General features: G+C 71.7%; 106 protein-coding genes, 1 tRNA gene and 1 pseudogene (1 of these 108 only partly in view). 51 read left to right on the top strand and 57 right to left on the bottom strand.

Translation table 11 applies throughout. The annotated features are described in order from the left end of the window. Positions 1-123 precede the first annotated feature (123 nt). Together HTZ77_RS32410 and HTZ77_RS32405 are read right to left on the bottom strand one after the other, a co-directional pair. Positions 124-1623: a DUF2079 domain-containing protein gene (locus tag HTZ77_RS32410; protein ID WP_328808899.1), complete on the bottom strand. Its 1500-nt coding sequence runs from the start codon at positions 1621-1623 to the stop codon at positions 124-126. A 109-nt stretch (positions 1624-1732) separates the two neighbouring features. Then, on the bottom strand, positions 1733-2107 hold the full coding sequence (locus HTZ77_RS32405) for a hypothetical protein (RefSeq protein ID WP_175593525.1): 375 nt from the start codon (positions 2105-2107) through the stop codon (positions 1733-1735). 251 nt (positions 2108-2358) lie between these two features. On the opposite strand from HTZ77_RS32405, the gene HTZ77_RS32400 reads away from it, so the two are divergent. Together HTZ77_RS32400 and HTZ77_RS32395 are read left to right on the top strand one after the other, a co-directional pair. Beyond that, positions 2359-3285, top strand: a complete 927-nt coding sequence (locus HTZ77_RS32400; RefSeq protein ID WP_175593524.1) for an anti-sigma factor RsbA family regulatory protein — start codon at positions 2359-2361, stop codon at positions 3283-3285. A gap of 188 nt (positions 3286-3473) precedes the next feature. Beyond that, positions 3474-4115 (top strand): DUF998 domain-containing protein, encoded by a 642-nt coding sequence (locus HTZ77_RS32395; RefSeq protein WP_175593523.1) that lies wholly within the window; start codon positions 3474-3476, stop codon positions 4113-4115. Here HTZ77_RS32395 and HTZ77_RS32390 read toward each other — a convergent pair. After that, a complete protein-coding gene (locus HTZ77_RS32390; protein WP_175593522.1) occupies positions 4076-4441 on the bottom strand; it encodes a hypothetical protein in 366 nt (121 codons plus the stop codon). The genes HTZ77_RS32395 and HTZ77_RS32390 overlap by 40 nt on opposite strands. A 98-nt stretch (positions 4442-4539) precedes the next feature. On the opposite strand from HTZ77_RS32390, the gene HTZ77_RS32385 reads away from it, so the two are divergent. The 6 genes from HTZ77_RS32385 (at position 4540) to HTZ77_RS32360 (ending at position 9266) form a co-directional block, all read left to right on the top strand. Then, complete coding sequence (locus HTZ77_RS32385; RefSeq protein WP_175593521.1) at positions 4540-4998, top strand: universal stress protein; 459 nt, start codon at positions 4540-4542, stop codon at positions 4996-4998. Between the two features lie 54 nt (positions 4999-5052). Then, the gene (locus HTZ77_RS32380; protein WP_328808898.1) at positions 5053-6324 is read left to right on the top strand and encodes an APC family permease; all 1272 of its coding nucleotides are present in this window, start codon (positions 5053-5055) and stop codon (positions 6322-6324) included. 139 nt (positions 6325-6463) lie between these two features. Beyond that, entirely contained in the window at positions 6464-7438 is a 975-nt protein-coding gene (locus HTZ77_RS32375; RefSeq protein WP_175593520.1) for a phosphotriesterase family protein, read from the top strand. A gap of 41 nt (positions 7439-7479) precedes the next feature. Further along, on the top strand, positions 7480-7866 hold the full coding sequence (locus HTZ77_RS32370; protein WP_253773637.1) for an STAS domain-containing protein: 387 nt from the start codon (positions 7480-7482) through the stop codon (positions 7864-7866). Between the two features lie 10 nt (positions 7867-7876). Next, positions 7877-8419 (top strand): sigma-70 family RNA polymerase sigma factor, encoded by a 543-nt coding sequence (locus tag HTZ77_RS32365; protein WP_175593518.1) that lies wholly within the window; start codon positions 7877-7879, stop codon positions 8417-8419. 451 nt (positions 8420-8870) lie between these two features. Next, positions 8871-9266, top strand: coding sequence for a hypothetical protein (locus HTZ77_RS32360; RefSeq protein WP_175593517.1), 396 nt, complete (start codon positions 8871-8873; stop codon positions 9264-9266). Positions 9267-9323: 57 nt separating this feature from the next. Here the strand turns inward: HTZ77_RS32360 and HTZ77_RS47760 are convergent, their stop codons facing one another. Continuing rightward, the gene (locus HTZ77_RS47760; RefSeq protein WP_268960172.1) at positions 9324-9452 is read right to left on the bottom strand and encodes a hypothetical protein; all 129 of its coding nucleotides are present in this window, start codon (positions 9450-9452) and stop codon (positions 9324-9326) included. 67 nt (positions 9453-9519) lie between these two features. Continuing rightward, positions 9520-10539, bottom strand: a complete 1020-nt coding sequence (locus HTZ77_RS32355) for a hypothetical protein (protein WP_175593516.1) — start codon at positions 10537-10539, stop codon at positions 9520-9522. Positions 10540-10658: 119 nt separating this feature from the next. On the opposite strand from HTZ77_RS32355, the gene HTZ77_RS32350 reads away from it, so the two are divergent. Both HTZ77_RS32350 and HTZ77_RS32345 read left to right on the top strand, forming a co-directional pair. Beyond that, positions 10659-11495, top strand: coding sequence for an alpha/beta fold hydrolase (locus HTZ77_RS32350; protein ID WP_235995510.1), 837 nt, complete (start codon positions 10659-10661; stop codon positions 11493-11495). Between the two features lie 23 nt (positions 11496-11518). Beyond that, on the top strand, positions 11519-12304 hold the full coding sequence (locus HTZ77_RS32345; RefSeq protein ID WP_175593514.1) for a MerR family transcriptional regulator: 786 nt from the start codon (positions 11519-11521) through the stop codon (positions 12302-12304). Here the strand turns inward: HTZ77_RS32345 and HTZ77_RS32340 are convergent. Together HTZ77_RS32340 and HTZ77_RS32335 are read right to left on the bottom strand one after the other, a co-directional pair. Further along, entirely contained in the window at positions 12294-13196 is a 903-nt protein-coding gene (locus HTZ77_RS32340) for an alpha/beta hydrolase (RefSeq protein WP_175593513.1), read from the bottom strand. The genes HTZ77_RS32345 and HTZ77_RS32340 overlap by 11 nt on opposite strands. Further along, the gene (locus tag HTZ77_RS32335) at positions 13193-13852 is read right to left on the bottom strand and encodes a GNAT family N-acetyltransferase (protein ID WP_175593512.1); all 660 of its coding nucleotides are present in this window, start codon (positions 13850-13852) and stop codon (positions 13193-13195) included. The genes HTZ77_RS32340 and HTZ77_RS32335 overlap by 4 nt, the downstream gene beginning before the upstream one ends. Positions 13853-13980: 128 nt before the next feature. On the opposite strand from HTZ77_RS32335, the gene HTZ77_RS32325 reads away from it, so the two are divergent. Beyond that, positions 13981-15078: a GntR family transcriptional regulator gene (locus tag HTZ77_RS32325; protein WP_205304038.1), complete on the top strand. Its 1098-nt coding sequence runs from the start codon at positions 13981-13983 to the stop codon at positions 15076-15078. 345 nt (positions 15079-15423) lie between these two features. On the opposite strand, the gene HTZ77_RS32320 is transcribed toward HTZ77_RS32325, so the two are convergent. Beyond that, positions 15424-17991, bottom strand: a complete 2568-nt coding sequence (locus tag HTZ77_RS32320; protein WP_175593511.1) for a Tex family protein — start codon at positions 17989-17991, stop codon at positions 15424-15426. Positions 17992-18170: 179 nt separating this feature from the next. Here HTZ77_RS32320 and HTZ77_RS32315 point away from each other — a divergent pair, with 179 nt between their 5' ends. The 8 genes from HTZ77_RS32315 to HTZ77_RS32280 all read left to right on the top strand — a co-directional run bounded on the left by HTZ77_RS32315 (position 18171) and on the right by HTZ77_RS32280 (position 26460). Beyond that, entirely contained in the window at positions 18171-18605 is a 435-nt protein-coding gene (locus tag HTZ77_RS32315) for an RpiB/LacA/LacB family sugar-phosphate isomerase (protein ID WP_175593510.1), read from the top strand. Positions 18606-18686: 81 nt separating this feature from the next. After that, positions 18687-19757 (top strand): DUF917 domain-containing protein, encoded by a 1071-nt coding sequence (locus HTZ77_RS32310; RefSeq protein WP_175593509.1) that lies wholly within the window; start codon positions 18687-18689, stop codon positions 19755-19757. After that, positions 19750-21327, top strand: coding sequence for a hydantoinase/oxoprolinase N-terminal domain-containing protein (locus tag HTZ77_RS32305; protein ID WP_175593508.1), 1578 nt, complete (start codon positions 19750-19752; stop codon positions 21325-21327). The genes HTZ77_RS32310 and HTZ77_RS32305 overlap by 8 nt, the downstream gene beginning before the upstream one ends. Positions 21328-21351: 24 nt before the next feature. Continuing rightward, on the top strand, positions 21352-22977 hold the full coding sequence (locus HTZ77_RS32300) for an ABC transporter substrate-binding protein (RefSeq protein ID WP_175593507.1): 1626 nt from the start codon (positions 21352-21354) through the stop codon (positions 22975-22977). Between the two features lie 3 nt (positions 22978-22980). Then, entirely contained in the window at positions 22981-23997 is a 1017-nt protein-coding gene (locus HTZ77_RS32295) for an ABC transporter permease (RefSeq protein ID WP_175593506.1), read from the top strand. Beyond that, positions 23994-24845 (top strand): ABC transporter permease, encoded by an 852-nt coding sequence (locus tag HTZ77_RS32290; protein ID WP_328808897.1) that lies wholly within the window; start codon positions 23994-23996, stop codon positions 24843-24845. The genes HTZ77_RS32295 and HTZ77_RS32290 overlap by 4 nt, the downstream gene beginning before the upstream one ends. Next, positions 24842-25579, top strand: a complete 738-nt coding sequence (locus HTZ77_RS32285) for an ATP-binding cassette domain-containing protein (protein ID WP_175593505.1) — start codon at positions 24842-24844, stop codon at positions 25577-25579. Before HTZ77_RS32290 ends, HTZ77_RS32285 begins: the two co-directional genes overlap by 4 nt. Further along, the gene (locus HTZ77_RS32280) at positions 25576-26460 is read left to right on the top strand and encodes an ABC transporter ATP-binding protein (protein WP_175593504.1); all 885 of its coding nucleotides are present in this window, start codon (positions 25576-25578) and stop codon (positions 26458-26460) included. Before HTZ77_RS32285 ends, HTZ77_RS32280 begins: the two co-directional genes overlap by 4 nt. Before the next feature lie 42 nt (positions 26461-26502). On the opposite strand, the gene HTZ77_RS32275 is transcribed toward HTZ77_RS32280, so the two are convergent. After that, a complete protein-coding gene (locus HTZ77_RS32275) occupies positions 26503-26991 on the bottom strand; it encodes a MarR family winged helix-turn-helix transcriptional regulator (protein WP_175593503.1) in 489 nt (162 codons plus the stop codon). A gap of 70 nt (positions 26992-27061) precedes the next feature. Between HTZ77_RS32275 and HTZ77_RS32270 the strand changes: the two genes are divergently transcribed. Beyond that, positions 27062-28468 carry an MFS transporter gene (locus HTZ77_RS32270; protein WP_175593502.1) on the top strand — a complete coding sequence of 469 codons (1407 nt, stop codon included), beginning with the start codon at positions 27062-27064 and terminating at the stop codon, positions 28466-28468. Here the strand turns inward: HTZ77_RS32270 and HTZ77_RS32265 are convergent. Together HTZ77_RS32265 and HTZ77_RS32260 are read right to left on the bottom strand one after the other, a co-directional pair. Further along, complete coding sequence (locus tag HTZ77_RS32265) at positions 28446-28802, bottom strand: DUF742 domain-containing protein (RefSeq protein ID WP_175593501.1); 357 nt, start codon at positions 28800-28802, stop codon at positions 28446-28448. The genes HTZ77_RS32270 and HTZ77_RS32265 overlap by 23 nt on opposite strands. Continuing rightward, positions 28795-30711, bottom strand: coding sequence for a sensor histidine kinase (locus HTZ77_RS32260; RefSeq protein WP_205304031.1), 1917 nt, complete (start codon positions 30709-30711; stop codon positions 28795-28797). The genes HTZ77_RS32265 and HTZ77_RS32260 overlap by 8 nt, the downstream gene beginning before the upstream one ends. 163 nt (positions 30712-30874) lie before the next feature. On the opposite strand from HTZ77_RS32260, the gene HTZ77_RS32255 reads away from it, so the two are divergent. Continuing rightward, a complete protein-coding gene (locus HTZ77_RS32255) occupies positions 30875-32455 on the top strand; it encodes an ABC transporter substrate-binding protein (RefSeq protein WP_175593500.1) in 1581 nt (526 codons plus the stop codon). Between the two features lie 5 nt (positions 32456-32460). Here the strand turns inward: HTZ77_RS32255 and HTZ77_RS32250 are convergent, their stop codons facing one another. Then, positions 32461-32613 carry a hypothetical protein gene (locus tag HTZ77_RS32250; RefSeq protein WP_175593499.1) on the bottom strand — a complete coding sequence of 51 codons (153 nt, stop codon included), beginning with the start codon at positions 32611-32613 and terminating at the stop codon, positions 32461-32463. A 20-nt stretch (positions 32614-32633) separates the two neighbouring features. On the opposite strand from HTZ77_RS32250, the gene HTZ77_RS32245 reads away from it, so the two are divergent. Together HTZ77_RS32245 and HTZ77_RS32240 are read left to right on the top strand one after the other, a co-directional pair. Then, positions 32634-33296, top strand: a complete 663-nt coding sequence (locus tag HTZ77_RS32245) for a hypothetical protein (protein ID WP_205304140.1) — start codon at positions 32634-32636, stop codon at positions 33294-33296. Positions 33297-33418: 122 nt separating this feature from the next. Beyond that, positions 33419-33655: a hypothetical protein gene (locus HTZ77_RS32240; protein WP_175593497.1), complete on the top strand. Its 237-nt coding sequence runs from the start codon at positions 33419-33421 to the stop codon at positions 33653-33655. Between the two features lie 20 nt (positions 33656-33675). On the opposite strand, the gene HTZ77_RS32235 is transcribed toward HTZ77_RS32240, so the two are convergent. Further along, positions 33676-34632, bottom strand: coding sequence for a cobalamin biosynthesis protein (locus tag HTZ77_RS32235; protein WP_175593496.1), 957 nt, complete (start codon positions 34630-34632; stop codon positions 33676-33678). Next, positions 34601-35383 (bottom strand): phosphotransferase, encoded by a 783-nt coding sequence (locus HTZ77_RS32230; protein ID WP_175593495.1) that lies wholly within the window; start codon positions 35381-35383, stop codon positions 34601-34603. The genes HTZ77_RS32235 and HTZ77_RS32230 overlap by 32 nt, the downstream gene beginning before the upstream one ends. 142 nt (positions 35384-35525) lie before the next feature. On the opposite strand from HTZ77_RS32230, the gene HTZ77_RS32225 reads away from it, so the two are divergent. Beyond that, a tRNA-Arg gene (locus HTZ77_RS32225) sits at positions 35526-35599 on the top strand. 221 nt (positions 35600-35820) lie between these two features. Here the strand turns inward: HTZ77_RS32225 and HTZ77_RS32220 are convergent. The 8 genes from HTZ77_RS32220 to HTZ77_RS32185 all read right to left on the bottom strand — a co-directional run bounded on the left by HTZ77_RS32220 (position 35821) and on the right by HTZ77_RS32185 (position 42128). Beyond that, the gene (locus HTZ77_RS32220) at positions 35821-37203 is read right to left on the bottom strand and encodes a tyrosine-type recombinase/integrase (protein ID WP_175593494.1); all 1383 of its coding nucleotides are present in this window, start codon (positions 37201-37203) and stop codon (positions 35821-35823) included. Further along, complete coding sequence (locus HTZ77_RS32215) at positions 37200-37388, bottom strand: helix-turn-helix transcriptional regulator (RefSeq protein ID WP_175593493.1); 189 nt, start codon at positions 37386-37388, stop codon at positions 37200-37202. Before HTZ77_RS32215 ends, HTZ77_RS32220 begins: the two co-directional genes overlap by 4 nt. After that, positions 37385-38773 (bottom strand): replication initiator, encoded by a 1389-nt coding sequence (locus tag HTZ77_RS32210; RefSeq protein WP_328808895.1) that lies wholly within the window; start codon positions 38771-38773, stop codon positions 37385-37387. The genes HTZ77_RS32215 and HTZ77_RS32210 overlap by 4 nt, the downstream gene beginning before the upstream one ends. 219 nt (positions 38774-38992) lie before the next feature. Then, entirely contained in the window at positions 38993-39142 is a 150-nt protein-coding gene (locus HTZ77_RS32205) for a hypothetical protein (RefSeq protein WP_175593492.1), read from the bottom strand. Continuing rightward, positions 39139-40566 carry an FtsK/SpoIIIE domain-containing protein gene (locus HTZ77_RS32200; protein ID WP_175593491.1) on the bottom strand — a complete coding sequence of 476 codons (1428 nt, stop codon included), beginning with the start codon at positions 40564-40566 and terminating at the stop codon, positions 39139-39141. Before HTZ77_RS32200 ends, HTZ77_RS32205 begins: the two co-directional genes overlap by 4 nt. Positions 40567-40653: 87 nt before the next feature. Next, entirely contained in the window at positions 40654-40959 is a 306-nt protein-coding gene (locus HTZ77_RS32195; RefSeq protein ID WP_175593490.1) for a hypothetical protein, read from the bottom strand. After that, complete coding sequence (locus tag HTZ77_RS32190) at positions 40959-41384, bottom strand: plasmid replication, integration and excision activator (protein WP_175593489.1); 426 nt, start codon at positions 41382-41384, stop codon at positions 40959-40961. Before HTZ77_RS32190 ends, HTZ77_RS32195 begins: the two co-directional genes overlap by 1 nt. A 210-nt stretch (positions 41385-41594) precedes the next feature. Next, complete coding sequence (locus HTZ77_RS32185) at positions 41595-42128, bottom strand: YbhB/YbcL family Raf kinase inhibitor-like protein (protein WP_175593488.1); 534 nt, start codon at positions 42126-42128, stop codon at positions 41595-41597. Positions 42129-42284: 156 nt separating this feature from the next. Between HTZ77_RS32185 and HTZ77_RS47750 the strand changes: the two genes are divergently transcribed. After that, positions 42285-42416, top strand: coding sequence for a hypothetical protein (locus HTZ77_RS47750; protein WP_268960171.1), 132 nt, complete (start codon positions 42285-42287; stop codon positions 42414-42416). Here HTZ77_RS47750 and HTZ77_RS32180 read toward each other — a convergent pair. Then, on the bottom strand, positions 42401-43132 hold the full coding sequence (locus HTZ77_RS32180; protein WP_175593487.1) for a GntR family transcriptional regulator: 732 nt from the start codon (positions 43130-43132) through the stop codon (positions 42401-42403). The genes HTZ77_RS47750 and HTZ77_RS32180 overlap by 16 nt on opposite strands. A gap of 257 nt (positions 43133-43389) precedes the next feature. After that, positions 43390-43671 (bottom strand): hypothetical protein, encoded by a 282-nt coding sequence (locus tag HTZ77_RS32175; RefSeq protein ID WP_175593486.1) that lies wholly within the window; start codon positions 43669-43671, stop codon positions 43390-43392. A gap of 346 nt (positions 43672-44017) precedes the next feature. On the opposite strand from HTZ77_RS32175, the gene HTZ77_RS32170 reads away from it, so the two are divergent. Next, positions 44018-45310 (top strand): hypothetical protein, encoded by a 1293-nt coding sequence (locus HTZ77_RS32170; protein ID WP_175593485.1) that lies wholly within the window; start codon positions 44018-44020, stop codon positions 45308-45310. 391 nt (positions 45311-45701) lie between these two features. Here HTZ77_RS32170 and HTZ77_RS32165 read toward each other — a convergent pair whose 3' ends face one another. The 4 genes from HTZ77_RS32165 to HTZ77_RS32150 form a co-directional block, all read right to left on the bottom strand. Then, positions 45702-46019: a hypothetical protein gene (locus HTZ77_RS32165; protein ID WP_175593484.1), complete on the bottom strand. Its 318-nt coding sequence runs from the start codon at positions 46017-46019 to the stop codon at positions 45702-45704. Between the two features lie 349 nt (positions 46020-46368). Further along, positions 46369-46863 carry a hypothetical protein gene (locus HTZ77_RS32160; RefSeq protein WP_175593483.1) on the bottom strand — a complete coding sequence of 165 codons (495 nt, stop codon included), beginning with the start codon at positions 46861-46863 and terminating at the stop codon, positions 46369-46371. Between the two features lie 654 nt (positions 46864-47517). Then, a complete protein-coding gene (locus HTZ77_RS32155) occupies positions 47518-48087 on the bottom strand; it encodes a hypothetical protein (RefSeq protein ID WP_175593482.1) in 570 nt (189 codons plus the stop codon). 186 nt (positions 48088-48273) lie between these two features. Continuing rightward, the gene (locus tag HTZ77_RS32150) at positions 48274-50442 is read right to left on the bottom strand and encodes a hypothetical protein (protein WP_175593481.1); all 2169 of its coding nucleotides are present in this window, start codon (positions 50440-50442) and stop codon (positions 48274-48276) included. A gap of 219 nt (positions 50443-50661) precedes the next feature. Between HTZ77_RS32150 and HTZ77_RS32145 the strand changes: the two genes are divergently transcribed. Both HTZ77_RS32145 and HTZ77_RS32140 read left to right on the top strand, forming a co-directional pair. Further along, complete coding sequence (locus tag HTZ77_RS32145) at positions 50662-50907, top strand: hypothetical protein (RefSeq protein ID WP_175593480.1); 246 nt, start codon at positions 50662-50664, stop codon at positions 50905-50907. Then, on the top strand, positions 50904-51422 hold the full coding sequence (locus HTZ77_RS32140) for a hypothetical protein (protein WP_175593479.1): 519 nt from the start codon (positions 50904-50906) through the stop codon (positions 51420-51422). The genes HTZ77_RS32145 and HTZ77_RS32140 overlap by 4 nt, the downstream gene beginning before the upstream one ends. 209 nt (positions 51423-51631) lie before the next feature. Here HTZ77_RS32140 and HTZ77_RS45515 read toward each other — a convergent pair whose 3' ends face one another. The 7 genes from HTZ77_RS45515 to HTZ77_RS32105 form a co-directional block, all read right to left on the bottom strand. Beyond that, positions 51632-51775, bottom strand: coding sequence for a hypothetical protein (locus HTZ77_RS45515; RefSeq protein ID WP_205304026.1), 144 nt, complete (start codon positions 51773-51775; stop codon positions 51632-51634). 122 nt (positions 51776-51897) lie between these two features. Then, the gene (locus HTZ77_RS32130; RefSeq protein WP_175593478.1) at positions 51898-53646 is read right to left on the bottom strand and encodes a bifunctional metallophosphatase/5'-nucleotidase; all 1749 of its coding nucleotides are present in this window, start codon (positions 53644-53646) and stop codon (positions 51898-51900) included. Positions 53647-53691: 45 nt separating this feature from the next. Beyond that, positions 53692-54501 (bottom strand): carbohydrate ABC transporter permease, encoded by an 810-nt coding sequence (locus HTZ77_RS32125; protein WP_175593477.1) that lies wholly within the window; start codon positions 54499-54501, stop codon positions 53692-53694. Continuing rightward, positions 54494-55423 (bottom strand): carbohydrate ABC transporter permease, encoded by a 930-nt coding sequence (locus HTZ77_RS32120; RefSeq protein WP_175593476.1) that lies wholly within the window; start codon positions 55421-55423, stop codon positions 54494-54496. The genes HTZ77_RS32125 and HTZ77_RS32120 overlap by 8 nt, the downstream gene beginning before the upstream one ends. 3 nt (positions 55424-55426) lie before the next feature. After that, positions 55427-56671: an ABC transporter substrate-binding protein gene (locus HTZ77_RS32115; protein ID WP_175593475.1), complete on the bottom strand. Its 1245-nt coding sequence runs from the start codon at positions 56669-56671 to the stop codon at positions 55427-55429. Positions 56672-56750: 79 nt separating this feature from the next. Then, complete coding sequence (locus tag HTZ77_RS32110; protein ID WP_175593474.1) at positions 56751-59150, bottom strand: phospholipase D-like domain-containing protein; 2400 nt, start codon at positions 59148-59150, stop codon at positions 56751-56753. Continuing rightward, positions 59147-60787, bottom strand: coding sequence for a beta-N-acetylhexosaminidase (locus HTZ77_RS32105; protein WP_175593473.1), 1641 nt, complete (start codon positions 60785-60787; stop codon positions 59147-59149). Before HTZ77_RS32105 ends, HTZ77_RS32110 begins: the two co-directional genes overlap by 4 nt. Before the next feature lie 149 nt (positions 60788-60936). Between HTZ77_RS32105 and HTZ77_RS32100 the strand changes: the two genes are divergently transcribed. After that, positions 60937-62112 carry an ROK family transcriptional regulator gene (locus HTZ77_RS32100; RefSeq protein WP_328808894.1) on the top strand — a complete coding sequence of 392 codons (1176 nt, stop codon included), beginning with the start codon at positions 60937-60939 and terminating at the stop codon, positions 62110-62112. A 138-nt stretch (positions 62113-62250) separates the two neighbouring features. Here the strand turns inward: HTZ77_RS32100 and HTZ77_RS32095 are convergent, their stop codons facing one another. From HTZ77_RS32095 to HTZ77_RS32085, 3 genes are all read right to left on the bottom strand, one after another. After that, a complete protein-coding gene (locus HTZ77_RS32095; RefSeq protein WP_175593471.1) occupies positions 62251-63927 on the bottom strand; it encodes a YncE family protein in 1677 nt (558 codons plus the stop codon). 165 nt (positions 63928-64092) lie between these two features. After that, a complete protein-coding gene (locus tag HTZ77_RS32090) occupies positions 64093-64425 on the bottom strand; it encodes a DUF3140 domain-containing protein (protein WP_175593470.1) in 333 nt (110 codons plus the stop codon). A 2-nt stretch (positions 64426-64427) separates the two neighbouring features. Beyond that, on the bottom strand, positions 64428-64655 hold the full coding sequence (locus tag HTZ77_RS32085) for a hypervirulence associated TUDOR domain-containing protein (RefSeq protein ID WP_175593469.1): 228 nt from the start codon (positions 64653-64655) through the stop codon (positions 64428-64430). Between the two features lie 186 nt (positions 64656-64841). On the opposite strand from HTZ77_RS32085, the gene HTZ77_RS32080 reads away from it, so the two are divergent. Beyond that, a complete protein-coding gene (locus HTZ77_RS32080; RefSeq protein WP_175593468.1) occupies positions 64842-65459 on the top strand; it encodes a hypothetical protein in 618 nt (205 codons plus the stop codon). Positions 65460-65830: 371 nt separating this feature from the next. Beyond that, complete coding sequence (locus tag HTZ77_RS32075; RefSeq protein ID WP_175593467.1) at positions 65831-67234, top strand: mycothione reductase; 1404 nt, start codon at positions 65831-65833, stop codon at positions 67232-67234. Positions 67235-67252: 18 nt separating this feature from the next. On the opposite strand, the gene HTZ77_RS32070 is transcribed toward HTZ77_RS32075, so the two are convergent. Beyond that, on the bottom strand, positions 67253-67840 hold the full coding sequence (locus HTZ77_RS32070; protein ID WP_175593466.1) for a hypothetical protein: 588 nt from the start codon (positions 67838-67840) through the stop codon (positions 67253-67255). Between the two features lie 223 nt (positions 67841-68063). After that, a complete protein-coding gene (locus HTZ77_RS32065) occupies positions 68064-69047 on the bottom strand; it encodes a hypothetical protein (protein ID WP_175593465.1) in 984 nt (327 codons plus the stop codon). Positions 69048-69211: 164 nt separating this feature from the next. Here HTZ77_RS32065 and HTZ77_RS47745 point away from each other — a divergent pair, with 164 nt between their 5' ends. After that, complete coding sequence (locus HTZ77_RS47745; RefSeq protein ID WP_205304025.1) at positions 69212-70435, top strand: sensor histidine kinase; 1224 nt, start codon at positions 69212-69214, stop codon at positions 70433-70435. An 88-nt stretch (positions 70436-70523) separates the two neighbouring features. Beyond that, a complete protein-coding gene (locus HTZ77_RS32055) occupies positions 70524-71183 on the top strand; it encodes a response regulator transcription factor (RefSeq protein ID WP_328808893.1) in 660 nt (219 codons plus the stop codon). A gap of 108 nt (positions 71184-71291) precedes the next feature. Here the strand turns inward: HTZ77_RS32055 and HTZ77_RS32050 are convergent, their stop codons facing one another. After that, the gene (locus tag HTZ77_RS32050; protein ID WP_175593463.1) at positions 71292-72503 is read right to left on the bottom strand and encodes a helix-turn-helix domain-containing protein; all 1212 of its coding nucleotides are present in this window, start codon (positions 72501-72503) and stop codon (positions 71292-71294) included. A 194-nt stretch (positions 72504-72697) separates the two neighbouring features. Between HTZ77_RS32050 and HTZ77_RS32045 the strand changes: the two genes are divergently transcribed. Continuing rightward, positions 72698-73912, top strand: coding sequence for an FAD-dependent monooxygenase (locus HTZ77_RS32045; protein WP_175593462.1), 1215 nt, complete (start codon positions 72698-72700; stop codon positions 73910-73912). 26 nt (positions 73913-73938) lie between these two features. Here HTZ77_RS32045 and HTZ77_RS32040 read toward each other — a convergent pair whose 3' ends face one another. Then, complete coding sequence (locus HTZ77_RS32040) at positions 73939-74355, bottom strand: VOC family protein (protein ID WP_175593461.1); 417 nt, start codon at positions 74353-74355, stop codon at positions 73939-73941. Between the two features lie 95 nt (positions 74356-74450). Here HTZ77_RS32040 and HTZ77_RS32035 point away from each other — a divergent pair, with 95 nt between their 5' ends. Both HTZ77_RS32035 and HTZ77_RS32030 read left to right on the top strand, forming a co-directional pair. Then, positions 74451-74918, top strand: coding sequence for a cupin domain-containing protein (locus HTZ77_RS32035; protein WP_175593460.1), 468 nt, complete (start codon positions 74451-74453; stop codon positions 74916-74918). 134 nt (positions 74919-75052) lie between these two features. Beyond that, entirely contained in the window at positions 75053-76102 is a 1050-nt protein-coding gene (locus tag HTZ77_RS32030; protein WP_175593459.1) for a hypothetical protein, read from the top strand. Positions 76103-76137: 35 nt separating this feature from the next. Here the strand turns inward: HTZ77_RS32030 and HTZ77_RS32025 are convergent, their stop codons facing one another. The 3 genes from HTZ77_RS32025 to HTZ77_RS32015 all read right to left on the bottom strand — a co-directional run bounded on the left by HTZ77_RS32025 (position 76138) and on the right by HTZ77_RS32015 (position 77994). Next, the gene (locus tag HTZ77_RS32025) at positions 76138-76356 is read right to left on the bottom strand and encodes a hypothetical protein (RefSeq protein WP_175593458.1); all 219 of its coding nucleotides are present in this window, start codon (positions 76354-76356) and stop codon (positions 76138-76140) included. 117 nt (positions 76357-76473) lie between these two features. After that, entirely contained in the window at positions 76474-77310 is an 837-nt protein-coding gene (locus HTZ77_RS32020; protein ID WP_175593457.1) for an SDR family NAD(P)-dependent oxidoreductase, read from the bottom strand. Positions 77311-77406: 96 nt separating this feature from the next. Continuing rightward, positions 77407-77994: a TetR/AcrR family transcriptional regulator gene (locus HTZ77_RS32015; RefSeq protein ID WP_175593456.1), complete on the bottom strand. Its 588-nt coding sequence runs from the start codon at positions 77992-77994 to the stop codon at positions 77407-77409. Positions 77995-78067: 73 nt separating this feature from the next. On the opposite strand from HTZ77_RS32015, the gene HTZ77_RS32010 reads away from it, so the two are divergent. From HTZ77_RS32010 to HTZ77_RS32000, 3 genes are all read left to right on the top strand, one after another. Next, on the top strand, positions 78068-79597 hold the full coding sequence (locus HTZ77_RS32010; RefSeq protein WP_175593455.1) for an FAD-dependent monooxygenase: 1530 nt from the start codon (positions 78068-78070) through the stop codon (positions 79595-79597). A 76-nt stretch (positions 79598-79673) separates the two neighbouring features. Further along, positions 79674-81995, top strand: a complete 2322-nt coding sequence (locus HTZ77_RS32005) for a hypothetical protein (RefSeq protein ID WP_175593454.1) — start codon at positions 79674-79676, stop codon at positions 81993-81995. 64 nt (positions 81996-82059) lie between these two features. Next, positions 82060-83049 carry a BtrH N-terminal domain-containing protein gene (locus tag HTZ77_RS32000; RefSeq protein WP_175593453.1) on the top strand — a complete coding sequence of 330 codons (990 nt, stop codon included), beginning with the start codon at positions 82060-82062 and terminating at the stop codon, positions 83047-83049. A 16-nt stretch (positions 83050-83065) separates the two neighbouring features. Here HTZ77_RS32000 and HTZ77_RS31995 read toward each other — a convergent pair whose 3' ends face one another. Beyond that, positions 83066-83641 (bottom strand): hypothetical protein, encoded by a 576-nt coding sequence (locus HTZ77_RS31995; protein WP_175593452.1) that lies wholly within the window; start codon positions 83639-83641, stop codon positions 83066-83068. 227 nt (positions 83642-83868) lie between these two features. Here HTZ77_RS31995 and HTZ77_RS31990 point away from each other — a divergent pair, with 227 nt between their 5' ends. From HTZ77_RS31990 to HTZ77_RS31970, 5 genes are read left to right on the top strand one after another with little or no spacing between them, the layout of a single operon-like run. Further along, positions 83869-87153, top strand: coding sequence for a DUF4132 domain-containing protein (locus tag HTZ77_RS31990; protein WP_175593451.1), 3285 nt, complete (start codon positions 83869-83871; stop codon positions 87151-87153). Next, positions 87150-88226 (top strand): ATP-binding protein, encoded by a 1077-nt coding sequence (locus HTZ77_RS31985; RefSeq protein ID WP_175593450.1) that lies wholly within the window; start codon positions 87150-87152, stop codon positions 88224-88226. The genes HTZ77_RS31990 and HTZ77_RS31985 overlap by 4 nt, the downstream gene beginning before the upstream one ends. Before the next feature lie 2 nt (positions 88227-88228). Then, a complete protein-coding gene (locus tag HTZ77_RS31980; RefSeq protein ID WP_175593449.1) occupies positions 88229-90472 on the top strand; it encodes a DUF5682 family protein in 2244 nt (747 codons plus the stop codon). Next, positions 90469-91587, top strand: a complete 1119-nt coding sequence (locus tag HTZ77_RS31975; protein WP_175593448.1) for a VWA domain-containing protein — start codon at positions 90469-90471, stop codon at positions 91585-91587. Before HTZ77_RS31980 ends, HTZ77_RS31975 begins: the two co-directional genes overlap by 4 nt. A gap of 44 nt (positions 91588-91631) precedes the next feature. Next, positions 91632-93659 carry a hypothetical protein gene (locus HTZ77_RS31970; RefSeq protein ID WP_175593447.1) on the top strand — a complete coding sequence of 676 codons (2028 nt, stop codon included), beginning with the start codon at positions 91632-91634 and terminating at the stop codon, positions 93657-93659. Between the two features lie 15 nt (positions 93660-93674). Here HTZ77_RS31970 and HTZ77_RS31965 read toward each other — a convergent pair whose 3' ends face one another. The 5 genes from HTZ77_RS31965 to HTZ77_RS31945 are packed head-to-tail and all read right to left on the bottom strand — an operon-like array spanning position 93675 to position 97429. Continuing rightward, entirely contained in the window at positions 93675-94181 is a 507-nt protein-coding gene (locus tag HTZ77_RS31965; protein WP_175593446.1) for a DUF1707 SHOCT-like domain-containing protein, read from the bottom strand. After that, on the bottom strand, positions 94178-94981 hold the full coding sequence (locus tag HTZ77_RS31960; protein ID WP_175593445.1) for an ABC transporter permease: 804 nt from the start codon (positions 94979-94981) through the stop codon (positions 94178-94180). Before HTZ77_RS31960 ends, HTZ77_RS31965 begins: the two co-directional genes overlap by 4 nt. Further along, positions 94978-95943: an ATP-binding cassette domain-containing protein gene (locus HTZ77_RS31955; RefSeq protein ID WP_175593444.1), complete on the bottom strand. Its 966-nt coding sequence runs from the start codon at positions 95941-95943 to the stop codon at positions 94978-94980. The genes HTZ77_RS31960 and HTZ77_RS31955 overlap by 4 nt, the downstream gene beginning before the upstream one ends. Before the next feature lie 17 nt (positions 95944-95960). Next, positions 95961-96899, bottom strand: coding sequence for a DUF4097 family beta strand repeat-containing protein (locus HTZ77_RS31950; protein WP_235995509.1), 939 nt, complete (start codon positions 96897-96899; stop codon positions 95961-95963). Continuing rightward, entirely contained in the window at positions 96899-97429 is a 531-nt protein-coding gene (locus HTZ77_RS31945) for a toxin-antitoxin system HicB family antitoxin (RefSeq protein WP_175593443.1), read from the bottom strand. Before HTZ77_RS31945 ends, HTZ77_RS31950 begins: the two co-directional genes overlap by 1 nt. Before the next feature lie 137 nt (positions 97430-97566). Between HTZ77_RS31945 and HTZ77_RS48840 the strand changes: the two are divergent. Both HTZ77_RS48840 and HTZ77_RS47740 read left to right on the top strand, forming a co-directional pair. After that, positions 97567-98188, top strand: a pseudogene (locus tag HTZ77_RS48840) (YqjF family protein). A gap of 123 nt (positions 98189-98311) precedes the next feature. Further along, positions 98312-99622, top strand: coding sequence for a cellulose binding domain-containing protein (locus HTZ77_RS47740; RefSeq protein ID WP_175593441.1), 1311 nt, complete (start codon positions 98312-98314; stop codon positions 99620-99622). 27 nt (positions 99623-99649) lie between these two features. Here the strand turns inward: HTZ77_RS47740 and HTZ77_RS31925 are convergent, their stop codons facing one another. The 4 genes from HTZ77_RS31925 to HTZ77_RS31910 are packed head-to-tail and all read right to left on the bottom strand — an operon-like array spanning position 99650 to position 103304. Beyond that, positions 99650-100783, bottom strand: a complete 1134-nt coding sequence (locus HTZ77_RS31925; protein WP_175593440.1) for an NAD(P)/FAD-dependent oxidoreductase — start codon at positions 100781-100783, stop codon at positions 99650-99652. A gap of 21 nt (positions 100784-100804) precedes the next feature. Then, positions 100805-101569, bottom strand: coding sequence for an amino acid ABC transporter ATP-binding protein (locus HTZ77_RS31920; RefSeq protein WP_175593439.1), 765 nt, complete (start codon positions 101567-101569; stop codon positions 100805-100807). After that, positions 101566-102417, bottom strand: coding sequence for an amino acid ABC transporter permease (locus HTZ77_RS31915; protein ID WP_175593438.1), 852 nt, complete (start codon positions 102415-102417; stop codon positions 101566-101568). The genes HTZ77_RS31920 and HTZ77_RS31915 overlap by 4 nt, the downstream gene beginning before the upstream one ends. Beyond that, complete coding sequence (locus tag HTZ77_RS31910) at positions 102414-103304, bottom strand: ABC transporter substrate-binding protein (RefSeq protein WP_175593437.1); 891 nt, start codon at positions 103302-103304, stop codon at positions 102414-102416. Before HTZ77_RS31910 ends, HTZ77_RS31915 begins: the two co-directional genes overlap by 4 nt. A gap of 232 nt (positions 103305-103536) precedes the next feature. On the opposite strand from HTZ77_RS31910, the gene HTZ77_RS31905 reads away from it, so the two are divergent. The 4 genes from HTZ77_RS31905 (at position 103537) to HTZ77_RS31890 (ending at position 109449) form a co-directional block, all read left to right on the top strand. Then, positions 103537-104463 (top strand): LysR family transcriptional regulator, encoded by a 927-nt coding sequence (locus HTZ77_RS31905; protein ID WP_175593436.1) that lies wholly within the window; start codon positions 103537-103539, stop codon positions 104461-104463. 107 nt (positions 104464-104570) lie between these two features. Then, entirely contained in the window at positions 104571-104846 is a 276-nt protein-coding gene (locus HTZ77_RS31900; protein ID WP_175593435.1) for a hypothetical protein, read from the top strand. 185 nt (positions 104847-105031) lie between these two features. After that, positions 105032-106066 (top strand): trypsin-like serine peptidase, encoded by a 1035-nt coding sequence (locus HTZ77_RS31895; RefSeq protein WP_235995508.1) that lies wholly within the window; start codon positions 105032-105034, stop codon positions 106064-106066. Between the two features lie 71 nt (positions 106067-106137). Beyond that, positions 106138-109449, top strand: coding sequence for a S8 family serine peptidase (locus HTZ77_RS31890; RefSeq protein WP_175593434.1), 3312 nt, complete (start codon positions 106138-106140; stop codon positions 109447-109449). A gap of 108 nt (positions 109450-109557) precedes the next feature. Here the strand turns inward: HTZ77_RS31890 and HTZ77_RS31885 are convergent, their stop codons facing one another. Both HTZ77_RS31885 and HTZ77_RS31880 read right to left on the bottom strand, forming a co-directional pair. Further along, the gene (locus HTZ77_RS31885; RefSeq protein ID WP_175593433.1) at positions 109558-110709 is read right to left on the bottom strand and encodes a CU044_5270 family protein; all 1152 of its coding nucleotides are present in this window, start codon (positions 110707-110709) and stop codon (positions 109558-109560) included. Beyond that, positions 110706-111272, bottom strand: a complete 567-nt coding sequence (locus HTZ77_RS31880) for an RNA polymerase sigma factor (protein WP_328808892.1) — start codon at positions 111270-111272, stop codon at positions 110706-110708. The genes HTZ77_RS31885 and HTZ77_RS31880 overlap by 4 nt, the downstream gene beginning before the upstream one ends. Before the next feature lie 134 nt (positions 111273-111406). Between HTZ77_RS31880 and HTZ77_RS31875 the strand changes: the two genes are divergently transcribed. Further along, a protein-coding gene (locus HTZ77_RS31875) for a hypothetical protein (protein ID WP_175593432.1) crosses the window boundary here: on the top strand, positions 111407-111535 show its 5' end (the start). The gene runs 1173 nt beyond the window's last position; only the first 129 of its 1302 coding nucleotides appear in the window; its start codon is at positions 111407-111409; its stop codon lies beyond the right edge, outside the window.

The raw sequence follows: 111535 nt of genomic DNA, 5'->3' as shown, positions 1-111535 counted from the left end.
TCACCGCTAAGGTGGCCACGAGGTCTCCGGGTACAGGTTCTTCTTGGTCGTTGAACCCTTTACCGGAGACCTCTTTGCTTATCCGGCTACGACACGCCGTTGATCAACACTTCGAGACAGGCCCTAGGGGCGGTTGAGCACCACGTAGCCGTCGCGCTCGAACACCCTGCGGTACCCCTCGGCCTCCAGCCTGCCAACCGTCGCGGCCTGCTCCTCCGCCGAGCCGAACGGGAACTCCCAGCGGGCCGTGTCCGCCACCACCCACGGGGCGCCGCTCGACTGCCCGCTCCACAGCAGGACGGTGGCGCGCCCGGACAGCGCGGGCCCGACCGAGTTGGCGGCCTCCACGACGACGCCCGCCGGCACCTTGGACACCGCCTCCCGGGCCGCGGCCACCTTGACCTCGTCGCCCCGGTAGAAGGACGGATGGTAGAGCTGGTCCAGCGCGAAGCGGGGGACCAGCGTCACCGCGATCACGCAGGCCCCGAACGCCCAGGCCAGCTTCAGCGACCGGTCGTCGCCGCGCCGGAACCGGCGCAGCAGCCGCGCCAGCCCGTCCACGCCCGCCAGCAGCAGGATGACGACGGTGAACGCGCTGTACTGGAAGTCCGCCTGCCACCACAGGGCGCGGTCCGACAGCATGCGTTCGAGCACGTGCGGCAGCGCCGCCAGCGACAGCGGCGACAGCAGGCAGAGCAGCAGCGTCGGCCAGACCATCAGGAAGAGCGTGTCGACCTTGGCCTCGTCGTTGAACGGGATGAGGAGCGCGCCCACCGGGTCGCGCAGCAGCGTCAGCACGGCGCTCGGCGCGTCCGGCCCGAGGTGGCCGTAGGCCCAGAAGTCGTCGGTGCTGCCGCCCAGCATGGGGATGAGCGCCCCGCGGGTCAGCATCACCCCGCCCGCGCCGATCGCCGCGCAGCACAGGCCGCGGAAGCGGTCGCCGGTGACGAACAGGTAGATCGCGAAGCCGATCACCATGAGCCCCATGTCCTCCTTGACCAGGAGGAGCCCCGCCATCGCCGCGAACGCCGGCCCGTGCCGTCCCGCGTGGTAGCGCTCGATCATGATCGAGGTGAGCAGCGGGACGAACATCACCTCGTGCGCGTCGAACGCGATCGCCTGCGCCACGGGCCACGACAGCGCGTACGCGACGGCCACGAGGTAGGCGGGGGCGGTGCCGAGCACCCGGCGGGCGAACAGCCACACGAACGGGATCGCGGCGGCGAACAGCAGCGCCTGCGCGACGACCAGCGACTCCGGCCCGTCGTGGATCCAGTAGAACGGCGCGAGCAGCGCGTACGCGGGGGAGAAGTGGTCGGCGATCTGCAGGTATTCGAGCCCCCGGCCGTGGAAGGCGCCGACGGCCGGCACGTACGGCGGCCGGAAGTGCGCGTAGTTGCGCACGGCCTGGTCGAAGATGACGAGGTCGAAGATGGAGGCGCGGAACGTGGCCAGCTTGACCAGCCCGATCACCGCGTAGATCGAGGCGGAGAGCAGGGCGATCAGCCCCACGCCGAGCCGGTGGCCGCTCAGCCGGAACCCTGCGGCGCTCAGCCGGTGTCGCCAGGGGGAGGAGGTGGCGGGGGTCGCCTCGGTGTCGCCCGCCAGCGTGTCGCCCGTCACGAGCAGCAAGATTAGACGGATTTTTCGGGATGTGCGGACTTCCTGATGATCGCCCCGGCCGCCGCGATGCACTGCCCCCCGCAGACCTCGCGACGGCCGGAGGCAGGCGTCAGCCGCAGGCGCTCTGGATCTTCGTCTGCGCCGACTGGATCTTCGACATGCTCTGCGTCATGCCGGAGGGGTCGTCGATCTTGATGCCCTCGAAGACGGAGGCGAGGTCGTTGATCGCGCCCGCGAGGTCGCCGTCGTACTTGCCGGCGAGCGTCTTGAGCTTGCCGGCGGTCTCCTGGCTGGCCTTCTCGAAGGCCTTCGGGTCGGTGGCGGCGCTGGCCACGGAGGTCTGAAGCTCGGCGGTGATCTTCGTGACCTCCTTGCCGACCTCGTTGCAGTCGACCGCATTGCCGATGGCGCCACAGGCGGTGGTGAGGCCGGCGAGGGTGAGCGTCGCGATGGCGACGGCGATGCGACGGCTGGGGGTGTTCATTTCATGCCCTTCGTTGCTTTTGCGGATGAAGGGAAATTATGGGCCCAGCCTTGATGGTCACTTGCACACCACTGACATCGCCCCGTGGCCAGGCGTCAGAAGGGGAGCCGCCGGCCGGAGGGAGTGCGGAGGTCGAGGGGGACCGGCTGCTGCGCCGGCTTGGGGCGTTGCACGATCTGGACTCTCTTCACAACCCTGGGATACCCAACGGATTGCCTTGAACTCCTCACGAGCGGGTACCGTGACGGGTGATGCTGGCGGACCCCTTCGTGCACCCGGCGCTCTTCTACAGAGGCGACCGGGAATACGTCGATGCCACCACGGCCTTCATCCGCGGCGGGCTGGCCGCGGGTGAGCCGGTGGCCGTGGCGGTGCCCGCCGCGAACCTCAAGCTCATCGAGAGCGCCCTGGGCGCCGACGCCGCCCGCGTACGCCTGCTGAACATGGAGGACGCGGGCCGCAACCCCGGCCGCATCATCCCCGCGGTGCTGCGCGCCTTCGCCGACCGCCACGCCGGCGGGCACGTGCGCATCATCGGCGAGCCGATCTGGGCCGGTCGCAGCTCCACCGAGTACCCGGCCTGCGCCCAGCACGAGGCGCTGATCAACCTGGCCTTCACCGGGCGGCACGTCACGATCCTGTGCCCGTACGACGCCGAACGGCTCGACCCGGAGGTCCTGCGCGAGGCGGAGCTGACCCACCCGGTGCTCCAGGACGCCAAGGGCGAGTGGGCGAGCGACGCCTACGACCCGCACCAGGTCGTGCGCGTGCACAACCTGCCCTTCCCCGAGCCCAGCGGCTTCGCCGTCCTCCGCTTCGATCGCGGCAACTTCGCCTCGGCCCGCGCCCTGGTCGCCGGTCTGGGCGCCGAGCTGGGCTTCGACGACGCCCGGCTCGACGACATCCGCCTCGTCGTCGCCGAGCTCTGCGCCAACAGCCTCGACTACGGCGGCGGCGCGGGCGACATCCGGGTCTGGGCCGAGCGCGACCGGCTGGTGTGCGAGGTCGGCGACCAGGGGCACATCACCGACCCGCTGGCCGGCCGCGAGCCGGTGGACCCGCGCGTCGCGGGCTCGCGCGGGCTGCTCATCGTCAACCTGCTGAGCGATCTCGTACGGATCCACACGCGGGCGGGCGGCACCACGATCCGCGCCTACTTCGACCTTCCCGCCCGCTGACCCTCCGGCGGACCGGGTAGGGCCCGCCCTACCGACCCTGAGGAGGGCGTCCCCCTCGGGGAGGATGTCCGCCCAGGTCACCCGGGTCGTCCCAGGGGTGCCCCGACCAAGGTATTAGGGGGCCGTTCAGGGCCGCTTCGGGCTGATCTCCGATACTCCGCGAAGCCGCGTTCCACGAGCTTTGAGGCATGAAGGCATTGCTTGTGAGCGGACTCTCCACCATCGCCACCGGGACGGGCGCCATGCTGGCCCTGCACACCTGGACCGGGCTCGACCCGATGCACACCGTGATCAGCTCGTACGCCTTCTACCCGGGAGGCTGGCTGCTGCCCACCTCGCTGACGTTGTTCGCGGTCGGCGGCGCGCTGACCGCCGAGGGGCTGCGCCGGGCCGGCGCGAGCGGCGGCGTCGTGATGCTGGTGGTGGCGTGGGCGGTCAGCATGTTCCTCATCGGGGCGTTCCCGACGGACCGGCCGGGCGTGCCGCTGTCGCTGTCGGGCGGCATCCACCGCTACGCCGCCTTCGCCGCGTTCCTTGCCATGCCGGCGGCCGGGATGCTGTGGGCCAGGACCCGCCCCCGGTACGCCCGCGCGGTGCGGGTGCTGAGCTCGATCGCCCTCGGCGCGCTCCTGATGGTCGTGATCCCGTACGTCGTGCGGATGTGCGGGATCCCGCTGGCCGACGACGAGGTGCCGGCCGGGCTGACCCAGCGCGTCGTGGTGGTCTCCGAACTGGGCGTGCTGGCCCTGGCCGGCCTGTCGATGCTCCGGCCGGCCTCCCGCCGGGCGGCTCAGCGCTCCCAGGGCGGGGTGTCGCCCATCTTGGCGTAGTACTTGGCCAGGTGCGCCTTGACCCGGGAGATCTCGTCCTCGGGGATGCGCACCCCGCCCCTGGCGCCGTCCACCACCCCCGCCGCGGCGATGACGGCCCGCGGCACGACTTTCAGCTCACCCCCGACGACGTCGGCGATCGGCAGCTTGTACGCGCCGAACTCGTCGGCGTCGTCGGCGTCGTACCAGAGGTGCGCCTGCCGGTACTTGTCGTTCGGCTGCTCCTCGGCGCCCGCCCACTTGCGCACCCGCTTGTCGGCCGCGGCCGAGTCCCACTCGCGGTCGCGGTCGGCGAGCGGCAGGTCCTGGAATCTCGTCACCGTCATGACATGGGGCTACCCGCCTCCCAGGCGTGAAACGGCCGCCTGTTGGTAGGTACACGGTCCTGATGGAACGAACGTCCGTCCGATGAGGAGATGAAGAGATGACCATTCTGATCGCCTATGACGGGTCCGAGGACGCCAAGGCCGCGATCGCGTTCGCCGGCACGCTGCTGAAGGGCGAGGCGGCCGTGGTGCTGACCGTGTGGGAGCGGGCCGCGATGACGTCCGCGCGGGCGTCGGCCGGGCTCGTGGTGGCGGTGGGCGACACGAGCGCCGAGGACGCCGCGATCGAGGAGTCGATGACGGAACTGGCGGCCGAGGGGGCCAGGCTCGCCCGCGAGGCCGGGCTGGAGGCCACGCCCCGGGTGGCGACCGACGCCCTGTCCGTGTGGTCGGCCATCGTGGACGTGGCCGAGGAGGTCGGCGCCACGCTCATCGTGACGGGCACGCGCGGCATGGGCGGGATCCGGTCGCTGCTGCTGGGCAGCACGTCCGACCGGGTGCTGCACCACGCCACCCGGCCCGTCCTCGTGGTCCCCGCCCCGGAGGCGCACACCTGACGCAGCCGGTGCCGGCGGCATGAGGCAGAGTGACTCCCGGTGGGGAGGGGTCACGTGAGCGAGGGACTGGCTCGGCGGCTGGGCACCGGTGACGCGGTCGTCGTCGGGCTGAGCGCGATGATCGGCGCGGGCGTGTTCGCGGCGTTCGCGCCCGCGGCGGCGGCCGCCGGGCCGTGGCTGCTCGTCGCGCTCGCGCTCGCCGCCGTCGTCGCCTACTGCAACGCGACGTCCTCGGCCCGCCTGGCCGCCCGCTACCCCGAGTCGGGCGGCACCTACGTGTACGGCCGGCGGCGGCTCGGCCCGCTGTGGGGCTACCTGGCCGGGTGGGGCTTCACGGTCGGCAAGACCGCCTCCTGCGCCGCCATGGCCCTGACCTTCGGCGCCTACGTGGCCCCCGGCCTCGCCCGGCCGCTCGCCGTGGGGGCCGTGGTGGGGGTCACGGTGCTCAACTTGTACGGGGTGCGGCGCTCGACCGCGGCGGCCCGGGTGATGGTGGCGTTCGTGCTGGTCGTGCTCGCGGCGGTGATCGCCACCGGCCTCCTGGCCACGCCGTCGTCCCCTCCTCCGCGGGCGCTCGTGGCGGTGGCCGAGGAGACGGGCCCCTCGGTCACCGGGTGGTGGGGCGTTCTGCAGGGCGCGGGCCTGCTGTTCTTCGCGTTCGCCGGATACGCCCGGATCGCCACCCTGGGCGAGGAGGTGCGCGACCCGGCGCGGGCGATCCCCCGCGCCATCGGCATCGCCCTCGGCGTCACGCTCGCCGTCTACACGCTGGTCGCCGTGGCGGCCCTGCGCGTCCTGGGCTGGCCCCTGCTGGCCGCGTCCGACGCCCCGCTGAGCGACGTCGTGGAGACCGCGGGCTTCGCGTGGCTGCGGCCCGTGGTGACAGCGGGCGCAGCGGTGGCGGCGCTCGGCGCGCTGCTCGCCCTCGTGCTCGGCGTCTCCCGCACGGTGCTCGCCATGGCCCGCGAACGCGACCTGCCGCACGTCCTGTCGGCGGTCCATCCGGCGCGCCGGGAGCCGCGCCGGGCCGAGCTGGCCGTGGGCGTCGCGGTGGTGGCGCTGCTGCTCGTGGCCGACCTGCGCGGGGCGATCGGGTTCTCGTCGTTCGGCGTGCTGGTGTACTACGCGATCGCCAACGCCGCCGCGCTCACCCTGACGCGGAAGGAGGGCGCGCCGCCCAAGGTCGTGCCCGTGACGGGGGTCGTCCTGTGCCTGGTGCTCGCCGCCACGCTGCCGTGGGCGTCCGTGGTGGGCGGGCTGGCGGTCTTCGTCGTGGGCGCGCTCGTCTGGACGGTGGTCCACCGCCGAAGATCAGCACGTCCGTAAGGGGAGGGGCGACACGGGCGCGCCGGGCGTTGACCGGGCCGGGACGCGCGCTTAGGTTGGCGCGCACGGCCGCCTGTGCGGTGTGTGGGCGGCGCTCGGGTGAGCGCGCATGCCGTCCGGCCGGCATGGAGGTGCGACCATGCCCGTCCCCACCGTCCGAGGCCCCGTGGACGCCGCCGATCTCGGTCAGACGCTGATGCACGAGCACGTCTTCGTCCTGTCGCCCGAGCACGTGGAGAACTACGGCCGGGGCGTCTGGTGGGACGAGGAGTTCCGCGTGGCCGACGCGATCCGCAAGCTCAACGCGCTGGCCGCCACGGGCGTGCGGACCCTCGTCGACCCGACGGTGTGGGGTCTCGGCCGCTACATCCCGCGCATCCAGCGCATCGCCGCCGAGGTGCCGGACCTGCACGTCATCGTCGCCACCGGCCTCTACTGCTTCGAGGAACTGCCGCACCAGTACGAGCACCGCGGCCCCGGCCTGCTGCTGGACGGCCCGGACCCGATGGTGGAGGACTTCGTGCGCGACCTGACCGTGGGCATCGCCGACACCGGGGTGAGGGCCGCGTTCCTCAAGTGCGTGGTCGAGGAGAAGGGACTGACCCCCGGCGTCGAGCGCATCTGCCGCGCCGTCGCGCGGGCGCACCTGCGCACGGGCGCCCCCATCACCGTGCACACGAACGCGGCGGCGCGCACCGGGACGATCGCGCTGGACCTGTTCGCCAAGGAGGGCGTGGACCTGACCAAGGTGGTCGTCGGCCACGCCGGCGACTCCAACGACCTCGATCACCTCATGAGCCTGGCCGACACGGGCGCCACGCTCGGCATGGACCGGTTCGGGCTGGACGTGTACAACACGACCGAGCGGCGCGTGGCCACGATCGCGGAGCTGTGCCGGCGCGGGTACGCGGACCGGATGGTGCTCAGCCACGACACCGCCTGCTTCATGGACTACTTCGGCGGGGCCTGGGACGACGCGCTCGCCGTCTTCGCGCCGAACTGGCGATACGATCACATTCACCACGAAGTCCTGGCAATGTTGCTCGATTCGGGCGTGGCGCAGGGACATATTGACCAGATGCTGGTGTATAACCCGAGAAGCTACTTTGCGTAAAGTAGTGGGATCAGTACTGCAACACAGGTAGGTGGAGCTGGGTGACTTCGGAGCAAGCCTTGTCGATCAGCTTGGGGCTCCAGGGCCCGTGCGTCATCGCGAGGCTCACAGGAGACTTCGATTTCGCCTCAGCCGCCGAAGTGCGTGATCGCGTCACCAAGGCGCTCGATCTCACCCAGCCGCCCATGCTGGTCATCGACATGCAGGGCGTCGAGGTGTGCGACTCGTCCGGTCTGTCGGTGCTCGTGTACGTTCACAAGGCCGTCACCGCGTCCGGCGGGCGGCTGCTCCTCGCCGGGCTGAACGGCAGGTGCAAGCACCTGTTCGCGATCACCGCGCTGGACAAGTTCTTCGACATCCGCAGCACGGCCGAGCTGGCCATCGCCGAACTCTCCGAACCGGGGAATTCACCGCCGTTCCCGGGGTAGTCGCGATGGCATGCCGGCTCACGAGCCCGACCTCCTGGGTGTCTATCTGAAGCAGATCGGCGGCATCCCGCTGCTGTCCGCCGCCGACGAGGTGGAGCTCGCGCGGCGCGTCGAGGCCGGTCTCTACGCCGGCCACCTGATCGCCCTGGCCGCCGACGGGGACCGGGAGGCGGCGCGGCTCGCCGAGCTGTACGAGATCCGCGACGAGGGGCTGCGCGCCAAGGAGCTGCTCATCAGGTCGAACCTGCGCCTCGTGGTCTCCGCCGCCCGGCGGTACGCCCAGCGCGGGCTGCCCCTGCTCGACGTCATCCAGGAGGGCAACCTCGGGCTGATGCGGGCCGTGGAGAAGTTCGACTACAAGCGCGGCTACAAGTTCTCGACGTACGGGATGTGGTGGATCCGCCAGGCCATCGAGCGCGGCATCCACGACAAGAGCCGCACGGTGCGGCTGCCCACGCACGTCGGTGAGGAGCTGTCGCGCCTGGCCAGGATGCGGCGGCGGCTCGCCGCCGAGCTGCCGCCGCGCGAGGCGTTCGTCATGGAAGCCTCGTGATTGACACCCCTGGATTCCCCCGTGGGGAGGTAAAGACGCAGCACGGCACCGTGCGGTTCGGTAATGTGTTCGCCATCCGGTGGTGTGGTCCAAGCCGCCGAACTACCGCCGGGCTGGCGGGATGTGATGCCTGTGGAGGCCGTGTAAGACCCCGACTTGGGTTCGTCCCGGGGGCAGCCGCCTGTGAAGCAGGAAGGTCCGATCCGCGAGGGTGGGAATCTCCCGGCTTCAGCCGTGGGGAGGAGGTCAACAGGCACCGGTACGGCCTGGCGGGGGCACGCGCCCGACCACATTGACGCGGTCGGGCGATGCTCTTCGTTGACCGGGTGGGGATCGTGACGGTTAATCGAAGAGCCTGAGTCGCTTTCAGCGGGGTAAGCGAGGGTTCGTCGCCTTTGGGGGCATCATGGGTAACCGCCGCTCCGTCACGCCCTTACGCAGCCTGTCGGCCATGTCGGCCTTGTCCGCTGCCACGGCCGTCGTCGTCCTGGCCGCCGCGCCCCTCCCGGCCGTGGCCGCCGCGCCTGCCACCCCGGCCGCGCAGCTGATCAGCTACAAGATCGTCCTAGGCCGCTGCAAGGACACGTGCCGGATCAAGGTCAAGATCACCAACATCTCGCGCAAGACCCTGTACGACGTCTCGCTCAACGCCCGCCTCAAGGTCAACAAGACCAAGGCCGGATCGTGCTACGACTACGTGGGCACCATCCGCGCCAAACGTCAGCGCTGGGCGGGCTGCACGGTGCGCTCCAGCAGGCTGGCGTCGCTGTGGAACCGGTGGCTCGACGGCGAGATCCGCTGGGACACCCACGTCAGCACGGTCGTCCACTACGAGTACTACCGCTGACGCTCCACAGGAAAGCCAGGGGCGCGAGCGTCGCCGCCCGCCCCCTGGCCGCCGGCGTCAGGAGGTGACGAGAAGGGCCAGGCCGATCAGCACCACGACCGGTACCACCCAGACCACGGCCTCGGCAGCGAACTCCTTGTACATCTCGCGGATCTCCCTCGTCACGCCCCGGAGGGCGGCGTACACGTCACTGCGCAGCATAGCCGCCCGCGCCCGCCACTCCGTCCAGCCCCGGCCTCCCGTGGGGGGCGGGTCAGTCCTCGGCCCGGGGGTGGAGGCGGCTCCGGGTCAGGCGCTTGCCGAACCCGGCCAGGGACTCGTCGGCCATCAGCGCCGCCAGGCGCGGGGCGTCGGAGTCCACCTGCCGCAGGACGTCCGGATCGGCTCCGGCGAAGCGGCTCCAGGCGCGCACCACGTCCGGCATGGCGGAGATCGCGTCCGGTGACAGGATCGCCTCGCGGGGCAGCCACGACGTCAGGAACTGGGACACCCTTCCCGGGCTCCACCACAGAGGACGATCCCCGATGAACTCCGCCAGCTTCGCGAACGCCTCGTCCGCCCCCTTCGTGGCCGGCAGGTCGTGGAAGCGGGACAGCGTGTCGTCGGGGGCCGGCCGTACGGGATCGGGCACGGTCAGGGCGCGCGCCAGCGCGAAGGGCCGCACGGCCGGGTACGTGTCGGCGACCGCCGCCCCCATGACGCGGTCGGTGAGCTCCAGGGCGTCCAGGATCCGCCCGGCCACCACCCGGGGCTCGGACGCCTCCAGGCTCAGGTCGTCGAGGAACTTGGGCTCCTCCACCAGCGCGTCCACCGCCAGGCCGCCGTTGACCTGGTCGATGGCGACGATCAGCATGTGCGGCTCCTTGCCGTCGCGGTAGCGGAACGACAGGACGGCGAGCGTCTGCTGCCCATGGCGGTCGGCCTTGCCGTACCAGGCTCCGTCGCAGTCCACCTGGCCCATCCGCCGCACCCACGCGGGCGACGCGTCGCGGGCCTCCGCGCCGTGGGCCGTGTAGAGGTCCGGTGCGACGGCGGCATCGGGCTCCGTGGCCGAGGCATCGGGTTCCGTGGTCGCGGTGACGGCCAGCGCGGCCAGCGCGAGCCGGGCCTCGGGCCTGTCGGCCTCCACCAGCTCCTGGACGAACCGGCGCGCCTCGGCGGGCGCCTGCCCCGCCATGAGCCGTGACGCCCACAGCTCGGTGCGCAGAGGCGAACGCCACCGCAGCAGATCGCGGGCCTGGGTGATCGCCGTCGTCGACGCTGGAGTGCTCACCCTCCGACCGTAGTCCACGAGAAGCGGCGGGGCGCGCCGGGATTCCTGGCACCGAAGGGCGCCGTCGTTCGCCCCGGGGGTTGGCACTGACGCAGGGTCAACCTCCCAGCATGGTCGGCATGACCACGAACATCCACGCGGCCGGCCGGGACGACCGGCGGCACTTCACGGTCCACCACGACGGCGTCACGATCCCGGTGTCCCGCGGCGGCCGGGGGCGACCGCTCGTCCTCTGCCCGGGGTTGAGCTCCACGCAGGCCGACCTGCACGAGCTGATCGAGCTGCTGCGCCGCGACCACGACGTGGTGACCTTCGACCTCAGGGGCCACGGCCTCTCCTCGGCCGCCGGCCGGTACTCCTTCGAGGCGTTCCTCGGCGATCTCGCCGCGGTGCTGGCGGAGACGCGACGCCACGGCCTGCCCTCGCCGCCCGTGCTCGTGGGTTACTCACTGGGCGCGGACCTGGCCGTGCACCACGCCTCCGAGCACCCCGGCGCCGTCGCCGAGCTCGTCCTCATCGACGGGGCGAACCCGGTGCCCGAACCGTTCGTCACCGAGGCCGACCTGGCGGAGTTCCGCGCGATGTGGGAGGACCTGGCCGCCGCGCAGGAGGCCCTGCGGGGCACCGCGCGCCAGGTGTCGCTCACCGCCCACGACATCCTCGACCTGAACGTCGAGATCGACGCGGTCCGGTCCGCGATCCTCGACCGCTACCGGAAGATCGACTGCCCGATCAGCATGATCATGTCGACCTCGATGGCCGGCGACGACGATGAAGGGCCCGCGCCGCGGTTCAACCGCAACTGGCGGGCCGGCGTCGAGCGGCTCGTCCGCGAGCAGCCGCGCGTCTCCACGTCCTGGCTCGACGCCGACCACCGGCTGGTCTTCACCCACGCCCCGCAGATCGCCCGGATCATCCGGCGTCTACCGGCCCCGGCCCGCCGGCCGGCTCCCTGAACGGCCCCTGGGAGACTGGACCGATGCTGACCATCGGCGAGCTGGCGTCGTACGCCGGAGTGACGGTGCGCGCGGTGCGGCACTATCACGCCAAGGGGCTGCTCCCGGAGCCGGAGCGCGACCACTTCGGCTACCGCAGGTACGGCGGCGACGCCGTGATCGAGCTGATCAGGATCCGGACCCTCGCCGACGCCGGGGTCCCGCTGGCGCGGGTCCGGGAGCTGCTGCGGGCCGGCGAGGCGGAGTTCGCCGCGGCCGTCGCGGACATCGACGGGCGGCTCCAGGCCGAGATCCGGGAACGGCAGCGTCACCGGGAGCGGATCGCCCGGCTGGCCGCCGGGGACGACCTGGCGCTGCCGCCCGAGGTGGTCGAGCTCCTCGGCCGGCTGCGGGAGCTCGGGGTCGACGAACGCATCATCCGGGTCGAACGCGACGGCTGGATCCCGCTGGCCGCGCGCTCACCCGAACGGGTTCCGGAGTGGACGGCGCGCAAGCGCGAGCAGATCGCCGACCCCCGGTTCATCGGCTTCTACCTCACCCTGGGGCACGCCCTCGACTGGGCCGACGACGACCCGCGGCTGACCGTGCTGGCCGACGAGCTGGCCGCCCACCTCACGCGGATGGCCGACGAGCAGGGCGAGGACTACGTCGGCGACGCCGGCATCGAGCCGCGGTTCGCCGAGCTGATGGACGCGCTGGTGTTCGACACCGCGCCCCCGGCCCGCCGGCTGATCGACCTGCTGAAGGAACGGGGGTGGACCGGCTGGACCAGGCTCGAACGCGTGGACCCGGCCCGGGTCAGCGACTGAGGAGCTCGGAGAAGACGTCCACCAGCTCGGGCCGGTCGAAGGGGCCGACGTGGGGCGCCGCGATGCTGCGCACGTCGGTCGGGTTGCCCGGCGTCAGACGGTCGGCCTCGGCGATGAACCGGTCCTGCAAGGCCAGGGGGATCAGCCGGTCGAGAGTGAAACGGACATAGGTCCGGGGAACGCGGCCCCAGGTGTGCGCCTCGCCCCGGCCGTCGGCCAGGGGGATGCCGGCGGTCTCGTCCGGTTCGAGCATCGTGAGCAGCCGGCGTACCCCCACGTCGGAGAAGTCGGCGGCCAGGCACTCCTTGACCCCGTGGAACACCGCCGGGTCGGCCGAGCGCCAGTTGACCCGGGTCACGCCCAGGACCGCCGGGTCGGCGACCACCGCCGCCTGGATCAGGGGGAGCAGGCTGTCGCCGTTCTCAGGCGTGGAGAGGTAGGCGGTCAGGTTCGGCAGGTCCACGCAGCAGTACGCCGCGACGTAGACCACGCGATCGAGCAGGTGGGGGATGGCGTTGCCGACCCTGCTCACGGTGATGCCGCCCTGACTGGCGCCGGCCAGGATCACGGGCCCGTGGCGGCGGGCCCGCCGCACCACGTCCGCCACGCGCTCGACGTAGTCGTCGATGGTGATCCCGGCGAGCGGCGACGGTTCGGTCGCCAGTGCCTGGAGATCCTGCGGGTTCTGGTACGAGCGGGGGTAGAACGCCTCCCGGCCGTGTCCCGGCAGGTCGACGGCCACGCATCGGTGGCCGCGGAGGGTGAGCTCGGTCATCAGCCCGGATGCCCAGGCCGACGAGGAGTTGGTGCCGTGGACGAACACCAGGGTCGGCGATCGTCGGTCGCCGTCGTGATCGGCGGGGGTGGTCTCGGGTTCGTGGTTCGCGGTCATTTCCGTGCTCTCCTGTCGCTGTCTGCTGTCGTCGTCCGCTGGTGGAGTGAGGTCAAACGCGTGGGGGGGCGCCGCATCGGCCACAGGAGCGGGCTGTCGGCCACGCGTACCGGCTCGCCGAGGTCCTCGAATCCGTGCCGCAGGTAGAGGGCGCGGCTTCGCGGCGAACTCGCCTCCAGGTACGCGGGGAGCCCGCCGGAGTCGGCTCGCTCAAGGCCGTGCCGCAACAGCGCCGAGCCGAGCCCGGCGCCGCGCCGCCCGCCGACCACTGCCATGCACGGGAGGTACAGGTGCGGTTCGCCGTCGGGGTGCCGCCGGGCCAGCGCCTCACCGAGAGCCCGCAACCGCGCGCCGCCCTCACCGCGGCCCTGCCGCTCGGACCCGCCGGCGGGCTCCTCCCGGAGCTCCTGGCCCTCGGCGAGCGTCAGCCACACCGCCGCGCCCTCGCGATCCCCGATCAGGTACGCCTCGGCGGCGGGGTGGTCGAGCAGGGAGCGGTAGAGGTGCCTCTGCCCCAGACCTCGCTCGCCCGGCCTGGGGTGGAGCCAGCAGGCGAGGGGATCGGTCATGAACGCCTCGGTGAGGACGTCCAGCACCGCCTGCCGGTCGGTGCCATCCGCCTGACGCACGGATGCGTACGTCGTATCGACTGTCATGCGTACAGCGTATTGAAGTCCGGGATCATGCAGGCCGTACGGGGAAAGGAAGTGTACTGGCCAGTGGAGATGGTGAACTAGTACACTTACCCGGCACGCAATGATCTCATCAACGCATCGGGGCTCTCATGTCATCGTCGACACAGCGGCCGGATCCGCCGTACCAGCGGATCGTCGCGGAGATCCGCGCCCGGATCCTGACCGGCGACCTGCGTCCCGGCGAGCGGATGCCGTCCATCCGGCAGATCGCCCAGCGCTGGGGCGTCGCGGTCGCCACCGCGACCAAGGTGATGGCGGCGCTGCGCGACGAGGGGCTGGTCGAGACGAAGGTCGGCTCCGGCGCGGTGGTCGGCGGTCTCGCGAGCCGGGAGCAGCCGCCGACCGGCCCGGCCGCGGCGCCCGACCCCCGGCAGACCGGCGTCACCAGGCAGGCGCCGAACCCCCGCCAGCCGCTGACCCCTCGCCAGCCGCTGACCCCTCGCCAGCCGCTGAACCCCCGGCAGGGCCTGAATCCCCGGCAGGGCCTGAACTCCCGGCAGGCGCCGGCCCCTGCCAGACAGGCGTTGAACCGCGGGCAGGTGCTCCGCGCCGCCATCGCGATCGCCGACGTCGAAGGGCTCGACGCCGTGTCGATGCGGCGGCTCGCGGCCGAGCTGGGCGTGGGGCCGATGTCGCTCTACCGGCACGTGGAGAACAAGGAGGAGCTCGTGACCCAGATGGTCGACGAGATCTTCGGCCGGCTGGAGCTCCCCGTCCCGGGCCCGGAGGGGTGGCGGGCCAAGCTCGAACTGATCGCCCGCCGGCAATGGCAACTGGGACGCCGGCACCTCTGGATGCCCAGGGCCGTCTCGTTCACCCGCCCGCTGCTGGTGCCGAACATGATGGCGCACACCGAATGGACCCTGCGCGCGCTCGACGGGCTGGGTCTGCCCATGGAGACCCGGATCCGCGAGGCGCTCACGCTGCACGCGCTCGTCGTCAACGCCGCGCTGTCCATGGCGGACGAGGTCGAGGCGGAGCAGGAGACCGGGGTGACGCTCGACCGGTGGTGGCTGGCACAGCGCGAGCAGGCCGGTGCACTCCTCCACAGCGGACGGTTCCCCCTGCTGGCCGCGATCCCCGAGGAGGCGGTGTCGGACCTCGACGGGCTGTTCGAGTACAGCCTCGCGTGCCACCTCGACGGCTTCGCCGCCCTGGTGGAGGCGCACGCCCGAACGCCGTCATGAGAGCCGCCGTCCGGACCCCGGTCACGCCGGTGTCGCCCGCCTGGCGACTGCCCATCGCCCGGTAGGGCGTCGCGACCGCACTGACGCCGCCGCCGGACGCGTGAAGCGCCGGAGGGGTACAGCGCCTCGTGTGTACGGCGCCTCGTGTGTACGGCGCCTCGTGTGTACGGCGCCTCGTGTGTACGGCGCCGCGTGAGTATGGCGGCGGGTGCGTGCGGCGCCGGATGCGTATGGCGGCGGATGCGTCTACGCGGAGGGGCCCGGGTGTGGCCTCGGAGAGTGCCCGAGCCCGACCCGGACCCCTGTTCCGCGCGACCTCACCAGAGGTCTACGTCCAGCCTGACCTCAGCGGGAATCGCCCGTGAGACCCGCCTTGCGGAGGGCCTCGGCCATGGCGCCCGACGGGGCGGAGCGGTCCTGGCGCTGGCCGCCGCGGCCGCGCTGACCCGCGCCGTCGCGGCCCCTCGCACCGCCGTCACGGCCGTCACGACCGTCGCGACCGCCCGCGCCACGCCCGCCGTCACCACGCCCGCCGTCACCACGCGACCCGTCGCCACGAGAACCGCGGGAACCACCGGAGCCGCCCGAGCCGCCGGAGCCACCGGAACCGCCAGAACCACCGGAGCCGCCCGAACCACGCGCGCCGTCACCACGGCCCCGCTCGCCGCGCGCTCCGCCGTCGCGGCCGCCCTCGGCGCGCCCCCGGCCGCCCCGCTCGCCGCCCTGGCGGGAGCCCCGGGCGTCGCCGGAGCCCGAGCCCGAGCCGGAGGCGGTCGTCTCGTCCTCCAGGCGCAGCGTCAGCGAGATGCGCTTGCGCGGGATGTCCACGTCCAGCACCTTGACCCGGACGATGTCGCCCGGCTTGACCACGTCGCGCGGGTCCTTGACGAACGTGCGCGACATGGCCGAGACGTGCACCAGGCCGTCCTGGTGGACGCCGACGTCGACGAACGCGCCGAACGCCGCCACGTTGGTGACCACGCCCTCCAGGATCATGCCCGCCTGGAGGTCGGAGAGCTTCTCGACGCCCTCCTTGAACGTCGCCGTCCGGAAGGCCGGTCGCGGGTCACGGCCGGGCTTCTCCAGCTCGCGCAGGATGTCGGTGACGGTCGGCAGGCCGAAGGTGTCGTCGGTGAACTCCTGCGGCTTGATCGCGCGCAGCGCCGCGGTGTTGCCGATCAGCGACTTGAGGTCGGTCTGGACCGATCCGAGGATGCGCCGCACCACGGGGTAGGCCTCGGGGTGGACGCTGGAGGCGTCGAGCGGATCGTCGCCCCCGGGGATGCGCAGGAAGCCGGCGCACTGCTCGAACGCCTTGGGCCCGAGGCGGGCGACGTCCTTCAGGGCCGTGCGGCTGCGGAACGGGCCGTGGGTGTCGCGGTGGCGCACGATGCTCTCGGCCAGCGTGGAGCCGATGCCGGACACGCGGGTCAGCAGCGGCGCGGACGCGGTGTTGACGTCGACGCCCACGCCGTTCACACAGTCCTCGACCACCGCGTCGAGCGAGCGCGACAGCTTGGACTCGGCCAGGTCGTGCTGGTACTGGCCGACGCCGATCGACTTCGGGTCGATCTTGACCAGCTCGGCCAGCGGGTCCTGCAGGCGGCGGGCGATCGAGACGGCGCCGCGCAGCGAGACGTCGAGGTCGGGCAGCTCCTGCGAGGCGTACGCGGAGGCCGAGTAGACCGACGCGCCCGCCTCGGACACCACGACCTTGGTCACCGACGGCATGTGCTTGACCAGCTCGCCGGCCAGCTTGTCGGTCTCGCGGGAGGCCGTGCCGTTGCCGATGGCGATGAGCTCGACGCCGTGCCGCTGCACCAGCGCGCCGAGCACCGCGAGCGACTGGTCCCACTGCCGCTTGGGCTCGTGCGGGTAGATGGTGGTGGTCTCGACGACCTTGCCGGTGGCGTCGACCACGGCGACCTTGACGCCGGTGCGCAGCCCCGGGTCGAGGCCCATCGTGGCGCGCGTGCCGGCGGGGGCGGCGAGCAGCAGGTCGCGCAGGTTGGTGGCGAACACCCGCACCGCCTCGTCCTCGGCCGCCTGCCACAGCCGCATCCGCAGGTCGAGGCCCAGGTGGACGAGGACACGGGTGCGCCAGGTCCAGCGCACGGTCTCGGCCAGCCAGCGGTCGGCCGGCCGGCCCTGGTCGGAGATGCCGAAGCGGGCGGCGATGCGCTCCTCGTAGGGGCCGTCGTCGGGCTCCAGCGTGACGCTGAGCACCTCCTCCTTCTCGCCCCGGAACATCGCGAGGACGCGGTGGGAGGGCAGTTTGGTGAACGGCTCGCCGAACTCGAAGTAGTCGGCGAACTTCGCCCCCGCCTCCTCCTTGCCCTCGCGGACCTTGGAAACCAGCCGGCCGCCGTTCCAGAGCTGCTCGCGCAGGGTGCCGATGAGGTCGGCGTCCTCGGCGAAGCGCTCGATCAGGATCGCCCGCGCGCCCTCCAGCGCCGCCCCGGCGTCGGCCACGCCCTCGGTGACGAACGCCTCGGCCTCGGCCGCCGGGTCGAGCGACGGGTCGCCGAGCAGCCGGTCGGCCAGCGGCTCCAGGCCCAGCTCGCGGGCGATCTGCGCCTTGGTGCGCCGCTTGGGCTTGTAGGGCAGGTAGATGTCCTCGAGGCGGGCCTTGGTCTCGGCCGCCATGATCTGGGCGCGCAGCTCGTCGTCGAGCTTGCCCTGCGACTCGACGGACTCCAGGATGGCCGCCCGCCGCTCCTCCAGCTCGCGGAGGTAGCGCAGCCGCTCCTCCAGCGTGCGCAGCTGCGCGTCGTCGAGGGCACCGGTGACCTCCTTGCGGTATCGGGCGATGAACGGCACGGTGGCGCCGCCGTCGAGCAGCTCGACGGCCGCGAGCACCTGCCCGTCGCGCACGCCGAGCTCAGCCGCGATCCGCTGGTGAATAGAGAGCACTTGCCTGCCTTTCGATGGTCCCGCCGGTCAATTGTGCAGGAACGGGCCGTCCTCCGAGACCGCGCGGGGCACTGGGGACACGCCGGTCGTCGTCCAGCACCCTAGAGGCAGGCACCGACGATTTCCCGCGGATCAGCGGCGAGCCGAATCAAAGCGGCCCATGGTGGTAGACCTGGGGGATGCGGATCTCGGTGGCGGCCGACAGCCTGGACGGCGTGGCGGAGCGGGTGGTGGAGGAACTGCGCCGGCGCGGGCACGAGGTGATCCCCCACGGGGCGCTCGACCCCTCGGGGCGCGACGACTGGGCGTGGGCGTCGGAGGCGGCGGCCCGCGACGTCGGTGAGGGGCGGGCCGAGCAGGCCGTGGTGTGCTGCTGGACCGGCACGGGCGCGTCCATCGCGGCCAACAAGGTGCCGGGCGTCCGGGCGGCGCTGTGCGCCGACGCGTACACCGCGGACGGCGCGCGCCGGTGGAACGACGCGAACGTGCTGGCCCTGAGCCTGCGCCTCACCTCCGAGGTGGTGCTCGGCGAGATCCTGGAGGCGTGGTTCGCGGGCGAGCCGAGCACGGACGACGCCGACCGCGCGAACGTCGCCCACCTCGACGAGATCTGAGGCGATATCTGAACAACCCTCGCGGACAGGGCGATTCGGACTGGCGTCAACGTGGCGGCATGTGCTTGGTTGTGACGCCATATGAAGATTCAAGCAAGCGATGTCGCCGCCCTCGCCCGGGGTTGCGCCGTGCTGGGCACCGGTGGCGGGGGCGACGTGCGCACCGGGGCGCTGGCGGCGCGGCGGGCCATCCAGGAGTACGGCGAGGTGCCGCTCGTCCGGCTGGCGGACTTACCCGGCGACGCGCTGGTGGTGCCGCTGTCCGGCATCGGCGCGCCCACGGTGAGCCACGAGATGATCCACGGCGAGGACGAGCCCCGGCGGATCGCCGAGGAGATCGAGCGGATCTTCGGCCGGCCGCCCTCGGCGGTCATGTCGTCGGAGATCGGCGGGGCGAACGGCGTCGCGCCCGTCGCCTGGGCCGCGCAGCTCGGGCTGCCGCTGCTCGACGCCGACGGCATGGGCCGGGCGTTCCCCGAGGTGCAGATGGTCTCGATGTACGTGGCCGGGCTGCCGGCCGACCTCGTGATCATGTCGGACGTCGCGGGCAACGTGGTCACGATCCGGCCGGTGGACGGCCTGTGGTCGGAGCGGCTGGCCCGCGCGGTGTGCGTCGCGGCCGGGTCGCACGCGCTCATGGCCGACTACGTGCTCACCGCCGACGGCGCGCGGGGCGCGGTCATCGAGGGCACGGTCACGCGCGCCCTCGCCGTCGGCCGGGCCACGGACGGCGCCGCCGACCCGCTCGGGGCGTTGAGAGGCGAGCTCGGCGCGTACGAGCTGATCACCGGCAAGCTGGCGGACGTGGAGCGGCGCACCGCGGGCGGGTTCGTGCGGGGCACGGCGACGGTCGAGGGCACCGGAGCCGATCGCGGCCGGGTCTTGACCTTGGAGCTGCAGAACGAGAACCTCGTCGCCATGGCCGGCGGCCGGATCTTGGCCATGGTGCCCGACCTCATCACGGTGGTCGACACCGAGACGGCCGCCGCCATCCAGACGGAGAGCCTGCGGTACGGCCAGCGCGTCACGGCGCTGGCCTGGCCGTGCGACCCGCTCTGGCGCACGCCGAAGGGCCTGGAGACGGCGGGGCCGCGCGCCTTCGGCTACGACCTCGACTACGTCCCGGTGGAGGAGCTGGCCGCGCATGGGTGACGAAGCACGCGGAGCTCGGGGAGCCCTGAGGATCGGGATCGACGTGGGCGGGACGAACACCGACGCGGTGGTGCTCGACGCCGCCGACCGGGTCGTCGCCAAGGCCAAGCGGCCCACCACGCCGGACGTGACCGGCGGCCTGCTGGCGGCGCTCGGCGCGGTCCTGGCCGAGCTGGACCGTTCCGGCACGCCCCGCGACGTGGCCCGCGTCATGCTGGGCACCACGCACGCCACGAACGCCGTCCTGGAACGCCGCGGCCTCGGCCGGGTGGCCGTGCTGCGGCTCGGCGCACCCGCCACGACGTCCGTGCCGCCGCTGTCCGACTGGCCCGGGAGCCTGCGCGCCGCCGTCTCCGCCGGCGAGGCCGTGCTGCCCGGCGGTCACTACGTGGACGGCCGCGAGATCGGCCCGCTCGACCGCGACGCGGTCCGCCGGTTCCTGGACGGGGTGGAGGCGGACGCGGTGGCGGTGACCGGCGTGTTCAGCCCGGCCACCGCCGAGCACGAGCGGGCGGTCGCCGAGCTGGTGGCGGACGAGTACGGGCTGCCGGTGTCGGTCAGCCACGAGATCGGCTCGCTCGGCCTGCTGGAGCGGGAGAACGCGACCGTGCTCAACGCCGCCCTGTACGGCGTGGCCGGCAACGTCACCGGCGCCCTGGCCGGGGCGCTGGCCGAGCACGGGCTGACCGCGACGCCGTATCTCGCGCAGAACGACGGCACGCTCATGACGACCGAGCACGCGGCGCGCCTGCCGGTGTCGACCATCGGCTCCGGCCCGGCCAACTCGCTGCGCGGCGCCGCGTTCCTGTCGGGGGTGTCCGACGCGGTCGTGGCCGACGTGGGCGGCACCTCCACCGACCTCGGCGTGCTGACCGGCGGGTTCCCGAGGGAGTCGGCGGCGGCCGTGGAGATCGGCGGCGTGCTCACCAACTTCCGCATGCCCGACATCCTGGCCATCGCGCTCGGCGGCGGCACCGTGGTCAGGGATCACGCCGTCGGTCCCGCCTCGGTGGGATACCGCATCACCGAGGAGGCGCTGGTCTTCGGCGGGTCCACGGTCACGATGACCGACGCCGCGGTGGCCGCCGGGCGGGTGCCGCCGGATGGCGAGGGCTGGCGCGACAGGCTGGGCGACAGGTCGGAAGGTTTTCGAGACACCTTGGAAAGGGCCGTGGCGGCGGCCGACGCGATGGTCGCCGACGCCGTGGACCGCATGGCGCTGGGCCGCGCCGACCGGCCGCTGGTGGCGGTGGGGGGCGGCGCCTTCCTGCTGCCGCCGCGCGTCCCGGGTGTGAGCGGCGTGGTGCGGCCCCGCCACGCCGAGGTGGCCAACGCCGTCGGGGCCGCGATCGCGCTGGCGAGCGGCAGAGTGGATACGATCTTGCCTGCGGGCGAAAGCCGGTCGAAGGCGATCGAAAGGGTCAAGGAGGAGGCTGCCGCGCGAGCCGTGGCCGCGGGCGCGGACTCCTCGCGGGTCGAGATCGTGGACCTGCTGGAGGTGCCCTTGAGCTATCTCTCCGAACCCGCCGTGCGGGTACACGTCAAAGCCGCCGGACCTCTCGCCCGGTGACGTAACCGAAAGGATCCCCCCACCATGCGCTGGCACAAGCGTCTGCTCGTCGCCGGAGTCGCCGGCGTCGTCGCCATGACAGCGTCCGCGTGCGCGGGCGGCCAGGTGCGCGGCGCGGGCCGGACCCCGCAGCCGAGCACCGGTACCAGCACCGGCGCCGCCGGGTCGCCGGCCGCCGAGGCGAACGACGCCACGTTCGTCTACGCCCCCAACCTGGACGTGGTCACCGACTGGGACCCGGCGAGCTCGTACTCCAACGAGATCATCGCCATGTCCAACATCTACGAGGGCCTGACCCGCTACGACGCCGAGGCCCGCAAGCCGGTGCCGCGCCTGGCCACGGAGTGGACGTCGGGGGACGGCGGCAAGGAGTGGACGTTCAAGCTGCGGCAGGGCGTGAAGTTCCACACCGGCGCGCCCCTCGACGCCGAGGCGGCCAAGAAGGCCATCGAGCGCACCATGAAGATCAACGCCGGCGCGGCCTACATCTGGGGCGCGGTCAGGACGATCGAGGCGGTGGACGCCTCGACGCTGAAGTTCACGCTCAAGTACGCCGCCCCGCTCGACCTCGTCGCCTCCTCCGGTTACGCCGCCTACATCTACGACACGGCCGCCGCGGACAAGCTCAAGGACGGCGAGACCGACGCCGGGACCGGCCCGTACACGATCGACACCTGGCAGAAGGGCAAGGAGACCGAGCTCACGCTCAAGGCGTTCGACGGCTACTGGGGCGGCTGGAAGCCCGACCAGTACCGGAAGGTCGCCTTCCGCGTCACCCCGGAGATCACCACGGCGTGGCAGCTCCTGCAGAAGGGTGAGGTGAACTTCGTCCCGCGGCTCAACCCGCAGCTCTTCGCGCAGGCCGGCACGACCGAGGGCGTGCAGACCTCGCAGAAGCCGTCGTTCCAGAACCTGCTCGTGCTCTTCAACACCGCGACCGGCCCTGCCAAGGATGTCAAGGTCCGGCAGGCGCTCCAGCTCGCGATCGACTACGACGGCCTGGTGGCCGCGCTCAAGGGCGCCGGCACGAAGGCGTCGGGCCTGGTGCCCGAGGGCCTGCTCGGCCACGTCCAGGGCATGGAGCCCAAGCAGGACCTGGCCCGGGCGCAGGAGCTGCTCAACGCCGCGGGCTACGGGCAGGACCTGGAGGAGCTCAAGCTCACGATGACGTACGCGCAGGGCGACGAGGACCAGAAGCTGCTGGTCACGCTGCTCAGCTCCACGCTCAAGAAGCTCAACGTCACCCTCCAGGCCAAGCCGATGGCCTGGAACGCCCAGTGGGACCTCGGCAAGAAGAAGGGCCAGGACCTGTTCGTCATGTACTGGTACCCGGACTACCCCGACGCGTACTCGTGGTTCCTCAACGTGTTCAAGAGCGCCGACAAGCCGCAGTTCAACCTGTCGTACCTGAAGAACGCGGAGATCGACAAGGCCATCGACGCGCTGCCGCAGCTCTCGGCCACCGACGCGCTGGCCGCCGACCAGGCGTACGCCGACCTGCAGAAGAAGATCGTCCAGGAGCAGGCCGCGGTGGCGGCGCCGTACGTGCAGACCTACCAGCGCGCGCTGTCGGCCACCGTGCAGGGCTACACGGACAACCCGGCCTACCCGAACGTGGTCTTCTTCTACGACCTCAAGCCCGCCGGCTGACCCGTGCCGCGCTACGTGGCCCGCCGGCTCGGCCAGGCGTTCCTGGTCGTGGCCGGCGTGGTCGTGCTCACCTTCGTCGTGACGCGGCTGCTGCCGGGCGACCCCGCGGTGGCGTTCGCCGGGCCGAAGGCGACGCCGCAGCAGCTCGCCGAGGCGCGGGCGCGCTTCGGCCTCGACGACCCGCTGCCGGCGCAGCTCTGGAACTACGTCAGGGACCTGGCGGCGGGTGACTGGGGCACCAGCCTGCGGACGCGCCGGCCGGTGCTGTCCGACCTGTACGTGGCGTTCCCGGCCTCGCTGGAGCTGGTCGGGACGGCGCTGCTGCTCGCCGTGCTCGCCGGGATCCCGGCGGGGGTGCTCGCCGCCCGCCACCGGACCCGGCTGCCCGACGTCGGGGTGCGGGTGGGCGGCATGCTGGCGGTCTCGGTGCCGGTGTTCTGGCTCGCGCTGGCGCTGCAGACGGTCTTCGCCGGCACCCTCGACTGGCTCCCGGTCGCCGGCGAGTACGACGTTGCGCTGGACACCACCAGCCCGCTCACCCTCTGGACGAACATCACGCTCGTGGACGCGCTCATCACCGGCAACTGGCCCATCCTCACCAGCACCCTGCAGCACCTGGTGCTGCCCGCGATCGTCGTGGCCGCCTATCCGACGGGCGTGATCGCCCAGATGACGCGGGCCGCGCTGATCGAGGAGGCCGGCCAGGACCACATCCGGCTGGAGCGGGCGCTGGGCTTCGGCGAGACGTCCATCCTGGTCCGGTTCGCGCTGCGGCCCGCGCTCAACCCGCTGCTGTCGCTGATCGCGCTGGTCTTCGCGTACGCGATCGTCAACGGGTTCCTCGTGGAGGCGGTGTTCAACTGGCCGGGGCTCGGCCGCTACGCCGTGGACGCGATCGGCGACTCGGACGTCCCGGCCATCGCGGGGGTCACGCTGCTCGTCGCGCTGGTGTACGTGCTGGCCAACCTCGTCGTGGACCTCCTCCAGGGCGTGGTGGACCCGAGGGCGAGGCAGCGGTGAGCGTCCTGTCCCTGACGAAGCCGGTGCGGCGGCCGGGGCGGGTGGACCGGCTGGCGGTGCTGGGCGGCGTGCTCATCGTGCTCGTGGCGCTGTCGGCCGTGCTCGCGCCGTGGCTGGCCCCGTACGAGGAGAACACGCCGGACCCCCTGCACAGCCTCGATCCGCCGAGCGGCGCCCACTGGTTCGGCACCGACTTCGCCGGCCGGGACGTGCTCACCCAGATCCTGTACGGCGGGCGGACGTCGCTGACCATCGTCGTCGCCGTGCTGACCGTCTCGGCGGTGGTCGGGGTGACGCTCGGCGTCGTGGCCGGGTACGCGGGCGGCCCGGTCAGGGACGTGATCATGCGGGTCACGGACGTGTTCCTCGCCTTCCCGGCGCTGCTGCTGTCGCTGGCCCTGGCGGTCGTGCTCGGGCCGAGCGTCACCACGGCGATCGTGGCCATCGCCGCCACCTGGTGGCCCTGGTACGCGCGGCTGGCCGCCTCCGTCGCCGCCTCGGTCGCCACCCGCCCGTACGTGGACGCCGCCCGGTGCCTGGGCGTGCCCGCGCCGCTCGTCGTGCTGCGGCACGTGCTGCCGAACTCCCTCACCCCCGTCCTGGTCCAGGTCTCGCTGGACGCGGGCGGCGTCATCCTCACCGCCGCGGCCCTGTCCTACCTGGGGCTGGGGGCGCGGGAGCCGGTGGCCGAGTGGGGGCTGATGGTGCAGCAGAGCCAGACGTACTTCACCACCAACTGGTGGGTCGTCACGTTCCCGGGCCTGGCGATCCTCGTGACGGCGTTCGCCTTCAACCTGCTGGGCGAGGGGCTGCGCGCGGCCCTGGACCCGCGAAGGGTGATCCGATGATCGAGGTGCGGGACCTGCGGGTCAGGTACGGCACGCGCACCGTCGCCCACGTGCCCGAGCTGGACGTGGGCGCGGGGGAGTGCGTGGCCGTGGTGGGGGAGAGCGGGTCCGGCAAGTCCACGACGCTGATGGCGCTGCTCGGGCTGACCGAGGGCGCCGAGGTGTCCGGGCACGTCCGGGTCTGCGGGGTGGACGTGCTCACCGCACCGGAGCGCCGGCTGCGGGAGATCCGGGGCGCCCGGGTGGCGCTCGTCATGCAGTCGCCGCAGGCCGCGCTCAGCCCCACCACGCGCCTGGGCGTCCTCATGCGGCGCGCGCTGGACCTGCACGGCGTGGACGCGGGCGAGCGGGCCATGGCCGAGGCCGTGGAGGCCGTGCTGCTGGACCCGGCGATCCTGCGCCGTTACCCGCACGAGGTGTCGGGCGGTCAGGCGCAGCGGTTCGCGATCGCGCTGGCGCTGGCGCTGGGGGCGGAGGCGGTGCTGGCCGACGAGCCGACCAGCGCGCTCGACGTGACCGTGCAGGCGGAGGTGGTCGGCGTGCTGCGGCGGCTGCGCGAGGAGCGCGGGCTGGCGCTGCTGCTGGTCTCCCACGACCTGGCCCTGGTCTCCACGATCGCCGACCGGGTGCTGGTCATGAAGGACGGCGAGGTGGTGGAGAGCGGCGCGGCGGCCCGGGTGCTGGCCGAGCCCTCGCATCCGTACACGCGCGAGCTGCTGGAGGCGCTGCCATGACCGTTCCGGCGCCGGTGCTGCGGGCCGAGCGGGTCACGCTCGGGTACGGCCGCACGGCCGTCGTCCATGACGTCAGCCTGGACGTCACCGAGGGCGGGGTGGGGCTGATCGGGGAGAGCGGGTCGGGCAAGACGACGCTGGCCCGCGCGTTCCTGGGCCTCCTCCGCCCGATGTCCGGAGACATCTGGTACGGCGACCAAAACCTGAAAAAAGCGGATATGAGGAGCTTCAGGCGGGACGTCCAGCCGGTGTTCCAGGCCGAGGCCCTCGACCCGCGCATGAGCGCCGGCGCCTCGGTCGCCGAGGCGCTGCCCCGCAAGGAGCGCGACCGCGTGCCCGCCCTGCTGGAGAAGGTCGGGCTGCCCGCCGAGCTGGCCGGCCGCCGGCCGCACCAGCTCTCCGGCGGCCAGCGCCAGCGGGTGGTGATCGCCCGGGCCCTGGCCGTCTCGCCCCGCCTGCTCATCCTCGACGAGCCCACCAGCGCCCTCGACGTGACCGTGCAGGCACGAATCCTCGACCTGCTCGCCGGGCTCGGCACCGAGCGGCTGCTCATCACGCACAACCTCGCCGTGGTGGCCCGGCTCTGCCGCACCGCGCACGTGCTGTTCGCGGGCCGGGTCGTCGAGTCGGGGCCCACGGCCGAGCTGCTGGCCCGGCCCGCCCACCCGTACACGCTGGCCCTGCGCGACGCCGTGCCGAGGCTCGGCGGCGAGCCGCCGCCCGCGCGGGGGCGCACCGAGGCGCGACCGGCCGCGACCGGGTGCCCGTTCCGGCTGCGCTGCCCGCTCGCCGTGGCCGCCTGCGAGCGGGCGCCCGAGCCGCGGGAGGTGGGGGAGGGGCGGCGGGCGGCCTGTCACCGCGCCGAGGAGCTGCTCGCCTGACCCCTCCGCCCTACCGCCCTACCGCCCTACCGCCCTACCGCCCTACCGCCGGGTCGCGGGCGTGGCGGGCTCCTCGTCGCGCAGCCGCACGTACATGTCCTCCGAGAGCCGGGAGATCAGCCGCGCCAGCTCGGCGCGGTCGTCCTCCGGCCAGTCGGCGAGCGCGCCGGTGAACCAGTCCAGGGTGACCTGGCGGCAGCTCTCCGCGGCCTTGGTCCCGGCGGGCGTGAGCGCGATGCGCCAGGCCCGGCCGTCGTCGGGGTCGCGCACCCGCTCCAGCAGCCCGCGCTTCTCCAGCGCGGACACGTGCCGCGTCACGTGCGGGCTCTCCACCTGGAGCCCCTCGGCGATCGCGCCGATCCGGCGCGGCTCGCCCGCGTCCAGCAGGTAGGCGAGGACGTGCACGTCCGGCCGGTCCAGCCGCACGCCGGCGGCCGCGGTCAGCCGCTCGTGCGTCTTGGCGCGGTTGAGCGAGGTCACCAGCCGCCGGAACGACGCCACGGTCGTGTGCAGGTCTGTGTCTTCCGACATTTTACTTACCTAACTTACGTATGTATGATCGCTCCTCGGTTACTTACCTAAGTTATCCAAAGGAGCTGTCATGGCGACACTCGCCGCACCTCCCTCCCCGGGGGAGACCGCCGCACGCAACCCGTGGCCCGCCGTGGTCTCGCTGGCCTTCGCCGCGTCCATCGCGGCGCTGCAGAACACCGCCGTCGTCCCGTTGCTTCCCGTGCTGCAGCGCGAGCTGCACGCCTCGCTGGGGGCCGTGAGCTGGACCTTGACGATCAGCCTGCTGGTGAGCGCGGTGGCCACGCCGCTGTTGTCCAGATTCGGCGACATGTACGGCAGGCGGCCGATGATCCTCGGCGCGATCGGCCTGCTGGTGGCCGGCTCGGTGCTGGGAGCGCTGGCCACCTCGCTGCCCTGGCTCATCGTGGCCAGGATCCTCCAGGGCTCCGTGGCCGCGCTGGTGCCGCTGTCGATCGGGGTGGTGCGCGAGTCGTTGCCGCCGAGGCAGCTCGCCACCGGCATCGGCGTGCTGAGCGCCACCATGGGCTTCGGCAGCGGGGGCGGCATGATCCTGGCCGGGCTCGTGGCCGGCGACTACCACGTGCTGTTCTGGGTGACGGGGGCGATCGCCGTGGTCGCGGGCGGGCTGGTGGCGCTCCTGGTGCGCGACCGGGCGCCCTCCGGCGGGGGACGCCCCGACCTGCTCGGCGCCGTGCTGCTGGCCGTCTGGCTCGTCGCGCTGCTGCTCGGCATCAGCCAGGGCGGCTCGTGGGGCTGGACCTCGCCCCGGGTGCTCGGGCTGTTCGCCGTCGCGCTGGTGACCGCGATCACCTGGGTGGCCGTCGAGCGGCGCGTACGCGAGCCGCTGGTCGACATGGCGATGCTGACCCAGCGCGGCACGGTCGGCGCGACGGTCGCCTCCACGCTGCTCGGCTTCGCGTTCTTCACCTGCATGACCGGCATCTCCGGCTTCACCCAGGCCCCCGGCTTCGGCTTCGGCGCCTCCACCCTGCAGGTCGGCCTCTACCTGCTGCCCAGCACGCTGTTCATGCTGGTGATCTCGCTGTTCGCCGGCCGGTTCATGCGCCGCTTCGCGGCCTCGTCGATGGTCGCCTTCGGATCGGCGGCCGTGGCCCTGGCCGGGCTGTGGATGGCCGTCCGGCACGGCGCCCCCGCGGACGTCTACGTGGCCACCTCGCTGCTCGGCGTGGGGCTCGGCGTCGGGTACGCCGCTCTGGGGACGATGGCCGTGGAGCACGTGGACCCGGCGAAGACCGCCGCCGCGGCCGGGGTCAACGCGCTGGTGCGGATCGTGGGCGGCAGCACGGCGGGCGCGGTCATCGCCGCGATCCTGGGCGCGCTGCCCGGCGAGCACGGCTACCGGTGGGTGTTCGCCGCCGCGGCCGCGGGGAGCCTGGTGGCGGCGGTCTTCGCGGCCGTGTTCGGCCGGCTCAACCGCCGGGCCACCAGGATCACAGCGCCCGCAGGCCGTTGATGACCTCCAGCAGCACGCTGGCGTCCGGGGCGGGAGGCGGGTGCTCGACCTGCACGAGCTGCTGCGCGTGCAGGTCGCCCACCAGGACGCGTACCACGCCGATGGGCAGGCCCAGCTCGGCCGCCACGTCCACGAGGCGGGTCGGCGTGGTGCACTTCTGCATGATGATCAGATGCTCGGGCCCGAGCCCGGCGGGCGGGGTCAGGCCGCCGGCCGTGATGATGACCGCGATGAGGTCGATGGCCTCGCTCGCGGGCACCGTGCGGCCCTTGGTCAGCAGATAGGCCGGGACGATCGGACCGGCGTCCTCGTCCAGCCAGCGCTCGTCACTCACCCTGCACCACCCGGATGGTACGAGCGCCTTCCTTGGCGGGTTCCTTGTCCGTGGCGCGCTCCTCCGGCTCGGCCGGCGGGTCGCTCACGTGTTCTGCCGGGATCAGCACGATGGCGGTGGTCCCTCCATATGGTGAACCGCGCAACGTCACGCGGATGTCATGCCTGGCAGCCAGGCGGGAAACGACGAAGAGGCCGAGCTGGTCGCTGTCGGCCAGGTCGAACTCGGGCGGGCTGGCGAGCCGCGCGTTGAGCTCGGCCATGACCTCCGGGCTGATACCGAGACCGCGGTCCTCCACCTCGAGGGCGAAGCCGCGGGCCGCCACCTCGCCGCGCACCTGGACCGGCGTGTGCGGCGGGGAGTAGACGGTGGCGTTCTCGATGAGCTCGGCGATCAGGTGGATCACGTCGCCGACGACCGGGCCCGCGAGGCGCTGGCCGGGCATCGGCTCGACGATGACCCGCTGGTAGTCCTCGACCTCCGCCGCGGCGCCGCGCACGACGTCGAGCAGCGGCACGGGCTTGCTCCAGCCGCGGCCCGGCGTGGCGCCGGACAGGATGATCAGGCCCTCCGCGTGACGGCGCATGCGGGTGGTCAGGTGGTCGAGGCGGAACAGGTCGTCCAGGGCCTCCGGCTCGGTGGCCCGGTGCTGCATGTCCTCCAGCTGGATGCGCTGGCGGTGGAGCAGGGTCTGGCTGCGCCGGGCCAGGTTGCGGAAGACGTGGCCGACGCCGTCGCGCAGTTGCGCCTGGCCCACCGCGGCCTCCACGGCCGTCTGCTGCACCGTGGAGAACGCCTGGCCCACGTCGCCGATCTCGGTCGTGGTGCTGGTGATCGACAGCTCGGGCACCTCGACCTTCTCGCCGCGGCGCAGCTTCTCCACCACCTGCGGCAGCCGTTCCCGGGAGACCTCCAGGGCGGCCAGGCGCAGCCCGGTCAGCTCGTGCGAGAGCCGGTTGCCCATCCGCAGCGAGAACCCGATCGACACGATCACCAGCACGAAGCAGGTGCCGGCCAGCAGGAACGCCCGCTGCAGGACCGCGTCGGCGACCGGTTCGGCCCGTCCGGACAGCAGGGAGCTGGCCTGGAGCTGGGCCTCCGAGAACGACTTGTTGAGCGCCTCGGTGGTGCTCAGCCAGCCCACGGGGGCGCCGCCCGCGATGATCTGGTCCTCCATGATCCGCATCCGCTGGTACGCGGGTGAGGTGATCAGGGAGACCTGGGTGTCGCGCAGGCCCGGGTCCAGCTCGCCGAGGGCCTGGTCGAGCAGGAAGCGGCGGTTGCCGACGATCTGGGTGAACAGCCGCCGCTCGGGGGCCGTCGTCGGACCGGCGGCCAGCGCCTGCTCCCGGGTCAGCAGCTCCCGGGCGTAGGAGACGTCCACGACCACGCGCGACTGCTCGTAGATCGGGATGTCGTCGATGAAGGCGACGTTGCGGTGCAGGCCGAACAGCGAGTCGGTGACCCCGTTGTACGTCTCGATCACGTGCAGCCGCGCGGCCAGGCCCGCGTCGATCTCGCCCCGGATCGGCTCCAGCCGCCCGAGCTGGGCGAGGACCGCGTCCACCTGGGCGTGGATCCGCTCGGAGGTGTGCATCGAGGCGGCCGAGAGCTGCTTGAACCGCTCCCTGGCCGCGTCGGTGCGCGAGCGTTGCGCGACCAGCTCGGACTCGTTGGTGTTGCTCTTGACGCGCAGCAGCCGGGCCGAGGCCAGGCGCTCACGCTGGAGCTCGGTGGTGAGCTGGTAGGCCGGCAGGCGCAGGTTGGTCCAGAGCGTCTTGTACTGCCGCAGTTCCAGGCTCTCGCTGGCGGTCACAGCGGTGATGACCCCCCACAGCACCACCATCGAGGCGAGCGGAATCAGCAGCAGGCCGATGATCTTCACGCGGATCGTGCGACTGCGGCCCATGGCACCTCTTCCGGTCGGTCCCCTGCTGGTGAACCCCGGACGGGACAACGCACGAGAATAGCAATTCGATCTCTAGAAGTCCTAATTTTTCAGGACTTTTGGGCACTCTATGATGATCTTCCAGTAGGTTTTCGCGGTAGACCGGGTCACAGAGGGAGATGCGTTGCGCCGTCGTCTCGCAGCGGCCGCCGTCCTGCTGCTGTCCGTCGCGGCGTGCTCGACCCCGGACGCCGATCCGGGGGCGGTCGAGGTCCGGCAGACGCCGCGCGGCGAGTCCGCGTTCGTCCACGTGCAGAACCTCGACGTGATCACCGAGTGGGACCCGGCCAGCTCCTACTCCAACGAGATCATCGCCTTCCAGAACGTCTACGAGACGCTCACGATGTGGAACCCGGTGACCGCCAAGGCCGCCCCCCGGCTGGCCACCTCCTGGGTCTCCTCCGTGGACGGCAGGACGTGGACGTTCAACCTGCGGCCCGGCGTGACCTTCCACACCGGCCGGCCTCTGGACGCGGCGGCCGTCAAGGCGTCCGTCGAGCGGACCATGAAGGTCGGCCAGGGCGCCTCCTACATCTGGGACGCCGTCCAGAGCATCAAGGCCGACGACCCGCTGACCGTCACCTTCACCCTCAAGTACCCCGTGCCGCTCGACCTCGTCGCCTCCTCCGGCTACGCCGCCTACGTCTACGACACCAAGGCGGCGCCGGACCTGCGCGCCTGGCTGAGCTCCGGCAAGGACGCCGGCTCCGGCCCGTACACGATCAGGTCGTGGCAGAAGGGCAAGCAGGACGAGCTCACGCTCACCGCGTACGACGGCTACTGGGGAGGCTGGACGGGCCCGCACTACCGCACGGTCAAGTACCGCGTCGTGCCCGACCTCGACCGGGCCTGGCGGATGCTGATGCGCGGCGAGGCGAGCTTCGTCGAGCGGCTCGACCCCCGCCTGTACGCCCGCGCCAGGACCACGCCCGGCGTGCGCACCTCCCGCAGCCCGTCGTTCCAGACGATGATGATGCTCTTCAACACCGCCGCGGGACCGACCGCCGACGTGCGCGTACGGCGCGCCCTGCAGAAGGCCGTCGACTACCGGGGCATCATCAAGGGGCTCAGGGGCGCCGGCTCACCCGTCAGCGGCATCGTCCCCGAAGGGCTGCCCGGCCACGTCCCCGGCCGCGAGCCCCGCCAGGACCTGCCCGGCGCGACCGAGCTGCTGCGCCAGGCCGGCTACGGCCCCGGCGGCCGGCCGCTGCGGCTCAGGCTCACCTACGCCGAGGGCGACGCCGACGAGAAGCTCCTCGCCACCCGGCTCGCCGCCACGCTCAAGCCGCTCAACGTGACGCTCGACGCCACGGCCATGCAGTGGAACGCCCAGTGGGACCTCGGCAAGCGGCGCGGCCAGGACATCTTCGTCATGTACTGGTGGCCCGACTACGCCGACGGCTACTCGTGGTTCGGCAACGTCTTCCACAGCCAGAACCCGACCGTGTTCAACCTCACCTACCTCCACGACAAGGAGACCGACGAGCTGCTCGACACGCTGCCGCGGCTGACCGTCACCGACAAGGCGGGCGCGAGCCGCGCCTTCCGGCAGGCGACCGCCCGCGTCCTCGACCGGCACGCCGCCGCCGCGCTGCCCTGGGTGGTCACGTACCAGCGCGCCTACCTCGGCGGCATCCAGGGCTACGACGACAACCCCGCCTACCCGGACGTGGTCTTCGTCCACGACCTGCGGCCCGTGGGGTGAGCGGTCTACCTCTTGGCCGTCTCGACGCGCTCGCGCAGCCGTTGCCTGATCTCCTCCGGGGTGTAGGCGCGGCGCCGCCGCTCCGCCCGCGCGATCGCCACGCCCGTGGCCGCGACGCCCGCGACCCCGGCCAGCCCGAGTATCTTCCACCAGCGCATGTGCCTAGGCTAGCGATGTGCTGACTCTCGACGAGGCCGTGGACCTCACCCGGACCGGCGACCTGTGGGTCTTCCGCGGCCGGTCGGTTCCCGACCGCGCCATCCAGACCATGACCAACAGCCCGGTCAACCACGTCGGCATGGCGATCGTCGTGGAGGACATGCCGCCGATGATGTGGCACGCCGAGCTCGGCCGGTCGCTGCCCGACCTGTGGTCCGGCGTCCACCAGCGCGGGGTGCAGCTCCACGACCTGCGCGACGCCGTCACGGTGTGGGCCGACAAGTACGGCCAGCGCGCCTGGCTGCGCCAGCTCGAACCCGAGGCGACGCCCGAGATGGAGGACGCGGCGCTGCGCGTGGTCGCCCGGCTGGACGGCACGCCGTTCCCCAGCACCGCCCGGCTCGCCGCCCGCTGGGCCCGCGGCCGCGTCCCCGACCTGCGACGCCTCCTCCTGGAGCGGGCCCGCCTCCTCCGGGACCGGGCCGGCGGGGAGCGGGGGCTGGAGAGCGCGTACTGCGCCGAGGTGGTGGCGGTGACGTACGAGGAGATGGGGCTGCTGCCGGGCGGCAGGCGGCCGAACTGGTACGACCCGGGCAGGTTCTGGAGCGGCGACGACCTCGGCCTGCTGGGCGGCCACCGGCTCGGCAAGGAGATCACGATCGGCGTCGAGCGCTCGCGCTGAACGCGTCATTAACCCGGATAATGGATTACTTCCCAGGGCGCATTATCTGAGTATTGTGGTGGCCACATGTGCGGGGGCATTTCTTACGGGACTTTCCTCGGGGTGCCGAGAGGAGCCGCTGCGTGGACACTTCCGACGGCCGTGTCGTCCTCTTATTGATCATCTTGGCGTTGGCCCTGTTCGTCGCGGGCCGCCGGTTCCAGTCGATGGTCTCCGCACGTCAGGCGTGGCGGAACTCGATGCGGGCCGTACCGGTCAAGAGGCAGTCGAACGGCGGCGCGCTGAAAGCGGTGATCGTCGTCGCGTTGATCATTGCGGTGGCCTTCTGGTTTCTCACCAACGCGAACCGCATGACCTGAACGGTGGGTGGCCCGGACCCTCAACGCTTTCGCGACGCCCGGGCCGCGACGGCGGCGACGCAGAGGGCAGATGCGGCGAAACCGACAAGACGTGCAAGCCGAACGGCGGGTCGCACGTCCCCCACCCCCGGCTTGCGGCCGTCGCCCATGGTGGGGCGGTGCTCGATCCTGCCGCTGTAGACGTTGGCGCCCCCGAGCGTGACACCGAGCGCCCCGGCGAACGCCGCCTCGCACCGTCCCGCGTTCGGGCTCGGATGCCGGTGCCCGTCCCGTACCAGGACGGCCAGGGCCCGCCGCGGGGCGGGGGCGGCCAGCACGGTCAGCAGCCCCGTGATCCGGGCCGGGACGTAGTTCGCCACGTCGTCGAGCCGCGCCGCCGCCCACCCGAACCGCTCGTAGCGCGGCGACCGGTGCCCCACCATCGCGTCCAGCGTGTTGACCACCCGGTAGGCCAGCAGCCCCGGCACGCCCGCCACCGCGCCCCAGAAGAGCGGGGCGACGACGGCGTCGGAGGTGTTCTCGGCCAGCGACTCGACCGTGGCGCGGGCCAGCTCGGGGGCCGCCAGGCTCGACGGGTCGCGCCCGCACAGGTGCGGCAGGCGCTCGCGGGCGCGTTCCAGGTCGCCGTCCTCCAGCGCCTCGGCCATGAGCTCGCCCTCGCGGGCCAGCGTCGTCCCGCCGAGCACGGCCCAGGTGGCGGCGGCCGTCAGAGCCGCCCGGGCGACCGGATGGGACACCCGCTCGGCCGCCACGCCGAGCGCGACGGCGCCGCCGACGCACACGGCGACGTGGACGACGCCGTTCACGCGCGCGTCACGGTACAGGCGCCGCTCCAGCGCGGCGGCGGCCCGCCCGAACAGCGCGACGGGATGCCCGGCCCGCGGGTCGCCGACCGCGGCGTCGATCAGCAGACCGGCCAGGAACCCGGCGACCCTGGGCCCGTCGCTACACCAGATGGCCACGGAGGGAATCCTCATGAGAGTCGAGCCAGGCGGCCGCCCGGCGGATGCGCTGCCCGGCCCCGCCGGCCCACATGCGCGCCCAGCCGCCGCCGGTGGCCGCGCGCGCCCGCATGACGTCGTACGAGCGGTGGAAGCGCAGCCGGGCGAGGTCCAGCAGCCGCCGCCGGTCGCGGGCCCCCAGGCCGTAGGCGTCGCAGAACAGCCGCAGCCGCGCGCCCACGTCGAGCCCGCGCAGGAGCGCGGGACAGTCCACCGGATCGGCGATGGGCGCCCAGTGGCGGAGCGTGGTGACCACGTCGAACAGCCGGGTCGTGGGCCGCGCCAGATCGAAGTCGATGAAGGCCCGCGGCGACCCGTCGCGGAAGACCACGTTGTCCGGGGTCACGTCGCAGTGGCCGACGACCTCCGGCGCGGAGTCGTCGTTCGACCCCGCCTGCCAGCCGCGCGTGCCCAGCGGGAACCCGGCGGTCGCGTCGTGCAGCTCCCGCAACAACACGGCGACCTCGGCGAGGGCCCTGTCGGAGGCGGCCATGGCGTTCAGCCCGGTCGTGCCGGGGACGTAGGTGAGGATCTCCCGCCCCAGCTCGTCCATGCCCACGACCCGCGGCGCCCCCTCGAACCCGGCGGCCTCAAGATGGCGCAGCAGGGAGTGGACGGCGGGGGTGAACGATCCGGCGGGCCTGCGCACGGTCTCCCCGACACGCACCACCCCGTCGGTCACGTCCCCGCCCTGCAAGGGGATCTCGTGCAGGAGCGTCGCGACCATGGCACGAGAGCTTAGACCCATATGTACGGCCCTCGCCCGCCATTTCGGACGGCAACATCTCGGGGGATCGTCAGGTTGGGTGGACGAACACGGGGAAAACGTGTGCATGAGAGGTCCCCGGATCATGCACAATAAGGCGGGAGCGCCCTTAGCTCAGCTGGATAGAGCACCGGACTTCTAATCCGACGGTCGCAGGTTCGAATCCTGCAGGGCGCGCAACCAAGACCAGGCAATCCTCGGGTTGACCTGGTCTTTTGCATGATCGCGGTGCTTGCTCGGTAGGTCGGTGGAGGCCGCCGTGAGCAGCCCTGTGCCAGTGGTCGCGGAACATACGCGGAATGCTCGCAGGCGCGTTTCCCCAGGTCGGCGCGGCCGTTTCGAGTCCCGGAACGGCGAAAGGACCCCGAGACGTCCCGGGGTCCTGCTGTGGGTTCTGGTCACGCCGCAAGGGCCTCCAGGATGCGCCGGTTGGCGACGTCCCGTTGGCCGTCGATGCACTTGGCGTAGACGCGGAGCATGACGTCCACGCCGTGTCCTGCCCGTTCGGCCGCTTCCGGAGCATGCACGCCCGCGTTGAGCCAGAGCGAGACAGCTGCATGTCGAAGGTCGTACGGTCTGCCCGCCAGGGGAGAGGCGACCTGATCGGGCGTGAGGGCATACGTGCGAGCCTCCTGCCAGACCTTTGCGTACGCCGATCCCGAGATCACGCCGCCTGTGCGAGTGCGGAAGAGCCGGCCGTCGTCGCCGACCCCGAACGTCGCGATGTGGTCGCGGAGGATGGCCACCAGTTCGGGCGGGATGGGGACAGTGCGTGTCTGCTTGACGTCCCGGTGCTTCAGCCCGCGCTCGTCATGGGCCTGCCCGGAGTCGGTGAACCGCTTGTTGCTCTGGGGCCTGGTCTTCTCCAGAGTGAGCAGGCCCCATCCCGTCTCGGGGAGATGGCAGTCCTTCTGTCGCAGGTCCGCCGCTTCGGCCGGACGGAGGCCGCCGAAGTACATGCACGCGAACATCGCGGCCAGCATCGGCCCCCGGGACCGCCCCACGTAGGTCACCGAGGTCAGCAGCTCACGCGCCTGCTTGGGGTTGACCACGGAACGCCGGTCAATCTCGCCGCTCACCTTGGCCTTGCGGAACTTGACCTTGTGCAGCGGATTTGCCGAAAGCTCTTCCAGCTCCACGGCGTATTCGAGTGCGTGGTGGAAGACGGCCCGCTTGCGGCGGTAGGTCGAGGTCGCCGCGGACTTACCGTCCAGGCACAGCGCCAGGGCTTCCAGGGCAGCACGAGCGTGCTTGGTCTCCTCCAGGGCGCTCAAGGGGAGCGAGGCCGCCTCCAGCCAGCGCACGGCCTTAGCGACTTCCGGTGTCGGGGTCGGCCGGCGGTCCTCAGGCAGGAACGAGTACTCGCGGAGCGCCCGTCGGATGATCTCCTCCGATGGCCGGCCCGGAGCGCCATTGACCAGGACGCGGGTGACGGTGGCGAGCGTGTCGGTCATGCCCTCGCGGGACTTGGCCGCCGCGTGAGGCCACCAGGCGTGGACGTAGGCGACGGCGAAGGAGTACCAGGTGCGGGCGTCTTTGGCCTTGACCATGGAGGTCGGAAGGCCGGTCTCCAGGTCGAACGCCTCGCCCTTCTTGGCCGCCTGGCGCAGGTCGGACAGGAAGCTCTCGGCCAGGCCCTTGGTCTTGAAGGTCGAGGACTTCTCACGGTTGCCGACCGTCCAGCGGACGGTGTGGGAGACGATCCGGGGCTTCTTGCCTGTGCCGTCGGATCGGGTGTTGGTGCGGATGTCCCAGAACTTGACCTTGTAGGAGGTGGTCATGCTGCGCTCCTGAGGGATTCGAGCCAGGCTTCGAGGTCGCTGCGGTAGATGCGGAGTTCGCCGTTGGGCAGGCGGATGCCTTCGGGGGCTTTGCCGATCTCGCGCCAGCGGTAGAAGGTGCGGCGGGAGACTCCGCCGAGTTCGTCGAGGACCTGTGCGACGGTGAGGAGTTCGTCTCGCTTCACGCCGCCACCGCCTCAGTTGCCGAAGGATCTTGGCCGTCTGCCTGGGCTTGGAGCTGTGCCATGTGGGTTCGCCAGCGTTGCCGTTCGGCGACCGAGCGGAGCAGGCGCATGGCGAGCGGTGGCACGTTGGCATCGCCGGCCGGGACGGGCTTCCAGATGTAGCGGTGGGGGTCGGTCGGCTCGTTGGACTGGCCGAGGGCTTCCAGGACCCAGGTGCGGCGGTCTTGGCGGTGTTCTGCGAGGGTCTTGTTGGACCACTTGCGGGAGACCAGGACGCGGCGTCCGGCGTAGCCGAGGTGGTCGGGCTTGTGGGCCTTGCTGCGGCACTGGCCGGGTGTCATCCCAGCTTTGGCGCCCTTGGGCTGGATGCCGTAGCGGAGCCAGTTCGGGCATGTGGGGGAGCAGGGCTCGAAGCGCAGGGCCTCGACCATGCGGGCCGCGTGCTCTCGCTGTCTGGGGGCGTCGGCGTCGAGGGTGTCGCCGAGGCTCTTGGTCAGATACTTCGACAGGTAGCGGATGCACTGGTCAGCGTCCGGGGTGCTGGCGAGCACGCCCTTGACGTCGATCTGGTCGCCGAAGCGGATCACGTGCAGTGGTTCGGCGTCCTCGTCGGCGTCGAGCTGGTCGAGGGCCTGGTGCCAGGTGGGCAGGACCGCGCCGGTGGCCGGGTCGAGGTAGCCGGCGCCGTCCTCCCAGACGGGCAGGTGCGCGCCCTCGAAGACGACGGTGTTGGCCGGTGGCCACCACACCTGGTGGTAGGTGGCGGCGGCGATCTGCTTGACCTCCGCCCGGGGGAGGGTTCCGCGGATGGCCATGTGCAGATGCGGGGCGAGCCGCTTCTGGGACTCCACGGTGGCGAAGTACTGCACGTCGTAGCCGGCCACTCGGCGGAGGTTCTGCACGAAGCGATCGACCAGCTTGGAGAAGTGGAGCGCGTCGCGGGCCGCCCGCGCGTAGTCATAGGTCTCTGGATCGACCGGGACGCCGTCGCGGACCTTGCCGTAGGACGGGAGCGTCAGGGTGACGAACAGCGACGGCCGGTAGACCTTGCCAACCGAGGACTCGAACGTCCGCCCGAGCGTCGTCGCCGTCATCCTGCGCTTGGGCAGGTTCGGCGCGTCCTGCCGCCGCCTGGTCGAACGGGTGCGCTTGGGCGCCGTACGGCCGAGAACACTGCCACGCATGCCCACCTGGTTGATCTCGGCATCCACGCCCTCGATGGCGGCGTCCCAGTCGGCGATGTCCTCACCCGACGCGGCGGCCTGGTCGCGGCGGGCCTGGAGGTCAGCGCGGAACTCCACCAGCCACCGCTGTTCGTCTGTCGGTTCGTCCGGCGTAACGGCCGGCTCCTGGTCGAGATGCCAGCCCTCGCGGCACTGGGCCATGCGGAGCTGCCGGTTGCGCTTGGCGCACGATGGATGGGCACTTGGCGTCCAAGGTGGCTCCGCACGGGACGTCCACGATCTCCCAGTGTCCGGTGTGGACGTCGAGCCGCTTGAGCGGGATGGGCCGGATGCAGACGCCGTACTGCTTGGCGACCTCCACGGCCACTTCACGGGCCACCGGCATGGCCTGGCGGACGGCGCGGGGAAGGGAACGTTCGGTCATGCAGTCCTCCCGTCGTCGGTGGTCACGTGCGCGGACTGGCCGCATTCGCGGCACTCGACCAGGGCGCGGGCCGGGTCGAGCCAGAGCGTGTTGAGGGTGTGGTAGACGGAGCACCGGAGCCCGTCGAGGAAGTGGGCCAGCGTCATGCGGCTTCACCTCGTGCGGTGAAGGTGGCGACCATGGCGCGGATGTCGTCGTCGGAGACGTACGCGGCGCGGACGCGGACGGGTTCGGGTGAGGTCTCCAGCCGCATGTACGCGACGCCGGCGCCCAGCTCGGGGACGGGTGAGATGTGGTCGGCGAGGGCTCCCCGGTCGCGGGCGCCGTCGCCGAGGACCATGTCCACCTGCTCGGACTCGTCCAGCCGGAGGGCGATCTTGTCGGGGAACAGGTTGCGGATGTTCATGACCTCCTTGCGCGGGTCCTGGAGCGCCGCCATCACCCCGACGCCAACGGAGCGCCCTTGCGTCGCCAAGGTGGCCAGAGCAGCCGAGATGCGTTGGCGAAGCTGCTTGTCGGGCTGGTAGGCGGTCAGGAACGCGACCTCGTCGACGAGCACCAGGATGAACGGGTCCTCGACGGTCGGGGTGTGGGAGCGCTGGAGACCGGCGAAGCGGGCCGCGCGCTTCTGCATGACGCTGACGGCCTCGTCCAGCAGATCGGCGCAGTCGGCCGGGTCTGAGGCGTAGCGGCCCCGGAACAGCTCCCGGCCGAACGACAGCTCCATCAGCTTGGGATCGAGTGCCCAGATCTCGGCCAGGCCCGCCCGCATGGCAGGAAGCAGACCGCGGATGGTGTCCCACAGGAACGAACCCTTGCCGGCCCCCGTCGCCCCCGCGATGAGGACGTGCGTGCCATGGACCTTGAGTTTGAGCGGTTGGCCGTCCTCCTGCTTGCCGATCTCGACAGGCCCCACCGATGGCTCATCCGGGATCGGCAGAGCCGGGATCGGAGCGGCAAGAGGATCGCTGCGCGGGAAGGTGAGCAGCAGCCTGCCGCCCTTGATGAGCGCGACGCGGCAGGAGACGGCGCCGAAGCCCTGGGCGAGGTTGTCGGTGCGGTCGCTCCAGTCCTTGACGGCCTGCCCGTCGAGCATGCGGACAGTGATGCGGTCGGCCCAGCTGTCGCACTGGACCTTCAGCAGACGGGGCATGTAGGCCCGGCCGTTAATGCGCCTGGCCAGCCCGGAGACGTCCATGACGGCCTGCCAGTGACGGCAGTAGACCGACATGAGCCGCCACCAGGCAAGCAGCCGCCAGCCGACGAGCCGGGCGAAGGAGTCGCGGGCACAGAAGGCCCAGGCGAGCAGGACCAGGACGACGACCCCGAGCGCCGAGGCGGTGAGGGGCCAGCCGTGCCAGGCATACAGGGCACCGAGCGCGACGGGCACGGCGGAGGCGATCGGGTGGCGCCACAGCGTACGGACCAGCGCGACCAGGAAGCGCCAGCCGTAGATGATCAGGGTGACGAGGGCAGGAGTCTTGAGCACGGCCGGGCGGAAGACGACGGCCGTGTCCGGCGTGGTGGTGACGAGGTTGCGTGCTTCGTCACCGGGCAGCCGCTTGAACATAAGCTTGGAACCTCTCGTGATGTGGAGTCGCGGGAGAAACCCGTGGGCCGCCGGAAGTTGGCGCTTCTGGCGGCCCCGCCTTACGTGTCAGGCCGCCGTCTGGTCGGTGGCCTTGCCGGTGGCTGGCTGCTGGAGAGCGTGGTTGGTCAGGTGGGTCGTGGCGTGGAGGGCGCGCTCCATCGACCAGGCGAAGCGGGCGGCCTCGCGGGCGAGCTGGCGGGCGAACTCCAGGTCCTCGCCGGTCGCCGGACCGGTGGTGGTGATCAGAACCGAGGTGGCGCCGAAGTCGAGTGCCAGCACGGGCTCAGGGCCGTAGGGGTGGCGCAGGGTGCGGGCGGTCTGTCCGGTGGCCAGCCGGATCACGCTGCGGCGCGGGGTACGGCGGCGGGTCATCAGTTGGCGTCCTTTCCGGCCGGAGCCTTGGTCGGAGCGGTCGGGGTGGTCTGACCGGGAGCCCGCATCTCGCGGACCTTGATCGAGTAGGCGAGACGGCCGGCGGCGTTGACGTAGGGCGTGACGGCGAGGCCGTCGAACTCAACCGGCGTGAACGGCAGCCCCGGCATGGGCGCGGGCGGAACCGGCTGCACCTGGGCGAGGATCTTGACCGCGACGGTCTTCTGAGCGGGCTTGAGGGTCGGGTCACCGTCCATGACCGCGACCTGCCAGACCAGCTCACCGGTCTGCTTGTCGCGGGCCTGCACGAACCGGCCGCCGGCGGAGGCGTCGAAGTCCTTGACGGGCTCGACCTCGCCGACGATGTAGCAGCCGTGCGGGAAGACCATGGCGAAGGTGACGGGGATGGGACCTTGCAGAGCCATAACGGCTCCTTCCTTGGATGTCAGACACTTGACCTATCAAGTGATGCTCTGAGAGTAGGCTGCTTAAACTTGCTAGGTCAAGTGACTTGGCTGAAGTGACGAAGCTCTTACTCACGCGATAGACGCGATGTCCGTTCCGACCGAAGACTGGCGGCGTCGAGTGTGGAGAGCTAGGTACTAACACATCGGGGTAATCGGGAGAATTAGCTTCTATTCGGATTTAGGAGCTATTTCGACGGACCGAGCGGCTGAGTCACGTGCCGGGCACACCGAACCTTCGGAGAACACGGCTCCGGCGGGCACATGCGCCAGCGGATACGGTGCAGAGACCCGGGCTTTCCAGGTGTCCTTGCTTGAGATGCGAACGGCGATGGGATGCTCGTACCAACCGGCGGTTGCCGGAAGGTCCCGGATGATGCTGGGGACCTCTGGCTCGAAACGTAGAATCGCCAACGTCTTCCAGCCCTCCGGGATCTGGTCCCAGGCGAGTGAGAACTGCTGTGTGACGGCGATGATGGTGACGGTGGTCCAGGCGACCTTGGCCTCGTCGTAGCGTGGGTAGCAGCAGTCGAACTGCTTTCCCACGGGCAGATCCGCATAGTTGTACGAGAGGAACAAGACTTCCTCGTTCGCGCCGGGGACTGGGAGACCGATGCCCCAGCGTTCAAACGCAACCTCGTTGGCGCGGCTCTCAACCAGCAGGGTCCGTTCGGTGAGCGGCGTGTCTTCCTCGGCCTTGGTCACCTCAGCATTCTTGTTCATGGCACGGCGGGCAGGGGAGCGGTCCCTGCTCGACCGGAAGTTTCTCCACGGTACGATCACCCCAGCTCGTACCCATCGAGTGGCCGGAAGACTTCGCCGGGGACCGTTCGCAACGCCGCAGTCGCCCAGAGCATCTTGATGCCGCCCAGCTACCTGGAGATCCTGGCCGCCCACCAGGTGGAATGCGTGGGCGTCGAGGCATCGGAGCCGGGTCAAGTGATCTACGAGGACCTGCACCAGGTCGTCGCCGTGCCCTACCGCACCGGGTAGGCGTCCTCCAGCTCGTGACGATCCGCCGGAAGCAGCACCTCCACCACCGCCAACGGCCGGCCGGAGGCATCTCGGGCCGCGCCGAAGATCGCGAGAAGCGGCACGTTCTTCGGCATGCCGAGCTGCCTGACCTCCTGGACGGTGGGCATGCGCGCGGTGATCTGCTCCACGATGTGATCGAAGCGGACCCCCTTGCGTGACTGGAGATGCTGCCGGATACCCTGCCGCAACGCCTCACCACTGGTCAGATCAGTGCCCTCGGACAACTCCAGGGGCAGCCACAGTGAGACCAACTCGCTCGGCTCGCCCTCGCGGGTGATCAGCCGCCGGCGTAGGAACGCCTTGCTCTTGGGCTGCGCATCCAGCAGCGCCGCCACCCGGTTGGGCAGCGCCACCGCGCCGGCCTCGACCAACTCGCCGGGGGAGTCCGTCTCCGGGTTGGTCAGGTATGCCTGACCCGTGCGGTTGGACTCCACCGTCGCCATCGCGGGACGGCCGCGCACGAAGCGGCCCTTGCCCTGCTGGGACTCGATCCAGCCCTGCTCGCGCAGCACCCGCAGCGCTGCCACGACCGTGGGTCGGGAGACGCCGAACTCTTGGATGAGCTGGTGTTCGCTGGGGAGCATGGAGCCGGGCGGGTAGGTTCCCGCCTCGATACGCCGTTGAAGGGCCTGCACAAGCTGCGCATACTTCGGCGGCACGGACTCTAGCGACATTATGACCGTCCAACACCCGACAGGTTGTTTTACCAAGTTTGAGAGTAACCTGGCCGAGCACCGCCTGTCCACGCCACTGCGGTAAACGCCAGCCCTCCAGGAAAAGGCCCGGCAGGCAGCCAGGGAGGGATCGGGGGCGACCCTCCCAGGGCGTGGAAGTGACTGCCTGCCGGGCAGGGAAGACGCGACGAGGCGATGAGACGGCCCACCCTGGTCCCCTCCTGGCCAAGGCCGTCACCGCCTCGCCGCGCCTGTCCTCACTTGGCGATGTACTCCGCCAAGACGTTCGCGGCGCCCTCCACATCATCGACCGGATGACGCTGCTCAGCGCTCTGCCAGGAGTAGTACGCACCGCCGTATCCGACGAACACCCACACCGGCAGCCCCGGCTCAGGCCGGTGCACCATCAGCGCGGTGTTGTTGTCGCGCAGCTCCGCATTGACGCCACGACTCGCGAGCCGGTCGCGCAGCCGGATCAAGGCGTTCGCCTCGTCCTGCTGCGCGAGGCCGGCCATGGCAGCCTGCATGACCAAGTTCATCTCCCGCTCCCTTCGCCCTGGCCGTCGCCGAGGCAATCGAGACACTTGCGCTCCTCACTCCGTTCCGCCTCCTCCCCGTCGGCGTCGATCAGGAGAAAGCGGCGCGAGCTCTTGAGCTTGTAACCGCGTCCCCGACACGCACGGCAGGGCCTTGCCTCGCTGTTCTCGTCTGGCCGGGTCACCGTCGCCATCTCCTCGATTCATCCGGCGTTCCCTGTGTCGGGAGGCCGCTTCACATACCTTGTTGGTTGATGGCAAGTCCACCGTCAAAAGGAGAAACGCAGGACCCCCGAGTGGCCCCCCTCTAATCCCCTCTTGAGCCCCCAGCCGGGAGGAAGGCCCGCAGATGCCCGAGAACATTCCCAATGTCCAACTCCGCGCTTGGCGCAATGAACACCAGCTCACGCGCGCCGAAATGGCCGACCGAATTAACAGCACCCAAATCGGCATTGCGGAACGCCTAACCTGTGACGAGGAGCGCATCCGGCGATGGGAGGCCGGCGAAGTTCGCTGGCCACGCTCGCCGTACCGGCTGGCACTGACGCAACTGACTGGGTTGCAGCCGGAGGCGTTGGGATTCTTGCAAGCCAGGCAGACGGGCAGCCGCCTGATCGAGGCGTCGGCCATCCTGCCGATGGACGCCCTACGGGCCGAGGCCGACCTGTACGGAACCATGGAGCTCGCCCAGCAGCTCCAGGCATCGGACGTCGGTACCGGCACTTTGGAAGCTCTTGCCGAGGCCGTCGATCTGCTCTGTCGCGCATATCCCGTGGTGCCGGCCGGTACGCTCCGAGACCGGACGCAGAAGCGCCTAGCCCAGGTCAACAAGCTGCTCGCCGGCCGCCTCACCCTCGATCAGCACCGCGAACTCCTCGTCATCACAGGCTGGCTCACCGCCCTACTCGGATGCGTCCACTACGACTTGGGTGAGCGAGAGGAAGCCGAGACGGCTCGCCGAGCCGCCTTTGAGATGGGCCGACAGGTCGGGCACGGCGAACTCATGGGATGGGCGCACGAGATGTCAGCTTGGTTCGCTCTGGTCGAAGGCCGCTATGAGGACGTGGTGACCGCCGCTCGTATGGGGCAGGCCGTCGCTGGCCAGACCAGCGCCATGGTCCAGCTCACCTTGCAGGAAGCTCGCGGTCTGGCCCGCATCGGCGATCGCCGTGAGGCAGATCGCGCACTGACCCGCGGCGCTGAAGTCCTCGGACGCCTGCCCATGCCCGACAATACCGATCACCACTTCGTGTTCGACCACGCCAAATGGGTCTTCTACGCCGCCACCTGTTACACCTGGCTTGCCGACGACGATCGCGCCGAAGAACACGCTCGCGAGACGATCCAGATGCACACCCGACCTGACGGCACGTCCAACGCCCCCATGCGCGTGGCCGACGCCCACATAGACCTCGGCATCGTCCACGCCCGACGCGGCGACCTCGATGCAGCAGTCGAGAATGGCATGGCCGCCTTCGACATCGACCGCCGGTCCCTCACTGATTTGGTCAACCGCGCCGCGGACCTCGACCGCGTACTACGCCAGCGCTACCGCCGCGAAGCACTTGCCGAAGAGTTCCACGAACGATTCGTGACAGCCCGTCGAGCCCTCGCGAGCCGCCGTCCGGAACTGCTCGATTGATCGACTTGCGGCCACTCTGCTGCATTGCCGAATTGATCTGTTAGGTATCAAGCGGCGGCGCGGCGCGCCGCCGTACTCCGGCCCTCCGCCCGCCCGCCGTCCGGGCGTGCGGCCTGGGGGCCGGTCCCGGACGGCGGCGGGACACCGGGCCGACCGCCGCACGCCAACCTCGCCGTACTTGCCGAACGCTCCGACCGGGGTTGCCGCGCCACCGCACAGATGCAGCCCAACGATCGCCACGGCATGGCTGGTCGCCGGACATGGTTGGGGGCGATCGAAGGTCCAGGGCTTCGTTCCTCAGCCCGGGCCCACCGGGCAACAGGCTGATCACCGTGTGCATCACGAACTGGAACGGTGGCTTGTCCAGCGCGTCGCCGATCATTCGGCCTCGCTACGATCCGCGGGTGCGCCGGCACAATAGGACGATCAGCCCTATCTGGACAACAAGTAGCACCAGCGCCATCAGTCCCGATGTGGCGGTCATCTCTTCCTCTGATAGCCCGCCAGCACATTCCGTAATGTTGCCGCCCTCGTATAAAAGGGTGCAGTCGTGTCCAAGGATCACGGTAGCGATGAACCAGTTGGCAAGCAGAAGGGGGACCGCGCCTAAGATAAGGAGCAGTGGGATGCGGTTCATCCTCTCACCCGCCGGTTTGACCTTCGCCGGAACAGGTTCGAGACGCCCGCCTATATCGGAATCACGATTCACTCCGAACACTTAAGCAGAGGCAAGCGATCATGACAAGGTCGGTACGGTGCACTTCCTGTGCAATATACGTGCAATGAACATGGTTCGCATCGTGGTGAGACACGGTCATGCCGCAGGCGGAAGGCCGTATCTCAGCCGCAACGGTCACGCGCTGTAAAACCATCGCCAGTCGGCGCGCGTGCCCGTTGCGTGCCTGATAGGGCGGTGATCAAGGGGAATAGCGGGGACTTACGGGCAGGGCCGCACGGCACCTGGCCAGCGCTGGAGCACGCCAGGGGATCGTGAGCCGAGATCTTCCAAACTGGCTATGACGATTGGCGACGGTCAGGGGGCCAGAGCCCGCTCTCTTTCATTTCATGCGTCGTAGTCGCGCCGCTTTCGCGATCTCTCCAGCTTGGCATCGGAGCTCATCATCAGTTGGCGGCGTGCTTCGTAAGGCTTCCCAATCATCGACGAGGATCATGAGCTCTGTGATCTCGGGCGGGTGGCCGCATAGAGGTGAGAGTTCGGTGATTAGGAAATCGGCGCCAGCCGAGATGGGTAGCGTGCCGTCCTGCATGGCTAGTGAGATATCGTGCGCGACATCCCACGGCTCCTGCTGGATATCCACTGGGGGCATTCCGCATTCGGAAAGCACCTGACGAAGCAACGGTTCAATCTCCGAAAGGGGACCGACCGCGAGGGCGTATCCGGCTAGTTCGAGCGTACTGGGCGTGTCGATTCCGGCTCCGATCAGGTCGCAGGCCATCCAACCTGCGTCTGCAACACGACCGACGAGCCGTTGGCGGAGCAGGTCACCGCGAAGCTCGACAAGGTACGCGTGCAGTTCCGCCGAGAGTTGCATGGGACCAGTATTGTCGTGGCAGCATGATCCGGAACATGCCCGGAATGCTCAACGATGCCAGCCTCGCGACCAACTGACTATCCGCAGCTCAGTAACGGGGCGGTGCGCTATGAAGGCGATCCACTTCTAATCCGACGGTCGCAGGTTCGAATCCTGCAGGGCGCGCACTTCACCACCAGGGGAGACCCCCGCCTGAGCTGCACTGACGCAGTGAGGCGGGGGTTTCGTCTGTCCGGCTGTCTACGGCTGGTACCGATCGTTTGCGGGTGGCTCTCCCCAATGCGTCCCCGCGGTTCCGCGCCGGGTACGGATCATGGTCCGCGATGGTCGTCCCTCAGAGCCTGCTCGATGCGCTGCCTCGCGACCTCGTCTTGGCCAACGATGCACTTGGCGTAGATCCTGAGCAGGACTTTCACGCTGTGACCTGCCCATTCGGCCACCTGCGTGGCAGGTACGCCGGCGTTGAGCCAGGTCGAGACGCAGGCGTGGCGGAGATCGTAGACCCGTCCGGCCAACGGGGACTGTGCTTCCTTGCTCGTCAGGGCGTTCTCGCGGGCTCCGGCCCACACTCGCCGGTAGGTGTTGCTGGGCAGTTCACCTCCGCGGACCCCGGTGAACAGCCGTCGGCGAGGTGGGCGCGGAGCAGCTATGCATTCAGCGTTTCAAGGGATCCTCAGCGATGTGCGCCGTATGGAGAAATTCATCCGCCTGCTCGGTCGTGCCCAGGGTGGCGATGGCGCTGGCGACGATCTTCAGCAGGTCCTCGCGGCCGCTCTCGGACAGGCCGTTGACGAAGTCATACAGAATCTGGGCGGTCACCACCCAGCGCGACCGGGGGCTCCACTCGTTGAGGCGCCGGACCACCTCGTCGACGTCCATCCCTTCGCGTGCCCCGCCGATGCGTTCTGGGATGTCGAGCATGGCGTAAAGGCGAGCAGAGGCGGGATCGGCGAACATCACCTCCCGAAGAAAGTCCGCGCGCGCTTTGACCTGCCTGCGGGCGAGCTCATCCAGCTCCTGCTCATGGAGCAATCTCTGCACTCGCTTCGCGGCACGCACGGTTTCGTCATCGGTTGTCAGGGCAACTGTCGCTCGCACCACCTCGACGCCCTCGCCACGTAGCGGCAACCTGTCCCGCAGTACTGCTTCAACCTTCTCTTCAGCGTCTTGGAGGCGCAGGACGCTCGTCTCTCTGACGGTCTTCTCCACGATGCGCCGGGTCATACGCGCGACCGTACGAGGGGTGACCGGCCCTCCTGACGTGGACAGGTCACGGCGCCACTCGACGCGGATGCTGGCGTCGAAGGCCAGCCCGGCGTTCGCGGTGTCCAGCCGGTCCGTGAAGACATGAACCGTTACCGGCGAGGGCGTGGCACGTGCGGAGCGTCGGCGCAGAAACCCCATCGCGGGCTAGGGCTCTTCGTCGCTGGGCTGCTGCTGCAACTGATGGCGCATCGTCGTGGTCAGATCGATGTCGAGCAGTTGGGACAGTTGACCATATATCGCCCTCCGCTGCTCCCGAAGCGCGTCGTCCCCCTCTTCCGACCAAGCCACGACGTATGTGCGCAGCCGGTCACGACGCTGTTGTGCCCCTTCCGGGCCGCCTGGAGCGACGGCTTGTCGCAAGGAGCTCAGTATGGACGGAGCTAAGCCTTCGTCCCGAAGCGCAGCCGACATCCAGAGGCTTACGGCGGCCTTGGCTTCCATCGCCTGGGCGGAGCCGTGCGTTTGATCGAGCAAGGTTCTCCAGCCGGTGGGGAGCATTGTCACGGTGAGATTTCGCTCTGTCTCATCGGCGCTGTCGAGCAGTAGCGGCATTGAAGGGTCGTCAGGGCCGGCAGCGCTGGCAAGGGCGGCGAACGCCTGATGACCGCCGGCTCTGCTCTCATCCATTTCATCGCACCAGGAGGTGATGAACGCTAGTAGCGACTGGCGGAGAGAAACCTCGGTCCACAGTTCGCGAACTGTTTCGCGAAGGGCGTTGATCACCTGCGCGTCCGGAGGCGTGGTGGCCCTCTTCAAGCGCCTCAGTGCTTTGACCGTGTGCACGCGGCCGAAGTCGCTTCCGCATACGGCGATGACGGCTTTTTGCAAAGAGGGGCGGCCGCTCTTGGCCCAGTTGAGAAGAAGCACATGCAGATAAGAGGCAGTCTCTCGCGCTGCGGCGGCAGACACTAGCTCGACCAGGACGCTCCACATGCGACCGGTCCGGCTTCCGGTATGCGAGGTGTGCCAGGCCTCGGCCAGCGCGCGGAGGGGTTCCTGCCGTTGATGGCGTACCGCCCACCGAAGCGCGAAGGAGACGATGCGCTGAGCCAGTGCTTCCCGATCCTCCTGTCTAAGGCCTTCCAGCGCTTCCTGGCGATCCTTGATGGGTGCATCGGCCAGCCACGCGAGGAACTGCTTCCGGGCCAAGGGCCGGTCGATCCAGAAGTACTCAAGGACCGCATCGTCCCAACCGGGTCTGGTGAAGATGATGGTGCCCTCGTCGGATATCTCACCCTTGACTGTGTCAAGCAACTCGATGACACCTGGTGACGTCTGTCCGCTGGTGGAGAGTTCGACTTTTTCTTCGAAGGTTGCGCTGAGGGCCGCGGCGTTGGCGTACACGTTCGCCACAGGTGCGCCGCGTAGCACGGATGCGGCCAGAAGGAAGTTGCGCTCGACGCTCGTCCGCCCGACCTGCCTGTGCCAGGTGAGTAATTCTCTGGTCCAGTTGTGGCGCGCGTCGACGACGCTCTGCACCAGTCGCTGGAACTCGTTGCGCCCTTCGTCGGTTTCAGCTCGGTAGTCGGGATGTTCCGTGGATGACCTCAGAGCGCCCCTGTGTGCTGACAAGATGAGGTCGACGACTTGCAACGCGTCCGTGGGGCGCGCGTCGTGGAGAAGCCGCTGGATCTCGACTGCGCCCAGCCATAGATGGCGGGGGAGATCCGGTTCTTCGGCGGACAGCCATTTCGCGGTGATTTCTTGCGGAGAGGCAGGGGTGATCGAAGGTGCGATGTCGTGGGGGGACCCCATGCTGATGCGGCGCCACTGATCAGGATGAGTGAGGATGATAAGCCGGTTGTTCCGATTTTTCAACTCATCGCAGAGAGTTCCGATCCGGCTGCCGAATTGCGGCGAGACCTGAACTTCTGACTCTTCCTCATCTGCTGGCAGGACCAGCAAGAAACCCCGGTTCCACTGATGGGGTAGTCGCCGGACGGGGAAGTCGCTTGCGCCGCCGTAACGGAGGGTGCGCGCTTCGGAAATCAGTCCGTCGTCAAGGAGGCGAGCCAGCAGGGCGTAGGCCAGCATGGTGCGGCCTGAATCGGGTGGCATGCTGAGCACGAGCACGGAACCTGGTTCGCGAAGGCGACCATATAGGTCGTCACCGTTTTTCGGCTTGGCGAAAACAGTTTTCACCGCAGTAAGAAACGGGAGCTCGATCTCGTCGTGGTCCACGGTGTGCTCGAACACCTGCTTTACGGCGATCATTTCACCATAATTGAGCAGGGCCTGCTGGCGGAGTCCGGTGACGAGATCGCGAGTCTCTCGATCCAAGCGGTCCTGCTCGATATACTGCGGATCGCCCATGTGACCTCTTTCCCTGAATCCTGGAGCCACAATACGACGAAGATCAGGCAGTGGATAGACCGTTCCAGAGGAATGGGGAGTGGTTGTAGCGATGAAGGAGTGTCGGGAGGGGACGTGGATGGGCGGCGGACACACGGGCTGATCGTGGGTGGATCTGTGCTGTGCGGGGTCACGGCGGGTGTGCTCACCAACCTCGTGACGAGCGCTTGGAGTTGGGGGTTGGCCGTTGCACTGGCGGTGACGGTGGTTTTCTGGGTCTCATTGGAGATCGTGAGAGCCCGGCGCGAAAGCGGGACTGCGGCAGTGAGCGTGGCGCAGAGAGTACGGCGGGTGGCAGGGCGCGTCATCGGCATGCGAGGCGATGGCGGTGGCGACATCCGGCAGCGAATCGGAACGGTGGCCGACGGCGGCGAGGTCATCGGTTACGACGGCACCGGCGAAGTCGAGGGGACGGAGGCGCGATGAGGCTGGACGATCTGTCACCGGAGACGCTGGCAGGGGGTGGCCAGGACCTGAGCGCGTTCGCTCTGGAGGTTCTTCGAGCCGAAGGGCGAGGGAAGATCGAGGTGTCACTCCCTGAAGCCGGAACGCTCGCCGAGACGCCACGCAATGTCCAGATTGCCAACACGGAGATCGACCTCGCCCGCGGCACGCTGCGGAGCCTGCGCGGCGCGGTGCGGGATGCTCTTGAGATGCAGGAGCGACACCGGCTCTCCACTGCCGAGCGGACCGACTTCGCCACGCTGGTCGGCGCCTTGCGTGGGATGCTGGAGGGCCTGTTCAGACAGCCTCTCCGTTTTCCTGGGGAGGAGCGGGCGGGTGCGACGACGCCGAACGTCAAGCAGACCGTCACCCGTGTGAGGGGAACGCTTACGGGTCTGAGGTCCCCCTGGGCGCGCGGGCTCGCTGCGGACATCGACCAGGAGATTAAGATCATCGAGCCGGGGGGAAGCGTTATCGGCATCGATCTCACACGCTGACACCGTGTCACCGGGACTGCGCCTGCCGAGAACTACATCCAAGCAGTTCAAACTGCATGTGAGTACTCATGGAGAACTCCGCCGAGCCGATCTCTTCGGCGCAGGTTCAGGTCGGTGATTCGCTCGGGGGCTGGGATCGGGTCCGGGGCGGGACGCAGCGGGGCTGCTTGGGCCAGGGCTGGTGGGCGCGGTGCTGGTCGTAGAACCGCTCATGCTCGCGCAGGCGTGATGCCGGCCTCGGCGAGGACCTCCTCCATGAGGGCGGGGAACTTCCCATCCCGATCTCGGATCGGATAGGGCTCCCGGCAGCCCGCATCCTCCAGATCCATCACCAGATCCTTGATCGCCTGCATGACCCAGCTCGCGTTCGGATGCGCGGTCCAGGCGAAGCAGCACGGCCGATCAGCATGCCGCACAGACAGTCCGGGCGGGCCCGCGGGGGTGCGGGGGACGCGGGTCCCCCGCACCCGGGGTCCTACGTCAGCGGCACCGCCCGGTCCAGGGTCGGCGGGGCCACCGGCCCCTGCCGCAGGTAGGCGCGCATGGCCTCGTAGTCGCGGTCGCCGCGCACGGCGTCGGTGTACCCCGCGAAGGCGGTGTAGCCGTCGGCGCCGAGCAGCGTGTACGCCAGCGCGGCGAGCCGGTAGGTCCTGCCGGTGTCGAGCGGCTGCCCGTTCACGATCACGTCGGCGGGGTTGACCCGGTCCCCGACGGGCCGGTTCGCGGAGTAGGAGAAGCGGACGTTCTTCGACACGGCCAGCGGCGCGAACTTCACGGTGCCGTTGGCCTGCGTCTGCCACTGCTGCTCCAGGGCCTGCTCGATCTGCGAGCCCTTGACCGAGACCGTGAGCACCGGGTTGGCGTAACCCCACGCCGCCCACGACTCGCCCATGAGCACCTGGCCGTCGCTGTCGGCGGGGTTCGGGCCCTTGGCGAACCTCAGGTCGCCGCGCAGGGAGTTGGAGCCCTTGGTCGGGGCGACGGCCACCATGGCCAGGTCGGCCTTGCCGCCCTCGGTTCGCTGCGAGTCGAAGTAGACCACGTCGGCCACGGTGTTGCCGAGCGTGCTCTGCCCCGTCGCGTCGCGGGTCCTGGTGAGGTCGCCGGTGATGGTCCCGTACGGCTGGGCGTAGGTCTCCTTCTGCTTGGCGTTCCAGTGGTCGACCAGCTTCACCATGGCGGGGTCGGGGGTGACGTCGCGGGTCACGGGGTGGTTGACCGCGGTGGTCTCGGACCTGATGACGTCGCGGGTACGGTGGTCGAGCTTCAGGTTGATCTCGTTGATGAGGCGGCCGTGGTTGGCGGCCTCGACGACGGGGCGGGGGTTGCCCGCCGGGTCGGGGAGCGAGCAGGTGAAGTACCAGTGCCAGTGGCCCGTGACGATGACGTCGATGTCGGGCGAGGCGTTGGCGGCGAAGTCCCAGATCGGCCCGCTCTTCTGGTCGGCGCAGCCGTTGTAGTCCTCTCCGGCCTTGCCTCCCTCGTGCACGTTGGCGACGATGGCCCTGACGCCGCGCCGCTTGAGGATGGCGGCGTACTTGTCGGCCGTCTCCACCAGCGGCAGGTTGTCCAGTGACGGCTGGTAGGAGGTGGAGCCCTCCACCGTGGTGGGCGTGGTCAGGTTGATGAACCCGACGGGGATCCCCTGGAAGCGCTTGATCACGTACGGCGGGAGCACCGGACGGGTGTCGCCCTTCCGCGTGATGTTGGCCGTCGAGATGGCGAAGTCGGCGCCGTGGAACTGCCGCCCGTCGGAGTCGGCGAAGCAGCTGTCGACCCCGATCTCGCCGAAGCACTCGCCCTCGCCCATGTGGTCGCGCAGGAACTCCAGGGACCGGTCCAGCTCGTGGTTCCCGACCGTGGTGAACTCCACCTTGATCTTGTTCAGGAACTCGATCGTGGGCTCGTCGGCGTGGTAGGACACCTCGGTCGGCCAGCCGCTGAAGTTGTCGCCGGCCGAGAACGTGACCGTGTTCTCATGGCCTTGCCGGAGCTGGTCCAGATGCGTCGCCACGTACGGCGCGCCGCCCACCACCAGGGTGTTCCCCTGCGGATCCTTGATCGTCCCGTCGGTGGCGTTGTTCTGCGGGGTGATGTAGCCGTGGAAGTCGGTGAGGGACAGCAACTGCACGTCCACGGGCTTCGGGGCGGCCAGTGCCGGTGCGGCGGAGGTGGCCAGAGTGACGCCTAAGGCGACGCCGATCCACTTGAGACGGGAATGCACACATACTCCTCGATAGGGGATACAACGGGAGGAAAGACTGGTGGGTCAGCCCTTCGAGCCGGTGAACGCGATCCCGGCGATCAGCTGCCGCTGCATGACCACGAAAAGAACGATCACCGGCAGCGAGGCGACGACGGACCCGGCGAAGAGGATCGGGTAGTCGGTCAGGTACTGGCCGCGCAGCGAGGCCAGCCCGGCGGACAGCGTCATCATCTCCGGGTCGGTGTTGACCACCAGCGGCCAGAGCAGGCTGCTCCAGGACCACATGACGGTCAGCAGCCCGAGCGCCAGCAGCCCGGGCCGCACCAGCGGCAGCATGATCCACCAGTAGATCTGCAGCGGGTTGGCGCCGTCCAGGCGCGCCGCCTCGTCCAGCTCCCTGGGCAGCGTCTTGAAGAACTGCCGCAGCAGGAACGTGCCGAAGGCTCCGAAGACCCCGGGGGCGATGAGCGCCTGGAGGCTGTTGAGCCAGCCGAGCCCCTGCATGATCTCGTACCGGGGCAGCAGGAACAGCTCCCCGGGCACCATCAGCACGGCCAGGAACAGCATGAAGATCGGCCCGCGCCCGGGGAACTCCAGCCGCGCGAAGGCGAAGGCCGCGAGCGAGCAGAGCAAGAGCTGCCCCGCCGTCACCGCCACCGTGACGATCACGGTGTTGAGGAACTGCCGCCCGAGCGGCACGGTCCTGAACACGTCGGCGAAGTTGTGCCACTGCCAGGAGGGGACCGGCATGGGCGGCACCCGCATCGACTCGGTGACCGTCTGCAGCGAGACCACGAGCTGCCAGACGAACGGCGTGATCATGATCAGCCCGCCGACGAGCAGGACCGCGTACACGATCCAGCGCCTACTCATAGTGGACCCACCGCCTCTGCAGCCTGAACTGGAGGGCGGTCAGCGCGAGGATCAGGACCAGCAGCACGACCGCGATCGCGGCCGCGTAGCCGCGGTTGTTCTGCACGAAGCCCTGCTCGTAGAAGAGGTAGACGATCGTGCGGCTCCCCGCCATCGCCGGGCTCTTGGTGTCGATCATGAGGTAGACCAGGTCGAACACCTGCAGAGCGTTGATCAGCGTGATCACCATGACGAAGAACGTGGTGGGCGTGAGCAGCGGCAGCGTGATGCGGAAGAACTGCCGCGTCCTGCCCGCGCCGTCGATCGCGGCGGCCTCGTAATAGTGCTTCGGGATCCCCTGCAGCCCGGCCAGGAACAGCACGGCGTTGTACCCGAGCGAGCTCCAGATCCCGACCACCGCGATGGCGTAGATCGCGAACTCGGGGTCGGAGGCCCAGTAGGGCCCGTCGATCCCGATCTCGCCGAGCAGGTAGTTGATCAGGCCGAAGTCGCCGTTGTACAGGTAACGCCAGGTCAGGCCGACGGCCGCGGGCATGGTGACCACCGGCAGGAAGTACAGCGTGCGGAAGAAGCCGAGCCCGCGCAGCCCCGGCACGTTGAGCAGCGCCGCGATCACGATCGCCAGCGGCACCCCGATGAGCACGAGCACGGAGTAGAGCAGCGTGTTGCGCAGCGCGCCGAGCATCTCCTCGTCGCCGAAGAGGGCGGCGAAGTTGTCGAGCCCCACCCACGTCTGCCCGCCGAACACGCCGGACTCGGTGAAGCTCAGGTAGAGCGTCTGGACGATCGGCCACAGGTAGAACACGGCCAGCCCGAGGGCCATGGGCGCGATCAGCCCGTAACCCCAGAGCCAGTCGCGGCGCGGCCGCCGCCCGGGCCGGGCCGCCGCCTTGGCGGCGGCCCGTTCCTCGGTCAGCAGCATCCGCTACTCCTTGGCCAGGATCTCGTTCATCTGCGCGGCGATCTCCCTGGCCGCGTCCGCGGTCGGCCGCTTGCCCGCCCACGCCTCGGCCAGGAGCTTGTTCTGCACGTCCTGCCACTTGGCGGTGTTCAGGGAGACGGGGTACGGCACGCCGTGCGGGATCGAGGCGTCGAACGCCTCCTTCAGGTGGTAGTTCGGGAAGGCGTCGAACCAGCCGTCCTGGGTGCCCGCCCGCGAGGAGACCGAGGCGCCGCCGGTGTCGCTGAGGATCTTCTCGGCCTCCTCGGAGGAGAGGAACGTGGCGAACTGCGCGCTCTCGACCGGGTGCTCGCTCTTGGCTGAGACGGCGTTGGCCAGGCCGAGCAGGATGACGGCCTCCTGCGCCGGCCCCTTGGGCAGGGGCGCCACGTCGACCTTGTCACCGCGCTCGGTGTTGGCCTTGAACGCGGTGGCGAGCCAGGAGCCGCCGTAGTACATGCCGTACTTGCCGGTCATGAACAGCTGTACGGGGTCGGTGTCGGTGGTCGCCTGGGCGGGCGGGGCGACCTTGTCCTTGTTGATCATGTCGGTCCAGAACTCCAGGCCCCGGATGGAGCCGGGCTCGTCGAAGCCCGACCTCTTGCCGTCGGCGGAGATGACGTGGCCGCCGGCCTGGACGATCGTGGGATAGAAGCCGCCCTGGTCCCACATGGGGGCCAGCAGGCCGTACTGCTTCTTGGCCGGGTCGGTCAGCTTCTTGGCGGCGGCCCTGAGGTCGTCCCAGGTCCAGTCGGCGGTCGGGTACGTGACGCCGGCCTTGTCGAAGAGCTCCTTGTCGTACCAGAGCACGGGGAGGCCGACGTCGCGCGGCATGCCGTACAGCTTGCCGTTGTATCGGTAGCCGTCCACGATCGCCTGCGGGAAGGCGCTGACGTCGGCGTTCTCGATGGGGGCGAGCACACCGCCCTTGGCGTACAGGCGGACGTTGAGGCTGTTCATCCAGAAGACGTCGGGGGCCGCGCCGCCGGTGGCGGCGGTCTGGAGCTTGATCCAGTACTGGTCCCAGGGGGTGATCTCCAGCTTGACCGTGACGTCGGGGTGCTGCTTCTGGAAGGCGCCGATGATCTTCTGGGTGCTGGCTTGGTCGTTCTTCTCCCAAATCGCGTAGCTGATCGTGATTTTTCCGGACTTGGTGGTGGTGTCGGTGCCGGAGCCACAACCGGCCAGGGTCACGGCCAGGGCGGCGGCCAATGTCATACGCAGACGCACAGGGGTTCCTTCTCTCTGGGAGCACCGGAGGGGGCAGGGTCTCGATCGCGAGGGGTCGGCGCGGAGGGCGGCGACCGGCTCAGAATCCGGTGTTGGTGAAGCCGGTCCGCGCCACGACATCGCTGTATCCGTTGACGTCGAAGTCCTCGGCGTAGAAGAGGTGGAAGCCGGTGGCGTCGGCGGCGACGGCGGTGGCCGACTGGCTGCCGGCCGTGTTCGGGTTCATGCGCTCGCAGGGGAACCGGCCGGCCGTCGTCCCGTCGGCGTTGAAGCCGCGGGCGTACACCTCGAACGAACGGCCGGCGTTCCAGATGTCGGACTCGGTCCAGCCGACGACGAACCGTCCACTGTCGTCGACGGCGACGGACGGCGAGCCCTGGACCGCGCACCTGTCGACCAGCGACACCTTCCCGCAGAGCGGCGGGTACTCCTTGCCGCCGTCGGCGACCGTGTTCGACTTGCCGCCGTCGGCGACCGTGTTCGGCGCGAACTTCCCGAACGCGACGGGGTTCTCCGCGAACCTCGATCCCAGCGACGGCGTCAGACCCCGTGTCCGCACCCGCCAGACGGTCGTCACGTCGCCGCCCGTGACCGCCACGTTGTCGCTCCAGGCGACGACGCTGTCGCCGGCCGGGGTCGTCGCCACCGCGGGGGCCAGGTGCTGGGTCGCCGCGTTGATGTTGATCTTCGTGGGACCGGCGACGGTCGCGCCGGTCGCCGAGACGCGCCTGCCGTACACGTCGGGCGCCTGCTGCCAGACCACGGTCGCGGTGCCGGCGCCGTCGACGGCCACGTCCGGCCGGTCGCCCGCGCCCACCTGGACCGGCGCGAAGGCACGCGAGGTCAGCGAGGCGTAGCCGGCCGCGCGGACGGTCGTGGTCGGCGCGTCCTCCCAGACCACCGTGAACCCGCCGTCGCCCCGGACCGCGATCCTCGGCCGGGTCTGGTCGCCGCTCCACTGCGGGTCGTTCGCCCAGATCGTCGAGCTCAGCGTGCCCGACGGCGAGAGCCTGCGCACCGCGATGTTGTGCTCGCCCCGGCAGTCGCCGTCCTCGGCCCAGGCGACGTAGGCGTTGCCCGTGCCGTCGACGCCGGCCGACGGCTGCACGTGGTTCCAGCCGGTCGCGCACCCGACCCCGCCCATCGAGACCTTCACCGGGCCGGTCACCGGCTGCCCGTCGTGGTAGATGCGCGCGTAGACCTCGGTGCCGTCCACCGAGGCGCGATCACGGTCGTCCTCCCAGGCCACGGCCGTGTAGCCGGCGCGCATGGCGGCCGCCCTCGGCGCCCGCTGGTCGTCGGGGCCGTTGGCGGCCATCTGGAGCGCGGCGTCCGGATAGGCGGAGGGGACGAACTTGATCATCTCGTCCAGCATCGCGGCGAAGTCCGCGTCGTACGCCGCGTAGATCCCCGCGTCGTCGATCCGGACGAAGGAGTCGTCCGAGGCGGTCAGCGAGCCGGCGTTGAGGTTGTGGGAGCCGGTGTAGACGTAGCGCCGCGTCGCGCCGCCCGCCGCCGCCGACGGCCCGTCCACCAGGAGGATCTTCGAGTGCAGGTTGTCGGGCGCGCAGGTGTCCCCGGCCGGGTAGTGGCAGCCGCCGGGCCTGAAGGTGTGCACCACGATGCCGCCCTTGGCGAGCTCCTGGGCGGTCGAGACCGTCTGGTTGCCCTCGGCGACGAGCACCTGGACGACGCACCCCTGCTGCTTCTTCGCCTTGAGCGCGTCGATGACGGCCGGCCTGTCCGTGGCGAACTGCGACTGCGCCACGCGGATCGTGCCGGGGCAGCCCACGTCCTTGATCATGGCCGCGACCAGGTCGGCGTCGCCGTGGGCGGACTGGTCGTAGGCGGTGTCGCGGGGCTCCATCCACACCGTGACCTTGCCGCTGGAGGAGGTGAAGGGCGCCTTCCAGGTCGTCCGCACCCGGGAGACCAGCGTGTCGAACACCTGCCGGTAGCCCGCGGCCAGCCCGGCGTCGCCCGAGCTGATCAGCATGTTCTGGTGGAGGGAGTCGTCGGCGCTGAGGTTCTGCGAGCTCTGCGCGACCACGTCGGTCCTGCCGTCCGTGAGGCGGCTGAACACGAAGAACTTGTGGTGGTTGATGTCGGTGTCCGGGCCGTTGCAGCCCATCGAGCAGAGCGTGACCGGTACGCCGGCGGTGGCCAGCTCGTCGAGCAGCGGGTCATGACCGGACCCCTCGGACACCACTCGTACGTCGACGCCGCGATCGTGCGCCGCCACGAGCTTGTCCTTGACGACCCGGAGCTCCAGCACGTACGTCGCCACGCGCAGGGTCGAACCCTGCTCGGCCAGGTCGATCAGCCCCAGCAACCGCGTCAGCAGGGAACCGTCGACCGTGCCGTCGACGCTCGGCCTGCTGAAGTACGCCGACAGCTCGGGAGTCGCCGCACGGGCCGGGGTGATCACGCCGAGCAGGCAGGATAATCCGATGAGGATGACGGACAGGCGTCTGGTCATGGGTGCCTCTCTCCACTGAGGTCGCGTCGGATGCCGCGGGTCCAGGCCGCCACCTCGGCCTCGGTCTCCGCCCGCTCGCGCGGCCAGCCCTTGACGTCCGGGCGCGTCTGCCACGGCTCGGGGCCGGTCTCCTTGCGGTACTCCACGCCCAGCGCGGCGAGCCGGGGCTCGTGGTGGCGCAGCCGTGCCCGGAAGTCGTCGAAGTCGCCGCCCGCGGGGCTCCACACGACCTCGGCGAAGGCCGACAGGCGGGGGAAGGCCATGTAGTCGAGCGCGCGAGGCGAGTCGATGTGCTCGGTCCAGAGGTTCGCCTGCGCGCCGAGCACGCGGACGGCCTCGGCCTCCGTGAGCTCCGGCGGCACCGGTTCGAAGGAGTGGACGTCGCGCAGCGAGATCACGCTGCCGATCGGGACCGGCTCGTCGGGCCGGTCCGACTGCCGGAAGTCGAGGTAGAGCTCGGTGAACGGGCACGTGATCACGTCGTGTCCGGCCCGGGCCGCCACGACCGCGCCGTACGTGCCGCGCCAGGACGCCACGGTCGCACCCGGCGGCAGGCCGCCCTCGATGATCTCGTCCCAGCCCAGCAGGCGTCGCCCGCGCGCGGTCAGGTGGTCGGAGAACTGGCGGACGAACCAGCTCTGCAGCTCGTCCTCGTCGCGCAGGCCGAGCTCGCGGATGCGCCGCTGGGCCGACGGGCTCTCCCGCCACTGCGTCTTGGGGCACTCGTCGCCGCCCACGCAGACGTACTCGCCGGGGAAGATCTCCATGACCTGGTCGAGCACGTCCCGGTAGAAGGCGAGCGTGGCGTCCTCGACGTTGAGCACGTTCGGGGAGACGCCCCACTGGGTGGCGACCTCCAGCGGGTCGCCGAGGTTGCCCAGCTCCGGATAGGCGGCGATGGCGGCCTGGGAGTGCCCGGGCAGCTCGATCTCGGGCACCACGGTGACGAACCGGTCCGCCGCGTACGACACGATCTCGCGCAGGTCGTCCTGGGTGTAGAAGCCGCCGTGCGGGCGGCCGTCGAACAGGCCGTGCCGGCGTGACCCCAGCGGGCTCTCCCTGCGCCAGGCGCCGACCTCGGTCAGCTTCGGGTACCCCTTCACCTCGAACCGCCAGCCCTGATCGTCGGTCAGGTGCAGGTGCAGCACGTTGAGCTTGTGCGCGGCCAGCAGGTCGATGTACCGCAGCAGGTCGGGCTTGGGCAGGAAGTGCCTGGCCACGTCGATGAGGCAACCGCGCCACCGGAATCTCGGCCGGTCCTCGACGATGACCGGGGCGACGAGCCAGTCCCGCTCGCCGACCGCGCCGCTGCGGAAGGCCGCGGGCGGCAGCAGCTGGCGCAGGGTCTGCGCGCCGTAGAACGCCCCCGCCGCGTCCCCCGCTTCGATGCGCACCCCGCCGGGGCGCACGGTCAGGCGGTACGCTTCATGGCCGAGCCCGGCCGCCAGGGTGAACTCGATCGCCCCGGGCCGCGCCTCTCCGGGCGGCAGCGGCAGGCCGGTCACGGGGAACAGCACGCCACGCAGCCAGCCTTCCACCCGCGCGAGCTCGGGGGGCGCGGCGATCACTGTGGCCGCGGTGAGGGTGAAGGGCTCCGTGCCGTCTCGGGTGAGGTGAACGGGTCGTGGCAGCAGCAAGTCAGGTCCCTGAGGGGTCGGGGGGCGGGGGGCGGGATTCGGCGGTCGTGTCGCCGTACGGGCGGGCGGGCTTATGTCGCGGTGGATGACCGTCCCGGTGGGAATTTATGATGAAGTCCACCATTAAGATTCGTCAAGAAGGGTTATCCGTGACGCACCCCGTGACCGGCGGCGACCTTCAACGGCTCCGGCGTCTCAACGCGCTCTCCGCGCTCGCCGCCCTGCGCGCCGGCGGCCCGATGACGCTGACCCAGCTCGCCGAGCGCGCCGACCTGGCCAGAGCCACCATCAAGGTGGTGGTCAGCGACCTGATGGAGCTGGGCTGGGTGGCCCAGATGGATCCGAGCGGCGGCGAGAAGGGCAGGCCCGCGCGCCGCTACCGGTTCCGCGGGGAAGCGGGCCGGGTGCTGGGGCTCGACATAGGAGCGCACAAGGTGCTCGGGGTCGTGGCCGACCTCGACGGCAACGTCCTGCACACCACGCGCGAGCCGGTCACCCCCGAGCAGCCGCGCGCCGAGCGGCTGGCCGCCGTCGACAGGGTCGTCGACGCCTGCCTGACCGGCTCGGGCGCCTCCGCCTCCGACGTCTGGATCGCGGTCGCGGGCAGCACGGGCTACGTCGACCTGCAAGGACGCGTCGTCCTGTCACGGGCCATCCAGGACTGGTCGAGCGTGCCGCTGGCCGATCACGTCGGCGCGCGGCTGGGCTGCGCGGTCCTCGTGGAGAACGACAGCCGGCTCGCCGCACTCGCCGAGTGCCGCAGGGGCATCGCCCGTGACACCCCGAACCTGATCTTCCTGCACGTCGGCAGGCGGGCCGGGGCCGCCGTCGTGCTCGACGGGGTCCCCCTGCGCGGCGGCGGGGGCGCGGCGGGCGAGATCGGCGTGCACCCGCTGTTCAACCTCGGTCACGTGGGCGAGCTCCTGCAGGCCGTCCCCGCCGTGGAACCCGGCACGCCGCCCGACGCGGTCGCGGGGGCGGTGTTCGAGGCCGCCAGGCGCGGCGACGCCGGCGCGCGCGGCGCCGTCCTGCGGTACGTCAAGGTGCTCGCGCTGGCCACCTCCGCGATGGCCCTCACCGTCGATCCCGACCTGGTGGTGCTCGGCGGGGGCTTCTCCCGGTCGGCCGACGTGCTCCTGGAGCCGCTGAGGGACGAACTGGAGACGATGTGCCTGCGCACGCCGGAGCTGCGGGCCTCGGTGCTCGGCGACGAGTGCGTGGCGGTCGGCGCCGTCTGTTACGGCGTCGAGCACCTGTCCAAGACGCTCTTCAACCCGGAGACCGGCCCGTTGCCCGCGGATACCCCTCCACCATTAATGGTTTAGTTCACCAATATAGAGAGGGTATAAGCCCCGGGGCCCGATGCCGGTGTCGATGACCAGCGCGGCCTTCTCATTCGCCCTGCAACGCACGCCGCTCAGATCAGGAGAGGTCCCGCCCCAGTCCTGACCAGAAGGGCGCGATCATTCGATGCTCTGCTTGACCTCCACCTCGTGCTCGGCCTTCGCGGGCGTATAGCCGGCGTTTCCCACCCACTCGACGGTGTAGGTGTAGTGCCCTGTCTCGGCCGGTCTGTCGGAGAAGCTGTACGTCCCGTTCTTACGGGCGGGCACCCCTGGCAGCGTGGTCGTGACGGTGCCGTTGGCGTTGGTGACGGTGCGCTTCACCGTGAGCGGGTAACCCCATCCCGAGGGCGGGGGCGTAGGCAGCAGCACGCCGCTGAGTGTCAGGGCGGCGCCCACGGGCCATTGCGAGGGACCCGTCACCGTGAGCGACGAGGTGTTCTTGACCGTCACTTTCGCCGAAGTCGTGCTCCAGCGAACAGCGTCGTCACCGTCCCAGAGCACGGCATAGATGTACGCCCCGCCGACCGCCGGGGTGTCGGTGACGGTGAAAGTCCCGTCCGGAGCGGTCGTCACGCCGGCGAGCGTCTCGGTGGTCCCGTCGGGCAGGCGGCGGGTCACCGTGAGCGGCTTCGCCCCCGCCGCCGCTCCGCCGGGCAGTTCGAGGCGGCCGGTCAGCGTGAGCGGCTGGTTCACCACACCGCCGGGCGGGGGCGTCAGCGTCAGCGCGGAGGCCGGGAAGGTGATGTCCTCCACCCGCCACAAGTGCAGCCGCCTGGAGGAGGCGGCCTGCACGGCGAAGACGTCGGTGCCCGAGAACACGAGGCTTCCTGTGCCTCCGGCCACCGCCAGGTTGTCGAGCGCGTGGATCGTCGCCCCCGTCACCGCGTCGTACATCACGAGGTCCGCGCCGTCAGCGCCCCCGACCACCACGTACGCCCCGTCCGGGCTGGTCGCGACGGAGGAGGGGAAGCCCTCGGTGGCCGGCTCCCCCGCATAGGAGCGGATTCTCTCCAGGCTGTCGGCGTCCCACAGATCGGTCCTGCGTTCGGTGGAGGCCGCCGAGAAGAACTTCGACCCGTCCGGGATGACAGCGAGACCGCCCACATCGCCGAAGTCGTGTGTGAATCCGTCGATCTCGCCGCGCAAGGTGGGAGTACCGCTCACGTCATAGACGAACAGGTGGTCGGTACTCGTCGCCACTTGACCCACGACCAGCGTGCTCCCGTTGGCGGCGAGGAGTGGAGCACCGGCGATCTCTGATGCGACCACGGTCGGCTGTGGTGCCGTCACCGTCAGATCAAGCCCGATCACGCCGCCGTCCCCGTTGCTGTCGCAGCCGTAGCCCACCCACAGCCGCTGGCCGGACCGGGCCAGGTGCGTCGGGCACGGATACGACGGGAGGTCGATGCTCCGGGTGATCTCCAGGGTGGCCGTGTCGATCTCGACGACCTGCTGCGGACCGACCAGCGCCGCGTACAGGCGCGTGCCGTCCTGCGACGTCGCCAGCCCGGAGGTCTCCGTCAGCCCGCCGACCTCGCCCAGGAGGTCACCGTCCATGCCGGCGACCACGAGTTTGTCCCCGCTCGAGACGAAGACCTTTCCGTTGCCGAGGGCCAGATCACCCGGTCTGTAGAGGCTGGAGTCCACGCCGAGGTCCGTCGTGGTGTCGGCGGCGGAAGCGGCCGGGCTCAGCGCGACGAGGAGCCCGGCCGCCGTGGCCAGGGCCGCGACGAGGCTCGACGACCGGTGAGCGGGCCGGGCGGACGGTGAAGCGAGAGGACGGGAACGTGCCATGGATAACAGACGCACGGAGGTCTCCGCTCGTGAGGCGATGGGAAAGATCCAAATGCTGTGATCCAAGCCAGAAACCGCGTACTCCGTCAAGATCGACAGCCGACGATCGTCCCAGCTGCACGCCCACCGGGGTCTGGGCCACCAGGTGCGCGGGGGAGCGGATCGTCACTTGAGAGGATCGTGGCCCCAGTTCATCAGCGAATGGCGCCACCTGGTCTCGCGGACGTCACCCGAGGGCCGTTGCGCCAGGTGACGGCGGATGTAGCCGATCACCTTGCGCATGTGCGCGTAGTCCGGCTCGGTGAGGGACTCCTTCTCCGCGTGGAGCAGTTCGACGATCTTGCGACCGGATTCGTGCCCGGTCGATTCACCTCCGTCGCTCTTCTGCCCCACCGCCTTGGACTCGTCGGTGGCCAGCCAGCTCTCCAGTTCCTTGGCGGTCATGTTCACCGCCCGCCCGAACTCCGCCGCGATCGCCCGCTCCTCCTCCTCGGTCATCGCTAGTCCTTGTTCTTACGCATGGCCGACGGTTTGTGGACGGCCTTCTTGCCGCTCTTCTCGCTGCGTACCACGTACTGAGGGTCGTCGGGCGAGGCGGCCACGGTGCGTCCGGCCTCCTTCCGCCTGTCGGTGATCTTCTTCTCGACCTTGCCGTGGGCGGTGGATCCATGGCTCTGCCAGGTGACCTCGTCGCCTACCGCCGGGTCGTCCTTGTTCTTCTTCGCCATGAGCTGCGCCCTACCCCGACGTCCGCTCGCACGCCGCACCGCGGTCATGGATACGCCCAACTTCGGGTCAAGGAGCCCCGCCGGCGTCCGGTCCGGAAGTCCCTCGGGCGGGGAAGACGGCTCACCCGCTCAGGTGATCTGCCGAGGCCGCCGCCTGAAGACGCTGGAGGTGCGGTTCCGCTGCTGGTGCTGCCGGTGCAGACGGCGCTCCAGTGGATGGGCGCCGTCGACGAGGTCCCTTACGAGAACGTCTGGTGGAAGATCCTGGCGACCGCCCGGTACGTGCCCGCGGCCGCCCCGGCCGGCAGCCGTGACGGCCTGGACGTGCCCGCCCAGCTCGCGGGCGTGCTCTGCCTGGGCGGGCTGACCTGGGCGCTGATCGAGGCCTGGCCGCACGGCTGGGCCTCTCTCCCGGTGCTGGGAGGCCTGGGGGTGTCCGCGTCGGCGTTGCCGGCGTTCGTGCTGCTCGAACGGCGGGCACGGGCGCCCATGCTGCCCCTTGAGCTGTTCGGCGCGCGGCGATTCTCGGCGTCGGCGGTGCGCCGGCCTGCTCGCCTGGCTCGTCGCCGACCGCGGCACGAGCTACTGGACGTTGCTCGCGCCGCTGGTGATGACCGGGTTCGGCGTCGGGTCGCCATGCCGGCGGCGACCGCGTCCATCATGGAGGCCGCCCCGGCCGCGCTGGCCGGGGCGGCGTCGGCCGTCCTCAACGCCGCCCGCCAGACGGGCAGCGCGATCTGGCCCTGGTCGGCACGCTGGTCGCGCACGGCGGCCTCGTCGCGGGCCTGCACGCCGGGGCGCTGATCGGCGGCCTGGGGTTCCTGGCCGGCGCCGCGCTGACCTGGTCATCGGCCAGGTGACGCGTACGCGCTCAGGCGGGGACGTCGGTCAGGCGGCGCAGGGTGAACGGCTCGATCATCGCGTGCAGCTCCCGGCGCAGTCGCTCCTGCCCGGGTCCGGCGGGACCAGGCAGGAGCCGGCCCGCCCCGGCGGGAAGAGGGACCGGCCGGTGCGGTGTTCAGCACAACCGGACCCCTCCAGGAGGTGCACGACATGTCAGGACCCGACGGCCGGCCCTTCGGAGAGCGAGCGGCCATGTCCGCACCGGCGGCGTCCCCCGCCCCGAACAGCCGCGACACCCCCCTCACCCCCACGAGCCGTTAGGGATCCCCTCCATGGACCAGCACTTCGACCTCGTCGTCATCGGCTCCGGCTCCGGAAACCCGATCGTCGACAAGCGGTTCGCCGACTGGAAGGTCGCCATCGTCGAGAAGGGCGTCGGCCCGCTCGACAGCTTCGGCGGCACCTGCCTCAACGTCGGCTGCATTCCGACCAAGATGTTCGTGCACACCGCTGACACCGCCCGCGTGCCGGAGCACGGTGCCGCGCTGGGCGTCGACCTGGCCCTGCGCGGCGTCGACTGGCCCGCCGTACGCGACCGGATCTTCGGCCGCATCGACCCGCTCGCGGCCGGCGGCGAGCGCTACCGCGCGACGGGGCGCGAGAACGTCACCCTCTACCGCGGGACGGCCCGCTTCACCGGCGAGCGCCGCCTGGCCGTGGACACGGCGGACGGGCCCGTCACGATCACCGCCGACCAGGTCGTGGTGGCGGTCGGCAGCCGCCCGGACGTCCCGGACGTGCCCGGCCTGGACCACGCGCTCGGCTACCACACCAGTGACACCGTCATGCGCCTGGACCGGCTCCCGCGCCGCATGACCATCCTGGGCTCGGGGTTCGTCGCCACCGAGATGGCCCACGTGTTCTCCTCCCTGGGCGTCGAGATCAGCGTGATCGCACGCAGCGAATCACTGCTGCGGCACGAGGACACGGACGTGGCGCGGCGCTTCACCGAGCTGGCGCGCGACCGGTGGGACGTCCGCCTGAACCGCAAGCTGCTGAGCGCCGGCAGAGAAGGCGACAAGCTGCTCCTCGACCTTGAAGGCCCCGAGGGCGCGGAAGTGTTGGAGACCGACGAACTGCTGGTGGCCACCGGCCGCCGGCCCAACTCCGATCTCGTGGACGCCGCCGCGGGAGGGCTCGCCCTGCACCCGGACGGCCGCATCGTCGTGGACGGGCGGCAGGCGACCTCGGTGGCCGGAGTGTGGGCCCTCGGCGACGTGTCCTCCCCCTGGCGGCTCAAGCACGTCGCGAACCACGAGGGGCGCACCGTCCAGCACAACCTGCTGCACCCGGACGATCTTCGCAGCTCCGACCATCGTCACGTCCCCCACGCGGTGTTCTCCTCCCCGCGGATCGCCTCAGTGGGCATGACCGAACAGGAGGCGCAGGTCAGCGGGCGCGCGTACGTGACCGCGACGCGGGAGTACAGCGGGATCGCGTACGGCTGGGCCATGGAGGACACCACCAGCTTCGCCAAGGTGCTGGCCGACCCCGCCACCGGTGAGCTGCTCGGCGCGCACATCATCGGCCCCGAGGCGCCGGCGCTGATCCAGCCGCTGATCCAGGCCATGTCCTTCGGCCTGGACGCCCGCTCCATGGCCAGGGGCCAGTACTGGATCCATCCGGCCATGCCCGAGGTGGTGGAGAACGCCCTGCTCGATCTGCCGCTCGACTGATCGGGCGACAGCCGACGATCATGGCCGGGACCGCACGTCGCGTTCGTCCGAGGTGCGGTCCCCCATGGGGGCCGGTACGGGGTTCACGTCGAAGTACGGGCTCAGCAGCGGGCCCAGCGTGGTCGCCATCAGCAGGTCGCTCGGCTCGATGACGCGCCGATCACCGTCGAACGGCACCCCCAGGGTGCTGACCGCGCCCGTGGCCGGTGACCTGATGACGATCTTCAACATGTCGTCTATGCCGTGATGGCGCAGGAATGTGTCGGCGAAGTCGCGCTCCGGCTCGGTCGCCCGCGGGCGGAGTCGTCCGAGTGTCGCCACGCCATGGCGGGTCAGGCAGGCGATCCCGTCGCGCGAGGCGAAGGGATTGTGCAGGCGCCACCGTTCGACGTACTCCTCCACGAAGTCCGGCCGGAACATGGTGAGGTACTGTTCCTCGCCATCGCCTCCCGGCGCCAGATACGCGGGGTTCTCGGCCACGAACGCGTCGATCCACCCGAGATGGACGGCCACGGCCTCGGCCAGCACCGGATAGAGCTCGCCCCTCCGAGCCCCGGCCACTCGCTCCAGCACCTTGATGAGCCTTCGGTATTCGAGCTGTTCCACGGATCCGCCATCGCACTCTGTTGATCGCTTCAGGAGAGCAGCCGGTACGGCGGGCTGCGGCGTTCTCGCCTGCTCAAGGATTCCGTAACAGGTGGCCGTTCATCCATCACTTGACCAAGGAATCCTGTCCAAAGGCCCATGTCCCGTGGCGCTCCCCGGTCGCGAGTGATGGCAGATCCGGCAAATGCCTCGATCGGCGGCCGTCGCCCCGCCGCTCGCCATGTCACCGCGTACGCCGGGCGAGCAGGGCCAGCAGGACGATCATGACGACTCCGAGCGCGGCCAGCGACACGCGGTCGGCGGTGGTGTCGCCGTTGGCGATCACCCCGAACGCGGTGTGGGCCACGAGCGCCCCGCCCGCCAGCGCCAGGCTGTGCCGGTCGCGCCACCCGCCGTGCGCCGTCCACCGGCGCAGCAGCATCCCGGCCGCCACCGCCAGGAGCGCCGCCGCCACCATCGGGACCACCACCCAGCCGCCATGGGTGAAGGCCGGGTGCCGGGCGCCGCCGAAGGGGAACAGCAGCGCGAGGTAGCCGAACGCCACCACCCCGGCCAGGCACGCGACGACCGGCGGCGCGGGGACCGCCCGGGACGCCGCGGCCGGCGGGACCGGCGGGCGGGGGACGAACCGCAGCGCGAGCAGCGCGAGCACCGCGATCGCCAGCGCGAACGCCGCCAGAGCCGCCGGCGGCGCCTGGTAGCCGGGGTCGACGAAGGCGGTCGTCCACCGCAGCAGCAGGGCGCCCAGCACGAACACCACCCCCGCCACGACCAGCCCGGTCCGCCCGAGATACGGCCGGTGGCGAAGGGCCGGGACGACGAGATCCACCAGCAGGATCGGCAGCGCCACGCTGAAGACCGCGTGGTAGGGGATGTTCAGCTCGGTGTAGGCGCTGTTGAGGCCGAGGATCCTGGGCGCCCAGCCGGCCACGCCGTAGAGGGTCGGGCTGGTGAGCGCCTGCAGCGCCAGCCCTTCCTCCACGATCCCGTACGCGGCCCCGAGCAGCAGGACGGCGTACCAGCCCCGGCCGGTACGGCGTACCAGCTCGCGGATCAGCACGGTGCCGGCGCCGTAGATCGGCGTCCACAGCAGCAGCAGCCACGCCTGGCGGAGGGGCGGATTGCCGAGCGTGAGCTCGGCGACGACCGGGGTGAGCCCGGCCAGCAGGAGCGCGGCCCACCGGCCGCGTGCTGGTGAGGTGACCATGCGCCCACGGTCTCCCGCGGCGGGCGCGGCGCGCTGCTGCCGTCGGGCCGGTCCGTGGCCTCTTCGGTCGCTGCCGGGTGGTGACTTTGGTTGCCATGGCGGGGGCGGCGAGGGAGACCTTGGTTGCTTACCAGGCGGAAGGCCGGCGGATACGATCTGCGGTTGTGTTCGCAGCACAGGGCCGGGCAGCGCAGGGCCGCGACCAGGGCCGGCGGAGCTCGGCGGCGGACGGCGAGCCGGGTCCGGGGCGGTCGCGACGTGACCGGGCGGCCCTGGCCGGCGGCATCGTGCTCGCCGTGGCCGGGGCCGTCGCGGTGGCCTGGGGGGATCTGACCCCGGGGACGCCCGGCTGGTACCTGTGGGCCGACGTCGCCGGCGGAATCCTGGCGTGCGCGGGGTTGTGGCTGTGCCGGCGGTGGCCCGTGACCGCGTCGCTGGCCGTCGTCGCGCTGTCCGTCCCGGCCGCGGCCGCGTCGGTGGCCGCGGGGATCGCCACGCTCGTCGCGGCGCTGTACCGGCGACCGCCCGCGGCCGTCGCGGTGGGGGTGGCGTGGGTGGCGGCGACGCTGGTCAGGTTCGCCCTGCGGCCGCCGGGGCTGGCGCCGTACCCGGTGTGGGCGCTGGTCGGCGTGCTGTTCGGCGGGGCGATCACCGGCTGGGGCATCCTGGCCAGGACCCGGCGGGAGCTGCTGGCGTCACTGGCGGAACGGGCTCGCCGCGCCGAGGCCGACCAGCGGCTGCGGGCGGAGGAGGCCCGGCGCGCCGAACGGCTCGGCATCGCCCGCGAGATGCACGACGTGCTCGCCCACCGGCTGTCGCTGCTGGCGGTGCACGCCGGGGCGCTGGAGTTCAACGCCGGCGCCAGGCCGGACGAGGTCGCCGAGGCGGCCGGGGTCATCCGGGCCAGCGCCCACCAGGCCCTGCAGGAGCTGCGCGGGGTCATCTCCGTGCTGCGCGAGAGCCCGTCGGGCGAGCTCCCGCTGACCGGGCTCGCGCCGCTGGTGGAGGAGTCGCGGCGGGCCGGGATGCGCATCGAGCTGCACGAGCACGACGTACGCTTCGCCGACCTGCCGGAGACGACCCGGCGCACCGCGTACCGCGTCGTGCAGGAGGGGCTGACCAACGCGCGCAAGCACGCGCCCGGCCGGCCCGTCACCGTCGTGGTCTCCGGCGCGGCCGGCGGCGAGCTGACGGTCGAGGTGCGCAACCCGCTCCTCACCGGGCAGGAGGCGGAGGGGCTGGCCACGACCGGGGCCGGGGCCGGGCTGGCCGGGCTGGAGGAACGGGTCTCGCTGGCGGGCGGGCGCCTGGAGCGGGGACACGCCGACGGCGGCGGGTTCCGGCTGGCGGCACGGCTACCATGGCCACGTGAGCGGCCCCATGAGTGATGGCCACGTGAGCGGCCCCACGAGTGACGGCCATGTGAGCGGCCCCACGAGTGAGCCGGTGAGCGGGAGTGAGTCCGCGGGTCCGCCCGTGGGTGCGTCCGCCGCGATCCGGGTGCTCATCGTCGACGATGACGCGCTCGTCCGAGCCGGGCTGACGCTGATGCTCAAGGGCGCGCCCACCCTCCAGGTGGTGGGCGCGGTGGCCGACGGCGCGCAGGTCCAGGCCGCGATCGCCGAGCACTCTCCCGACGTGGTGCTGATGGACATCCGGATGGCCGGCGTCGACGGCATCGAGGCGACCCGCGGGCTGCGCGCCCGCCGGGACGCGCCGGAGGTCATCATCCTGACCACGTTCGACGCCGACGAGCACGTGTTCCGGGCGCTGCGCGCGGGAGCCGGCGGGTTCCTGCTGAAGGACACCTCGCCTGAGGGCATCGTCGAGGCGATCCGGCGCGTCGTCGCCGGCGAGCCCAGCCTGTCGCCGAGCGTCACCCGGCGGCTGATCGCGCACCTGCTGCCCGAGGAGGACGACCGGCGTAAGGCCGACGCCCGGCGGGTCCTGTCGGCGCTCAGCGACCGCGAACGGGAGGTGGCGCTCGCGGTCGGGCAGGGCAAGACCAACGCCGTCATCGCCGGCGAGCTGCACATGAGCGTGGGCACGGTCAAGGGCTACATCTCCCGCATCCTCACCAAGGCGGGCCTGGACAACCGCGTCCAGCTGGCCCTGGTCGTCCACGACGCCTCCTAGGACGGCCACCCGCACGGGCGATGCAGGGTCAGCGGCCGTAGCTCAGGTCCGCCGCCGCGCAGGGGCCTTGAGGGCGGTGACCTCTCCGGCCAGGTCGTCCGACATCATTCAGTCCGTACGGGCCAGTGACTCGGCGGCGTGGCGCCAGATCTCCGCGGCCAGGTCGAAGTTGGCGCGTTCCTGCGCCCGCTGGGCCAGCGCCCGAAGCCCCCGCATGCCCTCGTCCTGCCTGCCGTCCAGCAGCAGGAGCTGGTTGCGCAGCACGTCCAGGCGGATCTGCTCCTGGTAGGCCAGGTGGTCGTGCGCGTCGGTGAGCCGGTCGAGCAGGGCGCGGGCCTCGTCGGTGTGCCCGGTGTGGAAGGCCAGGCGGGCGCGCAGCGCGAGGAGTTCCTGCTCGACCGTGGGAGTGCCGGCGAACGGCAGGCACGCCTCGACCTCCTCGATCCGGCGCCGCGCGGGTTCGGTCTCGGGCGGGGTGCAGTTGAGGTGGAGGCGGGCGGCGACGATGCGCAGGCGCACCCACATGGCCGGGTCGAGGCGGCCCTGGAGCTGCTCCAGCGCGTCGTTGACCAGATCCAGCGCGACCTGGGGCTCGCCCTGCCGGAGCCGGACGCCGGCCACGGTCCACACCGCCTCCGCCAGGAGCGTGCCGGCGGGCAGATCGGCGACCAGGGCGAGCAGTTCGTCGGCGTGCTCCCGGGCCTCGGCCATCCGGCCCGCCTCGGCCAGCGCGGACACCAGTGCCAGCAGGGTGTCGGTCACGATGCGGGCGGGCAGGCCCTCGTCGACCGCCAGGCGGTAGGCGCCGATCGCCGTCTCGACCGCGACCGGCACCTCGCCCGCCGTGCGTTGCGCGCGCGCCAGCCGGGCCCGGGCCCGGGCCCGCAACTCGGGCAGGCCGAGCTCTTCGGCGAGCGCCACCAGCTCGTCCAGGCAGGCGCGCTCCTCGGCGTGCTCCTCGTTGTGGCGTCGCCATTCGGCGACCTGCCACAGGGCTTGCCAGCGCAGCAGGGGATCCTCGCCGCCCGCCGTGCGCAGGGCGCGGGCCAGCGGCTCGCCCACCTCGTCCACGTCGAGTCCGACGGTGGAGGCCAGGCTGCGCGCCAGCGACCAGTCCGGCTGTTCGGCCAGGTCTTCGGGGGTCACGCCGAGCTGGCGGGCCAGGTGGGCCACGGCGTCCTCGGTCGGGGGGCGGGCCCCGGACTCCAGGCGGGAGAGATATCCGGTGGACATGCCCTCGCCCGCGAGCTCGGCCTGGGTCAGGCCGCGTTCGGTCCTGAGCTGTTTGAGCCGTCGGCCGAAGGCCGGCTGCGTCAGCATCTGTCGTCTCCTTGCCAGGTCGGAGCGCGGGCCGACCGGCCCTCCGCCGCAGCTCATGTTAGCCACCCCGGCACGCGGCTGGCAAACGCTTGCCAAGGCTATTGGCAGAAGCGGACGGGCTGATTGGCAGATGGATGGCAAGTCGATGGGAAATTTGTTGCCAATCATCTGGCAATGCTGTTACGGTTTTTGGCATGACGAACTCACGGCGACTCGCCAACCGCACCGTTCTGATCTCCGGCGCCAGCGTGGCCGGCCCCGCTCTGGCCTACTGGCTGCGCCGCCACGGATTCACCCCCACCGTCGTCGAGCTGGCCCCCGAGCTGCGCGAGGGCGGCTACAAGGTCGACCTGCGCGGCGTGGCCATGCAGGTCGTCGAGCGGATGGGCATGCTGGGGGCCGTGCGGCGGTCGAGCACCGCCATCCGGGGCGGCTCGTGGGTCTCTCGGAGCGGCAAGCCGCTGGCCACCCTGGGCCCCGACCTCATCGGCATGCGCGCCCCCGGCGACGACGAGGTGATGCGCGGCGACCTCGCCCGGCTCCTCCACGACGCGACGCGCGACAGCTGCGAATACCTGTTCGGCGACACCATCACCGGCCTCCACGAGGGCCCCGACGGCGTGGACGTCACCTTCCGTCACGCCCCGCCCCGCCGCTTCGACCTCGTCATCGGCGCCGACGGCCTGCACTCGACCGTGCGCCGCCTGGCCTTCGGGCCGGAGGAGCGCTTCGTCCACCCCCTCGGGATGCACGCGGCCGTCTTCACCGTCCCCAACCACCTCGGGCTCGACCACTGGGAGCTGCTCTATCCGACGCCCGGCAAGGTGGTGAACGTCTACGCCACCCGGCCCGACACCGCGAAGGCCCAGTTCGTCTTCCCGAGCCCGGCCGTCCTGCCCGACCGCTACGACCGGGCCGCCCAGCAGCGCATCCTGGTCGAGGCGTTCGCCGGCGTCGGCTGGGAGAGCGAGACGCTGCTGCGCGCCATGCCGCACTCGCCGGACTTCTACTTCACGCCGGTCAGCCAGGTCCGCATGGACCACTGGTCCACCGGCCGGGTCGTCCTGGTCGGCGACGCCGCCTACAGCCCGTCCCCGCTGTCCGGGCAGGGCACCAGCCTCGCGCTGGTGGGCGCGTACGTGCTGGCCGGCGAGCTGAGCGCGGCGGCGGGCGACCATCGCGCGGCCTACGCCGGATACCGGGAGGCGATGCGCGAGTACGTGGACGTGAACGTGACGCTCGGCGCGAGCAACGCCGCGCAGATGGTCGCGGGCAGCCCGCGGCAGATCAGGATGCAGACCACGATGATGCGGCTGGTCAACCGCCTGCCGTGGAAGGACCTGGCGATGCGGCCGATCATGAAGCCGCTCAACGAGGCCGCCAACGCGCTCACCCTCGCGGCGTACTGAGGGTGGCGCGCCGGGGCGCCGACCGCTCAGCCGACCGGCTGGCCGATGCCCAGCAGGTTCCCCTCGCTGTCACGGAACCAGGCGCCGCGTTCGCCCCGCGCGCCCTTGCTCGGGTAGTTCCCCTCGATCTCCGCGATCCCGTCCCTCGTCCGGAATCCCGGTACGTCGACCTCCTCGAACACCACACCACGTCGCCCGAGCTCCGACACGACGGCCTCGATGTCGTCGACCTCCCAGGCCATCTGGGTGAAGGTGCCGGGCGAGGATCCCGTCGACTGGAACACCACGAAGTCCACGCCCCCGCACCGGTACAGCAGCCCGCCCGGGCGTTCGTCGACGGGCTCCAGGCCGAGCCGCTCGGAGTAGAAGCGCCGCGCCCGATCGAGATCCCGGGCCGGAAGCCTGGTCGCCACCCGTGCCCGGGAGAGAATGTCCGCGTTCATGGCTCCACTGTGCTGTGGACGGCAGCCGGAACGCGGGAGGCGCCACGGCGGGCCTCCTCGACGACCTGCTGACGCCGTCGGCCGATAATGCTGGGATGATCGACAAGCAGATGCCGGAGCCGCGCCCCTTGCTGCGCCGCCCCGAGGACGGCGAGATGATCGACGTGGCGGGAGTGGCGCACTTCTTCCGGCTGACGGGTGAGCACACGGAAGGCCGCTTCGCGTTGGAGGAGTTCACCCTGGAGGGAGGCGCGATGGGGGCCCGGCCGCACGTGCATCACGGGCACGACGAGTACTTCTACGTCCTGCGGGGCGACCTGACCCTGCACCACGGCGACGGCGAGGTGACGGTCGGCCCCGGGAACCTGCTCGCCGCCGTACGCGGAACCCCGCACGGCTTCCGCAACGCCGGCACCGAGCCGGTCCAGGCCCTGTGCCTGTACACGCCGGCCGGGTACGAGGGCTACTTCCGCGAGGTGCACGCCGCCGTGGCGGCCGGCGCGGAAGTGACCGACGAGCTCCTGGCGGAGTTCCGCGCCCGTCACCGCACCACCTCCTACTGACCGCCAGGAGGGGGTGTCACACCGGACGCCCCCTCCTGGCGCTTCTGGCCGGTTCGGCGGACACATCCGGTCCCGGCCGAATACGGTGGCCCGTGGACGATCGGCCAAGTCCGCAGACCCAACGGAGCTTCTCCATGCGTACCGCAGCGGCAATCCTGTCCTTCCTGCTCGCCGTCACCCTCCTGCCCGCCGGGCCCGCGACGGCCGCGACGCCCGCGACGGCCGCGGTCTCCGCCGCGTCGCTGCCGGGCGGCAGGACGACCTTCGTCGTCTCGCAGGGGTTTCTGAAGGCCTCCTCCCAGCAGAACTGGGTACGCCTGGGCACCTACCGCTTCGCCGCGAACGGCACGGTGAGCGCCGCCATGTACCTGTGGTGGCAGCGTCATCCCCAGGCCAGGCAGCGCACCGGCACCGTCCCGGACCCGAGCTGCACCACCAGGGCGGGCGGCAGGCAGTCGCGGGCGCGCACCTGTGAGGTGCTGACCGCCGGCGGCTTCACCGGTGCCCCCGGCGAGAGCCGCACCGGGACGTACACCGTCGCGGGCGACGTGCTCACCATCCGGTGGAACATCGCCCAGACGTGGACGGAGCAGTGGTACGTGCGGACCTCGTCCGACGGCAAGCTGGCCCGCCTCGACCTCAAGCGGAGCACACTGGCCACGAACGGGTACGGCTACGGCAGCAACGCCGCGACCAGCACCCGGCGCGCGATGAGCTCGGTGCGGGCGTTCCCCGGCTCGCTCAGGCAGGACCTGACGAGCTGGGCGAGCGGCAAGCTCGTCACCTCCGGCAACCAGCCGTTCGGCCACTCCGCCTTCCGCGCCTGCGCCGCCACCACCTCGTGCCTGACCTACCTGCAGCCCTCCTCGCGCGGCGCGTGCCAGAAGTCCGGCGGCTGCCCCCGGTACGGAGGCGGGACGCGGGCGAACATCAGCTCCATCCAGTACTACCTCACGACGATCTCCAAGTCCGACCGGCGTGACACGCTGTGGCACTGGTGCACCTGCCTGGCGATGGAGCGCGGCGAGTTCTGCTACACCGGGAACTCCCACGTCAAGCCGCTGATGCAGATCATCGACGACACGGGCGCGTTCCGCGGCTGGGTGGGCGTGGAGGCGTCCTTCTCGACCGGCTCGCGGGCGACGGACATGCTCGCGGTGCTGCGCATCTCCGACTTCCGCTGACCGGCCCGGCTCGTCCCGACGCGGGTTCCGGACGGCTACCGGCGCGCCGCCGGCCGGCCGCGCCGCCAGACGGAGACCACGGCGGCGAGCCCGGCGAGGCAGGGCAGCAGCGTCAGCGCCCCGTAGGCGTACGGCACGATGACGTCGTAGTGATCGCCGCCCATGCCGAGGTCGGCCAGCGCCACGCGGGTGCCGGCGGCGAAGGCGACGGTGCTCGCGAACGCCGCTCCGTCACGGTGACGTACCCGGCGCATCTGACGGTGGACGCGTCCTTCCAGGGGGTCGGTCGCTCCCTGAGTGACGGGACCCGTTCCCTGCGGCGGCTCGCGGCCGATCATGAGACCTCGCCGACCTCGGGTAGCCGCGCCGGATCAGGCCCCCGAGGTCGCGGAGCTGTGTCCGTGCGCCTCCACCGACAGGGCCCGCCACTCGGCCCAGGTCCTGAGCCGGTCGGCGTAGACCTGCTCCACGATGTCGTGGCCCTGGGTGCCGAAGAACACCCGCAGGGGCGGGTCGGCGGAGTCGGCGATCTCCAGGAGCGCCCGGCCCGCGGCGGCCGGGTCCCCGGCGTCGAGCGTCCCGGCGAACGCGGCGAAGTTCTGGCGCAGACCCTCGTAGAGCGGGTCGGGCTCGGCCCGGACCACCGCGGCGTTCACGCCCGTGGCGTACGAGCCGGGCTCGACCAGGGTCACCCGGATGCCGAAGCCGGCGACCTCCTGGGCGAGTGATTCGCTCAGCCCTTCGAGGGCCCACTTGGAGGCGTGGTATCCGCCGCCGAGCGGCATCGCGGTGACGCCGCCGACCGAGGAGATCTGGATGATGTGCCCTCCGCCCTGCTCGCGCAGGTGGGGGAGCGCGGCCTGGACGACCCACAACGGGCCGAACAGGTTGGTCTCCAGCTGGTCGCGCAGGTCCCGCTCGGTCAGTTCCTCGACCGCGCCGAACAGGCCGTAGCCCGCGTTGTTCACGATGACGTCGAGCCGGCCGAAGTGCTCCCCGGCCCGCCGCACGCCGGCGAAGACCGCCGCCTTGTCGGTCACGTCCAGCTCCAGCGCGAGGACCGCGTCGCCGTGGACGGCGACCAGGTCGTCCAGGCTCGCGGTGTCGCGGGCGGTCGCGGCCACCTTGTCGCCGCGGGACAGCGCGGCCTCGGCGAAGCCGCGGCCCAGGCCGCGCGACGAACCGGTGACGAACCAGACCTTGCTCATGGTGTCGTTCCCTTCCCTTTCCCGACGCACATGTCTGCCACCCGAGACGAGACAGCCCGCCCGCCTGTGACATCCCGGCTCCGGCCCGGCCCTGTGTCAGGTCACCCCCAGCAGCGGGAGCCACACCTCGTCCACGATCTCGACGATCGACTCGTCCGGCACCGCGCGCATCGTCGTGAGCATGTCGTGGCGCACCAGGTCGAACGGCAGGTTCACCACGCGGGACGAGCGGGGCACGTCGGGCAGCTCGCCGCGCTCGACCGCGTGGGCGACGATCGTCTCGAACGCGCTCGCCCGCCCCGGCGGGAGGAGAGTGTCGCGCAGCTCGCCGAAGCTGGTGCCGGCGCCGCGGAAGTAGTCCGCCAGCTGCACGGTCAGCAACGTGATCGTGGGGGCGCGGTCGGCGTTGGCGTTGCGCAGGAAGCCGATCGCGTCGTCGCGGAGGCTGCCGGTGTCGGGCACCGTGATCGGCCGCCAGAACCTGGTGAGGGTGGCCAGCAGCAGGTCGTCGCGCCGCGGCCAGCGGCGGTAGAGCACCGGGCGGCTCGTGCCCGCGCGGGCGGCGACCGCTTCGTAGGTGAAGCCGTGGTAGCCGTGCTCGATCAGCACGTCCCATGCGGCGTCGAGGATCGCGTCCTCCAGGCCGGGGCCGCGCCGACGGGATGCGCCGCGCTTTAGATTCACTTGCGTATCTTATCGCGGTGACCTACGGTGGCAGCCATTAGATGCGGCTGTGTACCTTAAGGGGGCGTCCGAGATGTTCGACGTCGTCATCGTCGGCGGTGGACCCACCGGCCTGTTCCTGGCCTGCGAGCTCCGCCTGGCGGGCGTCCGCCCCCTGCTGCTGGAACGACGACCGGACCCCGACCCGGCGGACAAGGCGCACGGACTCGCCGGCCAGGTCGTGCGGCTGCTGGACCACCGCGGCCTCGTCGAACGCTGCGGCGGCCGAGGGGCGCCGGCGCCCGCGCCCGGGTTCTTCTTCGGCGGGCTGCCACTGCCGCTGCACGTGCTGGGCGAGGACAACCCGATGTACCTCCTGCCGGTCAACCAGCGCGATCTCGAACGGGTGCTCCACGAGCGGGCGGCGGAACTCGGCGCGGATGTCCGGCGAGGCTGGGACGTGCTGTCCTTCAGCCAGACCGACGACCGGGTGGACGTGGTGGTACGCGCACCGGACGGAACCGGGACGACGGTGACGACCCGCTACCTCGTCGGCTGCGACGGCGCCCGCAGCCTGGTCCGCAAGCAGGCGGGAATCGCCTTCTCCGGCGTCAGCGACGACGGCGTCGTCGACCGCACGGCCTTGATCGGGCCGAGCGACCGCTTCCGCCTCGTGCCGGGAGGACGGGTCGTGATCGACGGCCTCGGCGAGATCCCGGCGCACTTCCACCGCACCGACAGGGGCGTCTTCACCCTCCTCGCGCACGACCCGCGGCGGCCGCTGGTCAACACGGCCGAACGGGAGGACCACCCCGCGGGCGACTTCCCGGGGCCGGGCGCGCCGATGACGATGGCCGAGATGGAGGACAGCGTCGAACGGGTCCTCGGGGTGCGCCTGCCCCTGACCGCGCCGCCCGAGGGGGCGCCCACGCTGCTGCGCCGCCTGTGCGGCCGCAACTCCCGGCTCGCCGACCGCTACCGCGACGGCCGGGTCTTCATCGCCGGCGACGCCGCGCACGTGAGCCACGGGCCGACCCTGAACCTGGCGCTGCAGGACGCGGCCAACCTCGCCTGGAAACTCGCCGCCACCCTGCGAGGCCGGGCCCCGGAAGGTCTGCTGGACAGCTATGAGAGCGAGCGCCGCGAGAGCGGCGAGCGCGTGCTCATGCACACCCGGGCCGCGAGCGCCCTGATGGCGCCCGGAAGCGATGTCACCGCACTGCGCCTGCTGTTCTCGGAACTCCTCGGCCGCCCCGAGAACGTCCGCATGGTCGCGGCCCTGCTGGCGGGCGCCGATGTCCGCCATGACATGGGCGAGGAGCACCCCGCCGCCCCCACCGGCTGGTTCGTGCCGCCCCTCGACCTGACCACCGCCGACGGAGGCACGCCGCGCCTCGCCGAGCTCCTGCGCGACGCCCGCCCCCTGCTCCTCGACCTCACCGGCGGGAACGAGCTCGCCGTCGTCGCGGAGCCCTGGACCGACCGGGTACGCCGCGTGACCGCGACGGCCGAGGACGCCCCGGCGCCCGCGCTGCTCGTCCGGCCCGACGGCTACGTCGCCTGGGCGGGTGACGACCCCGACGGCCTGAAGGCGGCCCTCACCCGCTGGTTCAGCCCCGGCTGACTTGATCGACTTCCTGCCGGCTGGCTAGGGTGGGGCGCTTCGACAGCTCCGCCTCCCCCCTCCCCGAGAGATGGCCATGCGTCGTCACCGTTTCGGCAGGATCGCCGCCCTGATCGCGCTCGGCCACCTGGCCGCCGTCGTCGTGCTCGGCGTTCTCGCGCTGACCACCGACCAGGGCGACCTCCTCTGGACGGCCGTCACCCGCGAGTCCGGCAGTCCCTGGTTCTTCGGCCCCGGCGAGGACACGCTCACCGTCTCCTGGCGGCTGGCGCTCGTCCTGGTCCTCGTCGGGGCGCTCCAGTCGTGGGCCCTGTGGCAGGTGCTGCGCGGGCGCGTCCGCGGGGAGCTGACCGACCGGGGCAGGGCGGTCGGTCTGCTGCGGCTCGCCCTGTACCTCGGGGTCGGCTACAGCCTGATCACCATCCCGCTCATCGCCGCGACGGGTGGTCACTGGCTCTGGTCGGTGACGGGGGTCGCCTCCGGGCTCGTGCGTCTGGCCGTCGTCGGGCTGTTCTTCCTGGTGCTCCGCGACACCGCCTCCCGCGGGCTGCGGCTGTTCTCCCTCGTCGCCGGGACCGTCGCCTGCGTGAGCGGCATCGGCACGGAGATCACGGACGCCTTCGGCCTGTACTCCGCCGAGCAGGTCTTCACCCTCGCCGGCGGGTACGGCCACGTCTGGCTGGCGTGGTCCGTGTCGATCCTGGTCGCCCAGGCCAGGGATCCCCGCTGGAGCGCGGCGACCGTCCGGACCGGCGTCGTCGCGCAGGTGATGTTCGTGCTCATGCCCAGCGGAGTCGTCTCCTTCGGCGGCAACGGGTTCCCCGACGTCCTCATGGTCTACACGCTCCTCGGCGCCGCGAGCGTCTTCGGGCTGGTGTGGGACGCCAGGACCGCCCACGAGCTGGCGAACCCCCTCCCAGGACCGGGCCGAGGGCGGGCGCCGGCGCGCCTGAGGGCCCGGTGGTGGCCGGCGGCGGCCGCGGCGGTCGTCCTCCCCGCGGTCCCCGCCGCGGTCAACCTCGCGCGGGGCAGGTACCACTGGATCGGCCCCCGGGGCGTGATCGAGCAGTTCGTCCGGGTGGAGGGGGGCTCCTGGGACGCTCTGACGTGGCTGGCCCTGGACGTCTTCGTCGGCGTCGGCGGCCCCGCGCTGCTGGTCCTGCTCGCCGTGCTGCGCCGGACCCGCGGCGCCGTACGGTTCACGACGCCGGCGCTGACCGTCGCCGCGGCCGTGGGGTTCGTCAGCGCGCTCACGGCGACGCCGCTGCCCGAGGACTTCGGCGACCTCTACGAAGGCGCGCAGATGTACCCGGACGAACTGTTCGCCCCGGGAAAGGGCGGCGAGGTCTTCGTCGGCATCTCACCGTCGTGGTACGGCGCGGCCCTGCTCGCCTCCGCCCTGCTCCTGCTGCTCCTGTACCCGGCCGCGCGCGTCCGGCGCGCCCGCCGCCACGTGCTGCTCGCAGGGCTCGCCACGCTGGTCGCGCTCGGCTTCGTCCCCGCGGCGGACCAGGCCGTCGGCCCGGTCACCGCGGCGGAGGACTGCGGCCCGCCCGAGCAGTGGAGGAGCGAGCCCGCGCGCCGCGACCTCACCCGGGACCAGCGTTTCGTCTGCTCCTTCCGGCAGGGAGACCTGATCAGGTTCGCCGCCGCCACGCCCGACGCCGTGATCCTCGCCCACGCCCGCCGGCTGTGCGGCGTCTACACCCGCAACGATCCTCAGGAGGTCGCCCGCCTCCAGGCGAGGGAGGGGCTGAAGCGCGACGCCCTGGCCCGCCCGCTCGCGGAGATCTGCCCCGGCGCCGCCGCCACGGTCAAGGCCGCGGCCGTCGAGCAGGACAGGGAGATACGGGAGTGGGAGGCCGACGGGCGGCGCATGTGCGACTCGCGCCCGCGCCACCACCCGCTCATCCGGCCGGTTACGGTGACCCGCGTGAAGGACCCCCAGTTCACGGACTACGGGGTCGTGGAGACGTACGAGCCGACCGGGGACGACGAGGACCCGGCCGACGACGACCTGTTGGAACGGACTCAGGACGCCGGCCTGGTGGCCGCCCGCCCCGGCCACCTGATGATCCTGACGGACCCCGACTTCCCCCTCTGCGTCACGGTGGAGACCTACACCCGCCGCCCGCCGGTGGAGACCAAGGGCTGGGACCACGTCGCCGAGGTCGGCTACCAGAGCCCCACCGGCGCCATCGTGCTCACGGACGAGCTGAGCGGCACCGAGCTTCCCGACCTGTCCCTCGGCGGGCGCGCGGGCCACTACCGGATCCGCGTGCACTACGACGAGTTCACGAGGAAGGGACAGCAGGAGAACGGCCAACGGCTGCTGATCATGGCGTTCCCCGGCAAGGGGGACAAGCCGGTCACGTACCGCAAGCCGCCCAAGCACTAGGGTCGCCGGCCGGACGGAGGCACGGGTGGACTCTCCCCCCGTGGGAGGGACCACCATGACGGGCATGACGATGGTGAAGGATGTCGACGCCCGCGGCACGCAGCACTGCGAGACGTCAGCTCTGGGAGTGCTGCTGCGGCACCAGGGAATGGATCTGTCGGAGCCCATGCTCTTCGGCCTCGGCTCCGGCCTGTCCTTCGTCTACTGGGACGCCAAGAACATGGACTTCCCGTTCCTCGGGGGACGGGTCAAGCCCTTCGAGCTGACCGAGAACCTGGCCGCCAGGCTCGGGCTGGAGCTCGTGGTCCAGGAGACCGGCTCGCCCCGCCGGGCGTGGGAGAACGTGGCGGCCGTCATCGACGCCGGCCGGCCCGTCGGACTGCAGCTCGACAGCTACCACCTCGACTACTTCGGGACGAAGGTGCGCTTCGGCGGCCATGTCGTCGCCATGTACGGCTACGACGACCACGACGCCTACCTGGTGGACACCGACCAGCAGGGCGGAGCGGTGTCCACGAGCCTGACCAGCCTCGCCGAGGCCAGGGCCGCGCGCGGCCCGATGACCGCCAGGCACCGCTCCTTCACCCTGACCGTTCCGGGCAACCCGCCCGCCCTCCAGGACCGGATCGTCCCCGCCGTCACCGCCTGCGCCGACGCCTTCCTCGACCCGCCCATCGCCAACCTGGGACACCGCGGCATCGAGAAGACCGGCAAGCTGGTGCGCACCTGGCTCCAGCGGGCCGGCGACCCGCGGCGGGACCTCCCGCAGGCCGCCCTGCTGATGGAGAAGGCCGGCACCGGCGGCGCCCTGTTCCGCAACCTCTACCGCGACTTCCTCGCCGAGTGCGCCGAACTGCTCGACAGCGGCCACCTGCGCACCGGCCACCGGCTGTACGCCGAGGCGGCCGCCCTGTGGACGGAAGTCGCGGCCCTGATCGCGAAGGCCGGCGAGTCGGGCGACGCGCAGTGCCTCGACCAGGCGGGCGCCGTCCTGCGCGATCTTTCCCGCGTCGAGCGCGAGGCCATGCGGGCGCTGAGCCGGCTGGGGGAGTGAGCGCGGGGCGGACGCCCTAGGCGACCGAGTGGCGGATGACGCCGGTGTAGGTGCCGGCCACGGCCTGGGCGGGGACGTCGACGACGATCGTCGGGTTCCAGGTGGCGGAGTTGTTGCCCGCGCCGGTGGTCTTGGAGAAGGCGATGCGGGTCTGGTCGAGCACCACGGAGGAGGCGGCGTTGGCCTGGCCGGGGACGAAGGTGCCGGTGCCGGTGGTGGCGGTGGCCGGGCCGGACCAGTAGTTGATGCGGGAGTTGGCGATGGTCTCGGCGGCGGTGCCGCCGCCGGTGGTGAAGTCGGTCGCCGACACCTGCGCCACCCACGTGGCGGTGACCGACGCCCGCTGGTCGGAGACCGTGACCGAGCCGAGCTGGCCGCTGATGGCGGCGCCGGGGCTGCCGGTGCCGATGCTGAGCGGCCCGTTCGGGACCGTGATCTGCAGGCCCGCTCCGGCGCTGACGGTGAAGGTCACCGTGGTGTTGCAGTTGACCGAGGCCGCGCAGGTGTCGGCTTGGGCGGGCATGACGGTCGTCGTGGCCGCGAACGCGGCGGCCAGCGCCGTCGCCAGGACCCGGCGGCGGGTGTGGGACATGGCCGAACTCCTACAAGCTGCCCGGGGGCTCATCGTCAGTGATCGCATCGTGGACGCCGACCGGCGGGAACAGCCTGTCCGCCACGCGACACCAGGGCGCCGTTTTGCCGTGATCTGCCATGTCTTGGCGTGAGGGGCAGTTTGTCGGTCGTACCCGCCATACTCGCCGCTGACGATCATGAGGGCGAGACGACGAGCCCTCCTCATCACAGCGTGGAGGTATCGGCATGAACACGGAGCGGACACCGGCCCAGGTCGGCGCGGCCGAGGAGCCGGTGGCGGAGAAATCCCGCGACGAGGACCTGCTGACCATGCCGGCCGCCTGGCTGCGCGCTCTCCATCCGCGGCGCGGCGGGGCGAAGGTCGCCGTGAAGCGGCCGGACGCGGGCGCCCCGGCAGAACTCGCCGCGAAGCTGGACGAACGGCGGCAGCAGATCCTCGACACGCTGGCGGCGTGCGCCGACCCGGAGCTCGTCAGTGCGGGCACGGCGTACCTGGCCGGAGAGCCTGCCGCCACGCCGCTGGGCGCCGCGGTGGTCGCCGCGTCCATCTGGGACACTCAGGCGCTGCTGCCCCTGTTCGCCGACGCCTGGGTGGTCGATCACGGCCTGGTGTTCGCCGCGGTGGCCGTGACCGAACGTGCCGCGCTGGACCTCCATCACAACGGGGACGGCTGGACGATCCGGCGGATGACGGCCGGCGAGTCCCCCGGCCACACGTACGGCTGGAACCGGATGGATCTCGCCGCGCGGGTCCGTGCCGTTCTCGCGGCCGCGTCGGACGCCGAGTACGCCGAGGTCGTCGCGGCTCTGGCGCGGAGCCGCGAGAACGGGCTCCACCACCAGGTGGCGGCCTCCTATCTGGCGCCGACCGAGACCGGCTGGGTCGCGGCCGACTGCGCCGAGGTGAGTCGCGTCAATCCGCGTCTGGCCTTCGACCTGGTCGCCGCCATCAGCACGCCTGAGCACGCGGAGCTGATCGCGGGCCACGGGGACGGCTACTTCGTGATGAGCTCCCTCGCGCTGCCCGCCACGGTCGTCGACGGCATGGGGGAGGCGGCCGCGCCGGTGCTCGCCGGATGGTTCGGCAACTTCTACGACTCGGCCAGCGAGCGGCGGCTGCTGGACATGCTCGCCGAGCTCCCGACCGACGCGGCCATGCAGACGCTCCTCGACCGGATCGATCACAGGCTCACCCAGCCGGCCCTGCTGCGCGCGGCGGCCCGCTTCCCGCGCCGGGCGATGCGGATGCTGGCCGCCACCCCCGGCAAGGTCGCGGACCAGCTGCTGCGCGCCCACGTGCTGACCCATCCCGACCTGGTGGCCGAGGTGCTGGAGACCGCCGGCGCCGCCGCCGCCGAGCGCATCGGCAAGATCGCCGCGGCCCCGCCCGTCGCCATCGCGCCGCTCGACGCCCTGCCCGAGGTGCTGGTCAGCCCGCCGTGGACCCGTCCGCGCACGGCGCGCAAGCCGGTCGTGGTGGGCGGCCTGGTGTGTGCCGACGAGCCGGCCCTGGTGTGGGCGCCGGGGGAGCGGGACAGCTGGGGTTCCGACCCGTCGGGGCACGACTCGTGGGAGGCCGGGCGCCAGGACTGGCGGAAGATCGCCAGCCGGCTCGTCGCCGGCACGGGGCACTACTGGCATGAGACCGTCCTGTTCGTCTCCGGGCCCGAGGAACTGGCCAGGCCGCTGCTCCGGAAGTGGCACCCTGACCTCTGGGCGGCCTCCGACTGGATGCCGAGGGTGGTCGCCAGGTTCGAGCTGGACGCGCTGCCCCTGGTGCTGGACAGCGCCCGGCGCAACCCGGGCGCGGTCGCTCCGTCGCTGCTCCCGTTCGCGGCCCCGGAGGTCGCCGTGCTGATGGCCGAGTGGCTGGCCCGGCTGAAGTCCGTGCGCGCCACCGCGCTGGCATGGCTGGCGCGCCACCCCCGGGCGGCCGCCAGGGCGCTGATCCCGGCCGCGCTCGGCAAGCCCGGCGTGGCCCGGCGACAGGCCGAGCAGGCGCTGACGGTGCTGGCCGCGGGCGGGAACCGTGACGTCGTGGTGGAGGCCGCCGCGGGCTACGGCCCCGTCGCCGAGGACGCGATCGCCGGCCTGCTCTCGGCCGACCCGCTCGACGCGCTGCCCGCCAGGATGCCGGTGCTGCCCGAGTGGGCGGACGTCGCGATCCTCACCCCGATCGAGCTGCGCGGCGACGCGGGGGCGCTGCCGGCCGAGGCGGTCCGCCATGTGCTGACGATGCTGGCGATCTCCCGGCCCGGCGAGCCGTACGCCGGTCTCGCCCTGGTCAAGGAGGTCTGCGACGGCCCGAGCCTCGCGGACTTCGGCTGGGCGCTGTTCCAGCGCTGGCAGGCGGCCGGCTACCCGTCCAAGGAGAGCTGGATGATGGACGCGCTGGGCCTGCTCGGCGACGACGAGACCGTCCGGCGGCTGACGCCGCTGATCAGGACCTGGCCCGGTGAGGGCGGGCACGCGCGGGCGGTCGCGGGCCTGGACCTGCTGGCCCGCATCGGCTCCGAGGTCGCGCTCATGCACCTGCACGGCGTCGCCGAGAAGGCCAAGTTCAGCGGGCTCAAGAAGCGGGCCAGGCAGAAGATGGACGAGGTCGCGGCGGAGCTCGGCCTGACGCCCCAGGAGCTGGCCGACCGGCTGGTGCCCCACTTCGGGCTGTCCGCCGACGGCAGCCTGACCCTCGACTACGGCCGCAGGCAGTTCGTCGTCGGCTTCGACGAGCAGCTCAAGCCGTACGTGGCCGACGCCGCGGGCAAGCGGCTCAGGAACCTGCCCAAGCCGGGGGCGAACGACGACCCGGAGCTCGCGCCCGTCGCCTACCAGCGGTTCGCCGGGCTGAAGAAGGACGTGCGCGCCGTGGCCGCCGACAACATCCGCCGGCTGGAGCAGGCCATGGTCAACCGGCGCCGCTGGAGCGGTGCGGAGTTCGGGCGGCTGCTCGTCGGCCATCCGCTGCTCTGGCACATCGTACGGCGGCTGGTGTGGGGCATCTACGACCCCGAGGGCCGGCTCATCGGCACCCTGCGCGTGGCCGAGGACCGCAGCTTCGCCGACGTCGAGGACGACGCCCTGACCCTGCCCGACGAGGCCGTCGTCGGGGTGGCGCACCCGCTGGAGCTGGCGGAGGAGCTGGCCGCCTGGGCCGAGGTGTTCGCCGACTACGAGATCCTGCAGCCGTTCCCGCAACTGGGCCGGGAGACGTACCACCCGGACGAGGCGCTGCTGGCCGAGATCGGCGCCGCGAAGATCCCCACCCGCGCGGTGCTCGGCCTGGAACGGCGCGGCTGGCGGCGCGGCGCGCCGCAGGACGCCGGGTGGCAGGGCTGGATCGAGCGGGACGTGCCCGGCGGCAGGACCGTCAGCGTCGGCCTCGACCCGGGCCTCGCGATCGGCTACCCCGACTTCGCCGACGAGCAGACCCTGGTGGGCATCCCCGTCGACGGCCTCGATCCGATCACCGTGTCCGAGATCCTGCGCGACCTGGTGGAGATCGCCCGATGAACGAGCACGTCCAGCGGCCCCCGGCCGAGATGCGCTACGCCGGCGAGCTGGGCCGGCTGCGGGAGGACGACACCGACGACCGGCCGCCCGGCTGGGCACTGAGCCTGCGGGCCGCCCGGCGCTTCGTCCTCGGGGACGAGAAACTGGGCATCAGCCGCAAGTTCGTGGGTGATCCCTCGCTGATCGACCGGTCCCTGGTCACGCTCGCCACCAACCGCGGGCTGATGCTGGTGGGCGAGCCGGGCACGGCGAAGTCGCTGCTGTCGGAGCTGCTCGCCGCGGCGGTCAGCGGCACCTCGACGCTCACGATCCAGGGCGGGGCGGCCACCACCGAGGACCAGATCAAGTACTCGTGGAACTACGCGCTGCTGGTCGCCGAGGGGCCGTCCACGCGGTCGCTGGTGTCCGCCCCGCTGCTGCGCGGCATGGCCGAGGGCAAGGTGGTGCGCTTCGAGGAGATCACCCGGTGCCCGCTGGAGGTGCAGGACTGCCTGCTGTCGCCGCTGTCGGACCGGGTGCTCGCCGTACCGGAGCTGACCGGGCCGGAGTCGATGGTGTTCGCCCAGGAGGGGTTCACCGTCATCGCCACCGCCAACACCCGCGACCGCGGCGTCAACGAGATGAGCGCCGCGCTCAAGCGCCGGTTCAATTTCGAGACCGTCTTCCCGATCGTCGACTTCGACACCGAGCTCCACCTGGTGGAGCAGGAGGCCACCGCCCTCCTGAAGCGCTCGGGCGTCGGCGCGCCGCCGCGCCGCGACGTGCTGGAGGTCCTGGTCACCGCGTTCCGGGAGCTGCGCGAGGGGCAGACCGCGCGCGGTGACGCCACCGACCGGCTGTCGGGGGTGATGAGCACCGCCGAGGCGATCTCGGTCGCGCATGCCGTCGGGCTGCGCGGCTGGTTCCTGCGCCGGGAGCCCGGCACCGCCGCCGACCTGGTCTCCTGCCTGGCCGGCACGGCGGCCAAGGACAACCCGGAGGACCTGGCCAAGCTCCGCAGATACCTGGAGCAGAGGCGGCGCGGAGACCAGTGGAAGGCCCTGTACGAGGCCCGTCACCTGCTGCCGGGCTGACGATGACGGTCACGTTCCTCGGCGTGCGGCACCACAGCCCCGCCTGTGCCCGGCTGGTCGCCGACACCATTCGTTCCGTACGGCCCGCGTACGTGCTGGTCGAGGGCCCGGCGGACATGAATCCCAGGATGGACGAGCTCCTGCTGGGACACGAGCTGCCGATCGCCGTCCACACGAGCTACCGCGACCCGGAACGACGGCACGGCTCGTGGACGCCGCTGTGCGACTACTCCCCGGAGTGGACGGCGCTGACCGCGGGTCGTGACGTCGGCGCCGAGCTGCGGTTCATCGACCTGCCCGCCTGGCATCCGGCGCTGGCCGAGCTCCGCAACCGCTACGCCGACGCCGAGGCCCGCTACGGCGAGGTGACCGGACGGCTGTGCCGCGCCTTCGCCGTGGACAACGTGGACGCGCTGTGGGACCACCTGTTCGAGATCGAGCCGGCCGACGGGCTGGCCGAACGGCTGGCCACCTACTTCGACCTGCTGCGCGGCGACACGGAGGCCGGGCCGGACGACACGGCACGCGAGGCGTACATGGCGCGGTGGATCCGGGCCGCAGCCGCCGACGCGGGCGACCGGCCGGTGGTCGTGGTCACGGGCGGCTTCCACCGCCCCGCGCTGATCCGGCTGGCCGAGCGGGGGGACCGGAACTGGCCGGAGGTGCCGCGGCCGCCCGCGGACGCGGTCGTCGGCAGCTACCTGGTGCCGTACTCGTTCCGGCGGCTGGACGCCTTCGACGGCTACCAGTCGGGCATGCCGTCGCCGGGCTACTACCAGGACCTGTGGGAGTCCGGTCCCGCCGGCGCCGCCCGCAGGCTCACCGAGGCGGTGACGGCCCGGCTGCGCGCCCGGCGCCAGCAGGTGTCCACCGCCGACCTGATCGCCGCCCGGGCCACCGCCGACGGCATCGCGCTGATGCGCGGCCACCCGCATCCGGCCCGGGTCGACGTGCTGGACGGCCTGGCGAGCGCGCTGGTCAGCGAGGCGATCGAGGTGCCACTGCCGTGGGCGTCCCGTGGCCCGCTGGGGGCCGGCACCCATCCGGTGATCGTAGAGATGATCGCGGCCCTCAGCGGTGACCGGGTGGGCCGCCTGCATCCCTCGACCCCGCTGCCGCCGCTGGTCCACGCGGTGCTCGCGGTGCTGGGCGGTCCGGGCGAGGAACGGCTCGACCTCGGCGGGGAGGCCGGTCGCGAGCGCAGCCGGTTGCTGCACCGGCTGCGGGTGCTGGGGATCCCGGGCGTCGTGCGGACCTCCGGCCCCAGCCCGGCGGGCGGTGCGGAGCTGGTCGAACGATGGACGCTGACCGACTCCGACGACCGGCTGCCCGCGCTCATCGAGGCCGGCGGGTACGGCGTGGACCCGCAGGAGGCGGCGGCCGCCGTCCTCGCCGAGCGGATCAGGGGCGCGGACCTGGACCGGCTGGCCGACGTCCTGTTCGACGCGGCGCTGTGCGGCATCGGCGAGCTGACCGGAAAGGCGCTGGACGACCTGGCGCGGGCGGTCGGCGCGGCGGCCGACCTCGGGTCGCTGGGCCGCACCCTCACCGTCGCCCTGTCGATGTGGCGCCACGACGACCTGTTCCGCACCGGCGGCAGCGCCACCCTGGGCATGGTCGTCCAGGCGGCCACGCGCCGGGCGCTGTGGCTGGCCGAAGGCGTGCGCGGCGGCCCCGTCCCGGCCGACCTGCGGCGCATCGACGCGATGAGCGCCGTCCGCGACGCCCTCCGGCATGCCGGCTCGTCGCTCGGGCTGGACACGGACGCGGCGCTGGGCGTCGCGGACCGGCTCGCCGCCCGCCAGGAGGCGCCGCCCGACCTGCGCGGAGCGGCGCTGGGGCTGGGCTGGTCGCTCCGGGGCACGGCCGCCGCGGACCCGGCGCGGGCGGTGCGCGGCGCGTTCGTCCCGGCGTCGGCCGGGGACTGGCTGGCCGGGTTGTTCGCGCTCGCCCGCGAGGAGGTCCTGCACGCCGCCGGCATGCTGGAGCTGCTCGACGAGCTGGTCGGCGGGATGACCGATCACGACTTCCTGGTGGCCCTGCCCGCGCTGCGCCAGGCGTTCGGCTTCTTCCCGCCCCGCGAACGGCACCTCATCGCCACCCGCCTGATCGAGCGGCGCTCCGGCGGCGCGTCCGGATGGGACCTGATGCGGCTGGAGGCGGCGCCGGAGCTGGTGGCCGCCGGCATGGCACTGGACGGGCGGGTCGAGGCGGCCCTGCGCCGGGAAGGACTGATCACGTCATGACCGACCCCACCCTGGAACGGTGGCGCCTGCTGCTCGGCGAGCCCGGCAGCGCGTGCCTCGGCGGGCAGCGGCTCGGCGCGGAGGCCGCCGCCCGTGACGCGGCCATGGACTGGCTCTACGGCCGCGACGACGACCTGCGCCGGCGCGGCGTACGGCACGGCGGGACGGGCCCGTCGGCGCTGACCACCTTCGACTGGCTCGACGACATCACCCGGCTGTTCCCCAAGGAGACCGTCGAACGGCTGCAACGCGACGCGGTCGAGCGCTACGAGATCCACGACGTGGTGACCGACCCGGACGTGCTGGCCCGCATCGAACCCAATCCCGCGCTGCTCAAGGCGGTCCTGCGCACCAAGCACCTGATGAACCCGCAGGTGCTGCGGCTGGCCCGGCGGATCGTGGAGCAGGTCGTCCGGCAGCTCGTGGACCAGCTCGCCACCGAGGTCCGGACCGCGTTCTCCGGCACCAAGGCGCGACGGCACAGCCGGCTGCGGCTGGCCCGCAACTTCGACGTGGTCAGGACCCTGCGCGCCAACCTCGGCCGCTACCAGCCCGGGACCGGCAAGGTGGTGATCGAGACCCCGTTCTTCTTCTCCCGCACCCGCCGCCACCTGGAGCAGTGGCAGGTGATCCTGCTCGTCGACCAGTCCGGGTCGATGCTCGACTCGGTGATCCACTCGGCGGTCACCGCGGCCTGCCTGTGGGGGCTGCCCGGCGTGCGCACCCACCTGGTCGCCTTCGACACCGAAGTGGTGGACCTGACCGCGGACGTCGACGATCCCGTGGAGTTGCTGATGAAGGTCCAGCTCGGCGGCGGCACCGACATCGCTCGCGCGGCGGCGTACGGCGCCGGCCTGGTGGACCGGCCGCGCCGGGCGATCGTCGTGCTGATCTCCGACTTCTACGAGGGCGGCGATCCGCACCGGCTGGTGCGCGTCGTACGCGACCTGGTGGCGCAGGGCAGCAAGGTGCTGGGCCTGGCCGCCCTCGACGAGCAGGCCAACCCCGACTACGACCGGGGGATGGCCCAGCGCCTGGCCGACGCCGGAGCCCACGTGGGGGCGATGACACCCGGCGAGCTGGCGTCCTTCGTGGCGGAGCACGTGGGCCGATGAGTGGCGGAGCACGTGGGCCGATGAGCAGCGAAGCACGCGGGCCGATGAGAAAGGACCTCCTCGGTCTGACGGCCGACTCCCTCGCCGCGCTCACCAACCGCGGCCTGGTCAAGCGCGCCGGCAAGGAGGCGCTGCCGGAGCTGCGGACCGACGCCGACGGCACCGTGCACGGCGCCTTCCCCGACGGCCCGGCCACGACCCTGCCTCCCGGCGGCCTCGACGCGGCCCGCTGCACCTGCGGCGCCACCGGCGTCTGCCGGCACGTCATCGGCGTGATCCTCGCCTACCAACGCCTGCCCCCCGACGCCGGCCCTCAGTCCGATCAGGCTCACCCGGAGCCCGCCGACGCCGGCCCTCAGTCCGATCAGGCTCACCCCGAGTCCGCCGCCGTCGGTCCGCGGCCCGCGCAGGCAGGACCGGAGCCTTCGCCCTGGTCGCCGGGGCAGGTGACCGACGACGAGCTCACCGCCAGGATCGGCGCGCGCCTCATGGCCGCCGCCCGCCGCACCGAGAGGGCCGGGTTCACCGCGCGGGTCCGCCGCGCGACCGCCGCCGACCCGGTGCCGCAGGTCGAGTTGGCCACCGCGACCGTGCGCTTCCTGATCCCCGGCGACCTCGGGTTCGTCCACACCGACGCCGTCGCCGGCAGCCGCGACGACGTCATCGCCCTGGCGGTGTGGGCGTTCCGGGCCGCCGACGAGCTGCACCCCGGCGTCACCGAGGCGCGGGTCGACGTCGGCGGCCAGGCCGAGACCGGCGACGGGTCGGGGCTGGAGCGCGCCCTGGGGCTGGCCGGCACGGTGCTGCGCGAAGGCGCGGCGCATCTCGGCCAGGGCCTCGACGCCACCATCGCCGACGTGCGGCGCCGGCTCGACGCCGCCGGGCTGCGCTGGCCGCTGCTGGCCGTCGGCGACCTCGCCGACCAACTGGCCTCCTACCGCGACCGCGGCGCCCACTACCGTCCCGAACTGCTGGCGAGCCACGTCGCCGAGCTGCACGCCCGGCACCGGGCGGTGACGCGGCCGGACGCCACGCTGCGCAGCAGCGTGCTCGGCACCGCCGAGGCCGCCGAGACCCCGCTGCGGCGGGCCCGGCTGGAGAGCCTCGGCTGCCGGATCCGTGCCCTCGGCGACCGGCGGGTCGCCGAGGTCTACCTGGCCCACGCCGACAGCGCCATGGTGCTGGTCCTGCGCCGGGAGTGGGACGGCGAGGACGACGGCGCGGCGCTGGCGCGGCGGCGGATCGACCGTTCCACGCTGGCCGCCCTGGCCACCGGCAACCTGGTCACGGAGTCCGCCGTCCGCAGCGCCAGCCGTACGGTGCGGCTGGCCACCGGGCGGATCTCCAGGACGACGGTCAGCCCGTCGCGGGGCGACTGGGGCGACCTGCCGCCGTCCCTGGTGGTGACCGACCTCGCCGCGCTCGGCCGGGAGCTCGACGCCCTCCCGCTCCGCCCCGTCCGCCCGCGGGTGAAGGCGGAACTGGTCCGGGTCGTCGCCGTCGCCGGGGTGGAGGCCGTCACCTACGCCCCCGGCGACCAGCGGCTCGACGCCGTCATCGTCGACCGGGCCGGTGACACCGCCATTGTCAGGGCCACGCACACCGCCGCCGCCCCTGGGCGCCTCGACGCGCTGGCCGCCGTGCTCGCCGGTGAGGAGGGCGAGCTGCGGTTCGTCAGCGGCGTCGTCGGGCGCGGCGCGGGCGGGTTCGTCATCGAACCGGTCGGCCTGGCGGCCGGCGGCCGGGTGGTCGTCCCCGACCTGCGGCCCGCCGGCGGGAGCGCCAGGCTCGTGGTCGCCGAGCACGACCGGCACGAACCGCTGACCGAGGCCCTGGTCGACACCCGTGCACTGCTCGCCGAAGCGGCCCATCACGGCCTGTCCCACCTGCCGCCGACCTATGGCGACCGGCTCGCCGCCGCGGCGCGGCGGCTGACCGTGCTCGGCCTGCACCGCATGGCGGGAGCCGTCACGGCCTTCGCGGCGGCGCGGACCCACGACTCCGGCGAGGAGGCCGAGCGGGCCTGGATCGACGCCTACCTGCGCCTGGAGGTCGCCCTGGACCTGAACTGACCCGGCGGCTCCGGGTCATCCGCGCGCGGTGCGGACGGTCAGGCGGCCGTAGGGCATCTCTCCGGTGACCTGCACGTGCAGCTCGCCCGGACGTGGGCGGCCCGCCGCCGTGCAGGTCACGCGGCCCCATCCGGTACGCAGCCCGTCGATGTCCGCGCTCGCGCCCGCGGGCAGGATGATCGTGGCGCTGCCGTACCCGAGCCGGAGCTCGATGCCGATCCGCGCGTGCGGGACGTGGGCCCGGGACAGGTCGAGCCGTACCCTGCCGTACTCGGAGTCGATGACCAGCCGGCGCGGGACCTGCCAGTCTCCTGTCCGCGTGACGCGTCCGCCGGTGGTGCTGAGCACGACAGCCTCGTCCGGCAGGTCGGCGACGACCGGCTCCAGCTCGTGGGAGGAGGTGGCGGTGAGCGCGCGTTCGAGCCGCTGCTCCAGCTCGGCGGGGTCGAGCCGGCCGTCCGCGTACGCCTGCTGGACCAGCTCGACCGCCCGCTCGCGATCCATGTCGGAGAGGGCGTTCATCGGCTGACGGCCCGCGTGTACAGCCGCGTGGCCAGCGGCACGAACACGACCAGCAGCAGGAGCGACCACAGCAGCGACACCGGCACCGCGTGCCGCAGCGGCCAGGCGGCGGGCGCGGGGAGGGCCGGGCTGGTGTTGCCGAACAGCTCGCGCGCGGCCTGGACGAGCGTGGAGACCGGGTTCCACTCCGCGACCACCCGCAGCGGCCCGGGCAGGCGCGTGCTGTCGACCAGCGCGTTGGACAGGAAGACCAGCGGGAACGACACGAGGGTCGCGAGGTTGTTGAAGACCTCGGGCGTGCGCAGGGCCAGCGCGACCGTGGCCGTCACCCAGGAGAAGGCGTAGGCGAACAGCAGCAGCATCAGGAACCCCAGCACGGCCTCGACCGGGGAGGAGCGGACGCGCCACCCGGCGAGCAGCCCGACCAGCGCCATCGTGACGATGCTGGTCACGTTCATGATCACGTCGCTGACGGTCTGGCCGGTCAGCACCGCCGAGGGCGACATCGGCAGGGTGCGGAACCGGTCGAAGACGCCCTTCTGGAGGTCCTGCGTCAGCGTGTAGCCGGTGATCTGCGCGCTGGTGACGATCGTCATGACGAAGATCCCGGGCAGCAGGTACTCCGCGTACGACATGCCGGGCAGGCTGATCATGCTGCCGAAGACGTAGGTGAACAGCAGCACGAACACGATCGGGATCATGACCACGCCGCCCAGCAGGTCGGGGGCGCGGCGGATCTTCAGGGCGTTGCGCCGGGCGATGGTCATGCCGTCGGCGACGGCCAGGTGCAGGGCGTTCATCGGGCGGTCTCCTCTGTCGTCTCGTCGGCCTGGTGTCCCGTGAGGCTCAGGAACACGTCGTCCAGGGTCGGCCGGCGCAGGCCGGCGTCGCGTACGGTGATCCGCTCGGCGGCCAGGTCGCCGAGCGCCCGGGTGAGCGCCGCCACGCCGCCGGAGACCGGGATCGTCATCTGGAGGGCGGCGGAGTCGATCCGCACGTCGCCGGCGGCGAGCGGCGCCAGCGTCCGGGCGGCGCTCTCCAGGCCCGCCGCGTCGGCCAGCGACAGCTCGACGCGCTCGCCGCCGACCTGGTCCTTCAGCTCGTCGGCGGTGCCGAGCGCGATCACGCGCCCGTGGTCGACCACCGCGATGCGGTCGGCGAGCCGGTCGGCCTCCTCCAGGTACTGGGTGGTGAGCAGCACGGTGGTGCCCTCCGCGACGAGCTCGGCGATGACGTCCCACAGGCCGATCCGGGCGCGGGGGTCGAGCCCGGTGGTGGGCTCGTCGAGGAACAGCACGGGCGGGGCGGCGACCAGCGCCCCGGCCAGGTCGAGCCGGCGGCGCATGCCGCCGGAGTAGCCCTGCACGGGGCGGTCGGCCGCCTCGGTCAGGTCGAAGCGCTCCAGTAACTCGCGGGCGCGCCGGCGGCTGCGTCCGGCGCCGAGGTGGTAGAGGCGGCCGACCATCTCCAGGTTCTCGGCGCCGGTGAGGTGGTCGTCCACGGCGGCGTACTGGCCGGAGACGCCGATGCGGGCGCGCAGCCGGCCGGCGTCACGGACGACGTCGAGCCCGGCGACCGTGGCGTGCCCGGCGTCCGGTCGGAGCAGCGTGGTGAGGATGCGCACCGTGGTGGTCTTGCCGGCGCCGTTCGGGCCGAGCAGCCCGAACACCGTCCCTTCCGGGACGGTCAGCTCCATCTCGTCGAGGGCCGTCACGTCGCCGTACTTCTTGACCAGCCCTTCGGCCATGATCGCGTCAGGCATGACACTCTCCTCAGTCGTCAGGAACGGTGGACGGCGATGTCGCCGTAGGTGGTGTGGGCCCGCACCTCGACGGTCCGGTCCGTCCGGCCGGGGGCGTCGCTGGGGGAGAGGGAGACGTCCACGGTGCCGTACCTGGAGCTCACGTCCAGCCAGGCGGCGGTGCCCTCGCGGATGCCGAGATCCAGTCCGCCGCCGGTGGTCTCCATGACGACCGAGCCGGACGTCACCTCGCCGATCTCCACGCTGCCGTACGCCGTCCTGGCGGCGACGCCGGCTCCGGCCCGGTCGACGGTGACGTGGCCGTGGGCGCTGTTCAGCCGCAGCTCGCCGGTCACCTCGCCGATGCGGACGTCACCGTGTGAGGTCCTGACCACGGCGGTCCCGTCGATCTCGCCGATGCGGATGCCGCCGTGGGTCGTGGTGACCTCGGCGTGCCCGGACGCGCGGGTGACCGAGATGTCGCCGTGGGTGCTCTTCAGCCGTAGCCGGCCGGCCCGCTCGACCCGGATGTCGCCGTAGGACGTGGTGAACGAGACCTCGCCGAGCGGCCCCCGGCAGCGCAGGCCCGCCGCGGACCTGGCGTCGACGCTGGAGCCGGCCGGCAGGCTGATCGTCACCTCGACCGAGCCCGGGCCGTGCAGCAGCGAACGCGCCCAGTCGGCGGGCGACTCCACGAGCCTGTCGAGCGACAGCCCCCGGCCGAAGCCCGGGCCGGTCTGGTCCTTGCCGCCCCGCACCAGGAGCCGGCCGTCGGCGTACTCGACCTGCGTGTGCCGGGCGGCCTGCACGTCGGCGTCGTCGTGCGCGTCGCTCGGGCGGACCTCGACGACGGTGTCGGCGCGGTCGCCCGCGTCGATCCGGACGGTGGCGGTCGCCAGGTCGAGGACGGCGACTATGGGGTCGGGGGTGTCGAAGGTCGGCATTCCGGTTCCCTTGTCGTGGGTTGGCGTGGTCATCAGCGCACCCAGCCGCTGTAGCGGTTGCCGCTCTGCTGGGCCGGGCGCCGGCCGGAGCGGCGGGCGGCGTCGCCGGGGTCGAGCGCGGCGGAGACGGCGCGGACCAGCCAGGCGTTGACCGACAGGCCGTCGCGGGCGGCCGCCTCCTCGATGCGCGGCTTGAGGTGCTCGGGGACGCGGAGTGAGATCCGGGAGGTCCCGCCCTCGTCGGCGTCCGGGGGCGGTGGCGGGGCGGGCGGCCGCTCGGCCTGCCCAACCTCGCCCTCCTCGTCGAAGGGCCGGGCGCTCGGCGGCGGGGTCACGACGAAGGCGGGGTCGCGCCCGCGCAGGCGCACCTCGACCGAGCCCGGCGCGAGGTCGTGCGTGATCTCGTCCGCGGCGGCCGAGAGAGCCTCCAGCAGCGCCAGCCGGGAGGCCGACTCCAGCGTGGCGGCCAGGCGTTCGGCCAGCGCCCGGGCTTCCTCGCCGCCCGCCCCGGCGGCGATCGCGAGCTCGCGGCGGAGGTGATCGACGTACGGCGAAAGGTCCATGACGCCATCATGGCACCACTTTGACGTCACAGCAATGCGAATGCAGGTGACGTGTGGCGTCATCGAGGCGTCACGGCCGCCGGTCGCCGTTTCCCGCCCCGGGCGAGGGTAGGGATCGGACCGGAGGCGACGCACCCATGGCACACCGCGACGATTCGACCCGCCACCAGGCCCCGCCCTCTCCGCGGGTCGCGTGGCCGGTGATGTACCACCGCTGGTCGCAGATCACGTTCCTGCACTGGCGATACCCGGTCGAGGCGGTACGGGCGCTGGTGCCGGAGCCGCTGACGGTCGAGACGTTCGACGGGACGGCCTGGGTCGGGCTGACCCCGTTCCGCATGGACGACGTGCGGACGCCGGGGCTTCCCGTGCTGCCGTGGCTGTCGAGCTTCCTACTTCTGGTCGGACATGTCCGTACACACTGCGGGCGACCGCAGGCGCTACCGGTGCCGGAGGCGGTGGCCGGGACCGGACGGGGTGCGGTGCGACGTGGACGTGCGGATCGGCGCGGCGCTCGCCGAGGACGAGCGGGACGAGCCGGCGCACTTCCTGACCGCCCGCTACCGGCTGTTCAGCGTCGTGGCGGGACGCCTGGCCGCCGCCGAGGTCGAGCATCCCGACTGGCCGCTGCGGCACGCGCGGCTGACCGGCCTGGACCAGAACGTGCTCCAGGCCGCCGGCCTCCCGGCGCCGGACGGCGACCCGGTCCTGCACGCCTCGCCGGGTGTGCCGGTGCGCGTGGGGATGTGGAGCTGGTGACGCGGTCACGCGATGAAAGTTTCACCCTTCACCGCGCGTTCTCCCGGCTCGCGCACACCTCTGCTTGACCGGGCGGGGCCCCGCGGGGAGGTTCGATCCGAACCTCTCTGAGTGGGGAGTCCGATGATTCACGCCCGCCGCCGGTTGCTCGCCCTCCTGCTTCCCGGTCTCCTGGTCGCGCTGTGCGCCCTGGTCCCCCTGACGGAACGGCCCGCCGGCGCGGTCAGCGACCCGCCCGGCCCCGTGACGGGCAACGCCACCTACTTCGACGGTCTCGGCGCGCCGTACGGCGGGTGCGGGCTGCCGCAGGCGAATCTCGACTCGCAAAACTTCGTGGCGCTCAACGTCTACAACACGCCCGGCGACTACGGCTTCTACCCGCGCCCGCTGACGGGGGCGGACCTCGGCAAGGCCGGACTGTGGAACAACGGCCTCAACTGCGGCCGCTACGTGCAGGTGGAGATCGGCGACTACTGCACCGGCACCAACGACGGCGCGCAGAACCAGGCGTTCTGCCGGGGCGGCTCCTGGGTCTCCGACGCCTACAAGGGCGCGAAGCTGACCATGCTGGTCGCCGACAGCTGCGGCGACTCCAACGGCTGGTGCCGCGACGACCCGTACCATCTGGACCTGTCCAAGGACTCGCTCAACCGGTTCGTGAAGAACGGCGCCGCGGTCGGGGACATGTACCCCGGCCACTGGAACAACCGGCACGTCACCTGGTCGTTCGTCCCGGCGCCCGGCTACACCGGCGACATCGGCATCGGCTTCCTGCAGGGCGCCCAGGTGTGGTGGCCGGCCATCTCCGTCTCGCACCTGGCCGACGGCATCCACGGCGTCGAGTACTTCGCCGACGGGGCGTGGCGGACGGCGCGGATGAACGGCGACATGGGCCAGTCGTACGTCATCGGCGGCACCGCGTCGGGCGGCAACCAGTTCCAGATCCGGGTCCGGGACGTCACGGACACGCTGATCAACGGAGGGCGCGTGTACAGCTTCACGCTTCCGGCGGGCTGCGCCCCGCAGTGCGGCGCGCCGTACACCAAGGTCGCCTACACCACGTCGAACGGCTCGACCCCCACGCCGACGCCCACCCCCACGCCGACCCCGACCCCCACGCCGACGGGCGGCCCGGGCGTCTCCTGCGACGTGAACCACCGGGTCGCCAACGCCTGGCAGGGCGGCTACACGGCCGACGTGACGGTGCGCAACACCGGGACCACCACCTGGAACAACTGGACGGTCACCTGGACCGTGCCGTCCGGCGTGACCCTCACCAACGCCTGGAACTCCACCATCACGTCGTCGGGCACCACCTGGACGGTCAAGGCGCCGAGCTGGGCCACGAGCCTGGCGCCGGGCGCGTCCGCCGCCTTCGGCTTCCAGGCCGGCGGCCCGTCCACGCCCGGCCCGTTCGGCATCACCTGCTCCTAGGCCGGGCCACGGGGGTGCGGCGCCGGCTCAGCGGGTGGTCATGAGGGTCAGGCTCTCGTCCTTCACCGACGCCGCGACACCGCGGGTGACGCGGTAGTCGGCGAGGCCGGGCCCGTCGCCGCCGATGATCTCCTCGGCCGCGAGGCGGCCGAGCTCGGGCGCGAGGTTGACGCCGCTGTGGGTGACGAGGTGATAGAGGCCGGGGGCGCCGGGGTGCGTGCCCGCCAGCGGCAGGCCGTCCGCCGGCACGGGCCGGACCCCGAGGCGGACGCCGGCCAGCCGGGCGGCGCGCAGCGCGGGAAGGACGCGCTGGCCGCCGGCGTGCAGCCGTTCCGCCAGGGCGTCGTCGCTCTGGCCGGGCAGCAGCGCGTCGACCGGCCAGGAGATGGAGCAGATCCGGTCCCCGGGGGCGGGCCGCAGGTCCACCTCGGGCGTGGCCAGGATGGCGCCGAGCCGGAGGCCGGGGACGGGGGTGCTCTCCCCGACCAGCCCGGGGATCCGGGTCATGGGCAGGTCGGTGCCGGCGAGCGCCGCGACGCGGTCGGCGTCCGGCCCGGTGCAGTTGACCACCCAGTCGGCCTCCCAGCGCCGCGTCCCGGTCTCGACGCCCGTGACGGCGTCGCCGCTGCGGATCAGCGCGTGCGCCCGCAGGCCGTACCTGATGTCGGCGCCGAGCTCGGCGGCGCGGTCGAGCAGGCGCTGGACGAAGAGCGGGGCGTCGTACCACGCGCTCTGGTCGTGGACCACGAGCTCGTCCGCCGTGCACGCCGCGGGATCGACGTCGGGCGCGAGCTCGCGCAGCTCGGCCGGGTCGGCGATGCGGCAGGGATGCCCCCAGGACATCAGGCGGACGGCGCGCTCCCTGAGCCCCCGCCGGCTCTCCTCGCTGTCGCCCCACTGGATGGCGGGCATGGGGTGCCGCCATGACGGGCCCCCGAGCTCCTCGGCGAGCGTGGCGTGCAGGGCGGCGCTGGCCCGGTTCAGGTCGTAGTAGGCGCGCGGGGTCTTCAGATGGGTGACGTCCATGGAGAAGGTCGCGCTGGAGGTGCCGGCGGCGGGGCCGCCGGCTTCGATGACGACGACCTGGGCCCCTGCGACGGCCAGGTGGTAGGCGACGGAGGCGCCGAGCACTCCGGCGCCGAGGACGATGACGCGGGACACGTGGGTATCCACCCTTCGGGGTCAGAGAACCTTGCTGAGAAAGGCCCGGGTGCGCTCGTGCCGGGGGTCGCCGAGCAGCGAGGACGGCGGACCGGATTCCACGACGACCCCGCCGTCCATGAAGACGATGGTGTCGCACACCTCGCGGGCGAATCCCATCTCGTGCGTGACGATGATCATGGTCATGCCGTCCGCGCGCACCAGGTCGCGCATGACGTCCAGGACCTCGCCCACGAGCTCGGGGTCGAGGGCCGAGGTCGGCTCGTCGAACAGCATGAGGCCGGGCCGCATCGCCAGGGCGCGGGCGATGGCGACGCGCTGCTGCTGGCCGCCGGAGAGCTGGTCGGGGCGGCTGTGCGCCTTGTCGGCCAGTCCCACCCGGGCCAGCAGGGCGTGGGCGCGCTCGCGCACCTCGGCCTTCGGCTCCTTCTTGACCATGATCGGCGCCATCATGATGTTCTCGAGCGCGGTCATGTGCGGGAAGAGGTTGAAGCGCTGGAAGACCATCCCGATGTCCACCCGCTGGGCGGCGATGGCCTTGTCCGGCAGCTCGTACGCCTTGCCGTCGCGCTCCTCGTAGCCGATCAGGCGGTCGCGGAAGTAGAGGCGGCCGGCGTCGATGCGTTCGAGGTGGTTGACGCAGCGCAGGAAGGTGGACTTGCCGGACCCCGACGGGCCGATCAGCGCCAGCACCTCTCCCTCCGCGAGCTCCAGGTCGATGCCTTTGAGCACGTCGAGGGTCCCGTAACGCTTGTGCACGCCTTCCGCGCGGATGAGGGTCGTCATCGGCTGAACCTGCGTTCGATGTAGTGCTGGCCGGCGTTCATGACGGTCGTGGCCACGAGGTACCAGAAGCACGCCACGGTGAGCAGGGGGACCTGCTGGAAGTTCCGGGAGTAGATGCCCTGGATCGAGGTCAGGAGCTCCGGTACGGCGATGGCGAAGACGAGGGAGGTGGTCTTGAGCATGGAGACCACCTGGTTGCCCGTCGGCGGGATGATGACCCGCATCGCCTGGGGAAGGACGATCTTGCGGAGCGTCTGGAAGCGGGTCAGGCCCAGGGCGTGGGCCGCCTCCGTCTGGCCGGGATCGACGGAGGCGATGCCGGCCCGCACGATCTCGCCCATGTAGGCCGCCTCGTGCAGGCCGAGGCCCAGCACCGCCGCGGCGAGCTGAGTGATGATCATGTTGGTGTCGAACTGCACGAACGTCGGCCCCCAGGGCACGCCGAGCCCGATCGTCGGCACCACCGCGGACAGGAAGTACCAGAACAGCAACTGCACCAGCAGCGGCACACCGCGGAAGATCCAGATGTAGAACCCGCTCAGCGACGACAGCAGGGGGTTGGGCGACATGCGCAGCACGGCCAGGACCACGCCGCCCGCGATGCCGACGACCATGGCGAGCAGCGTGAGCAGCAGCGTGGTGCCGACCCCGCTCAGGACCGCGGGGGAGAAGAGGTACTCGCCGACCACCTCCCACTGCATGCGCGGGTTGGCCACCCAGCCCTGCAGCAGGAAGATCACCACGAAGCCGAGCACGCCTGCGCCCACCCAGCGCCCCGGATGGCGCAGCGGGACTGCCTGGATCTCCGCCTTGACGGCGGGGCGTGCGGTCTGCTGGCTCGTGGTCACGACTCGCCGCCGTTGATCACCGCTTTGTCGAGGGCGCCCGGCGACATCTTCCACTTGGCGAAGATCTTGGCGTAGGAGCCGTTGTCGATGAGCTTCTGCAGCGCCTGCTGGACGGCCTTGGCGAGGTCCTGGTCCTCCTTGTTGACGAGGATGCCGTACGGCAGGAAGCGGTACGGTTCGCCGACCTGCTTCATCCGGCCGCCGGACTGCTCGGCCTGGTAGGTGATGGTGGGGGTGCCGCCGATGAAGGCGTTGGCCCGGCCGGTGGAGACGGCCTGCAGGCAGCCGACCGTGTCGGGGAACACCAGCACCTTGACCGCCGGCTTGCCCGCTCCCGTGCACTTCTTGTTCTGCTGCTCGGCGTCGTCGGCCTGGGCGGTGCCCTGCTCGACGGCCGCCGTCCGGCCGCAGAGGTCGTCGAGCGACTTGATCGCCTGGGCGTCCTTGTCCTGGACGAGCAGCGAGCTGCTGGTCTTGAAGTAGTCGACGAAGGTGACCTTCTCGCGGCGTTCCGGCTTGTCGAGCATCGCCTGGATGGCCAGGTCGTACCTGCGCGCCTGCACGCCGGCGATGAGGCTGTCGAAGCTGGCCTGGCTGAACGTCACCTCGACGCCCAGCACCTGGCCGACGGCCTTCATCAGCTCGGGCTCCAGGCCGACGACGGACTTGTTGTCGGTGCCGAGGAAGACCAGCGGCGGGTAGTTGTGGCCGGCGGCGACGTTGAGCGTGCCGCTTTTCTTGATCTTGTCGGGCAGAAGGTCGTGGAGCTCCTGACTCTTCTGCTGCGCCGGTGCGGCCGCCTGGGAAGCGGCGTCGCCTCCGGAGCAGGCGGTCAGGGACAGGAGTCCCGCCAGGCCGAACGCGGTGGCTGCTTGGGTGAACCGCATCGCGCAGGACACCCCCTCTCGGGCTTGGTGCTACGTTCCGTAAACACCAATATTGGGGGTCCGTTTAGATACGACAAGGTGATCGAGCATGCGCGTTGGTGCACATGCTGTTCACTCCTCCTTATCCTCTTCCTCGATCTCACCAGCCCCGTCGGCCCAGGCGGGTGATCGCGTCGCCTCCTGATGGCCCGCGCTCTGGTGATGCAAGTGGCCAGACTGTTAAGTTGGAGCGATGCTCACCCCGGTCCAGTTGCAGGCCATCCGCGAAGTGGTCGCCACCGGCTCGCTCAGGACGGCCGCCAAGCGCCTCGGGTTCACGCCGTCGGCCATCTCGCAGCAGGTCTCCTCGCTGGAGCGCGCCCTGGGCGTGCAGTTGTTCGAGCGCCTGCCGCGCAGCGTCCGGCCCACCGCGGCGGGGGCCGAGCTGGCCCGCAAGGCCGCCCGGCTGCTGGCCGACCTGGAGGCGGCCGAGGAGGAGATGCGTTCCTTCGCCACCACCCACCGGGGCAGGCTGCGGCTCGGCAGCTTCTGGTCCGCCGGGTTCCGGCTGGTGCCTGCCGTGCTGGCCGAGTTCCTCCGCGACCGCCCCAACGTGGACATCCGGTACGAGGAGGGCGACCCGCACCGGACCATCCCCGCGGTCAACGAGGGGCGGCTCGACCTGGCCGTGGTCTTCGAGTACGGCATGGTGCCGCACAACTGGCCGAAGGACCTGACCATGACGTTGATCATGGAGGAGCCGCTCTACGTGCTCGTGCCGCCCGGCCACCGGCTGGCCGGCCGCAAGCGCGTCCAGTTCCGCGAGCTGTCGGACGAGCGCTGGATCTCCTACACCGAGGGCATGGACGCCGCGCTCAACCTGTCGCACATCTGCGCGGCCAGCGGCTTCGACCCCGACGTGCTGTTCCGCACCAACGACTACAACCTGCCCTTCGAGCTCGTGCGCAAGGGGCTGGGCGTGGCGATCGTCCCGGAGCTGGCGATGATCGAGTCGCACGACGTGTGCGTGTTCCGGCTCGGCGACAGCGCACACGTCCGCCGCGTCTTCACCGTGTGCCGCGCCACCGACCCGAACCCCCTGCTCGGCCACGCGACGACCATGCTCATCAACGCCGCCGAGTCCCTGCACCTGCGCACGGACCTCCCCATCGCCGTGTGAGCCGGCGCGCCGGGTCCCTGTCCGCATCCGGCCAGCCTTGATCGTCAACCACGCCCCACGAGCGGCCGTCGTACCTGTGTTCCTTTCCCCGCCCATGGAGGTACACGTTGCTCAGGCGCCTGCTCGTCACCGCCGCCCTCGCCGGCTCCGTCCTGGCCGTTCCCGTCGCGACCGCCCTGCCCGCCTCGGCGGCGGTCCCGTCGTCGGTCGCCGCCCACGCCTGCACCTACCAGAGGGACGGGAACGTGTGGCGGTGCATCACCCCGGGCGCGTTCTGTCCGAAGGCGGCGCGCGACCGGTACGGGTACGCGAAGGCGACCAACCGGCGTTACAAGTGCCTGGACAAGAACGACGACCCGTACTGGCGCTGGCGGCGCGCCTGACCGGCCCTCCGCTTGCCGCGATCCGTGACCATTCCTGACCGACAGTGAAAAAACCGATCTTCAACCATTGATCATGACAGGGCAGACCGGTAACGTCCTTGCCTGGCGACGATCACACGTTCGAATTCTTGCCGGAGATACCCGTCGCCCAGGAGATATGCATGATCAATCGAACATCAGGTGCCTTGGCTGTCGGCATCCTGGCCTCCCTCCTCGTGGCCGCGCCGAACGCGGCCGTCGGCGCGAGCGTGGCCACCGAGCCGCTGGTCTCCTCGCAGGCGGCCGCCGCCGAGATCGCGACGTTCTGGCTGGGTGACGGCGGCGCCAACCTGGCCGCCGCCACCCCGTACAGCGTCCAGACCGCCGTCGACCAGATCACCACCGGTGGCGGCGGCATCTCGCCCGACGGCAAGCCCGCCTTCACCGCGCCGTCGCTCCCCGCCGCCACCGGCACGGCCAAGCCCGGCATGCCCACCACCGCGGGCAAGGTGTTCTTCGTCGGCGCCGACGGCCACCCGCACTGGTGCACGGGCACCGCCGTGCAGTCGCAGTACCGCAACGTCGTGGCGACCGCGGCGCACTGCGCGTACGACACCGAGAGCTCCGGCTCCACGCTCGCCAAGTGGGTCTTCGTGCCCGGCTACGCCGACGGCGCGGTCCCGTCGGGCCTCTACGTCGGCAAGCAGCTCTTCGCGCACTACGACTTCGACGCCTACCGCGACTACGACCGCGACTACGCCTTCGTCAACGTGTACGAGGGCGTCGTCGCCTCCGCCACCGGCGGGCTGGCCAACTTCGGCAGACTGGTCGACAACGTCGGCGGGCAGGGCCTGGCCTGGAACCAGCCGGTGGACTCCACGGTCGACCTCTTCGGCTACCCGGCCGGCCCGCACCCCGACGGCCGGCGGCCGTACACGGGGGAGAGCCTCGAATCGTCCGGCGGACGCACCACGACCGCCACGGCGCCCAGCCTGAAGGCCGAGAACCTGCTCGCCGTCGACTCCCCGTTCACCGGGGAAGGCTCGCTCGGTTCCTCCTGGCTGCTGCGGTACGACAAGGCCAGCGGCAGGGGCTACCTCAACGGTCTCACCATCAGCGTGGCCGACACCGACGCCAACCAGCGGTACGACACGAGCCTGTCGCCGTACTTCGACGGTGAGGCGCAGGCCGTCTACGCCGCCGCCGGCACGCACTGGAGCGGAGCGGTCCTGCCCGGGTGACCGGGCCGTGAAACAAAACCCGATCATCGGCCACTACGTAGTGACATTTCCGCCGATGATCGGAGAACTGCGTGCAAAGAACGACATGGTGGGCCGGTGTCACCGTGCTCGCCGCGGCCATGGCCGCCCAGCCGGCCGCCCTCCCATCAGCGGCCGCGCAGCCGGCCGCCCCGCCGCAGGCCGTCTCGGCCACCGGTGACCGCCTGGTCACCGGTGACCAGGCGGACACCGGTGACCAGGCGGTCACCGCGGCGCGGACGGCGGCCGGTGTCCGGACGGTCACGCTGGTCACCGGCGACAAGGTGACCGTGACCGGCCCCGCGAGCGCGACGGTCGAGCCGGGCGAGGGCAGGGAGAAGGTCACCTTCCTCACCGACGTGGCGCGGGGCCGGCTGCGCGTCTTACCCAGTGACGCGGCGCCGCTGGTCCGGGCCGGCCGGCTGGACCCCCGGCTGTTCGACGTGACCGGGCTGCTGGAGCTCGGGTACGACGACAGCCGCCAGGAGCTCCCGCTGCTCGTGACCGGCGCCCCGACCGGCGCCCCGACCGGGGCCTCCGGTCCCGCGCCGGCCGTCCGCGCCATGAGCGGGTTCAGGCCGCTGGACGCGGTGCGGGGCTTCGCCGTACGGCAGCGCAGGGCCGACGCCGCGCGGACGTGGCAGCCGCTCGCGGGCGGCACGGGCAAGGTCTGGCTCGACGGCCGTCGGCAGATCACGCTGGACGTGAGCGTCAAGCAGGTCGGCGCCCCCCAGGCGTGGGAGCGCGGCCACACCGGCGCCGGCGTCAAGGTGGCGGTGCTCGACACCGGGATCGACGTGACCCACCCCGACCTCGCCGGGCGGGTCGCGGCGCGCGCCGACTTCACCGAGGCCCAGAACGGGCGCGACCTGATCGGGCACGGCACCCACGTGGCCTCCACGATCGCGGGCAGCGGCGCCGCCTCGGACGGCAGGTACCGTGGCGTCGCCCCCGGCGCGACGCTGCTGGACGGCAAGGTGTGCGAGGCGACCTGGTGCGCGGACTCGGCCGTCCTGGCGGGCATGCAGTGGGCGGTCGAGCAGGGCGCGAGGGTGGTCAACCTGAGCCTCGGATCCCCGGACACCCCCGGCGCCGACCCGCTGGAGGAGGCCGTGCGGACGCTCAGCGAGCGGTACGGCACCCTGTTCGTGACGGCGGCCGGCAACTACGGCGCCGACCGCACGCTCATCTCGCCCGGCACCGCCGACGCGGCGCTCCAGGTCGGCGCCGTCAGCAAGTCCGGCGAGCAGGCCGAGTTCGCCAGCCGGGGGCCGCGCGCCGGTGACGACGGCCTCAAGCCGGACATCACCGCCCCCGGCGTCGACATCACCGCGGCCCGCGGCAAGGACAGCCCCGGCGACGGCTCCTACGTCGCGATGTCCGGCACCTCGATGGCCACCCCGCACGTCACCGGCGTCGCGGCGCTGCTGGCCGGGGAGCACCCGGACTGGAAGGGCGACACGCTCAAGGCGGCCCTCACGGGCGCCGCCCGGCCGCTGCCGGGGATCGGGGTCTTCGCGCAGGGCGCGGGACTCGTGGACGCCGACCGCGGCACGCGCCAGGCCGTCACGGCCGAACCGTCCGCGCTGAGCTTCGGACGGCAGCCGTGGCCGCACGGCGACGACCAGCCGGCCGGCCGGACGATCGTCTACCGCAACCACCAGCGGCAGCCGGTGACCCTGCGCCTGGAGGTGCGGGGCGACAGGACCTTCAGCGTCGCGCCCGCCACGCTGACCGTCCCCGCGGGCGGGCAGGCGGAGGCCGTCGTCACCGCCGACACCCGCGCCGGCGGGCCGGACGGCCTCGTCGGCGCGCACGTCGTGGCCACCGGCGACGACGACCTGGTCGTCAGCACGGCGGTCGGCGTCGACAAGGAGGTGGAGAGCTACGATCTCACCCTGAGGTTCACCGGCAGGGACGGCGGGCCGGCCGGCGACGCCTACACGACGCTGTACCGCCTGGACGCCGACCAGGCGCCGGTCGACGTGGAGCAGCCCGAGGGGCCGGTCACCCTGCGGCTGCCCAAGGGCAGATGGCTGGTCAGGACCACCATCCGCGACGAGCGCAGCCGGACCCTCCTCGTCCACCCGGGCCTCGGCCTCGACCGGTCGCGGACCCTGGACGCCGACGCGCGCCTGGGCCGGCCGATCTCGCTGACGCCTCCCCGCGCGGACGCCGTCCCGTTGCAGTCCGAGATCGTCTACCAGTACCAGGCGGCCGGCGGGACGCCGCGCTTCTCGGGCTGGCTCGGCGGCTCCTACGAGGGGGCGTACACCGCCCAACTCGGCCCCGCCCGCTCCTATCCGGGCGTGCGCACCAAGGTCGCCGGGGTGTGGGCCGCCGCCCGGACCGGCAGCCCGTACGCCTACCACCTGACCTGGTTCCACTCCGGCGGCATGGTCAACGGGTTCGAGCGGCGCGTGGCGCAGCGCGACCTGGCCGCCATCCGGACCGACTACGCCCGCCACCTGCCCGACGCGCGGGCCAACGCGGCCAGCGGGGCCTGGCCGCGCGACGGCGTCGCCTTCTCGTTCCTGTCGTTCACCACGTTCGGCACGCCGTTCAAGCAGGTCGAGTACGTCAACACGGACGACGGCGTCCGCTGGCGGCGTCACCTGTTCGAGTACGGCTCCGACGGCCGGCTCAACCGCTTCGACGCGCCGTTCACGGTCTACCGGGCGGGGAAGGCGTACACGGAGCTGTGGAACCGCGGCGTCTTCTCGCCCGCGCTGCCCTGGGCCGGCGAGAAGGATCTCGACGGCGTCAGCCGCACCGGCGACGTCATCTCGACCGACCTGCTCATGTACGGCGACGGCAGAGGGGCGCTCGGCTCCTCCACCCGGGCCACGCAGCGGACCGCCCTCTACCGTGACGGCGTCCTCGTGGGCGAGCAGCCGGAGTTCAGGACGAGTTTCACCGTGCCCGAGGGGGAGGCCGCGTACCGGCTGGTCGTGGAGAGCGAGCGCGGAGCGCCCGCGACGCTGTCCACGCGGGTGTCCGGCGTGTGGACGTTCCGGTCGGGGCACGTCGCGGGTGACACGCCCGTGCGGCTGCCGGTGTCGGTCCTGCGCTTCGGCCCCGCCCTCGACGCCTGGAACTCCGCCCCGTCCGGGCGGCGCTTCACGGTGCCGGTGACCGTCCGGCCGCTGGAGGGGAGTGCCGCCCGGCCAGTCAGGCGGCTGTCGGTGGAGGTCTCCTACGACGACGGCGCCACCTGGGCCAGGGCCGAGGTCCGGGGGTCGGCGGCCGTGTTGCGCCATCCGGCCGGCGAGGGGTACGTGTCGCTGCGCGCCCGCGCGGTGGACGAGGCGGGCGCCGCGGTGGAGCAGACGGTCATCCGGGCCTACCGCATCCGCCCGCTCTGAGGCCGGGCCCACCGCATCCGCCCGCTCTGAGGCCGGGCCCACCGCATCAGGCCGCTCTCATGACGGGCCCGCCGGACCGGGTGGTTCGGCGGGCCCCGTCGGTCTGCGTCAGGAGGGCTTGGCGTCGGTCCAGCCCGCCTCCAGGAGGGCGGTGGAGCTGATCACCGTGCCGGGCTCGAAGCCCGGTCGCCGGCCGCCGGGCCGCACCACGACGCTCTGGTCGCCGAGGGCCTGGCCGGTCGCCTCGTCGAGGATCAGCCGGTGCTCCAGCACGCCGGAGCCCTTGACGTGCTCCTCCACGGCGACGGCCGTGCCCTGCCGGCCCTCGCCGTCACCGACGTTCTCGATGACCTTGACGGTCTTGAGACCGGCGAGCATGCGGAACGCCGCCCCGCGCACCCGCGGCGTCACCGGCATGTCGGTGATGAGCCCCGCGCCGACCCTGAACAGCCAGGCGTCGGACCCCATCGGGACGCTGGAGGACTCCGTGTCGTGCCCGTCGTACGAGCGCAGCAGCCACCGCTTGAGCTCGCCGGGGTCGTCCGGAAGGCCGAGCAGGTCCTTCATCGTGACGTTCCTGCCCAGCCAGAACACCTTGTCGCCGTCCACCAGCGGGCTGTGGCTGGTCCGCGCCTTGCCAGGGGAGGTCGTCAGCGTCATGCGCAGGCGCTTGCCCGGCACCGTGACCTCGATCCTGCCGGGGGAGCCGGCCCGCTCCCACGCCTCGCGGTCCTCCTCGGTGGCCGGGCGCGCCCCGAGCGACTGGTCGCGCCCCCACTGCTCGCCGCCGACGGCGGCGGGCGTCCACATCTCGCTGCGCTCGTGCGTCATGACCCGGTAGCCGCCCCGCGCCGCCTCGAAGACGGCGCGGGTCACCGACGCCGTGTGCCAGTAGTCGCCGCTGTCCTCGCTTCGCCGGTCGGCCTTCTCCGCGGCGGCCAGCAGGACGTCCCGGGCCGACAGCCTCAGCCGCGTCGGCGGCGCCGTGCTGGGGCTGACGGCGACCGGGCGGCCGCCGTCGGGGCCCCGTGGCGTCGGCACCGTGCCGTTCCCCGACACGACCACGACCACCGCGGTCGCCGCGGCCGCCGCCCCGGCCAGGCCGAGACCCCACACGGGCTTGACCGCCGCGCGCCGCCGCCGCGCCGGCCGCGGCCTCGCCATGGCGCGGGCCAGCTCGGCGTCCCTGGTGCGCGGGTCCACCGGCCGGTCGCCGAGATGCGCGGGCCGCGCCGCCCGCAGTTCGTCCATGAGGTTCATGACCACTCCTCGCTGAGGTTCCGAACGTGGGGCAGGGACGGCTGGGCGGGCTCGCCGCGACGCGGGCCGACGGCCGGTGCGCCGGGCGGCGAACCGGCCATGGCCTGCTTGAGCCGCTTGCGGGCCCGGTGCAGCCGCACGCGGTAGGCCGCCGACGAGCAGCCGACGACGCGGGCGGCCTCCTTGGGGGACAGCCCGTGCCAGGCGACCAGGACGAGGATCTCCCGGTCGTCCTCGGGCAGCGCGGCCAGCGCCCGGAGCAGGCCCATCCGCTCGGTCACCTCGTCGGCCACGTCGCCCTCGGTCCAGCACCGCAGCTCGGCGGCCAGCGCCTCCCTGCGGGCCTCGGCCCGCACGCTGTCGCGCAGGACGTTGCGGGCGACGCCGAGCAGCCACGGCAGGGCGTGCTCCGGCACGTCGTCCAGCCGCCGCCAGGCGATCGCGAACGTCTCGCTCACCACCTCGTCCGCCACCTGCCGGCCCGCGCGGCTGACCACGTAGGCCCAGACGCGTTGTCGGCATTCGTCGTACATACCGGTGAACCGGTGCGCATCGTCCGTCACCACCCAGCCCCTTCGTTCGGGTGCGTTCTCTGACACCAGGAAGTGGTCCGAACCTTCCGCTCGTTACGCCTGACCTGAAATTTCCGCCCCGTGGGAGGGATTTCGATCACGGGGAGGCACTTTTCGGCTGCTCCATGTGGTCGCAAGAAACCGCCCGAAACATCGAGGCTCCCCGGCACACTACGTGGTGCCAAACGTTTCGCCTCCGCCACCGCACGGCTGGGGCGGAACCAGTACCGACCCTCTCGGAGCACGACATCAAG

Source organism: Nonomuraea montanisoli (genome assembly GCF_013363975.1).
Lineage (GTDB): Bacteria > Actinomycetota > Actinomycetes > Streptosporangiales > Streptosporangiaceae > Nonomuraea > Nonomuraea montanisoli.
The sequence above is the reverse complement of the archived record's forward strand: the minus strand, read 5'-3'. Positions and strand labels throughout refer to the sequence as shown.

What these genes read in the sequence shown, in the direction of transcription:
- HTZ77_RS32405 (WP_175593525.1), bottom strand. Translation starts at nt 2,107, where the DNA reads ATGAACACCCCCAGCCGTCGCATCGCCGTCGCCATCGCGACGCTCACC.
- HTZ77_RS32400 (WP_175593524.1), top strand. Translation starts at nt 2,359, where the DNA reads ATGCTGGCGGACCCCTTCGTGCACCCGGCGCTCTTCTACAGAGGCGAC.
- HTZ77_RS32395 (WP_175593523.1), top strand. Translation starts at nt 3,474, where the DNA reads ATGAAGGCATTGCTTGTGAGCGGACTCTCCACCATCGCCACCGGGACG.
- HTZ77_RS32390 (WP_175593522.1), bottom strand. Translation starts at nt 4,441, where the DNA reads ATGACGGTGACGAGATTCCAGGACCTGCCGCTCGCCGACCGCGACCGC.
- HTZ77_RS32385 (WP_175593521.1), top strand. Translation starts at nt 4,540, where the DNA reads ATGACCATTCTGATCGCCTATGACGGGTCCGAGGACGCCAAGGCCGCG.
- HTZ77_RS32375 (WP_175593520.1), top strand. Translation starts at nt 6,464, where the DNA reads ATGCCCGTCCCCACCGTCCGAGGCCCCGTGGACGCCGCCGATCTCGGT.
- HTZ77_RS32365 (WP_175593518.1), top strand. Translation starts at nt 7,877, where the DNA reads ATGCCGGCTCACGAGCCCGACCTCCTGGGTGTCTATCTGAAGCAGATC.
- HTZ77_RS32360 (WP_175593517.1), top strand. Translation starts at nt 8,871, where the DNA reads ATGTCGGCCTTGTCCGCTGCCACGGCCGTCGTCGTCCTGGCCGCCGCG.
- HTZ77_RS32350 (WP_235995510.1), top strand. Translation starts at nt 10,659, where the DNA reads ATGACCACGAACATCCACGCGGCCGGCCGGGACGACCGGCGGCACTTC.
- HTZ77_RS32345 (WP_175593514.1), top strand. Translation starts at nt 11,519, where the DNA reads ATGCTGACCATCGGCGAGCTGGCGTCGTACGCCGGAGTGACGGTGCGC.
- HTZ77_RS32340 (WP_175593513.1), bottom strand. Translation starts at nt 13,196, where the DNA reads ATGACCGCGAACCACGAACCCGAGACCACCCCCGCCGATCACGACGGC.
- HTZ77_RS32335 (WP_175593512.1), bottom strand. Translation starts at nt 13,852, where the DNA reads ATGACAGTCGATACGACGTACGCATCCGTGCGTCAGGCGGATGGCACC.
- HTZ77_RS32325 (WP_205304038.1), top strand. Translation starts at nt 13,981, where the DNA reads ATGTCATCGTCGACACAGCGGCCGGATCCGCCGTACCAGCGGATCGTC.
- HTZ77_RS32315 (WP_175593510.1), top strand. Translation starts at nt 18,171, where the DNA reads ATGCGGATCTCGGTGGCGGCCGACAGCCTGGACGGCGTGGCGGAGCGG.
- HTZ77_RS32310 (WP_175593509.1), top strand. Translation starts at nt 18,687, where the DNA reads ATGAAGATTCAAGCAAGCGATGTCGCCGCCCTCGCCCGGGGTTGCGCC.
- HTZ77_RS32305 (WP_175593508.1), top strand. Translation starts at nt 19,750, where the DNA reads ATGGGTGACGAAGCACGCGGAGCTCGGGGAGCCCTGAGGATCGGGATC.
- HTZ77_RS32300 (WP_175593507.1), top strand. Translation starts at nt 21,352, where the DNA reads ATGCGCTGGCACAAGCGTCTGCTCGTCGCCGGAGTCGCCGGCGTCGTC.
- HTZ77_RS32285 (WP_175593505.1), top strand. Translation starts at nt 24,842, where the DNA reads ATGATCGAGGTGCGGGACCTGCGGGTCAGGTACGGCACGCGCACCGTC.
- HTZ77_RS32280 (WP_175593504.1), top strand. Translation starts at nt 25,576, where the DNA reads ATGACCGTTCCGGCGCCGGTGCTGCGGGCCGAGCGGGTCACGCTCGGG.
- HTZ77_RS32275 (WP_175593503.1), bottom strand. Translation starts at nt 26,991, where the DNA reads ATGTCGGAAGACACAGACCTGCACACGACCGTGGCGTCGTTCCGGCGG.
- HTZ77_RS32270 (WP_175593502.1), top strand. Translation starts at nt 27,062, where the DNA reads ATGGCGACACTCGCCGCACCTCCCTCCCCGGGGGAGACCGCCGCACGC.
- HTZ77_RS32260 (WP_205304031.1), bottom strand. Translation starts at nt 30,711, where the DNA reads ATGGGCCGCAGTCGCACGATCCGCGTGAAGATCATCGGCCTGCTGCTG.
- HTZ77_RS32250 (WP_175593499.1), bottom strand. Translation starts at nt 32,613, where the DNA reads ATGCGCTGGTGGAAGATACTCGGGCTGGCCGGGGTCGCGGGCGTCGCG.
- HTZ77_RS32235 (WP_175593496.1), bottom strand. Translation starts at nt 34,632, where the DNA reads ATGAGGATTCCCTCCGTGGCCATCTGGTGTAGCGACGGGCCCAGGGTC.
- HTZ77_RS32230 (WP_175593495.1), bottom strand. Translation starts at nt 35,383, where the DNA reads ATGGTCGCGACGCTCCTGCACGAGATCCCCTTGCAGGGCGGGGACGTG.
- HTZ77_RS32220 (WP_175593494.1), bottom strand. Translation starts at nt 37,203, where the DNA reads ATGACCACCTCCTACAAGGTCAAGTTCTGGGACATCCGCACCAACACC.
- HTZ77_RS32210 (WP_328808895.1), bottom strand. Translation starts at nt 38,773, where the DNA reads ATGGCCCAGTGCCGCGAGGGCTGGCATCTCGACCAGGAGCCGGCCGTT.
- HTZ77_RS32205 (WP_175593492.1), bottom strand. Translation starts at nt 39,142, where the DNA reads ATGACGCTGGCCCACTTCCTCGACGGGCTCCGGTGCTCCGTCTACCAC.
- HTZ77_RS32200 (WP_175593491.1), bottom strand. Translation starts at nt 40,566, where the DNA reads ATGTTCAAGCGGCTGCCCGGTGACGAAGCACGCAACCTCGTCACCACC.
- HTZ77_RS32195 (WP_175593490.1), bottom strand. Translation starts at nt 40,959, where the DNA reads ATGACCCGCCGCCGTACCCCGCGCCGCAGCGTGATCCGGCTGGCCACC.
- HTZ77_RS32190 (WP_175593489.1), bottom strand. Translation starts at nt 41,384, where the DNA reads ATGGCTCTGCAAGGTCCCATCCCCGTCACCTTCGCCATGGTCTTCCCG.
- HTZ77_RS47750 (WP_268960171.1), top strand. Translation starts at nt 42,285, where the DNA reads ATGCCGCCCAGCTACCTGGAGATCCTGGCCGCCCACCAGGTGGAATGC.
- HTZ77_RS32180 (WP_175593487.1), bottom strand. Translation starts at nt 43,132, where the DNA reads ATGTCGCTAGAGTCCGTGCCGCCGAAGTATGCGCAGCTTGTGCAGGCC.
- HTZ77_RS32175 (WP_175593486.1), bottom strand. Translation starts at nt 43,671, where the DNA reads ATGAACTTGGTCATGCAGGCTGCCATGGCCGGCCTCGCGCAGCAGGAC.
- HTZ77_RS32170 (WP_175593485.1), top strand. Translation starts at nt 44,018, where the DNA reads ATGCCCGAGAACATTCCCAATGTCCAACTCCGCGCTTGGCGCAATGAA.
- HTZ77_RS32160 (WP_175593483.1), bottom strand. Translation starts at nt 46,863, where the DNA reads ATGCAACTCTCGGCGGAACTGCACGCGTACCTTGTCGAGCTTCGCGGT.
- HTZ77_RS32155 (WP_175593482.1), bottom strand. Translation starts at nt 48,087, where the DNA reads ATGACCCGGCGCATCGTGGAGAAGACCGTCAGAGAGACGAGCGTCCTG.
- HTZ77_RS32150 (WP_175593481.1), bottom strand. Translation starts at nt 50,442, where the DNA reads ATGGGCGATCCGCAGTATATCGAGCAGGACCGCTTGGATCGAGAGACT.
- HTZ77_RS32140 (WP_175593479.1), top strand. Translation starts at nt 50,904, where the DNA reads ATGAGGCTGGACGATCTGTCACCGGAGACGCTGGCAGGGGGTGGCCAG.
- HTZ77_RS45515 (WP_205304026.1), bottom strand. Translation starts at nt 51,775, where the DNA reads ATGCAGGCGATCAAGGATCTGGTGATGGATCTGGAGGATGCGGGCTGC.
- HTZ77_RS32125 (WP_175593477.1), bottom strand. Translation starts at nt 54,501, where the DNA reads ATGAGTAGGCGCTGGATCGTGTACGCGGTCCTGCTCGTCGGCGGGCTG.
- HTZ77_RS32120 (WP_175593476.1), bottom strand. Translation starts at nt 55,423, where the DNA reads ATGCTGCTGACCGAGGAACGGGCCGCCGCCAAGGCGGCGGCCCGGCCC.
- HTZ77_RS32110 (WP_175593474.1), bottom strand. Translation starts at nt 59,150, where the DNA reads ATGACCAGACGCCTGTCCGTCATCCTCATCGGATTATCCTGCCTGCTC.
- HTZ77_RS32095 (WP_175593471.1), bottom strand. Translation starts at nt 63,927, where the DNA reads ATGGCACGTTCCCGTCCTCTCGCTTCACCGTCCGCCCGGCCCGCTCAC.
- HTZ77_RS32090 (WP_175593470.1), bottom strand. Translation starts at nt 64,425, where the DNA reads ATGACCGAGGAGGAGGAGCGGGCGATCGCGGCGGAGTTCGGGCGGGCG.
- HTZ77_RS32085 (WP_175593469.1), bottom strand. Translation starts at nt 64,655, where the DNA reads ATGGCGAAGAAGAACAAGGACGACCCGGCGGTAGGCGACGAGGTCACC.
- HTZ77_RS32075 (WP_175593467.1), top strand. Translation starts at nt 65,831, where the DNA reads ATGGACCAGCACTTCGACCTCGTCGTCATCGGCTCCGGCTCCGGAAAC.
- HTZ77_RS32065 (WP_175593465.1), bottom strand. Translation starts at nt 69,047, where the DNA reads ATGGTCACCTCACCAGCACGCGGCCGGTGGGCCGCGCTCCTGCTGGCC.
- HTZ77_RS32050 (WP_175593463.1), bottom strand. Translation starts at nt 72,503, where the DNA reads ATGCTGACGCAGCCGGCCTTCGGCCGACGGCTCAAACAGCTCAGGACC.
- HTZ77_RS32045 (WP_175593462.1), top strand. Translation starts at nt 72,698, where the DNA reads ATGACGAACTCACGGCGACTCGCCAACCGCACCGTTCTGATCTCCGGC.
- HTZ77_RS32040 (WP_175593461.1), bottom strand. Translation starts at nt 74,355, where the DNA reads ATGAACGCGGACATTCTCTCCCGGGCACGGGTGGCGACCAGGCTTCCG.
- HTZ77_RS32035 (WP_175593460.1), top strand. Translation starts at nt 74,451, where the DNA reads ATGATCGACAAGCAGATGCCGGAGCCGCGCCCCTTGCTGCGCCGCCCC.
- HTZ77_RS32030 (WP_175593459.1), top strand. Translation starts at nt 75,053, where the DNA reads ATGCGTACCGCAGCGGCAATCCTGTCCTTCCTGCTCGCCGTCACCCTC.
- HTZ77_RS32025 (WP_175593458.1), bottom strand. Translation starts at nt 76,356, where the DNA reads ATGCGCCGGGTACGTCACCGTGACGGAGCGGCGTTCGCGAGCACCGTC.
- HTZ77_RS32020 (WP_175593457.1), bottom strand. Translation starts at nt 77,310, where the DNA reads ATGAGCAAGGTCTGGTTCGTCACCGGTTCGTCGCGCGGCCTGGGCCGC.
- HTZ77_RS32010 (WP_175593455.1), top strand. Translation starts at nt 78,068, where the DNA reads ATGTTCGACGTCGTCATCGTCGGCGGTGGACCCACCGGCCTGTTCCTG.
- HTZ77_RS32005 (WP_175593454.1), top strand. Translation starts at nt 79,674, where the DNA reads ATGCGTCGTCACCGTTTCGGCAGGATCGCCGCCCTGATCGCGCTCGGC.
- HTZ77_RS32000 (WP_175593453.1), top strand. Translation starts at nt 82,060, where the DNA reads ATGACGATGGTGAAGGATGTCGACGCCCGCGGCACGCAGCACTGCGAG.
- HTZ77_RS31995 (WP_175593452.1), bottom strand. Translation starts at nt 83,641, where the DNA reads ATGTCCCACACCCGCCGCCGGGTCCTGGCGACGGCGCTGGCCGCCGCG.
- HTZ77_RS31990 (WP_175593451.1), top strand. Translation starts at nt 83,869, where the DNA reads ATGAACACGGAGCGGACACCGGCCCAGGTCGGCGCGGCCGAGGAGCCG.
- HTZ77_RS31985 (WP_175593450.1), top strand. Translation starts at nt 87,150, where the DNA reads ATGAACGAGCACGTCCAGCGGCCCCCGGCCGAGATGCGCTACGCCGGC.
- HTZ77_RS31980 (WP_175593449.1), top strand. Translation starts at nt 88,229, where the DNA reads ATGACGGTCACGTTCCTCGGCGTGCGGCACCACAGCCCCGCCTGTGCC.
- HTZ77_RS31975 (WP_175593448.1), top strand. Translation starts at nt 90,469, where the DNA reads ATGACCGACCCCACCCTGGAACGGTGGCGCCTGCTGCTCGGCGAGCCC.
- HTZ77_RS31970 (WP_175593447.1), top strand. Translation starts at nt 91,632, where the DNA reads ATGAGAAAGGACCTCCTCGGTCTGACGGCCGACTCCCTCGCCGCGCTC.
- HTZ77_RS31965 (WP_175593446.1), bottom strand. Translation starts at nt 94,181, where the DNA reads ATGAACGCCCTCTCCGACATGGATCGCGAGCGGGCGGTCGAGCTGGTC.
- HTZ77_RS31960 (WP_175593445.1), bottom strand. Translation starts at nt 94,981, where the DNA reads ATGAACGCCCTGCACCTGGCCGTCGCCGACGGCATGACCATCGCCCGG.
- HTZ77_RS31955 (WP_175593444.1), bottom strand. Translation starts at nt 95,943, where the DNA reads ATGCCTGACGCGATCATGGCCGAAGGGCTGGTCAAGAAGTACGGCGAC.
- HTZ77_RS31950 (WP_235995509.1), bottom strand. Translation starts at nt 96,899, where the DNA reads ATGACCACGCCAACCCACGACAAGGGAACCGGAATGCCGACCTTCGAC.
- HTZ77_RS31945 (WP_175593443.1), bottom strand. Translation starts at nt 97,429, where the DNA reads ATGGACCTTTCGCCGTACGTCGATCACCTCCGCCGCGAGCTCGCGATC.
- HTZ77_RS47740 (WP_175593441.1), top strand. Translation starts at nt 98,312, where the DNA reads ATGATTCACGCCCGCCGCCGGTTGCTCGCCCTCCTGCTTCCCGGTCTC.
- HTZ77_RS31920 (WP_175593439.1), bottom strand. Translation starts at nt 101,569, where the DNA reads ATGACGACCCTCATCCGCGCGGAAGGCGTGCACAAGCGTTACGGGACC.
- HTZ77_RS31910 (WP_175593437.1), bottom strand. Translation starts at nt 103,304, where the DNA reads ATGCGGTTCACCCAAGCAGCCACCGCGTTCGGCCTGGCGGGACTCCTG.
- HTZ77_RS31905 (WP_175593436.1), top strand. Translation starts at nt 103,537, where the DNA reads ATGCTCACCCCGGTCCAGTTGCAGGCCATCCGCGAAGTGGTCGCCACC.
- HTZ77_RS31885 (WP_175593433.1), bottom strand. Translation starts at nt 110,709, where the DNA reads ATGAACCTCATGGACGAACTGCGGGCGGCGCGGCCCGCGCATCTCGGC.